Raw genomic sequence first — 115343 nt, 5'->3', positions numbered from 1 at the left:
GATTATATAGCGGATGCTATTATTGAAGTCTTTAAACGTCGGCATGAGGTCATAGGCTTAGATTTTGAATATGAGCCGCGTATTTTGCGGCATTTCACTGCAAGATTAAAAAAAACAAAATAGAAATAAAACCAGTGAGAAGTAAACCAAGTTGTAATTTTTTCTGACTCGATTTTAAGCTTGTTTTGGTTTGCTTTAAACTGGTTACTAATTGCTCGTTCTTGTAAATTCGACAAACCAGTCCTTCGGTAATAGGATCGACAAACATCTGAAACCGACAATTTTTGCCATTTGAAAGTTTAAATTGGTGACTAGATGTGTTGTTGATGTTGATTTTTTGAGTTACTTGTTCGCCGTTAACAATTAACCTTTCCATTCCAAACCAATTGCTGGCCTGTAATTCAACACTATCCTGATCGACTTGGTATTGGAATCGCACCATAGCTGTATTCTTCTTTACTAATTTGATTAAAAATTAAGAGAACCAATACAGGCAGTTCAGAGCAGAACAATTTGGATCTTGATTAGGTTTAATTCAAGCAAAAAATTAGGAAATTTCCAGTTATAAACATAAAAAAGGGAGCATCTAGCTCCCTTCATTTATAGATTGATATTTTTTACTTAGCTGCACCTTCGATGATGGCACGAGCCATTTCATCTGCAACAACATTTGTCGTACGATTCTCTGCATCTGCACGGTTGAAAATCTCAAGTAGAGTGTCGTAAATTTTTTCTACTTTCGCAGTAGATGCCGCAGCATCATAATTATTTTCAAATGATACATTGATGATGCCGCCAGCGTTGATGACGTAATCAGGAGCATAAAGAATGTTTAGTTCTTTTAGCTTGTCGCCGTGGCGCAATTCCGCTAACTGGTTGTTGGCGCAACCTGCAACAATCGTGGCTTTAATACGAGGGATTGTATCGTCGTTAATGGTTGCACCTAATGCACATGGCGCATAAACATCAACATCTAAGTCGTAGATTTCTTCAGGAGCGACGATAGTTGCACCAAAGTCGTTGGCAACTTTGTTTAAGTTGTCTTGATTGATATCGGTAACAAAAAGCTCAGCACCTTCTTCATGTAGATGTTTACATAGGTAGTAACCTACATGGCCAACACCTTGCACGGAGATTTTAATGCCTTTAAGTGACTCTAAGCCGCGTTGGTGTTTAATCGCCGCTTTAATTCCCAAATAAGTACCTAGAGCGGTAAATGGGGATGGATCACCACTTTTACCTTCTAAGCCTGCAACAAAAGGGGTTTCCTGATGTGCCATCATGATATCAGCGGTACCAACGCCAACATCTTCAGCTGAATAATAGTTGCCGCCCAATTTGTGAACAGCACGACCAAAAGCACGGAATAGGGCTTCACGGTCTTTGATATTTTTAGGGTCGGCAATAATTACTGATTTACCACCGCCCATGCTTAATCCTGCAAGTGCATTCTTGTAAGTCATGCCGCGTGACAGACGAAGCACATCGTTTAGCGCTTCTTTGTCTGAATCATAGTTCCACATACGGCAACCGCCGAATGCTGGGCCTAGGTTGGTGTTATGCACAGCGATAATCGCTTTTAGACCTGTCTCTTTATCATGACAATGTACAATTTGCTCGTGATTGTCGAAAGACACGCTATCAAAAACTGCCACTATTTCTATTCTCCAAAGAATCTTAGGATCTGTTGATCCTTGTCTCTTAATAAAATCTTATTTATGAGACCTTGTTATATTTGTTGCGAAACATTAGCATTTAGCGATACTCTGAACAAAATCCCTTATGTAAATATTTTGAGGAATGTGGCAATTTTGCTTTCCACTTTGTAGATAAATGCTACGTAGATATCAAATAACAAACAATAAGTGGTTAAAAAAGCTCTAGTAGCAAGGACAATAATTATAAAAGGTAGTAATAATGACGGAACAAGTAATTGATAAAAAAGAAGATATGAATGTTGGTATGAAGGCGAGTATGACTCAACCAGCACAACCTACTCAAGAACAGATTGAACAAGCACAAAGTGCGTGGGTTAGGGAGCAATTTCAAAAAGCCAATCGCTTCATGGCCGAAAAAGGCATTATTCCTCATAAAGTTCACGATAAAGAAAGTCGTTACCTAGTTCCATTTATCGCGCTTTGGAAAATGGAAACCAAGCAACCTACTAAAAAAACATACTGGGTATTATCTGGTGATCTGCCATCAGATATCGTTGAAGTGAGCGTTGCTAAAACCGCACGAGAGGCCGTTCGTCATTTCTCGATGACTTGGCAAATGAAGGCTGAAAACTTGATTCGAACTGGGGTCACAAGAGAGCCAACTCAAGCCAAATATGCAAATCTATTGATCTCTAGAGCTGAAGACCTTTATAAAATGCAAGCCGATGACAAACTTTGGCAAGAAGCGTAAGTTTGATGCGGGGCAATGATTTTATTGCCCCGTAGTTTACTGTTTTATTCAGACAGATATACGTAACCCATCTTTAAAATATCTACCAAAAACTCCTGTAACTCAGTGTTGTCAAGATTCATTAATAGCCATTCGTTTTCATACAAGAAATTTTCACTTAAATAGCCTAACACTGACTCATCAGTTGTACTTAGTGAGTAGGGTTCACCATCAATAAACAATCGTTTTTCAGCATCGTTTTCTAAACGAAGTACCTTTAAACCGCCAATACGTTGAATCACCGCACCTGCTTGAATTGCATCGACTAAGGCTTCAGGGTCAATGTTTTCATCAGGGCTTACATCTAAATCAAAACGGTTGCGGCTCAGTAACTGTCCTAAGATAGGCTGATAGGCTTTTGGCTGCGAGCAAAGAGCGCTTAGCAATCCCATTAACTTTTGTTGGTGGGCTTCATCTACACTTCCGGCAACACAAGTTTCATTGTCTGAAGTGAAGCGTTGTAAGCCAGAATTATTATCAATGAGGAAATCAGCAACTTCAGAGATTAACTCTTGCTGGCTCGGTGCACGAAACCCAAGTGAGTAACTCATCGCATTGGTGAGTGTTTGTCCACAGTGAGGGTAGCCGGGCGGAATATATAAGATATCCCCTTTATTAAGTGTTACTTCAATAATAGGCTCAAAATCTTCCACAAGTGCTGTAGTTTTATCGCCATTACGTTGTTGATGATTGCCTCTATCGCCCACTTTCCATGCACGTTGACCTTCACCTTGTAAAATAAAAACGTCGTAATTATCAATGTGGGGGCCCACGCCACCATTTGGGGTCGCGAATGACACCATAACGTCATCGAAGCGCCAGTCTGGAATAAATCTAAATGCATCAACCAGAGGTTCTATTTCAGGATGCCAATGGTTAACAGCTTGAACTAAAAGCTGCCATTTTTGGTCGCCAAATTGCTCGTAATCTTCAAAAGGTCCTTGAATAATTTGCCAATCGTTATCGGCGGTAACAACAACCCGTGAACTCACTTCTTCTTCACACGCTAAGCCTGCAAGTTCATCAGCGGTAATGGGATCTTCAAAATCCTTAATGGCATTTCGAATAACAATGGGTTTTTGCTGCCAATGTTGTTTTAAAAAAGATTGAATATCGAAGTTTAAGCTGATCATGAATGCTCTTAGCTGCAAAGTTGAAAGATTGGGATTTTAGAAATCAAATGGGAACTTGTCCATGATTCTATTAATGCTTGTTGTAAAAATAAAACCTAATAGATATTTAGCTTAGGTTAAGCTGATGATTAATATACTGATATTTAATATGAAACATGGTAAAGGTAAGTTAAATGTCACTTGGTGAAGCAAACCTAGCTTGGGATGGTTCAAATTACTCTGTAATAAATGAAGGCGCTCAGGACTGGCTCAACCCCAAAATTGAGCATCTTGTAGATACAGGAAAGGTTGAATTCGAAGCACTAGTTGTGATCGGTGAGCATAAGATACCTCACGAATTTCATCTAACCAAAGACGACAATAATAAAATCCATTGCTTCTTTAAGGATAAACAAAGTGAGCAGCCTAAATGGATTAACAATAACTATTCAGCTTCTATGCAGCGCTTAATTTCAGTGCATCCTTCTTGGCCTTATAAGTATCACTCAGTAACAAAGGCTGTATGGCGACCAGGCCATAATCTGCTTACTGATGAAAAAGCTGATTCCCGTTCCAGTTCATTAGTAGGTCAAGGTGAAGGAAGTTGTGAGTCATTAAGTTCTCTATTAGCAGAAGAGGTTGAACAGAACACAATGGAAAATGATTAGCTTACGCAAGCTCATTAAGGAAAAAACATCAAGCTAAGCTGTTAAAACAACTTAGCTTGAAATACACAATTACAGGTCGTCTACAAAGGCTTCAGCGCGACCTATATAGTTAGCAGGAGTCATTTTCTTAAGTTCAATTTTTACATCTTCTGGTAATTCTAAACCGTCGATGAATGTCGCTAATTGATCTGCATCGATACGCTTACCACGAGTCAGTTCTTTCAACTTTTCATAAGGCTTTTCGATACCATAGCGGCGCATCACCGTTTGTACTGGCTCTGCTAGTACTTCCCAGTTTTGGTCCAGTTCGTTACGAGTATTGTCTTCGTTCACTTGCAGCTTGCTAATGCCTTTCAATGTTGCTTGATAAGCAATCACTGAGTGAGCCATACCCACACCAAGGTTACGCAATACTGTAGAGTCCGTTAGGTCACGTTGCCAGCGAGATACAGGTAATTTGCTGGCTAGGTGCTGCATTAACGCATTAGCGATACCTAAGTTACCCTCAGAGTTTTCAAAATCGATAGGGTTAACTTTGTGTGGCATAGTTGAAGAGCCAATTTCACCTGCAATGGTTTTTTGCTTGAAGTGACCAAGGGCGATGTAACCCCAGATATCACGGTCAAAGTCGATCAATACAGTGTTGAAACGAGCAACAGCGTCGAAGATTTCGGCAATGTAATCGTGTGGTTCAATTTGAGTTGTATAAGCATTCCAAGTTAAACCAAGGCTGGTTACAAAGGTTTCAGAAAGCTCATGCCAATTTACAAGTGGGTAAGCCGATAGGTGAGCGTTGTAGTTACCCACTGCACCATTGATTTTACCCATAAGCTCAACGGCTTCAATTTGCTTGAGTTGACGTTCAAGACGCACAGCAACGTTAGCCATTTCTTTACCAAGAGTGGAAGGTGAGGCGGGTTGACCGTGAGTACGAGACATTAAAGGAACGCTACGGAACTCTTTCGCTAGGGCTTTAACAGCATTAATGACTTTGTTGCAATAAGGAACAAGTACGAGCTCACGCGCTTCTTTTAGCATCAAACCATGAGACAAGTTATTGATGTCTTCTGAAGTACAAGCAAAGTGAACAAATTCATTAATGGCTTCTAACTCAGCATTGCCCGCCATTTTTTCCTTGATGAAGTATTCAACCGCTTTAACATCGTGATTTGTTGTACGTTCGATTTCTTTAACGCGCATGGCATCTTGCTCGCTAAAGCTATCTTTAATGCTATCAAGTAATGCCAATGCTTCATTACTAAAAGCAGGTACTTCAGAAATACCGTCACAGCTTGCCAGTAGCTTAAGCCAGTTGATTTCAACTTGAACACGGTATTTGGTAAGACCGAACTCGCTGAAAATCTCTCTTAATTCTGCAGCTTTGCTGCCATAACGACCGTCTACCGGAGAGATCGCAGTTAGTGCGGAAAGTTCCATCGTAAGCTCCTTAATGAACTTTAAGTAAGTATTTAGCCAAAGCTTTCTCAATGCGAAATGCAAAGGTGCTGTTGTGCTCATACTTTGTAGGGTTGTTGTTTATATATTTTTTAAATTATGCTTTGCGGCATTGATCATGCGTTTTCTAAAGAAAACCAACTCTCTGCGTTTGCCGCCTAGTTGGCGCCATAATACGGCGCTTCTTATCGCTGAAAGCAGTAATGCTCGAACACGTTCTTGGGTGATATCTTTATGTAGTATCTTGGGGTTACCTATAATCATGATTTTGGGGCCAAGGTTACTGATCAAATCACTGTAGATGCTAGCGATGTTGTTGATGATTTGGTTGTCATTAATATTAAAATGAGCGGTTTGACGTTTAATTTGAGAAATGCGCTCTGCAAGAATTCCCATTTGACCAGAGCGAGCTAATTTGCGCTCTAAAGATAGAACACCAACAAGATAGCGAGTCAGCTCCATATCTTTTTTGTCACTTTCTAATTGATCAACGATGGCTTTAGAGCCATCAATAACAATTGAGCGATCTTGATAGATATCTAGGATATTATCTGGATCGGTAACTAACAGGGTGTTTAAGCTAGCCTCAACAGATTCCGTATCATATTCATCGGTTCTGGCTACTTGTTGCACTTGTTTAAGCGCATAAAGTATTCCTGCAAATGCGATGGCTTGCTCCGAGCTTTGCTTATCCATGAGCTAGTCCTTTATTAAAACATCAATAATACCGCCACCAAGACACACCTCACCGTCATAAAATACCGCAGATTGTCCGGGAGTCACTGCTGCTACAGGTTCGTCAAACATGACGCGAATGGTTTGATCGTCAATATATGATATATGGCAAGGTACATCCTGTTGGCGATAGCGGGTTTTAACGGTAATTTTACTGCCGTTTTCTGGGCCTTTTCGATCAACCCAATGAAGCTGATTTACTTTCATACCTACAGACATTAGGCGAGGGTGCTTACCGCCTTGGCCGACAATAAGTACATTGCGTTCAAGATCTTTATCAACCACATACCATGGCGCTTCAGAGCTGTCTTTTAGGCCGCCAATACCTAGACCTTTACGTTGCCCTAGGGTGTGATACATCAAACCTTGATGTTCGCCGATCACTTTACCTTCTGTTGTTTCGATTTTTCCAGGTTTTGCTGGCAAGTAATTAGATAGAAATTCAGTGAATTTACGCTCACCAATAAAGCAAATACCAGTACTGTCTTTTTTGCTGGCGGTAACTAAGCCCTGTTCTTCAGCAATTTTTCTCACTTCAGGCTTTTCAAGTTCACCTACTGGGAAAAGGCTTCGGGCGACTTGATCGTGGCTTAACGTGTATAAGAAATAACTTTGATCTTTGTTACCATCTACACCACGAAGCATTTCAGTGTTGCCGTCGATATCACGGCGGCGAACATAGTGCCCCATGGCAATGTAGTCGGCATCTAATATTTCATCTGCAAAATCAAGAAATGCTTTAAATTTGATCTCTTTGTTGCACATGATGTCTGGGTTAGGCGTTCTTCCAGCTTTATATTCAGCTAAAAAGTATTCGAAAACATTATCCCAATATTCAGCTGCAAAATTTACTGTGTGTAAGGTAATGCCAAGCTTGTCACAAACTGCTTGAGCATCTTTTAAATCTTCCGCAGCGGCACAGTATTCGTCATTATCATCTTCTTCCCAGTTCTTCATGAACAGGCCTTCTACCTGATAACCTTGCTGTTTTAATAGATAAGCTGAAACTGAAGAATCCACACCGCCAGACATACCAACGATGACTTTTTTACCATTTGAAGAGGGAATTGTAGATGTCATAAATCCTGAAACCGAGTTTGAATCATAACTGAGGCTGTTGCCTATATTCCGAAAAATTCGGAGCGCTATTTTATCACGGTATCAGGTGTAGAGCTATGTAAAACCTTTATAAATATTCATCAGATAGAATACGTAATGTAGCGCTTTTACTGGCGAAATAATCCTCTATCGACTTTAGAATAAGCGGGCTTCTAAGTTGAGGCTCTATGGCTTTAATTTGGTCATGTGTTAGCCAATGTGCAGCAACAATTTGAGGGTCTTGCGGGCGAGTTTGAGGTGGTTCTAGTGTGGTTCCGTATTGATTAACAATACAATGAAAGGTGAATCTAAGGAACTGTAAATCGGGATTGGCTTGGTATTGATAAATGCCAGTGATGGACTGGCATTTTACGGCGATGCCGGTTTCTTCGGTCACCTCTCGTTCACAAGCCTTAATTAAGCTTTCTTGTGGCTCTAGGTGACCGGCTGGTTGGTTGTAAACGGTTTGACCGTCAATGATTTCTTCTACAATAAGAAACTTGTCTTGCCATACGACAATAGCAGCAACGGTGACATTTGGTTTATAACGTTCAGCCATAGAAACCCTCTTTTTATTAAGTGTTCAGTGGAATTATTCTGTATTCACCCGGCTGTAATCTTGAGCCAGATTGGTTATCTAAGGAATAACTTCCAATACTATAGCGCAATAATCTTAACGTGGGATGACCGATATGTGCAGTCATACGGCGAACTTGTCGATTTCGACCTTCGTGAATTTGAATCTCAAGCCATTGAGTGGGTATGTTTTTTCGCTCACGAATAGGCGGTATGCGATGCCAAAGAAAATCGGGCTCATCTATTTTTCGAACTTTAGCGGGAAGCGTTGGGCCATCTTTTAAGGTGACGCCAATTCTCAATTTGTCTAAATCGGACTCGCTAGGATCACCTTCAACTTGAACCCAATAGGTTTTAAAGGTCTTCTTTTTAGGCTGAGTGAGCTTTGCTTGTAACTTACCATCGTTAGTGAGTAACAATAAGCCTTCGCTGTCTCTATCTAAGCGGCCAGCGGCGTAAATATCAGGAATGGGAATAAAATCTTTTAATGTTTTACGTCCCTCGTCATCAGTAAACTGGCAAAGTACGTCAAATGGCTTATTAAAAAGCACTAATTTTCTTTCTTCAGGTGGTACTACCTGTTTATGTTTGCGCGGGTTAGAGCGTGCATTTTTTTTGGCGTAATGGGGGCGTTTCGCTGCTGTGGTGCGTTTAAAGGTCACTGTTACAATCGAGCATGTGAGTTTAACTTGACAGTTTACAAGGGTTTTCTCCTGTTTGGAATTTGATTTATGCGATCGATTCGCTATGATGATTCATCCAAAATTTTAACCTCGTGCCCATTATAGGGAACTCTAGTGTTCTACCCGTAAAAAGTAGGAAGCAAAATGAAAGATAATTCTCCAACTATCATTTATACCGAAACTGATGAAGCTCCGGCATTGGCTACATATTCTTTATTGCCAATCATTAAGCGTTTCACTCAAGCTGCTGGTGTAAATGTTGAAACTCGTGATATTTCTTTATCTGGTCGTGTGATCGCTAACTTCCCTGAGTACCTCAAACCAGAGCAGCGTATAGGTGATGCTTTGGCTGAGTTAGGTCAAATGGCAAAAACACCAGAAGCAAACATTATTAAGCTTCCAAACATCAGTGCGTCTATCCCTCAGTTAAAAGCGTGTATTGCTGAACTACAAGCTCAGGGTTATGAGTTACCAAATTACCCTGATGAACCGAAAACGGATGAAGAAAAGTCAGTAAAAGCGGTTTATGACAAGATCAAAGGTAGTGCTGTTAACCCAGTGCTTCGTGAAGGTAACTCAGACCGTCGTGCGCCTAAATCAGTAAAAAACTATGCGCAAAAGAACCCACATTCAATGGGTGCTTGGGCAAAAGATTCTAAGTCACACGTAGCACACATGGCAGACGGTGATTATGTCAGCTCTGAGCAATCAGTGACTATTGCTGATGAAACCTCAGTTGATATCGTGCTTACCCAAGCCGATGGCAGCAAAACTACCCTTAAATCAGGTATTGCTTTACAAACAGGTGAAGTGATTGATTCGGCAGTGATGAGCCAAAAAGCTTTGGTTGAGTTTTTTGAAGCAGAAATTGAAAAAGCAAAACAAGAAGATGTATTGCTATCGCTTCATTTGAAAGCCACCATGATGAAAGTGTCAGATCCGATTATGTTCGGTCACTGCGTAAAAGCTTTCTACAAGCCTGTTTTTGATAAATATACTGCTGAATTTGAAGAGTTGGGTGTAGATGCAAGCAACGGCTTTGGTGATGTTGTAGCAAAAATTCAAAACTTACCAGAAACAAAACGTGCTGAAATCGAAGCTGATATTGAAGCTGTCTATGCTGCTCGTCCTCCATTAGCTATGGTTGACTCTGATCGTGGTATTACCAACCTACACGTGCCAAGTGACATCATTATCGATGCTTCTATGCCTGCGGCAATTCGTAGCTCGGGTCAAATGTGGGGACCAGATGGTAAGCAAAAAGATACCAAGTACATGATCCCAGATCGTAGCTACGCAAGTGTGTATGCTGAAACTGTGAACTTCTGTAAAGAACATGGTGCATTTGATCCAAGCACTATGGGTAGCGTACCAAACGTTGGTTTGATGGCTCAAAAAGCAGAAGAGTACGGCAGCCATGATAAAACGTTTGAAATGTCAGCTGATGGTGTTGTGACTGTAGTTGATGCTGCCGGTAACGAGCTAATGAAGCAAACTGTTGCTCAAGGTGACATTTTCCGTATGTGTCAGGTTAAAGACGCGCCAATTCGTGATTGGGTGAAACTTGCCGTAAATCGTGCGCGTCTAACTAGTACCCCAGCGGTATTCTGGTTGAATGAAGAACGTGCTCACGATGCTCAGTTAATTGCTAAAGTAAATGAATATCTAAAAGAACACGATACTTCTGGTCTTGAGATTTACATCATGGCTCCTCAAGAGGCGACGCGTTTCTCTTTAACTCGTATTAAAGAAGGTAAAGATACAATTTCTGTTACCGGTAACGTGTTACGTGATTACCTAACAGACTTGTTCCCAATCTTAGAGCTTGGTACCAGTGCGAAGATGCTTTCTATCGTTCCTCTAATGAATGGCGGTGGTTTATTCGAGACTGGTGCTGGTGGTAGTGCACCTAAGCACGTTCAGCAGGTTCAAAAAGAAAACCATCTACGTTGGGATTCTTTAGGTGAGTTTCTAGCATTAGGCGCTTCATTAGAGCACTTAAGCCAAAACACAGGCAATGCAAAAGCTATGGTGCTTTCAAAAGCACTTGATGAAGCGATTGGCCAATTCTTAGATACCAATAAGTCGCCTTCACGCCGTGTTGGTGAGTTGGATAACCGTGGTAGCCATTTCTACTTGGCTATGTATTGGGCTAATGCAATGAAAGCACAAACTGAAGATGCAGCTCTTGCTGAGCAGTTTACTGCAATTTCAGAGCAGCTTTCTGCCAATGAAGATAAGATTGTTGCTGAGCTAAATAAAGCACAAGGCCCGGCAGTAGATTTAGGTGGTTATTATCGTCCAGATGTTGCTATGACTGAATCGGCAATGCGTCCAAGTGAAACTCTAAACGCTATTTTGGCTTAATGAGTATGTGTGGCTGAGAATTAGTTTTCAGCCACGCTGTGAAGCGAGTAAATAAAAAGGCAGGTTTAAACCTGCCTTTTTTACTGGTTAAATGCCCAAATTTTTTATTATTTTACTGGCGTAATTGCTGATGCATGCATGCCTTTGGGGCCTTGTTCAACTTGATACTCTACTGGTTGCCCAGCTTTTAGGGTACGATACCCATCCATATCAATAATTGAATAGTGTGCAAAAATGTCTTCGCCGCCTTCATCAGGACAAATAAACCCAAATCCCTTGGCGTTGTTGAACCACTTCACAGTTCCGCTTGCCATACTTCCACTTCCTTCTGTTGTCAACTTCCCGTTAAGATAGTAAAACTAAATAGCGGGGAAACGATCACCGCTCGGCAACCAGAATGTAATTATGAAAAGAAGATGTCAAGATAAAATTAACAAAAATATAACAAGAGTGTGTTTTTTTGACAAAGCCTGTAGTATTTACGGCTATTTTAGAAGAGGTATGACCAGATAATGAGTAACGTGGGTAGCATTGAAGAATTAGAGGAAAGTCTTGAAACCGAACTTCGTCCACCATCTATGTATCAAGTGGTATTAAATAATGACGACTATACCCCTATGGACTTCGTTGTTGACGTTTTACAGATATTTTTTAACAAAAATGTTGAAGAAGCAACGGAGATCATGCTTGCAATTCATCACAAAGGAAAAGGAATTTGTGGTGTATTTACACTTGATGTTGCCGAAACAAAAGTAGTGCAAGTAAACCAGTTTTCACGGGAAAATGAACATCCTTTACTATGCACGCTAGAGAAAATATGAAAATAGATTACGCTAAGAGTATGGGAATTTTTTTTGGGGGCGCCTATGCTGAATAAAGATCTTGAAGTCACATTAAATGTGGCCTTTCAACAAGCCAAAGAATCACGGCATGAATACATGACTGTGGAGCATTTATTGTTGGCGTTGCTGGATAATCCTTCTGCTCGTGAAGCTTTAGTTTCATGTGGTGCTGATATAGAAAGACTCAGAAATGAAGTTGAACGCTTTATCAACCAGACAACTCCGCTCCTCACCGAACCAGATTTAGAAAAAGAAACGCAGCCTACTCTTGGTTTTCAGCGTGTATTGCAGCGTGCAGTATTCCACGTACAATCTTCAGGTCGTAACGAAGTTACTGGTGCTAACGTATTGGTGGCCATATTTAGTGAGCAAGAATCACAGGCTGTATATTTGCTTCGTCGTTGCGATATTACACGTTTGGATGTGGTTAATTTTATTTCGCATGGAGTGAGTAAATCAGATCCGGAAGATGGCTCGGTGAGTTTCGAACCGACAGAAAATGAGACCGAGTCAGAAGAAGACACCAGTAAACTTGCTCAATTTACTTCCAATCTAAACAAACAAGCTGAACAAGGGTTAATTGACCCTTTAATCGGGCGAAACCTAGAAATAGAGCGTACCATTCAAACCCTTTGCCGTCGCCGTAAAAACAATCCTTTATTAGTTGGGGAAGCTGGCGTAGGCAAAACCGCAATTGCAGAAGGTTTGGCTTACCTCATCCATACCGATTCAGTCCCTGAAGTGATCAAAAATGCCACAGTTTATTCGCTTGATTTGGGAGCTTTGCTTGCAGGAACTAAATATCGTGGTGATTTCGAAAAACGCTTTAAAGGGCTGCTGAAAGAATTAGCAGAAGATGAGCATGCCATTTTATTCATTGATGAGATTCATACCATAATTGGGGCTGGTGCTGCTTCTGGTGGCGTAATGGACGCCTCTAACTTATTAAAGCCGTTACTTTCTAGCGGAAATTTGCGTTGTATGGGGTCGACCACATTCCAAGAGTTCCAAAATATCTTTGATAAAGATAAGGCTTTGGCACGCCGTTTTCAAAAGATAGATATTACAGAACCTAGCGTTGCAGAAACGACTTTGATCTTAAAAGGGTTAAAACCAAAGTATGAAGAACACCATGCTGTTCGGTACACACAGTCAGCATTAAGTGCTGCCGCTCGATTATCGGATAAGCATATTAATGACCGTCACTTACCCGATAAAGCCATTGATGTGATTGATGAAGCGGGTGCGCGAATGGCGATGCAACCGCAAAGCAAGCGCAAGAAGACAATCGGTCAAACTGAGATTGAAGAAATCATTGCCAAGATTGCTCGCATTCCTGAGAAGACCGTTACCGCTTCGGATAAAGATTTACTTAAAAATCTTGAGCGCAATTTGAAAATGGTGGTGTTTGGTCAGGATAAAGCTGTAGAGTCTTTATCGTCGGCAATCCGTTTATCTCGAAGTGGTTTATCGAATGAAACTAAACCTGTAGGTAGCTTTTTATTAGCAGGTCCAACAGGTGTGGGTAAAACTGAGGTAACAAATCAACTTGCATCTTGCTTAGGCATGAAGCTCGTTCGATTTGATATGTCAGAGTATATGGAAGCTCATGCGGTTGCTCGTTTAATCGGAGCGCCTCCAGGGTATGTTGGCTATGAGCAAGGTGGATTACTTACCGATGCGGTTATTAAACAACCTCATTGTGTCGTCTTGTTGGATGAAATCGAAAAAGCGCACCCCGATGTTTATAACTTACTTTTACAAGTTATGGATCACGGTACACTGACTGATAACAATGGTCGTAAAGCCGATTTTAGAAACGTGACACTGGTTATGACGACTAATGCGGGTGTTCAAGAAACACAAAAGCAATCTATTGGTTTCCAGCAGCAAGATCACAGTGCCGATGCCATGGCTGAAATCAATCGTGTCTTTTCTCCTGAGTTTAGAAACCGTTTAGATTCAATTATATGGTTTAACCATTTAGACATGACCATCATTGCCAAAGTGGTTGATAAGTTCTTAGTAGAGCTTCAAGCTCAGTTAGATGAAAAGTCTGTCACTATGGTAGTCAGTGATGAAGCAAGAACGCTTCTAGCAGAAAAAGGCTATGATAAAGCCATGGGAGCAAGACCTATGGGTCGTGTCGTTACCGAATTGATCAAGCGTCCTTTGTCAGATGAAATTCTATTTGGTGAACTTGAAGCTGGAGGAACGGCTTATATTGATGCAAAAGATGGTGAAATAGTCGTTACAGCAAAGAGCAAAGAAAAACTAGTAAATTAGCGTTAGTACTAGCTACAAAAAAACCCGGTTTATCCGGGTTTTTTATTATCTAGATATTCTTATCTAGGAGTGAAGTCTAATTAGCGTGCGCGGAATACGATACGGCCTTTAGTTAAGTCGTAAGGAGTCAATTGCACGGTGACTTTGTCTCCAGTAAGAATGCGGATGTAGTTCTTGCGCATTTTTCCAGAAATGTGTGCAATCACAACGTGACCGTTTTCAAGTTCTACACGAAACATTGTGTTTGGCAAGGTCTCAAGGATTGTGCCTTGCATTTCAATGTTGTCTTCTTTCGCCATTAATTAAGTATCCCATTAGCCTTCAAATATAAAATCGGGCGTATCATGCCCCAATTTCTGATGTAAGTAAAGGGGCGGTGCATAAAACATGACCTTCAGCAGCTGGTTGACAAGATTATGACTATGGAGAAAGCTCTTCTTGAATAAGCCAACCCGCATCGGTCAGTAATTGGTACGGCTGATACTTGGTTTTGTAATTCATCTTTCGGCAAGCATCAATTTGATAACCAAGATAAACATAGTCTTTATTAAGTTGCTTAGCCAGTTCGATGGTTAGCAAAATCATATGACTACCCAAAGAATGTTTATGGTATTCAGGATCAAAAAAACTGTAAATCGCACTGATGTTTTTACTTAAAACATCAATAACAGCAACACCAATTAAGCGTTTCTCATCATAGACTTCAATATAGTTATCGTTTAACCAGTCACATAACAAGAATTGGTCAAATTGTTCTTGAGATGCAGGATACATAGAACCATCTTGGTGACGTTTATTAATATACTTTTCGTACAGAGGGTAATAGTCTGAATTTATTTGGGTTGTATGGCGCCATGTAAACTGATGATTTTGCTTTAAAGTCCGTTTTTGTCGGCGCGATGGTTTAAAGTCTATGGCAGGAATTCTGATGGACTGACAGGCTGAACAACTTGGGCAATGTGGCTTGTATATGGCGTTACCGCTGCGTCGAAATCCCAGACCGAGCATGCGCTCATATAAACCTGCTTCAACAACAGTGTCTGTCAGAGTGAGTAACTGTTCTTGTTTATCATCTAGATAACTGCAGGGAAATGCTTGAGTTAACCCCAAATATATCGCGTTTTCTTTGGGTGACGTTGTTTCTGTCATGACTTACTCCCTCAATACAACGGGTTTCCAACAGTCTGAAACTGTATTTTTTTCTCTTAATACTGATAATAGCTGGATAAAGTCTTTTCGGGATATTTCTTTTGCTCCCATACTCTGCAAGTGTGGGTTCATAAGTTGGGTGTCCAATAATTCATACTCTGAAGCTTGTAGATGCATATCTAAGGCTATCATGGCAATTTTTGAGGCATTGGTCTTAGTGTGAAACATTGATTCTCCACAAAACACTTTACCTACTGAAATGCCGTATAAACCACCAATAAGTCCATCATTTTCCCAAACTTCAATTGAGTGTGCTTGACCCAAATGATGAAGTTTGATGTATGCTTGCTCAATGGCTTTTGTAATCCATGTACCTTGTTCATCGGCTCTAAGATTTGCACATTGATGTATGACTTGGTCAAAAGCATGATTAATGGTAATTTTCCAGTTATGTCTTCGATTAAACTTAGCTAAACTTTTACTGATATGGAGTTGGCCGGGAAGAATAATTGCTCTTGGATCGGGTGACCACCATAAGACAGGGTCGTCTTCATTAAACCATGGGAAAATACCACTATAATAAGCTTGTAACAAACGCTTCGAGCTTAAATCACCGCCTACAGCTAATAAGCCGTTAGGCTCATCAAGAGCGTGATTGACAGGTGGAAAGGAAACAGTGTCATCGGATAAAAAAGTTAATGATTGCAAATTCGTACTTTATTGAAGTCATCAATGTTTATAACTTAACGGAAATCGACCTATGTTAAAACCCATAAACTATTTTCTATTAATATTACTGATATTAAGCAGTTATACGTTTGCTGGCCCATACGATCGAAATACAGCGCAGCCCGTAGAAAAAGTAGTATACGGTGGTGTCATTTCTGTACGTAATATTACCAAGCAAGAACTAATAAAAGACAGAAATCAAGGGTGGAGAACTTTTGGAGGTGCCTTGTTAGGTGGCGTTATCGGGAATCAATTTGGTAAAGGTTCTGGGCGAGATGTAGCAACAGCTTTAGGGGCGATCATTGGTGGAGGAATCGCTCGAAATAACCACCGGCCCGAGTATAGAACTTATAAGTTAGTTGAGTTAATGATAAAACAAGACGATGGACAAACAGTTCGGGTAATTCAGGACTTTGATCCAGGGATGGTATTTCATCCAAAAGATAAAGTCAGAGTTGTTTATTTAACAGGGTTTGTGAGAGTCGACAAAGCGATGTAGCAATAAAAAAACCTCCAGCAACGGAGGTTTTTTATTGAAGTAAAGCTATCAATTCAGCTTAGAAGCCGCGTGGAAGGGTAACTGTGCCACCTAAAGAGAATAGGTAGTCTAACCAATATTCTTTCGGTAGTTTTCCTTCTGTATTATCAGCTGATTTCTTTGTAGAAGGCTTTGCTTTTTTCTCAGCCTTTGGTTTAGCCGTTTCTTTTTTTACTTCTACAACAGGACTGCTTTCAGAGCCAAATGATGCAAGCATAGTTTCTAGCTCGCTGAAACGCATTGACTTACCACCATCAATTTTATACCAGCTTCCCTTTTGTTCTATGGTTACATCACGACCTTCATGCTTTTTTATTGCTGCCGTGAGTGCTGAGATAGTCTCTTCTTTGCTTAATGTCGCCATGGGTTATAACCTAATTATTATTAAACTGTTACAAAACAATTGAGTGATTTTAGCGTTTATTTGTGGAAAATGTCCAATTTCCAGCGTCATTCGCCGAATTTAGAGTCAAATAGCAGGTTTTAGCGTGATAAAATTCAAAAAAAACTAATAGCTTTCGTGTGAGATATAAAATGATAACTCGTGATGAATTGGTAAAATACCTTGATGATTATTTACAAACATTCAAATTTAAGGATTACGCGCCTAACGGTTTGCAGGTAGAAGGTAAGAATAATATATCAAACATAGTAACTGGTGTGACAGCCAGCCAAGCTTTAATCGATGCCGCAATTGAGGTAAATGCGGATGCGATTTTGGTACATCATGGGTATTTTTGGAAAGGTGAACCACAAGTCATTACCGGAATGAAACAGAAGCGAATTAAGGCGCTGTTAATTAACGACATTAATTTGATGGGCTATCACTTGCCTGTTGATGCTCATCATCAAGTTGGAAATAACGTCCAATTAGGGAAAAAGCTAGGAATACACAATATTCAAGTTGTTGAAAGTGTCTCGCAAGATCTACTATGGCAAGGCGAATTGAGCAAAGCTATTTCGGCTAGTGAATTCAAAAATCAGTTAACGCAAACCCTTGGCAGAGAAGCGCTCCATATCGGGGATGTAAAGCAAGTAATCAAATCTATTGCTTGGTGTACTGGTGGTGCACAAGATTATATCGATACAGCTGCTCAACTAGGCGTTGATGCCTATATCAGCGGTGAAGTTTCTGAAAGAACTTTCCATAGTGCTGTTGAGCAAGGGATTCATTATTTTGCTGCAGGACATCATGCTACAGAAAGGTTCGGCATTCAGGCTCTTGGAGAACACCTTGCTAACCAATTTGATTTGAAGCATCAATTTATAGATATTCCTAATCCAGTCTAATACGTTAAATTCTGTTCATAATTCACTATCAACACGCCATTCTTGCTAAATTAGCCGCATTGTAAGTTGATGTGGAAAAGTTATGAGTGGTGTTGCTGTTAGTTTATCGAGTACTAATTGTTGCCTGCCGTCATCCAGAAGTATAACTGAAGCTGAGATTAGGCATGTAATGAGCTTAAGGAAAGAAAAAGACCTTGTGGATTCGACTACATCCGGTGATAAGGCAAAAGACTGGGTTTGCGGAACATCAAAGGTAAGAGCAACACACGCGATATATCAAATTTATCACGCTCAATACTGCAGGGAAGCAATGTACGCTATGGCAGAGTTCATGAGTTATGTTGGAAATGAGAGTGAGTTAAGGCCTAAGGTTACACTAGAAAGTGAAGGGCGCTATCGTTTCGCCATTGTAGATGATAATCAAGATGAAATAGTTACATTAAATAAAGATCTTACTTGGATAAATTTACCAACAACCCCCACTGTTATAGTCTCGCCACCTGTATCGTTTCCTGATGAGAGAACCAGCTTGCTAGAAGAGCATACTGCTTCAGGACATAACCTTCCTCGAGTAAAAGTGAGTTCGACAGCCGAACGCTCGCCTAGAGTTGAAAACTCAATGACAAAGCATTGGTTGAAATCTCTTCAGGACGATGCTTACCAAGCCCCCGGTGCAAAATACACATTTGAACAAATTAGGAACATGGAGCCTGATGTACTAGACAGAAACAAAAGCTATTTCCAGTTACTTTTCCCTACAAGTCAAAAGCATGAAAGCAAAGGTAAAGGCGCTTTACTAACCAAGCCTATGGCGGTTGAGATACAAGAGAGCGAGCATTTACAACAGTGTGTTGCAGCACGTTTAGATTTTATGCTGGATTTCTGGGGGTTGAAACGTGAAGGTAATCGAGTTTCTATTACTGATGAAGTTAAAGCTCAAAGTAGGTGGGAAAAGGCAACATACGACCATAATATGGACCGCATTTGTCAAACAGTGCAATTTTTAAAACAAGTGGGTTTTGAAGATTGTGCTATGAGTTTACATGATGTTCTCACTGAGTATTTACCAGTTAACGCAGCAAGAGGTAGAGATAAAAGTAAACTAGAAAAAGTTACGTTAACTTTAAGACAGAAATTAGATGCTCAAAATTTGGGGTATCGGGTCGTAAGCTTATAATCAAAAGATTAGGGCGTGAATATGGTCTAGTTTGGAGAGCAGAGGGCTTTGTTTACTAAGCCCTCTGATGCTAGTGTGAGTTAATTATTTTACACGCATACCTGGTTGTGCGCCTTCATGGGGCTCTAAAATCCAAAGATCTTTGCCACCAGGACCTGCGGCTAACACCATACCTTCAGAAATACCAAACTTCATTTTACGTGGAGCAAGGTTTGCAACCATAACCGTAAGCTTACCTTCTAAATCTTCAGGGTTATAGGCAGACTTAATGCCCGCAAATACTTGTTTGGTTTCGCCACCTAAATCGAGTTGGAATTTAAGCAGTTTATCAGCGCCTTCAACGTGTTCGGCTTTAGCAATTTTTGCAATGCGAAGATCTAACTTAGCAAAGTCATTAAATTCGATGGTATCTGAGATTGGATCATCAGCAAGTGGACCTGTAGCTTCTGGCTGTGCAGGAGCAGTCGCAGCTTCTAAGTGTTCTTTAGACGCTTCAACCATAGTATTCACTTTATCCATTTCAATACGTTGCATCATAGGTTTGAATGCATTGATTTCATGGTTAGCAAAATCAGCATCTAGGCTATCCCAAGTCAGTTCAACATTCATGAAGGCTTCAACATCTTGTGATAGACGTGGAAGAACAGGCTTCAAGTAAGTCACTAGAACACGGAATAGATTTAATGCCGTGCTGCATACTTGGTGAGCTAAAGGTTGCTTGTCTTCTTCCTTGATAAGCTTCCAAGGTTCCATTTCAGCAACGTAAGCGTTGGCGATATCAGCCAGTGCCATAATGTCACGCATGGCTTTACCAAATTCACGGGCTTCATAGCTTTCAGCGATCGCATCTTTCTTAGCAATAAATTGCTCGATAAGTGCTTTATCTTCGATAGCCGCTAACTTTCCATCAAAACGTTTTTTGATAAAACCAGCAGTGCGAGAAGCAAGGTTTACTAATTTACCAACTAAGTCAGAATTCACACGTTGAGCAAAATCTTCAAGGTTCAGATCTAAATCATCAATACGGCTGTTTAGCTTGGCTGCATAATAATAACGTAGGTACTCAGGATCTAAATGCTCAAGATAAGTACGAGCCTTGATGAAAGTGCCTTTCGACTTAGACATTTTGGCACCGTTAACCGTGACAAAGCCATGAACATACACGTTGTTAGGTTGGCGATAGCCAGAACCTTTAAGCATTGCAGGCCAGAATAAGCTGTGGAAGTACATGATGTCTTTACCGATGAAGTGATACACTTCAGCATCAGAATCTTGCTTCCAGAATTCGTTGAAATCTAAGTCACCACGTTTGTCACACAGATTTTTGAATGACCCCATATAACCGATAGGTGCATCTAGCCAAACGTAGAAGTATTTGCCTTCAGCACCTGGAATTTCAAAACCGAAATATGGTGCGTCACGAGTGATATCCCATTGTTGTAGACCTTGCTCAAACCATTCATTCAGCTTATTCGCCATTTCTTGTTGTAGTGAACCTGAGTGAGTCCATTCTTTCAGCATGTCTTCAAACGCAGGTAAGTCGAAGAAGAAGTGCTCAGTATCTTTCATTACTGGTGTAGCACCAGAAACCGCTGATTTAGGGTTAATTAAATCTGTCGGGCTATAGGTCGCGCTACACACATCGCAGTTATCACCGTATTGTTCTTCAGCCTTACATTTTGGGCAAGTGCCTTTTACAAAGCGATCTGGTAAGAACATGGATTTTTCAGGATCGAATAGCTGAGAAATGGTACGCGTCTTGATGTAACCGTTTTCTTTTAGCTTAAGATAAATTTCACTCGCCAACGATTTGTTTTCTTCACTGTGAGTAGTGTGATAGTTATCGAAAGCGATTCTAAAATCGGCAAAATCTTGCTCATGTTCTTTTTGAACTGCAGCAATCATTTCTTCTGGCTTAATACCCATTTGTTGAGCTTTAAGCATGATTGGGGTGCCATGAGCGTCGTCAGCACAAACGAAATGACATTCATGACCACGAAGCTTTTGATAACGTGTCCAAATATCAGTTTTGATAAAACCAAGCATGTGGCCTAGATGAATAGAGCCGTTGGCGTATGGAAGTGCATAAGTCGCTAAGATTTTGCGTTGAGTGTCAGCCATTTTCTTATTTCGTATAAATATTTCGTACAATTGCTGGCATCTTAACTGATGTGCTTGAATTTTTCATTAATGAAAGTGGATTAGCGGGCTTATTTGTAATCAAAAAAAATACTTTGGATAAATATTTAAGTTTATTGATGTGTTCGCTCTAAAAATAATCGCTCAACAAGACGAATATCACGTTTATCTGGTAAACTTGGGCAAATTTTTCTGCGGGTTGCGTAAACGCATTATGAATCCACCAAATCAGAACTCTTCACCTTTATTAAAATCGGTTAAGCATGTAATTGCCGTTGCATCGGGTAAAGGTGGTGTTGGTAAGTCAACAACCACGGTAAACCTTGCACTTGCAATGGCGAAAACTGGAGCGAAAGTTGGAGTATTAGATGCGGATATTTATGGTCCGTCTATCCCACTTATGCTTGGAGTAGAGAGCTTCAAGCCTGATGCGGTTGGTGATAAGAAAATGACGGCAGCATCGGTTCACGGTATTACTGCTCAATCCATTGGTTTTTTAATCAACAGTGAAGATGCCGCTATCTGGCGTGGTCCAATGGCGGCAGGTGCATTAACGCAATTAATGAACGAAACGGCTTGGCCTGAGCTAGATTATCTATTTGTTGATATGCCTCCAGGTACTGGGGATATCCAGTTAACGCTATCTCAAAAAGTGCCTTTAACAGGTGCCGTAATCGTAACCACACCTCAAGATGTTGCTTTATCTGATGCTCGGAAAGGGATTCAGATGTTCCAAAAGGTTAACGTGCCAATTTTGGGCGTAGTGGAAAATATGAGCATTCATATTTGTAGCCAATGTAACCATCAAGAACCTATTTTTGGTGAACAAGGTGGCAAACGCACCGCAGAACAATATCAAGTTCCATTTTTGGGAGCATTACCGTTACAACTCAGTATTCGGGAAGCTATGGATATGGGTAAGCCAACTTTGGTTTCAGACCCAGACTCTGCCATTAGTGATTTATATATTCAGATTGCTAACCAAATTGTGAAGCAAGTTGCAGCTCAGCAACAATCAAGTGTCTCTATTAGTATTTCAGATGATGAGTAAGGTATAAGTATGAATTCTCAGCAGTGTGTGATCATCGCTATCGCAGGAGCTTCAGCCTCAGGAAAGAGTTTAATTGCAAGGACGATTTTTGATGAACTTAGACGTGATCTAGGAACGGACCAAATTGCCGTAATTAACGAAGATGCCTACTATCATGATCAAAGCCACATGACGATGGAAGAAAGAGTTAAAACTAACTATGACCATCCACAGTCTATGGATCACGCTTTACTTAGAGAGCACCTTTTGGATCTGAAAGCGGGAAATGATATTGAGATCCCGCAATATTGCTATGTAACTCATACTCGCAAGCCTGATGAGACAAACCATATCACGCCTAAAAAAGTCATTATTCTTGAGGGAATTTTACTGCTGACCGACCCTAAGCTAAGAGAGCTTTTTGATGCGAGCGTGTTCATGGATACTCCGCTAGATATCTGCTTCTTACGTCGTTTACAGCGTGATGTTGAAGAGCGTGGTCGTACAATGGAGTCGGTTATCTCACAGTATAAAAAGACTGTTCGCCCTATGTTTATGCAGTTTATAGAACCTTCTAAGCAATATGCTGATATTATTGTTCCAAGAGGCGGTAAAAACCGTATTGCAACCGACATTTTAAAAGCCAGAATTCAGCATTTATTGGCGAAGTAACCCACTAGCTAAGGTTATTGATGTTAGTGGAAGGACATTGTATTTGGCACAAGGAATCTAATTAGAAATGCGATTAACTGATATTGAAATCGAAAAAGCGTTAGACAACCAAGAAATTATTATTACTCCACGACCAGAGCCCGAAGCTATTTCGGGAGTCAGCATGGATGTTCGATTAGGTAATCAGTTTCGTGTATTTAAAGATCACACCGCACCATTCATTGATTTAAGTGGTCCTAGCGCTGATGTGCAAGCGGCACTAGACAGAGTTATGAGCGAGCAAATTGATATTCCTGATGGGGAAGCATTCTTCCTTCATCCTGGGGAATTAGCGCTCGCTGTGACTTATGAAAGTGTTACTTTACCCCCAGATATTGTGGGTTGGTTAGACGGTCGCTCGTCATTGGCTCGATTGGGGTTGATGGTACACGTTACAGCTCATCGTATTGATCCAGGCTGGCAAGGAAAAATTGTTTTAGAGTTTTACAACAGTGGCAAATTGCCGCTGGCATTGCGACCAAACATGACCATTGGCGCGTTGAACTTTGAGCGACTTTCTACTCCAGTAGCTAGACCTTATAACAAACGTAAAAGTGCCAAGTATAAAGATCAACAAGAAGCTGTAGCCAGTCGTATTAGTCAGGATTGATAATGCAGAAGTTATGGATTAATGGTCAGAGTGAATCTGATTTGCAGGGAAAGCATTGCAACGCCTTTGATCGAGGAATGGCCTATGGTGATGGACTATTTGCAACAATGCGAATAGATTCACATGGGCAAATTCAGTTTCTTGATACTCATATCCAGCGGCTTACTCAAGCCGCCTTTAGACTAAATATAAAAGTAGATCAGCAATACTGGAGTCCTAATTCAGCTTTACTCGAACATCTAAAGGAAGTCTCGCTTCAACATCCTTTGCAAGGGCTAAAACTCCTCATTACTCGTGGTGTCGGTGGTCGAGGCTATCAAGCACCTGATTCATCTAGTGTTACTGAGTTGGTTTCAGTATTTCCACTGCCAGAACAATATTCAAATTGGCAAAAGCAAGGTATAAAGCTTCAAAGTTCAGCTATCAAATTAGCTAAGCAACCGATATTAGCTGGAATGAAACACTTGAACCGTTTAGAACAAGTGATGATCAAATCTCAATCATTGAGTGAAGGTTTTCAAGATTGGCTGGTCATGGATACTGACGATATGGTGATTGAATCATCAATGGCTAATATCTTTTTTCATGATGGTGAAAAGTGGTTAACGCCGTGCCTTTCCAAAAGTGGGGTATCGGGCGTGATGCGTGAACAAGTCATTCAGAGGTTACTTGAATCTGGTGAGCACGTTGAAGTTCAGTCCATCCCCAAAGAAAAATTTCAGCATATGCAACATTCTTTTATCACCAATAGCTTGATGGGCGTGGTTGATATTGTGCAAATAGATGACAAGGTGTTCGATAAAAGTTCGATAACTGAGACTCTGAGATCTCAGTTAGGAGTCAGCTTATGAAATGGCTGAAAATAGTGCTTTCTGTTTTGTTTATTACTGTGATTGCATCAGTGTTTGTTGTTAAGCACCAAGTCGAAGCATACATGAAGACGCCAATGAAAATCTCAGAATCGAGAGAATTGTGGGTCGAGAATGGCGCTTCGATGACAGGAACTCTAAATAAACTGGTACGTCAGGGAGATCTTACTGAGGTTTGGAAATTCAAACTCTACCTTAAGCTCTACCCCGAACATCAAAATCTACAAAAAGGCGTGTATCAGTTAACACCTCAAGATACACCGCTTTCACTCATTACTAAGTTAAACACGGGTGATGTTAAAAAATATCGCGTGACTTTGATTGAAGGGCATACGATTCAACAATGGTTAGCACTGCTTCAACGTCAACCAAGACTGGTAGTGGATAACAACATTTTTGAACAAGTCTTGGAGCTCAATGGAGACACATCAGGTAAACCTGAAGGAAAGTTCTTTCCAGATACTTATCAATATACGTCTTCGACAAAGCTGGTGGATATTCTTAACCAAAGCTATAAAAAGATGCAGGCTGAATTACAGCAAATTTGGGATAATCGAGCTAAAAATGTTCAGGTTAGTAATTCATACGAGTTGCTAATTTTGGCATCCATCATCGAAAAAGAAACGGCAAAACCGAGTGAGCGAGATATCATCTCAGCGGTATTCAATAATCGTTTACGCAAGAGAATGCGTCTGCAAACGGATCCTACGGTTATCTATGGAATGGGTGAAAGGTTTAAGGGAAATATTACTCGTAAAGATCTTAGGGAAAAAACACCATTTAATACCTATCGAATAAATGGGTTGCCACCGACTCCAATTGCGGCACCAAGTCTTGCATCCATTCAAGCCGCAGCGCATCCTGCTGATGTAAATTACTTATATTTTGTTTCTAGAAATGATGGCAGTCATATTTTTTCTAAAACATTAAGACAACACAATCGTGCTGTGAATCAGTACCAGAGAAATAGAAAATGACCGTAGAACAAGGCAAATTTATTGTTATTGAGGGCCTTGAAGGTGCTGGAAAATCTAGCGCCATCAATTTAGTTCGTGATTATATTGAAAAACACACTGGGCAAACCATTGTTTGCACTCGTGAGCCGGGTGGCACACCATTGGCTGAAAAAATGCGTGATCTAGTAAAAGTAGCTGATGACAATGATCCTCTTTGTGATGAATCAGAATGTTTACTTATTTATGCCGCAAGAGCACAGCTGATTGCCAACGTGATCAAACCAGCACTTGATAAAGGTGAATGGGTGATTGGAGATAGGCATAACTTATCTTCATTAGCCTATCAGGGAGGAGGGCGCGGTTTATCCAACCTCGTAGATTCATTAAGTGAAATTACCTTGCAAGGATTTAAACCTGACTTAACCTTGTATTTGGATATCGATCCTCAATTGGGTTTGTCACGTGCTGCAAACCGAGGAGCGCTCGATCGAATTGAACAACAAAAATTGGATTTTTTCCAACGTGCTAGAGCTCGATATTTACAAGAAGCATCAAAAGATGATTCTATTTATGTGATTGATGCAAGTCAGAATATTACCGAAGTTCATAAAGACATTATTAGCGCACTACAGGCGATGCCATGGTTAAATTAACTCAACTCTCTTGGTTAGATGATGCAAGGCAGGTTTTTTATAATCAGCTGAATAGTGATAGCTTGCCACATGCACAGCTGTTGGGCATCGAATCTGGCTATGGAGCTGAGTTATTGCTGGCACACCTTGCGCAAACGGCATTATGCGAAAAGCTCACGTCAAAAGGCGCTTGTGGTTTTTGTCGGGGCTGTCATCTAGTTGAAGCTGGAAATCACCCTGATTTACACACCATTAAACCAGATGGAAGCCAAATCAAGGTGGATCAAGTTCGTCAGCTTTGCCAAAGTCTTGCAACTACAGCACAACAAAGTGGTCGTAGAGTGGCGGTGATTCATCATTGCGAAAAGTTGAACCAAGCGGCGGCAAATGCATTGTTAAAAACCTTGGAAGAGCCCGGTGACGATACCTTGCTCTTACTGCAAACGGACTCACCTAATTTATTGATGGCAACGATTTCGAGTCGTTGTCAAAAGCTAGCAATTAAAAAGCCGGATAAAAAGCAGATATTAGATTGGTTAAGTCAACATTCTGATGTCAAAGGTGATGCTACTTGGTGCATTCCTCTCGTTGGGGGGCCTCTCGAACTGATGTTGGCTATTGATTCTGGTCACTATCAAGCTTTGCTCAATTATCGAAAAGCTTGGTCAGAAAGCTTGAGCCTTGGGCATTTAAGCCAGAGTTTTCTTGCAACTAATGACCAAGATATTGTTGATGCTTTAGATGTCCTATATTTGGTGCTTCGTCAGTTTGTGCTTCAAGGAAAATACAATGATGCCTTATTACAATCAGGTGTCATTGCATTAGCATCTGAAGTAATGCAAGTTCGACAAAAACTCACCATGATGAGTAACATCAACGCGCCAGCATTGTGCCAGCAGTTTCTTATTAAATATCGTCATTTAGTTAACTCTTGATTTAGTTAATTTCTAAATTAGATTTCTCAATTATTGGATCACTGAGTCGATGCAGTCTTTTATAACATTCATTCAGCAACTTGAAATTCCTCAAGATACCCAGCGCTTGTTTCACGGCCGAGGCGGAAGGTATCCTCAATCAGAGCATTTGTGCTTGGATTGGTTTGAACCTGTTTTGTTAATAACGAGTTTTAAACTGTTAGAGGATAGTGAACTTGAGCAAATAGTGAATGCCATCAAACAAAGATGGCAACAACTAACCACCCAAAAACCTTTAAATTTGGTTTATCAGTTTCGCTCAGGTTTAGGCACAGAAACACAACTGATTTGTGGTGAAGTGCCTGAATCTCATATCGTCACTGAAAATGGTAATCAATTTAACGTTCATTTATTAAAAGGGCAAAACCACGGTCTTTTTCTTGATATGAGAAATGGTCGCCAGTGGGTGCAACAAAACGCACAAGGCAAAAAAGTGCTTAACTTGTTTGCCTATACTTGTGGCTTTTCTATTGCAGCATTAGCTGGTGGGGCAGAATCAGTAGTAAATATTGATATGAGCAAAGGGGCGCTATCAATAGGAAAACGCAATCATAACCTTAATGACTTTGTTGGAAATGCGAGTTTCTATGGTCATGATATTTTTAAGTCTTGGGGTAAGCTCAAAAAACAAGGACCATACGATTTAATTATTGCCGATCCGCCAAGTAATCAAAAAGGTTCATTTGTAGCTACAAAGGACTATGTAAGATTACTTCGTAGATTACCTGAGCTGATGTCAGAACAGTGCGAATTACTTTTATGCTTAAATGCACCTGAATTAACACAAACGTTTTTGAAGCAACAGGTAGAAGAAGCAATGTGTGATGTAACTTTCGTCGAGCGTATTTCAAATCCGCTTGTTTACACCGACATAGATGAAGAAAAGTCGTTAAAGGTGTTTCATTACAAGAGAAAAGGCTGAAAGTCTTTCAGGTTTTTGTGATGAAACACTGTTGTTTGATACGTAGAACACACAATACGCTTACAAAACTGAAGGTTTTCTGTAATGTTTGCTTTTGTATTGCTATAATCCGCAGCAACAAAGAACAACAATAACCTTTGTACCCTACACAAGCTGCGGAGCAACAAATGGCAAACTACGAAAATCATGAAGCTTATTACCAAATCAAAGATGAAGTAATCAGCACTCTACCTCTAGATGAGTCACTTGTTCAGCAAGAAGAGCAAGATTAATAATAAGAAAGTATTTATTAAAGCCCGCAACAGCGGGCTTTTTTGTGTCTGGCTTAAGCTACACTTCAATAAAGTTTACGATAACGAAATAAAACATTCTCTCATCACTTATGACTAACTTGGTTCATCTGCATTAAAATTCATTCAAGGTTTATAGGAGTTTAGATTTAGCCCTCGTTTTAATACATTTATTACCTGAACGTTAAAAGTGCTCGGTTATCTTTCGTTCATAAATATTGTAAAAATAACAACAAGCAAGTTAATTTATAGTGATAATTTAACTGAGTAAAAATACTAACGATTAGAGTAAAAAGACTAATTCAATCAATTGTTAATCAGTAATTTCTCCCAGTGGCTAAGCAGTCATGATTTGCGTCACACAACTCGTATTCAAGCCTAAAAGTTGATTGTTCCATGCAATAAAGCTTTGTAGCTTTATTTGGAATGCGTCACAACTTTTAGGCTTATGATCAAATGAACGTTCAATCCGACAATAGTGACGTTTTATTCACTCAGGCTATTCAGCTTCATCAACAAGGTAAAATTGAACAAGCTCATTCTTGTTATCAACAATTGCTGTTTCAAAAGCCGAATCACCTATCAGCTTGGATAAACTTGGGTGTTTTAAATCGCAGACTTAAGCGGTATGAACTTGCTTTACTATGCTATCAGCGAGCGCTTGCAATAAATCCCGATGATGCAGGGATTTTAAGTAACATGGCAAACGTTTTAAAAGACAACAATCGAGTTGAACACGCAATCTATCATGCTCGAAAAGCTGTAGATATTGACCCTGAAAATGTGACCTTTAGACATAATTTGGCGATTGCATTAAGGGAAGGCAAGCAATTTGAAGCATCGTTACAGGAATTGGATACGTGTCTTTCTAAACAAGCTGATAATCCTAATTTGCAATGGGATAGATCGCTAGTTTTACTGATGATGCAGAAGTTTAGTGAGGGGTTTCCTGCATTCGAAGCTAGGTGGAAAACTGGAGACTTACCACCACCCAATGTCCCTAGTCATTGTAAGCGTTGGCAAGGACAGCCCTTCAAGGGAGAAAAACTGTTACTTCTTACAGAGCAAGGCTTTGGCGATACAATATTCTGTGCTCGGTATATTCTCTTAGCCAGTCAATTAGGAGGCGAGGTCATACTTGAGTGTAAGTCCCCATTAATGCGACTCTTTTCAACATTATCGGTAACTTTACTTTCAGTGGACGCAGAAAGGGATGGTATCGATTGGTATTGCCCTGTAATGAGTTTGCCTGGGCTGTTTTTAGGCCAAGAGCCGTTACCACCAAAGTTATATGCTCCAGAATCAATTACAAATCACTTGAGTGAACGTTTGCTTGCAGAAAGACAACATTTACAGGTTGGTATTATTTGGTCTGGAAGCGTTACTTATGGCGATAACGATAAACGTTCAATATCACTTTCAAGCTTATTACCTATATTCGAATCTTTACCAGAAGTTAGGTTTTACAGCCTTCAAAAGGGGCCCAAAGAATCAGATCTGAAAGAATTGGGTATACAAGTACTTGTACCTGATTTTGGTAGTGAGTTAGATGATTTTGCAGATACGGCAGCGGTACTTAAACAACTCGACTTATTAGTGATGACAGACAGTGCTTGTGCTCACCTTGCAGGTAGTATTGATACGCCAATCATCAACTTACTTCAATATAAACCGGGGTGGATGTATTTTCCCGAAACCTATACATGCCGTTGGTACCCGTCAATGAGAATTTTACGTCAGCAAACGCCAGGTGATTGGGAACCAGTATTGGATCAATTACAACTTCTTTTATCTGAGCTGGCGACGAACAAGCATCAAAACTTTCAACACACGGACGTGCTTACTATTCTTGATAAATTTAAAACTAGGAGTACCTGTATATGAATCAAGAGTCCACTCCTGAAATTGAAGAACAAGCAGCAGAGCCAAATGTTCCGACAGGCTTATTGTGTTTGACCATGATGTTGCAATATCTAGAAAAACCAGCCGATCCGCAAACACTACTCCATGAATTTTGTCCCGATGGCGATGATGTCGATATTATTCGTTTAGTGAGAGCGGCAAAGCAACTTAAAATCAAAGCAAGGCAGGTTAAAGTTAAGCCAAAACGATTAGAAAAAGCGCCATTTCCTTTTATTGCTCAAGATAACCAAGGACAGTTTTTCTTAGTCGCCGCCATTCGCGATGGCAAGGCGTTGATTCAAAGTCCATTAAACCAGCAGCCTGAACAATTAGAGATGGAAGAGCTCTGGCAGCGCTGGGATGGCACAGCCGTTTTTATGACCCGCCGAGCCATGCTAGCTGGGAAATCACGAAAGTTTGATATTTCTTGGTTTATCCCTGTTGTTGTCAAATATCGAAAGATGTTTAAAGAGGTGCTAGTTGCATCACTGTTTATCCAGCTTTTCGCTTTGATCACACCGTTATTTTTTCAAGTAGTAATGGATAAGGTTCTGGTACACCGAGGTTTGACAACCCTTGATGTTCTGGCTTTTGGTTTGTTGGTCATTACTTTCTTCGAGATCATACTCGGTGGGCTAAGAACCTATGTTTTCTCTCATACAACAAGTCGTGTAGATGTCGAACTAGGTGCAAGGCTATTCGATCACATGTTGCGATTACCAATCGCTTATTTTAATACTCGGCCAGTCGGTCAAGTGGTGGCAAGAGTCAGAGAACTAGAAAATATTCGTTCTTTTTTAACTGGCAACGCTCTCACCGTCGTGTTGGATTTATTATTCACCTTCGTGTTCTTTGCGGTAATGTTTTATTACTCCCCTATGCTTTCGTGGATAGTGCTTGGTTCTATCCCAATCTATATCATCATTTCTGTACTACTTACTCCCGAAATTCGGAAGCGAACGGAGGAACAATTTCAACGTGGCGCGATAAATCAATCCTTTTTAACTGAGTCCGTCACGGGTATGGAAACCCTTAAATCCATGGCAGTTGAACCTCAAATGCGACAGCGTTGGGAGGAACAGTTATCAGGTTATGTTAAGGCCAGCTTTCGAAGTGTTGTACTGGGTACCTTTGGTGGTCAGGCGGTACAATTGGTATCAAAAATTGTCACAGTAGTGTTACTTTGGCAAGGCGCACAATTGGTCATTAAAGGCGAGCTTAGTGTTGGGCAGTTGATTGCGTTTAATATGTTGTCAGGGCAAGTAGCTGCACCGATCCTTCGTCTTGCTCAGTTATGGCAAAACTTTCAGCAATTCCGAATTTCACTGGATAGGCTAGGTGATGTGCTTAATGTCCCTCAAGAACCCCAGCAGAATTTAGACAGGCCAAACCTGCCACCTGTTCAAGGTGAAATTAAGTTTTCAGATATCGTATTCCGTTATACACCTTTAGGCCCTGAGATTTTACGAGGAGTGAATTTAACCATTCCAGCTGGGCAAATTATCGGTATTGTCGGGCGTTCAGGTTCTGGAAAGTCTACGTTAACCAAGCTTATCCAGCGTCTTTATATTCCAGAGGCGGGCAAAGTGTTGGTTGATGGTAATGACTTAGCCTTACTCGATCCTGCTTGGCTTAGAAGGCAAGTCGGAGTCGTTCTTCAAGAAAATGTTCTTTTTAACCGTAGCGTTAAAGATAACATTGCTCTTTCAGATCCATCACTTTCAATGGATCAAATCATCAATGCTGCGAAGCTGGCTGGTGCTCATGAGTTTATTTTGGGATTGTCCCATGGCTATGACACGGAAATCGGTGAGCGTGGTGCAGGATTATCGGGTGGGCAGCGACAACGAATTGCCATCGCTAGAGCACTTATTACTAATCCGCGTATTTTGATCTTTGATGAAGCAACCTCTGCACTAGATTATGAGTCAGAAAGTGCAATTCAGAAAAACATGCAATCCATTTGCAAGGGACGGACAGTGATAATCATCGCTCATCGTCTATCTACCGTTCGCAGTTGCGACAGAATCATAACGATTGAAGACGGCAAAGTCATTGAAGACGGTTCTCATGAGCAGTTATTGGCTCAAAACGGCCGTTATTCAATATTGTGGGCGGCACAAAGTGGGGAGGCTTCCTAATGTTTGAAGGACTAAAAAAAATCCGTGAAATTTGGAGCGCTTCAAAAGCACAAGAAAAGGAAAACGAAAAGCATCGTATTGAACGAAAAGATGATGAACTTGAGTTTTTACCTGCGGCTGTAGAAATCCTAGAAACACCAGCCTCTCCAGCTGGGCGTACAACGGCATGGTTGATTATGGCGCTATTTGCAATCGCCATATTGTGGGCGTGGTTTGGAAAAATTGATACTGAAGCCGTGGCAATGGGTAAGCTCATTCCCGTAGGACAAGTTAAAGCGATTCAGCCTTTAGATATTGGTAAAGTTGAAGATATTTATGTGCAAGATGGACAGCATGTCGAAGCAGGGCAAAAGCTCATAAAATTAGACCCCACTGAATCTGAGGTTGATGTTAGACAAATTGAATATGAACTTAGGCAAGCACAATTAGACGAATCAAGATTACAATTGGTCTTGAAAATCATTAGCTCAGGAAAAGCCACTGCACCAGATTTGAGGGCCGAGTTGTTATCGCAGCACAAGCCTTGGGTGAAAGACGTTGATACTCCTCAGTGGGTACTACAACAGCGTTTACTTGACAGAGATTTAGATTACTTCTTTAGCACAGATACCACTTATCAAGAAACCTTAAATCAGAGAAAAGCCAGTATTGGTGCCGTTAAAGCGGAAATTCAGCGACTAAAAACGCTTGAACCATTATTCGGCGAGCAAGAAAAAGCGATTCGACAGTTACTTAAAAAGGGTCATGTATCTAAACTTGAATGGCTAAATTTTAAAGAAAAGCAAATTGAGACTACGCAAAGTCTGGTGGTGCAGATAAGTCGCCTACAAGAAGCAAAAGCGTCATTACAAGCGTTAAAAACCGAGCGTCAAACTAAGAGCTTTGAATTTCGACGAGAGCGAGTACAACAGCTACAACAAGCACAGCAAAGAGTTCAAACAGGTACTTTGACCTTATTGAAAGCCAAAGAGCGTGAGCAAAATCGCTATCTCACCTCTCCTGTAAATGGCACTGTTCAGCAACTTCAAGTCCATACCATCGGAGGTGTTGTTCAACCTGCGCAACCATTAATGGTGATCGTTCCTGATGGAGCAAAACTTGAAGCTGAAGCCATGGTATTAAACAAAGATATTGGATTCATTCATAACGGTCAGACTGTCGAGCTTAAAATAGATAGTTTTCCTTATACTCGTTATGGCTTGATTGATGGCACTGTGCGTTCAATAACTCAGGATGCTGTTAATGATGAAAAGCAAGGACCTGTATACCCAATGCGTGTAATCCTTAAACAGAAAAAAATCTTAGTTGATGATAAATGGGTGCCTTTGCAACCGGGGATGACTTTAAGTGCAGAAGTGAAAACCGGTAAAAGGAGATTGATTGAGTTTTTCTTAGCGCCGTTCTTACGTTATCAAGATGAAGCGTTGAAGGAGCGATAAATGGGGTATTCATTACCAACAGATGCCCTTGCTTTAAAGCGGGTTGCAGAGCATTTACAGCTTGATATTGCTTCTTTGGAGCAACGTTCAGGGATTAACTTTGAGTTAATCGAACAGCGAGCTTGGATACCTGCAACTCGAACGAGAAAGCTCTATTTATCAATTGCCTCGCAATTACACTGTTCTGACTTTCCAATCAAAATAGGGCTGAGTTTTTCTCCTGATACACTTGGGCCTTTAGGGATTCTTTTTTTATTATCTCCAACACTTGAACAAGGATTTAAAGCTCTAGAGAACTTCTACCCATTGCAAGATAAGAACATGCGCTTAGAAGTTAAAGTTGAAGATGAGATTACGATTATCCAAATCAACGTTGTCCAACCAATAGTAAAATACTTAAGAGATGTTATTGCTGTAAGTGCTATTTTACGTTTAGTGTCATTACTAAGGTTGAGCATGGGGGAAAGCTATCAACCCATAAAGACGTGCTTTCGTCGTGGGCTTGAATTTAAAGGGATCGAACAAGCTTTGAATTTAGAATGCTATTTTGATTGTTGTGTTGATGCCATCATAATCCCAACAAAAGATATGCATATTTCACTGCAAATGGCAGGGGAAACAATTAACAAGCAGATAAGAGAAGCCATTAGAAATTATCTCGTTTTTGATAAGGAACTTGTGCTTCCTCTTAAAAGTTTAATAAGAGAAAAAATTTCCGAAATGGATTACAACTTAGATCTTGCTGCGAGCGAGTTAAATATTTCAGTGAGAACATTACAGCGCCGATTGAAGGACATGGATTTAACTTTTAGTAAGATTGTTCAATTAGTTCGCTTAGAGTTGGCGTTAGAATTGTTTGAAGATAAAAAGTTAACGTTAGCCGATATTGCTGAACGTCTCGGTTACTCTGACGAATCTGTGTTGTCGCGCTCATTAATCCATAAATATGGGATCAAGCGTTCTAAATGCCGAAATACAATTTGAGGTGTGGCGTATTTGTAAAGTATTTTTGATACGGCAGTAATTTTGATAAGTCATATATCGAATAGTTGTGATCTAGATCAACATTCCCTTAATACGACAAAATCTTGTCGTGTAGCGCCATTCATTCAATAAATAGGCTTCTTATACTTGCGGCAATTTTTATAGGCTCAGCAGTGAGAGGTTTGCCATGACAACCAATAATACCCTTGATCAGAGAATCAATGCTCTTGATCAGAAAAGTGAAGCCGAGCTTAGCTCAATAGAAAAAAAGTTTAATTCGGGCTTGGCAAAAATCATAAAAGACGTAGTTGCAGAAGGAGCAAACTTATCTACGCAAGACTTGATTACAAAAGTAACCGATGCTTTGAAGAATGCAGGTGCTGAAGATTTAGCGCAAGAGCTAAAAACAGCATTGAATGACGACGAAGTAAAAAAATTCGCGAAAGATGCGGATGATGGTTTACTTAACCCAACTAAAGTAAAGCCTGGTCAAACTCCAGATCAAGCTGATTATTTTAAAGATCAAACAGAAGAGTTTAAAAAATTATTGGCGATGAAAAAGAAAACGCCAGATAATATAGCACGTGATTTGGCTCGTCCTGTTGCAAGCGAAAATCCAATTCGTGATCATGTTGCAGCAGAATTAAGCCGACGTAACTTAGTGCCTGATCTTGGTTCAACACCTGGGGAAAGAGCACATGGGCTCAGCGACTATTTTAGTGGCACAGGTTCTAACCTAACAGTAATTAAAGACGAGGTATTACAGTTACCAAGCACCTTATCGAGTATTGACTCTTTAAGAGGCATTAGTAATATAGCTTTACTTAACAAATATCGCAGTTTAGTCGGTAATCTCCCCCTAAAAGATGGTCTACGCCACAGTAAAATTTTAAAGGACTTTTCAGATCAAGAACTGAAAGATCTTTCTAAAATAACCAAAAACTTAACTAAGACGTCCAAACTATCAGCAATAGCAGGAAAAATAAAACTAGGTACCACCTTTGCGGGTCTTGGCTTTGGTGCGGTCTCGTCTGGACTCGGCTTTTATGCCGCTACTCAAAAGCTAAAAGACGGCAATACTTCAGGAGCTGCTGTTAGATTTGCAGGTGCCGCGTTGGGAACGGCAAAACTGACCTACGGTATTTACCGTTTTATTGGTAAAAAGCTTGCCAGCAGTACGAGCAATGATGTTGTTAAAGCACTATTGAATCCTAGTACAGCGATAGAATTGGGATCAAATGCAACTCAAGGTGCGACTTATGCAGCTCGTTTTGTTACAGGCGTAGGTGCAGCATTAGCGATTGCTACAGGGATCCACAGTTTAACCAAAAATGCGATTGCAGCAGATAACGCAAGAAAAGAGGGACAACACGGGCAAGCAGCGGTATTGGCTGTACAAGCCGCGTTAGATGGTGTTTCAATCATCCTTGATGGTGCTAGCTTTGTTCTAGACTTCATTCCAATTGTAGGCACCATTATTTCTGCGGTATTGGATGTAATTAATGTTGGTGTCGGCTTGCTAAATACCGTAATAGGTTTCTTACTACCATTGTTTAGAAACTCAGAAGCAGATTTTCAAAATTTCCTTAAAAGTGATGCCTTTAAAGAACAATATGCTGAGTTGGTCGATGATTTACGTGAGCAAGGTTATGACTCATTGGAATATCAAATTGATGCCAAAAAAGCTGGAATTGATGGCGACATATACAATACAAATTTAAAGAATTTGCGCCAGAGATTTATCACCAATTTAAGTCATGCTGCACCAGATGTTATTAAAAACATTGCTGTAATTGATAATACTTCAGTCGGTAATACCTTAATCGGAGGAAGAGGGAATGATTTACTGCAAGGACGAGCAGGTAATGATGTCCTCCGAGGAGGTGAAGGGAATGATATTTTAGATGGTGGTCCAGGTGCTGATATTTTAGAAGGCGGGCCGGGTAATGACAGACTTATTACAGAAGTGGGTATTGATATTCGTGCTGATGGTGGTGCGGGTAATGACACCCTCGTTGCAGATGAACTACCTGAGCATATTGTCTTTAATGAATGGGGGCACCGCATTCAGACTAATTTACCTAAACTTGGTTTTAAGCTGAATGGAAATCACGCAGAGGCGATACTTCGACCTAATGGCAGTGATACACCTCTCAGCAGCGATGACTTTCGAGTAGAAGGTGGTATCGGTCCATTTGCGACGTTAAGAGCCGTTGGTCGGAATGATGATCGTGGTTTATTTACTTTTCTAATTGAAGATTTCAATGAGCATGCGATTGATGCTAATACGACCAATCACATTAATTGGCGATTTGGTGATCGTTTATTAGATAAGCTAACACGTATCTCGCAAGGAAGAACCGATAATGATTTACCGGGGATTAGAGAAGATCAAAGCTTATCTGCAAGTGAGCGTAGCCAGTTATTTTCATCTCATTTAGATCAAGGTAAAAGCCAGCAGGCCTTGATGCAAGATGTTTCAACATGGATACACATTAGAAGTACCGTGTTGAGAAGACGAGTTTATAAACTGAGTTCAGATATTTATACCGATGGCGATCAAATATTAGTTCGGATTCGTAATGGTGCTACCAGTTATCGTGGGCACATTGTGGTTAATGGTTCTCTTTTATCTAAGTTAGATTTTGGAACCTATAATGATGTCAGCGCGCCAGAGCTACTGTTACTGTTCCATCGTATCATTCAAGGAACTGATATTCTCAATATTGAGAATTTTGAAGGGACTAACGAAGCCGATACCATTAATGCCAATGCCAAGGATAATATTGTTAAAGGGAAAGGTGGTGTTGATAACTTAGATGGTAAGGGCGGACATGATACCTATGATGTTAGTGATGCAGACTCTGCGGTGAAAGTGGATTTACGAGGCAGTCAGTCTTCTGTAAAGCGACATCAAACCGGAACTACGGTCGATCATATTGCCAACTTCGAAAGTGCGATAACAGGTAAACATGACGATATTATTATCGGTAACAATGACAATAATGTACTTGAAGGTCGCGCTGGTAGCGATACCATCACTGGTGGTGATGGAGATGATATTTTATCTGGTGGTGAAGGTAGTGACACGATAATAGGTGGAGAAGGTTTTGATACCGTTGATTTTAGCCGCGATAGCCGTGATAGGAATATCGCTTGGGAAGTCAATCTACAGGACGGAAATAATGGAACCCATGCTCACCGAAGAGAACTAGAAAGAAGAGTTCGTTATTACAATCCAACTCCTAACACTCTAAGATCTGAATCCTATTATGTCCGAGTACCAGTTCAAGAAGATAAGCTAACGAGTATCGAAGGACTAATTGGCGGTAATCAAGACGATGTATTCCGTGGTAACAGCGCTAATAACCGTTTATCAGGTCGTGGTGGCAATGACTTAATATACGGAAATGGTGGGCACGATGTTATTTATGGCGGTAGCGGACAAGACACTCTTTACGGTGGCAGTGGTAATGATACCTTTGGTGTCAGTGTAGAAAGCGATTTAGCAAGATACAAGAACATCATCCCGAGAACCAATGTATCTCGACGTAGTGTATTACAGGTTAATAACAATGGCAGCTTTAATAACGCTAATTCGCCTGTTCGTGTGCGAGTAGGAGGCAGGCAAGCCTTTGCGATTAAAAAGATTATCCGAAATGGTAACGAGGTTAGCCAAATCGTAGTAGAGGTCGTTGGCAAAACACTTACCATCAACCGCACTGGATTCCGTAACTCTTATCGTGAACATTGGATTTATCACAGTGCATTTCCTAAGACAATTTCGTCCGATGACCGCACAATCAGCTTGCCGTTTTCTAAAGAGAAAAATCGAAGCCTTCAGATCATTTTTGATTCCAATGGCGGTATTAGATTTGATCTTCTTGGTGGATTTGAGTTTACTAAGCTTAAATCTCATAAAGCAGAAGTGGATTTAGCTACCAATACCAATAAAGTGACTGTTGTTAGAGAAACCAATGTTAGTATTGACGGCAATATTCCGCATTCACAAGCACTTAATGCTGCAGATGAAACCTTGGTAAGAACTGAATCAATATATGAATTTGAAAACATCACAGGTACTAAATATCAAGATACTCTGAGAGGAACTGAGACAAGTAATCGTTTACGTGGGGGTGAAGGTAACGATGTCCTTGAAGGTCGTGGTGGTGATGACATCCTACTCGGTGGCTTAGGACGTGATGTACTGAAAGGTGGCGAGGGTTCGGATACCGCATCATGGGCTGATATTAAAGGGCCATTACATGGTCATTATGGTGGAATCAAGGCGAGCTTATTTACAAATAAGTCAACGATTGCAGGCCGAGATGAAGACTCTCTAGAAAGTATCGAAAATCTTGAAGGCTCAAAGTTTGACGATCATTTGATTGGGAACAACAGTGCCAATGTCATTGATGGTGGAAGTGGTAAAGATACCATAGAAGGCCATGGAGGCAATGACACCTTTATTGTGCGCAATTACTCGACAAGCAAAACATCAGCCAGTGCCCCTGTATCTGTTGTTGGTAATTCCATTGACGGTGGCGCCGATACAGATACGCTTGATTTCCGCTTCTTCGAGCCAGACCATGGTGTCAGAATTGACTTAGCTCACAACATTATTAGAGGTTTGAAATCTGGTAATAACCAATTGATTTCAAGCTTTAAGAATATTGAAATTTTCAGTGGTTCTAAAGGTAATGACCAATTCTTTGGCAGTGACAACTCTGATACTTTTATTGGTAATGAGGGGGAAGATGTCATTCTTGCTGAAGGAGGAGATGATCAACTCATCGGTGGTTTAGGAAGAGATAGAATTAATGGCGGTAAAGGTATTGATACTGTTCATTATTCTGAAGCCGAACGTACTCAAGGGGTTATCGTCCGCTTGAAAAGGGTAATCCTGCCTTATGATCAACTTGTTGAATCAGCAAGGACTGCACTAAAAGCGAACCCTGAACAATACACAACTAATTTCTTTAATCACTTTAATAGTCTTAATTGGCAGGATGATGCAGAAGACATCATCGTCAATGTTGAAAATGTACAAGGCAGCCGCTTTGCAGACCGTATTTATGGTGACAAAGAAGCCAATACCTTGATTGGTCTTGCTGGTGCTGATTCTATTTATGGTGGTGACGGTAACGATGTTCTGGTCGGTGATGGTCAAACGGGGCTAACTGATAACGATTACCTAGAAGGTGGAAAAGGCGATGACACTCTGATCGCAGCAGGTGGAACAGACACTCTTAAAGGTGGCAAAGGCCGAGATACTTATTTGATTACGGCAAACTCAAATGCCAGCCAAATCATTGAAGAAGACAGTGGTAACCGCCTAGTATTTGGTGGATTAAAGCAATCGCAAGTTGGTTTACGCATTAATGGCGATAATGTGGAGTTTGTATCGGCAGGAAAAATACTCGCGAAGATTGCCTTAACAACACTTGGTGGTAGTGTGAATGCAAATGGTAACTGGGATGAAACAGAACTTAATCTGTTAGCCAGTAATTTGTCTATTCGTTTCCCAGCGATAAGCTTTACAGATGCGCAGCTAACCACTTCTGATCTGTTGTCATACATACTTAACCAGTTAAGAAACACTCGAGGGAATGATTTAGACAATACAATCAGTGGCTCAGTGTTAGATGACAGACTTGATGGTGGTCATGGTAACGATACCATCACTGGTGGCAAAGGTAATGACACCTTGATTGGTAATCACGGTAATGATGTTTTGGTTTCCTATGAAGGTAATGACCGCTTAGAAGGCTGGCATGGAGATGATTTACTTTCTGTTGGCAACATTGACAATACGGGGCACGATACTTTCTTTGGTGGTTCGGGTAACGATACGGCAAGTTGGACTTTATTACGCGATAAGCATGTAGAAACAACATTTGTAAATGGGGCTGTAGAGGCTGTTGTCAAAAATGACAAAAATGAAGTTGTAGGCCGACAAACCATTCGAGAAGTTGAAAATTACATTGGTACAAATAAAGCTGATACTTTCCGTCTGGGTCATGGTAATGATCAGCTCGCTGGATTAGGGGGTAATGATACTTTAGATGGTGGTGCAGGGTCAGATCGTTACTTAGTCGGCGATGATCATGATGTTGTTCAGGATAGTGGCACTGATAATGGCATTGATACCATCGCACTTAAAGTTGATCGAGCAGAAAAACTATTCGTCGTGCAAAAGGGCGATGATTTAAAAATCTACATTGATGATGGTAAGTCTACAACTATTGGCCAACTTAAAAACTCTGTGACATTAAAAGGTTGGGCTCAAAATAAAGCGGGTATTGAAAGATTGAGGTTAAGTGATGGTAGCTTACTAACGGCTAGCGAAATAGGCGCATTAGCTTCACTGACTGAACTGAGATTTGGCGGTATGATTAATGATTCAACTGTGATTAGTAGTAAGCAAGCCATTTCAACGTTAAAAGTCACCCGTGGCTCTCAGCTCACATTAGAAGCTGATCCTTTGCAAATTGTAGGAGCAGAATCTTTAACTAAAGATTTGAATATCAATTTAGGTGAGTTAGATATAAAAAATGTCAGCTTTGTTCGAAGTGGTGACAGTTTATTAATTCAGAATAATGGAAGCAATATTGCGTTACTCAGTGAGTGGTTTAAAACCCCTTCACCTTTAGGGCGTTTTAACTTAACAAATGGTGCAAATATTGACGGTACAGCGGTTAAGTCAGTTGTAGAAAAATTGACTGGAACACAGTCTATCACTTTAGATAGCATTCCAAATGTCGCAACGGGTGGTAACGATCAGCTACAAGCCAATGGTGGTAATATCAATGGTGGTGAGGGTAACGATACATATCTATTGAATGGCTTTACAGGTAATACTGTAATTGAAGACACTCATGGCGAAAACGTACTAAAATTAAACGCTAACCTGTCTAACCTTACAACATCAAAAGAAGGTGATGATTTAATTATTCTCGTCAATGGTTCTGATGATACTGTTAGGATCAAAGGTTTCTTTGCCGCGGGCAGTACTTTTACATTAGATTTGGGTGAACATAATCGAACAGATAGTGGCCGCTATAGACGCAGAAATGTTCGTCATATCAGAATCAATTCAGAAAATGCCGCTCGCCTAGGCTCTTTATCTGGAATTTCTTTACAGGACATTGCTGATATATTTGAAACAGATGCGGCTGAGTTAGAGTATTCAATTCTCTCACACCAAGGTGACGGTGGAATTAAAAATCCATTTAGGGTGAAAAGATTAACGGGTATCAGTGATTTCTCAAAACAACACACAGGAAGTAACTCTTTTGTTCTAAAAGGGGCGACAGTATATACCTTAGACAAAACCCAACTAAGAGAAGGATTTATAAACACTGTTGTTTATAAGCATACACAGTATGGAAATGAATTTGTTGGAACAAGAAAACCTTATCAAAACGTAGTGTCTAATAACTGGTTTGTACAACCTACCTCTTTCCGTTCTGGTACTCTAGCTGGTAGCAGTGGCAATGATGAATTACACGCAAGTAATGCTCATATGGGGCTGAACATTTTGGCAGGTGACGGTGATGATAGTATCAAAGGTTCTCTAAAGCACAGTAATTTGTTAGATGGTGGTGCAGGTGACGATACTTTAGCAGGTGGTAAAGCCAAAGACATTATCTTAGGTGGAGAAGGTATTGATACGGTTACCTACGAAGCCTCAGAACATAGTGTGAATATTGATCTTAAGGCTGAAACGGCTACTTCGAATGGAATTAAAGATCATGTGAGAGATGTTGAAAATGCAACAGGCTCTAAATTCAATGATGTAATCAATGGTAGCTTTGAAGATAATGTACTGAAAGGCCTCGCTGGTGATGACGATATTCGAGGCTTACGAGGTGATGACACCTTAATTGGTGGTGCAGGTAATGATACATTACGTGGTGGCACGAGCAATGATACTTATATCTACAAGCAAACAGATGGACAAGATACAATTATCGATAGCAAAGGCGAAGACACGCTTGAACTAGAGGGACTTAGTTTGAATCAATTAGTGTTCCGCCGAAACGGTAATGACTTACGAGTACTCGTGCTTGGCAGTGATGATCACGATAAACTTGGTAATGTTGCTAATCAAGTTACAATTAAAGATCATTTCACTACGAGCAAAGCGATTGAGCATGTAAAGGTTGGGAATAAAGATTTACAATCCGCTGATATCAGCAAATTGGTACAAGCTACAGCAACTTTCCTTGCTGAAAATGGCGGTAACGTGGATGCAGTGGATATCGATGATAAGCGCAATGTGTTATCAAACTTGAGTGTTAACGCTTTAGGTTAATTAAGCCATCGCATCTTGTAATACAGAAAAAGGGTAAGCATGTTAGCTTACCCTTTTTTTGATATAAATAATGAGATTTCCAGATCACACATCGCCACTGGCAATAGCTCCTAAAAAAACACCTAGCCCAGCGATTAAACCAGTAGCAATTGCTGCAGCAGTAAACAGGCCGATGCAACCTAATGTATAGCACGCTGCTGTTTTTGCACATTCTTTTGTAAAACAATCATCGTCATAGTCATTATTATGAAATAAGTTAACTTGCTCAGCTTGTGAAGTTGCTATTCCATAACCGTTGAGACTTGAACCATACGTTGCCAGCTTATTGTTCGGATTCAGCAGTGAGTCACTATAGGCTTGAAAACCATTGACATCTTTTATGCCTTCTGTAGACATGATAACCCTCTACCATACAAAAATTTTCGTTTTTAACCTGAACAAAAATTATGAATGATTTTATCAACAATTGAAGAAGGCTAATAATTATTCAGTAAAAAGACAAGTTAATTATATTTTATTTTTAACGCTGACTTCATTGTCATTGCGCTTAATTAGAGAAACTAAATAACGCTTGTTTCACTTTGGGTTTGTTAAAAATAACTGACAGCGAAAAATATCAATATTCCTAATTTTCTTTGTTAACTTATTAAAAGAAAAACCATGCGCCTTATCAATTTCTTCAGGCCGGGGTTGTTTTTAAGTTATTGAAACCAAAGGGAAATAATTAAGTTTTTATACTTCAGAATAATCAACATAATTTAGTGTTTTATCTATTCTATAGAATTATTCTTTGTAAGACATTAGTAGCCTAAAATAGATTTTTACTCTATCTGTTTGTTGTTAGAATTTCACCGTTCCACAACAAGAGATAACAAATGATAACTTTTACTTTAGACTCGATTGAGTCTGCGTGTACCGTATTACAACAAGGAAGTCATTTAGAAAGGAATCTCATTTATATTAACAATGGACAAGAATTACTTCGCGTTATTGGCATCAAGGAAAAACAATTAAGCTTTGAATGCGGAGGGCAGTCTGTTTCCAGTACCTCAGGTTTTTCAATTCAACTTGAAAATAATATAACAATAGAAATTTCGATTGAGTCTGAAAAATATGTTATAGCCAATCTTCCTCAAATTGACAAATTTTCTGAAGATTTTGGCATTACTAATAACGCTGCTGGTTTTATGTTCTAGATAAATGGAAAAGCTTCGTTGAATCCGTTCAGCGAAGCTTTTCATACTTGATATTGATATCGTTTGTTTCGATCAACCAAATCAATCCAATTTAAATTTTCTCACTACGCCAGTAAGTTCTTTATTTATCTGAAATAAGTTTGAAGTTTGAGCTACAGTTGTCTGCCCATTCATAGAAAGTTCATTGACCATTTCATTGATTGCAGCCATATTGCGGGTAATTTCATCGGACACTGAGCTTTGTTCTTCGGCAGCCGTCGCAATTTGGGTGTTTAGATCATTAATTTGATCTACAGATAATGCAATTTCATCCAAATCAGTTGCTACTTTCTCTGTTGCATCAGCGGTTTGTTCACAGGTAGATTTAGTAACCTGCATCGCTTCAATCGCTGAGTTTGTACCTTGGCGTAATTTACTAATGGTTTGTTCTATTTCTGCGGTACTGGACTGTGTTCTAGCCGCCAAGGCTCGAACTTCATCAGCAACAACAGCAAATCCTCGCCCTTGCTCTCCTGCACGTGCAGCTTCAATGGCGGCATTTAATGCTAATAGATTGGTTTGCTCTGCAATATCACCAATGACTTTAAGTACGTGCTCAATTTCTTGCGTGTCTCTGTCTATTTCTGAAATGTTGTCAGCTGTTGCGTCGACATCCTGTACCAATTGAGCCACGGTATCAGTAGCATGATGAACCACGACCTTAGAACTATTCGCTTTATCGTTGGTTGTTTTTGTAAATGCAGCCGTTTCACTGCCATTTCTGGCTACGTTGTTTGCTGTCGCACTCATTTCTTCGATTGCAGTAACAATCAACTCAGTTTCTTGGGTGTGGGCATTTAAAATTTGTGAATTCGCATCTGCATCAGCTTGAAGCCTTTTGATGCTCTTATCAATGACTCCAGAAGCATGTTGAACATCTTTCATTAGCGTTTGTAATTCACTGATAAACTTATTGATATCAGATGCGATAATTCCTAAATCATCGTTAGACTCAACGGGCAAACGTTTGGTTAAATCTCCATTTCCTTGCGCCAAATTCCCAATCATGCTTTTTAGCTGGTCAATTGGGCGATAGAGCTTTTTAAGTACTAATAAAATGAGTAGAGTCGCTATAACAATCATTATCAGTGAAGATAGAATTGCATTTTTCAGTACCGTACCCAGATGAGCATAGGCAACGGATTTGTTTACACCAATAAAAAGATACCAGCGTTTGCCATTGACCAAATTGATGGCTTTGGTAAATGCAATTTTATCCACTCCTTTTAAGGTGTAGTCCTGCATGCTGGCTGTTTTGCTTAACATATTGCGTTCTACATCGCTCATGCCAGCATCTCTTAAGAAGGTGCCTTTAACTGCCACCTTTGAATTAGATGCCATGATCTTACCGTCATTATCTGCGATGAGAGTTACAGCACCGGGGTAGTCAATTTCTCGTACAGTCTCGTTTAGAATTGGAAGCTCAATATCGATAAGTGCGGCGCCATTTCCCAGTGACTCGATGATAGACACGACATCATTTCCAGTGGTTGCATCAGCATATACACCTGTTACGTCAGTTCCTGATGCAGTTTTAGCTTGTTTATACCAAGGGCGAGATAAGAGCTTGTATTGGTCTTTGTTAGCTATGCCATTATTCCACATGGCTCCTTCAGCAGTTGAATAGGTATTCCCATCGTCAAAGCCCAAGAAAACGGCGGTAACTTTTCCCGTTTCTTTTGCTGTTTTAGCTACAGAAACATAATTAGAAGTCATGTTTCCGTTTTTGTATGACGATACTAAACCTTTTACAACATCAGCTTTAGATTCAAACCAGCGTTCAATTTTAGCTGCTTCAGTTTCAACAATGAGTCGAGACGTTTGATTTACTTCATTGATGGTTGCATTTCTAATTTGTAGATAGGATAGGAAATTTGCTGTGAGTAATACAGTAGTACACAACACGATCATCGATAATATCAATGCTCGTTTAAAACCCAAATTAGCCATAGTTAACCCCGAGTATTTTTAATAATTTACCTATGCGCTTCTGAGTTTTTTGTGACTGGTTAACGATCAGCATATACAAACCCAAAAAATGCATGGTCAGAAAGTTTAACAGGAATGTATATAGGTTGATTAAATAAAGATCAGGTGAGGTGATTGTTTGCAGAATATGTGAACAGTTTTAGTTGATTTTTAAATTTATATCGTATTTGTATTATTTGTTATGACCGTTTTATTCGGTTGAATTTGCGACCGAGTATTATTATCGATCGCAGTAAATTGTTTTGTAAATATAGATCGGGTTATTTAGGCTCTGATAAAAATCGAGTTAGTAGTGTTACGTTAGATTGAACCTGTAATTTTATGTGGCTTTCCAGTCGAGGAATTAACTGGGTAGCTTGATCAAATTGTGTATGCCAAATCTTTCCCCAGTGTTTTTCTTTTTTTCTATCACAGCTTGCCATATTACTATTGTCGAAACATGTCCAGTAATCAGGGTGAGAGGTTTGCGAATAACCGTCTTTACCTGATTCACCATCAATAGAAAAATTAGTCGCTTCTACATACGCGATTGGAATTCCTAAGCAGGAAAAAGGTGAATGATCTGACCAAGCGCCTGTTTCACCTTCTGGATATTCTGGTGTTTTAGGGTGTAAGTCGTAACCTCTAGCGAGTTTAATATTCTTCGACTTATTCAGAAGTGCGTCACGTAACCAAGTATCATGGCTGTATTTAGAATTTTCACCACCACAATGATAAGGCTTTGAATGAGCGCTATGAATGTAAAGATGATCCCCACCCGCAACCGTATCGAGATTTATCATACCGTGGATATCAGCAGGGTTAATTGTTTTTACATACGCTTTTGAGCCATTTAACCCCACTTCTTCAGCACCAAATGCGATAAATTTAACGCTGTAGTGAGGGGTTATGTTTTGAAATGCCTTGGCAACCGCAAGAAGGGTTGCAATGCCCGATGCATTATCGGTAAAACCAGTAGAGCCAGCATTATGTCCAATGGAGTCATAATGTGCTCCAATGATTATGGTTTTGTTTATTTTCCCTTGTTTGAAAGCTTCAAGATTTAAAGAAGTCAGTGGCTTTTTCCGCAGGTTGAACTCAAACTCGTGTGTATTTACTTTATAACCCAATTGTTCAAACTCACCCTTTAACCAAGAAGCCGCTTTTCGTTCTTCGTCACTGCCCGCAAAGCGGTTTCCGTAATCGGATGTGAGATTAAGCATGGTGTTCCAAGCGAAATCATCAGCCATTAGCTGAGGAGAAACGGCGAGTAACCCAACAGCTAATGAGTTAAGAATACTTGTCTTCATTTTGGTCTTTTTTTTCGAGTGCATAGGTTTTTCCCAAACTTGTTAGAATTTTTTCTTATTGTTGTGGGACTTTTAGCCTATCAACAAATTTTAAGCGCGCCACAATACTACAGCGCACTTCATAAAGAAAATTTTTGAGGTGATTTAAAAAGTAAGAAGATATCGATTATGGGGTATACCATCATGATCAAATTGACTTTGATACTTAAACCCAAGTTTTTCTAGCACATGACATGAACCTTTATTTTCCACAGCTGCATCACCTAATACTTTATCAAAGGGTAAATGTTGTTTTGCATACTCGATACAAGCTACTCCTGCTTCTGTAGCAAGCCCCATTCCCCAATATTCCGGTAGAAGGCGGTAGGCTATATCGTTGTTCTGAACTAATGGGTGAGTTTCAAACTTAAATCCACAAAAACCTATTACTTTTCCCGTTGCTTTATATTCCACTGCCCATCGTGCGTAACCTCTTCTCTGATAGTCAGCTAACCAAACATTTTTGATGACTTGTTCAGCATCTTCTATTGAATTCATCACGTCTTCTGGCATAAATCGAATGACTTCAGGATTACTGTTAAATTCAAAAACATCCTCAGCATCACTCAAACAAAATTCGCGTATAATCAATCTTGGTGTTTCGGTAATTATCCTTGTCATGGTGTTCCTTTGTTATTATTTTTTATCGTTGATCCAAAATGATTTTAGTGACTACCCATTTGTTATTTTCTTTGTTGATTGCAACTTGGCGAGTGTCAAACCAAGGCTTGTCATTTCTGGTGCCAACCAGTTTCATTCTTATTTTTACTTCACTATTCATCTTTCGAAAAAAGTCTATATCCACATCTTGAACTTCAATCTGAACATTACTTAGTGGAAGGTTGAGAACATGGCGTTGAACAGATGAAGCTAGATGATAGTGCTTTAATAGCTCATCGAGCTTTTCTCCAGTGAAGTTTTGAGCCGTTTGTACATCTTTATCAATATATAACGCTTTTAAAAAATGATATGCAGCATATTCGGGATTTTGAGGGTTAAAAATCGCACTTTCTTTATCTGGGTTACAACCACAGATCAAAAGCGTTAAAAAGATCGAGATCCATCGCATCGTAAACTAAGACGTCTAGAGTAAAAACACAGTTATATTACATACAGTAGGTTAAGGCAATGGTGGTTTATGTGATATTTTTGAAAAACAGAAGTTATCCACAAAACCTGTGAACAACTTTGTTGGTTACTTTAAATAACTTTTCTAAGTTGTTAATGCCGTTATGATTATAAGGGTGGTTAAAATTTGTCACATCGACTGTGGTAGCATAGAATCTGTGTCACATAACTAAGCCTTAATCAGAGGTATTCATGTCATTCAAGTTGTTTTCTGATTTAAGTAAGCCTGACGAGATAAAGCGATCATTTGATGAGCATGGTTTTGCTGTTTTCGAAAATTTTTACGCTGCAGAAGAGTGTGAAGGTTTGATCGAACGTATGCGATATTTGGTCGAAACAGAGGATACCACTAACTTAGGAACCTTCTTTACCATATATGACGATGAGCACCATGATAATACATTGCTTTTAGATTCTGGCGATAAGATAAGTTTCTTTTTAGAGAAAACGGCGACGGCTGAAGATATATCGACAAAGCAAGGTATTTTCGAGAACCTTAATAAGGTAGGTCATGCTTTACATGATATCGATCCAGTATTTGATAAATTTTCCCGAAAGCCTGAACTTGAACGGTTAGTAGGCATTTTAGGAAATCCTAACCCTCTTTTGCTGCAATCAATGTTTATTTTTAAATCGGCTAAAGTTGGGGGAGAGGTGGTTCCTCATCAAGATGGTGCATTTCAATATACAGAGCCAGAGTCAGTGATAGGCTTTTGGGTTGCATTACAGGATGCCAATCTGAGTAATGGCTGTTTATTGGTTAAAGATGGAGGACACAAAGGCCCACTTAGACATCGATATTTTGAGAAAGACTCTAAATTAGAATCTGAGCTACTTGATGAAACTCCTTTTCCAGAGTTATCGTTACCCTTAGAAGTTAAACAAGGGAGCTTAATTGCGTTTCATGGCCGACTTCCACATGGGAGCTGTGCAAATATCAGCGATAAATCTCGTTACGCTTATGCACTGCATATTATAAATGGAGATTGTCATTATCCTGAAGACAGTTGGTTAAAACGCAGTGATAAATTACCACTGCGAGGATTTTAAAGCCAATGGTGAAAGTTTATTTGTGCATCAACACACTCAATTGATCAACAATCGGTTCCCAATCCGCATCGTTTGAGAGCATTTCGCTCAGCATGCTTGCCTGCGACTGATTCCAGCATTTTGCTTTTGCCAGTTCAACATTCTGTGGGATTGGGCTATTTCGGTGGATAAAGCCATCGATTGCGAATTGAGAACCCTCTAGACCAAGTTGTTCGAATAGTGAAGAGAGGGTATGAATTGGTGCTTCCATATCAGTACCTCTAATAAAGAATAGGATTCAGTGTATTTATATCAATTACTGTAATTGGTGTTACTATTGAATCATCAATTTCTGCCTATTTTTAGTTAATGTCAACTCTAAACATCTCTGATGTAAAAGCTAGCTGACATTTTACCCACTAAAAACTTCTCATCTGACCAAAAAAGACTTGCTTTACGTTAGCGTAAACGTCACATTAGTACCTAAAATTTATTAACCCTATAAGAATTTATCCTTAGTTTTAAATAAAAGTCTAAGGAAAGGAGTTGAAATGAGTACTGAACAACTGGATCAGGATATTGTAATTGTCGCTGCAAAACGTACACCTATGGGGGGCTTTCAAGGTTCTCTTTCAAGTGTTCCTTCACCGACTTTAGGTGCCGTTGCAATCAAATCTGTGATGACTGAAACTGGCATTTCAGGCGACAAAGTTGATGAAGTACTTATGGGTTGTGTATTACCTGCTGGTCTTGGTCAAGCTCCAGCTCGTCAAGCTACATTAGGTGCAGACTTACCGTTATCAGTTGGTGCAACAACACTGAATAAGGTTTGTGGTAGTGGCATGAAAACCGTAATGATGGCCCATGACTTAGTCAAGGCTGGCAGTGCTAAAGTCGTTGTTGCTGGTGGAATGGAAAGCATGAGTGGCGCGCCTTATCTTCTTGATAAAGCACGCGGCGGCATGCGAATGGGGCATGGCAAAGTATTAGATCACATGTTCTTAGACGGTTTAGAAGATGCGTACACTGGCGGTGCAATGGGCACTTTTGCTCAAAAGACTGCAGATGAATACGGTATTACTCGTGAGCAAATGGATGAATTTGCATTAAGTTCATTAGAGAAAGCCAACGCTGCAATTACTTCAGGTGCTTTTAAAAACGAAGTAGAACCAGTGACCGTATCAAGCCGTCGCGGTGATACAGTCGTTGATACTGATGAACAACCAGGGAATGCTCGTCCAGATAAGATCCCATCGCTACGCCCAGCCTTTGCTAAAGACGGCACGATTACTGCTGCAAACTCAAGCTCAATTTCCGATGGTGCAGCAGCCGTTATGGTTATGACTCGTGCACAGGCTAAAGAGCTTGGTGTTCCAGTACTCGCAAAAATTTGTGCTCATTCAACTCACTCACAAGAGCCAGCAATGTTCACCACGGCTCCAGTTGGCGCAATGATGAACCTGCTTAACAAGCTTGAATGGACAAAAGATTCTGTTGATCTATATGAAATCAACGAGGCATTTGCAATGGTAACTATGTTAGCCGTTTCTGAACTTGGTTTGGATACTGCAAAAGTAAACGTTAATGGTGGAGCATGTGCATTAGGTCACCCAATTGGTTGCTCTGGTACTCGCATTCTAGTTTCTCTTATTCATGCCCTTAAAAACCGCGGACTGAAACGCGGTATGGCGTCATTGTGTATCGGTGGTGGCGAAGCCACGGCTATGGCTATCGAGGTTGAATAACCCATTTAAAAGCTGAGCTCTTTCGAGCTCAGCTTTTTTATTTAAACCATAAAAATAATAACAATAATCTCAAGTGTGAAAAAGTTAGAAAATAACTAGAGAGTAATAGCATTAACACCAACAGAAGCGCACCTGATAGGCAGGACGCCTGAATGCCATGGAGCACATGGATGTGCGAGAATGGCTATGTGCTCACGACCGTGACGTCCTGTCACGGACGGTTGTCTTATAAGGCTATTACTCTTATCTGTATTTCAATAACTTGCACATTGAGTTAGTAATAAAGACATCAACAAAAGGATTGTTACATGACAACTCAAGTAAGACATTATATTGATGGTGAGTTTGTATTAGGCGAAGGTAGTAAACAAATCTCTGTTACAAACCCTGCAAATAATGAAACCATCGCAGTTGTGAATGCAGCGACTGAAGCTGAAGTATTAACCGCAATTGAAAGCGCAAAGAAAGCATTTGTTACTTGGAAGGAAATTCCTGTATCTGAACGTGCTCGCGTAATGCTTCGTTATCAGCATCTACTAAAAGAGCATCATGATGAAATCGCGACGATTCTGGCTAAAGAAACGGGTAAAACCTTTGATGATGCTAAAGGCGATGTGTGGCGTGGAATCGAAGTCGCTGAGCATGCTTGTAATATCGCTTCATTGTTAATGGGTGAAACGGTTGAAAACGTTGCACGTTCTATTGATACCTACAGCTACACTCAGCCATTAGGTGTGTGCGCGGGTATTACGCCATTTAACTTCCCAGCAATGATCCCTTTATGGATGTTCCCTCTAGCGATTGCTTGCGGTAACACATTCATTCTTAAACCATCAGAACAAGACCCAATGACACCGCAGCGCCTTGTTGAACTATTTGAAGAAGCTGGCGCACCTAAAGGCGTACTGCAAATGGTTCATGGTGATAAAGTTGCCGTTGACGTTTTACTTGATCATAAAGATGTAAAAGCGATTTCGTTCGTAGGTTCAGTTGGTGTAGGTCAATACATTTATAAAACAGGTACTGACAACCTTAAGCGTGTTCAAGCCTTTGCTGGCGCGAAGAACCACTGTGTGATCATGCCTGATGCCAACAAGCAGCAAGTGATCAACAACCTAGTAGGGGCTTCTGTTGGTGCAGCTGGTCAACGTTGTATGGCAATTTCAGTTGCTATTTTCGTAGGTGAAGCGAAAGCGTGGATCCCAGAAGTTAAAGAAGCCCTAGCGAAAGTTAAGCCGGGGTTATGGGATGATAAAGATGCTGCTTATGGTCCGGTGATCAGCCCGCAAGCTAAAGAGCGTGTGCTTAGCTTAATTGCTCAAGGTAAAGCAGAAGGCGCTAATTGTGTACTTGATGGCAGTGAATTTACTGTCGAAGGTTATGAGTCAGGTAACTGGGTTGGTCCAACCGTATTTACTGACGTAACGACTGATATGACTATCTACAAAGAAGAAATCTTTGGTCCAGTTTTATGTTGTATGACAGCAGACTCTTTGGATGATGCAATCGAAGTTGTGAACAACAGCCCTTACGGAAACGGTACTTCAATCTTTACTGCAAGCGGTGCGGCTGCTCGTAAATATCAGCATCATATCGATGTAGGTCAAGTAGGTATCAACGTACCAATTCCAGTGCCACTACCTTTCTTCTCGTTTACAGGTTGGAAGGGTAGCTTCTATGGCGATCAGCATGCTTATGGTAAGCAAGCGGTTCGTTTCTATACCGAAACTAAGACTATTACAGCTCGTTGGTTCGACTCTGATATTGCATCTGGTCCAAATATGACGATTGCACTTAAGTAATTTTAATATGAACTAAGAGGAGCAATAATGCGCACGACAACAGAAGCGTACGTCCATGTACTCACGACCATGACGTCCTGTCACGGACGGTTGTCTTACCGCATTATTGCTCCTTCTGTTGTTTCTAGTTCTCAGAAGTTCACATAAGTAATTTAATTTATGCGTTATGCCTGCGAAGGCAGGCATCTAGTGACTTATAGCCACTAGATTTCATCAATACAAGAAATGACAAAAGATAGAAATTATTCAGATTTTTGAATCTTAGGAGTTTTCGAATGGATTTTAACTTAAACGAAGACCAACGTCAGTTTGCTGACTTAGCACGTCAATTTTCACAAGAACAACTGGCACCATTTGCTGCAAAATGGGATGAAGAACATCATTTTCCAAAAGACGTCATTCAACAAGCCGGTGAGCTAGGTTTTTGCTCACTTTATTCACCAGAGTCTGAAGGTGGAATGGGGCTTTCTCGTCTTGATGCTTCAATTATCTTTGAAGCCTTATCTGAAGGTTGTACCGCTACTACTGCTATGTTGACCATTCACAACATGGCGACTTGGATGGTAACCACTTGGGGAACCGAAGCGTTTCGCAGTAAGTGGTCGGAAGATCTAACAACTGGTCAAAAGCTGGCTTCATACTGTTTAACTGAGCCAGGTTCAGGCAGTGATGCTGCATCGTTACAAACCAAAGCGGTTCGTGACGGTGATGAATATGTCATCTCAGGCTCGAAAATGTTCATCTCTGGTGCGGGCGACACTGAATTACTGGTGGTGATGTGTCGTACAGGTGAAGCTGGTCCTAAAGGCATTTCTGCTATTGCTATTCCTGCTGATGCGGAAGGTGTTATTTACGGTAAAGCAGAAGATAAAATGGGCTGGAATGCACAGCCAACACGTTTAATTACTTTCGAAGAAGTGCGTGTTCCAGTTGAAAACCTATTAGGCGAAGAAGGGCAAGGCTTTACCTTTGCCATGAAAGGGCTTGATGGTGGTCGTATCAATATCGCAACTTGTTCAATTGGTACTGCTCAAGCGGCACTTGATCGTGCAACTGAATACATGAAAGAGCGTAAGCAATTTGGCAAACCATTAGCGACTTTCCAAGCGCTGCAATTTAAGCTTGCTGATATGGCGACTGAATTAGTTGCTGCTCGCCAGATGGTACGTCTTGCAGCGTTCAAATTGGATACTAAAGACCCAGAAGCAACCGCTTATTGCGCAATGGCGAAACGTTTTGCGACTGACATTGGTTTCCAAGTGTGCGATGCCGCACTGCAATTACACGGTGGTTATGGTTATATTCGTGAATATCCATTAGAAAGACATTTCCGTGACGTTCGTGTACACCAAATCCTTGAAGGTACAAACGAAATCATGCGTCTTATCATCAGCCGTCGTCTACTGGACGATGCCGCAACAGAAATCCGTTAATTGAGGTTAGCTAATGTCAAATATCATTCAAAAAATCGAAGGTAATACTGCAATTCTTACAATGAGCAATCCGCCAGCAAATACTTGGACGGCTGAGAGCTTGCAAGAATTAAAAGCAGTAGTAGAGTCATTAAATGCTAACCGTGAAATTTATGCTTTGGTTATTACTGGTGAGGGTGAAAAATTCTTCTCTGCTGGTGCAGATTTGAAACTGTTTGCTGATGGCGACAAAGGCAACGCATCTTCAATGGCAAAGCACTTTGGTGAAGCTTTTGAAACACTATCTGCATTCCGCGGTGTTTCTATCGCTGCTATTAATGGCTATTCAATGGGCGGTGGCTTAGAAGTTGCACTAGCCTGTGATATTCGCGTAGCCGAGGAGCAGGCGGTAATGGCATTGCCAGAAGCAACTGTTGGCTTATTACCTTGTGCAGGTGGAACTCAAAACCTTACTGCGTTAGTGGGTGAAGGCTGGACTAAGCGTATGATCCTGTGTGGCGAACGTCTTGATGCGGCTAAAGCTGAAAAAATTGGCTTAGTTGAAGAAGTGGTTGCCAAAGGCGAAGCACTGAATAAAGCCATAGAATTAGCGAAAAATGTAGCCAAGCAAAGCCCAAGTAGCGTGGCTGTTTGTAAGCAGCTAATTCAAGCGGGTCGTATAATGCCTCGTACTCAAGCTCTACCACTAGAGCGAGAACTGTTTGTGGGCTTATTTGATACCGAAGATCAAAAAGAAGGCGTAAATGCTTTCTTGGAAAAACGCAAAGCAGAGTGGAGAAACAAGTAATGACAAGCGAACAAGCTGTTGTTTTTCAAACGCTAGGCACAGCTTCTGGCAAGCTTATCGGTATTGCTACGCTAAACATGGAAAAAGCGTTAAATGCTCTAAACCTTGATATGGTTAGAGCATTAACCAACCAACTGATGGCGTGGCAACAAGACAGTGAAGTAGTTTGTGTCGTGCTTGATGGGGCTGGTGATAAAGCGTTTTGTGCCGGGGGTGATGTTCGTGCTATCTACAAGCAGTCCATTGCTAATCCCGGGGAAATCGCTTCAGAAGCTGAAACCTTTTTCTCTGAAGAGTATCAATTAGATTATCTGATCCATGAGTTTGGTAAACCATTCTTAGTATGGGGACACGGTTTTGTCATGGGTGGCGGTGTTGGCCTTATGGCTGGTGCAAGTCACCGTGTCGTTACTGAAACCTCTCGTATTGCGATGCCTGAAATCACCATTGGTTTATATCCAGATGTTGGTGGCAGTTACTTCCTTAATAGAATGCCGGGTAAGTCTGGTTTATTTTTAGGGCTAACGGCATATCAGATGAATGCAGCTGATGCTTGTTATGTTGGCTTAGGTAATCACTACCTCAATAATGACGATAAACAAGTCATGTTTGATGCGATGGCTACTTTAGATTGGTCAGATAATGTTGCTCGTAATCACCTCTGGCTGGATGAAATGCTTAATGAATTAAGCATCAGAAGCACGATTGCCAAAGGTGAAAGTACCTTAGCCAATAACCAAGGTCTGATTGATAGCTTAATGGCTGGCAGCTTAGATGACATTATAGTGCGAGCTAACAAACTAGAGACTGATGAAAAGTGGTTATCACGTGCAATCGGTGCACTAATAGCGGGTAGCCCAATCAGTGCTCAATTGGTTTATCAACAAACTCAATTAGATAGCAAACTCAGTCTTGCGGATATTTATCGTTGGGAACTCATTGCTAGCGTAAACAGTTGTGCTCATGGTGATTTTTGTGAAGGTGTACGCGCCTTATTGATTGATAAAGACAGAAATCCCAAATGGAAGTATTCGTCCCATGATGAAATTCCAGCATCGTTAATGGAAAAAATTACAACGATGCCGTGGGAAATTCATCCATTGCAACAACTTGGACAGTAAGGAAGGAATCATGATTAAAACCATTGCGTTTATCGGTCTTGGTAATATGGGTGGCCCAATGGCGGCAAACCTTTTAAAGGCTGGATTTAGTGTTAACGTATTCGATCTTGTACCAGAAGCCATTGCTCAGTTGGTTGAACAAGGTGCAATCGCGTTTGATTCTGCGACAGATGCAGCCAAAAGTGTTGATGCGGTAGTGACCATGCTACCTGCAGGCAAACACGTAAAAAGTCTGTATTTAGGCAGTGTTGATCAATATGGTCTATTGGATGTTGTTAATTCAGACACCATTTTAATTGACAGCTCAACCATTGATGCTGAAAGTGCCAAGTTAGTGGCTAATCAAGCGGCGGCCAAAGGCATTGAATTTATTGATGCTCCAGTATCAGGTGGTACTGCTGGTGCCGCGGCTGGCACATTGACGTTTATCTGTGGTGCATCAGATGCCGCGTTTGAAAAAGCCAAACCAGTATTAGACGCAATGGGTGCCAATATCTTCCTCGCAGGCAGTGCTGGAGCAGGGCAAGTCGCTAAGATTTGTAATAACATGCTGTTGTCGGTACTTATGGTTGGCACATCAGAAGCTTTACAGTTAGGTAAAGATCACGGCTTAGACGCTAAAGTGCTTTCTGAAATTATGAAAGTAAGTAGTGGTGGTAACTGGACGCTAGAAAAGTATAATCCTTGCCCTGATGTGATGGAGAGCGTTCCATCATCTAATGACTACCAAGGTGGCTTTATGGTGGACTTGATGGTTAAAGACCTTGGGTTGTCTCAAGAAGCGGCTTTGCTTACAAATTCAAGCACACCTATGGGAGCATTGGCACGAAGCTTATACGTCAATCATGCTCGCCAAGGTAATGGTCGTCGTGACTTTTCGAGCATATTTGAACAGTTTTCTAAAAAATAATTTGATATGTGAATTGTAGTTAGCACAAGTATGAAAATGGCCAAGGAGCAATAGTGTAAACGCCAACAGAAGCGCACGTCCATGTGCTGACGACCGTGACATCCTGTCACGGACGGTTGTCTTATCACACTATTGCTCCTTTCTGTATTGAGTGTGTTTCTATGATTCATGTATTCAGCAACAGATAAAAAGTAAGGATCATCTAATGGATGTAAAAGGTAAGGTTGTCGTCATTACTGGCGGTGCAGGTGGTTTAGGTTTCGCAATGGCGCAATCGTTTGCTAAAGCTGGGGCGAAACTCGCTCTTATCGATGTTGACCAAGAAAAATTAGAAAAAGCTTGTGCACTGTTAGGTGATACTGAAGTGCAAGGCTATGCCCTTGATATTACCGATGAAGAAGATGTCGTAGCAGGTTTTCAATATATTCTAGAAGACTTAGGTCAAGTAAATGTGTTGATCAATAATGCCGGTATTTTACGTGACGGCATGCTACTGAAAGCTAAAGATGGTGAAGTGACTTCACGTATGGCTTTAGATCAGTTCCAGTCAGTGATTAATGTAAACCTAACGGGTTCATTCTTGTGTGGTCGTGAAGCAGCTGCTGCCATGATCACTTCTAAACAGCAAGGTGTGATCATTAATATTTCTAGCTTGGCGAAGGCGGGGAATATCGGTCAAACTAACTATGCAGCGTCTAAGGCTGGTGTTGTGGCTATGTCAGTAGGTTGGGCAAAAGAACTTGCGCGTCATGGGATTCGAAGTGCTGCGATTGCTCCGGGTGTTATCGAAACTGAAATGACAGCTGTAATGAAGCCAGAAGCCCTTGAGCGCCTAGAAAAGATGGTTCCAGTAGGGCGTCTTGGTCAGGCTGAAGAAATCGCATCAACGGCAAAATTTATTTGCGAAAACGACTATGTAAACGGTCGAGTATTTGAAATTGACGGCGGTATTCGTTTGTAATATCAAACAATTCATGTAAAGTTAGCCGAGATAAATTTCTCGGCTTTTTTATTTAATAACTATCAAGATGCAACGACTTGAATGGATAGTGCAAAAAGCACTACTTATCATAGGAATAATTGGCACCATTGTTATGTATGGTGGTTGCAGTTATTTGTTGTGGAAGGGAGCACCAATTAACTTCGAAGTGTTTTTCTTACTGCCTTGTCCGCTTGTTTGTATCTATTTTGGTCTAGGTAAACCATTCAGGCCGAAACCAACGAAGTCTTCTCAGTCCTCAATGAAAGCCTAATTAATCTTCATTTAGATTTATTGAATACCGTATTGTTTTATTTATGATCTTTCTTATGTCGATTGGTTATAGGTTGTAGATAGTGGCTGCAGGTCAAGTTGGCTCCAATTTAAAATTAGCTCTATCAAAATGGGCTGATGATTTTTTAAGAAACCCCACGACAATGACTCATATAGAGGTCAATAGACATAAATTCAGAATGAAATTTACCCATGAGTGTAAATTGATGGATATTTCGCTGGAAGGTTTTCATATTGGAGAAGCCGAAATTAAGCAGATTGATGCTGAAAAAAAATACATCAAAGAAAATGTTGAAAACTATATAGTTAAAGCTCGAAAGAAGCAGCATCAATTTACTGTTGAATCTCAACAATTGCAATTGAATTGGCTATCTCAAAAGTCGGATGTCCAAGTAAAGCGAAGTATTTCAGCCCCAGAACCCATTGCTTCTCCCAGAACCGCTAACACTGAAACTCTGACAGAAATTGCAACAACGTTATTTAGATCAGATTTTAAAGAGTGGGGAGAAATGGTAAAAGCAAAAGTTCGAACTCAATCAGAGCCTATATTACCGGATTGGCTAAGTGATACTTCCTCTCCAATGAATATTCCCAAACAATCAGATACTGAAGTTCAAAGCGACGTAGTAGAGTGCCCGCCTAATGACTCAATAAGATTGGAAGCCAGAAAAAAGCTGCATGATGTTCAAGAACAGTTTTCAGGTGTTGATACTCTAGAGTTAAGCCCACTCATGATCGAAGAAGCTGACGATAAAACGCTTACAGAAGAAGATGAGGAGTCTTTTATTACGGGTAGTGTTGAACATGCTAGGCAAACTCCACCCAGTTATCTGGTTCAGTATCAAAATGCGACAGACGATAAGTCAGGCCAATTAGCGGGAGTAATACCTGCTAAGACAAAAGCTAAAGAAGGGGAAGACGCTTTAAAAGAAGAAGGCGATGAACAGAAACCAGATTCTGTCCAAGCTAAACCAGAAGACGTTACTGGTACAGATATTGATATTGATGAGGAAGAGCTGCTAGATGGTGTCTTTTGATTAAAGTGTTTCCTTTGCTTTTAGCCATTTTTCACGTGAAAGAATTTGAGTATTTTCTTGTCCGATAAATTCTTGTTTCCTGCGAGCGACATTCGTTAAAATGTCGCTCTTTTTTATATCATCAAACTGTCCCCAGTTAACGATTTCCGTTATGTGGCGATAACAACCCATACATACGTCATCGTCATTTAAACCGCAGCGGGCAACACAAGGTGATTGCATGTTCTAGTTCCTTTTTGAAAGGAATACTAATTGATTAGCAGTAGGAAGTTAAGTTGTTCGAACAATATTTTCAAAAGCTCTGTAGATTATTGATTCAGTCAAAACCACTTTGGCAAGTGGCGAGCTTTGAGCATGAATCATTACCATGGGAACATGATTTTCCAACCTTAGCAGAAGCTGTTTGGAGTTTGACTGAGGATGAAATTGAACATCTTGATGCAGACCATGATCTTTTGATTGAATCCGTATTACCTTCACTGAATAAGGATATCGAAAATCAGCAACAAAGTTGGGATTATGAATTGCTTTGTTTTCCTTCCACCAAAGTCGTTAACGAAAATCATCACCATGATTACCCAAGTCGCTTATCTTCTGGAGTAAAAGGGAGAAAGTGGCAGCAAATAACTCGCTTTAGTGATGCTGCCATTAGTGAAAGTGATCAATCTCAACATTCGTTTTTAGAATGGTGTTCAGGCAAAGGTCATTTAGGTCGATTGCTGGCTTTTAGAACTCAATCAAAAGTAACGAGTTTGGAATGGCAAGCAGAGTTGAGTCGGCAAGGGCAAGTTCTGAGTGATAAGTTCAAGCTTAAACATCAGCACATTTGCGGTGATGCTTTTACAGACGGTGCAGAACTATTAAAAACAAATCAACATGCGATAGCGCTTCACGCTTGTGGAGATTTACATGTAGAACTTATAAAACAAGCCTCAAAAGTGGGAACCGAAGCTATAAGCATTGCGCCATGTTGTTACCATTTGATACGAACGGATAAGTATCAGCCCTTATCTGAGCAGGGAAAAGCTAGCGGCTTAGAGCTATCAAAAGCGGATTTACGTTTGCCACTTCAACAAAGTGTTATCGCTAATGAAGTCAAGAATAAGCAAAGGCTCAAAGAAATGGCGTGGCGTTTAGGGTTTGATAGTTTGCAACGTGCAGTTCGACAACAAAATAGTTATTTGCCAGTGCCAAGCATAAAGCAAAGTCAGCTTGCAGGTTCATTTAAAGCGTTTTGTATATGGGCAGCTGAACAAAAGCAGGTTACTCTGCCAGATAGTATTGACTTCAACAGCTTTGAAAAACAAGGCGTACAAAGACAAAAGCTCACTCGAAGAATTGATTTAGTCGCTCATATTTTCAGACAAGCCATTGAGTCATGGTTACTACTTGATCGTTGTTTGCTCCTAGAGCAACAGGGTTATAGAGTAGAACTTGTAGACTTTTGTCCATCGCATATCACTCCAAGAAACAAATTAATCCGAGCAAATCGCTAGGATATCGCTAGGATTTTGTTCAATAAAGGCAAAAAGCATGAGTTTATATTGCAACTGAGCGTAAATCTTGATGAAATGTTGCGCTAGTTTTAATTGAACAAAATAATTGCATGAAATACTCCCGGGTTTTTATTAATAGCCTGGCTTACGAATTGGCTCCAGTTGTTGTTTCGAGTAACGAATTGGAATCTCGGTTAGCCCCTTTATATCAAAAATTTCGTATCCCAATCGGTCAGTTAACTGCATTAACGGGTATTGCTGAGCGTCGCTGGTGGCCGAAAAATCATCGTTTGTCGGATGGTGCAATTTCGGCTGCTCACAAGGCTATTGATGAAACTGGAATCAATGTGAATGATCTCGGTGCCGTTGTTTACACTGGTGTATGTCGTGATCAACACGAACCTGCAACGGCTTGCCGTATTGCTGCCAATATTGGTGTATCTCAAGATACGGCCGTTTACGATATCAGTAACGCATGTTTAGGTGTGTTATCTGGCATTTTAGATATCGCTAACCGTATAGAGCTTGGACAAATTAAAGCTGGAATGGTGGTGTCGTGCGAGTCAGCACGGGATATTGTTGATTCAACCATCGACCAAATGCTGAATGAGCCAACCATGCAAAATTTTGCTCAATCTTTAGCGACCTTAACGGGTGGTTCAGGAGCAATTGCAGTTATTTTAACTGATGGTAGCTTACCTTTAAAAAATGAACGTCAGCACCAGTTATTGGGGGCTTCTCATTTATCTGCACCAGAGCATCACCAACTGTGTCAGTGGGGATTACAGGAGAAAGGACAGCATTTGTATCGTGAGTTTATGAAAACCGATGCAGTGGCATTACTTAAAGAGGGCGTTGAGCTTGCAAAACACACTTGGGAACATTTCTTAACACAGCGTGATTGGTTGGTTGAGCAAGTGGATAAAGTAATTTGCCACCAAGTAGGGGCATCTAACCGTAAGCAAGTATTAAGTGCGCTTAATATACCCTCTGAAAAAGAGTTTCCGACGTATCAAAAACTTGGCAACATGGGCACTGTTTCATTGCCTGTTTCTGCGGCATTAGCTCATGAGCAAGGCTTTTTGAAAAAAGGCGACCAAGTTAGCTTCTTAGGCATTGGTAGCGGCTTAAACTGTATGATGCTTGGATTAAAGTGGTAGGGTATTTGTGCGCCCATGAGCAATAGTGTGAACGCCAACAGAAGCGTACGTCCATGTACTGACGACCGTGACTTCCTGTCACGGACGGTCGGCTTATCACACTATTACTCAAGTTGAATTCATATATACAAATTCGTATGTCAAATAGGACATTCAATGTTAGAACAATTACTGCCATTTAAAGGGCAATATTTTGAACGTAATGGCTTAAAACAGCATTATTTGAACCAAGGTGAAGGTGAGCCTGTGGTTATGGTGCATGGTAATCCAAGCTGGTGTTATTACTATCGCAACCTTGTTTCTGAGCTACAGAAAACACATCAATGTATCGTACCCGATCATATTGGCTGTGGTTTATCTGATAAGCCAAACGATACCGATTACGACTACACCTTAAGTCAGCGTATTGATGATCTTGAGGCGCTACTAGATCACTTGGACGTTAAAAAAGATATAACCTTAGTGGTACACGATTGGGGCGGAATGATAGGTATGGGCTATGCGGCTCGTTACCCTGATCGTATTAAACGCATTGTGTTATTGAATACAGCGGCGTTTCACTTACCGAAAAGCAAAATGTTTCCAATCCCATTATGGATTTGTCGAAATACTCTATTAGGTACATTACTGGTTCGTGGCTTTAATGCATTTTCGAGCATTGCATCTTATGTTGGCGTGAAGCGTAAGCCGATGCCAAAAGCTGTACGAGAAGCTTATGTGGCTCCGTTTAATAACTGGAATAATCGTATTTCGACGTTGAGATTCGTTCAAGACATTCCACTTTCACCTTCGGATCGCAATTACGATTTGGTTTCAGAGATTTCATCTAGCTTAAGTCATTTCTCTCATTTACCAATAATGGTGTGCTGGGGACATAAAGATTTTGTTTTCGATAAACACTTTTTAAAACAATGGAAGCAACATTTTCCAAGTGCTGTTTATCATGAATTCCACGATTGTGGACACTATATTCTTGAAGATGCCAGCGAAGAAGTCATAGGCCATATTGCACAATTCATGAAAACCACTGAGCCATCGGCTGCCAGTGAATCGGAAGCGGCTTAAGCATGAACTTATGCCGACACCTTAAACTGGCTGCTGTTGAGCAGCCTGAGGCTTTAGCAGTCGCGGTGCAGCAACACCGTAAAGGCGAATATCACTACCAAGAACTTAATTTTTCACAGCTTCATCAAAAAAGCGATCACATTGCTAATGCCTTAACCGAGTTTGGTATTACTCGAGGTATGAAAGCGGTGTTGATGGTAACACCAAGCTTAGAATTTTTTCAGCTTACCTTTGCTTTGTTTAAAGCCGGAGTTATTCCGGTAATCGTTGACCCAGGAATGGGACTAAAAAACCTTAAGCAATGCTTTGCAGAAGCTGAGCCAGATGCATTTATTGGCATCGAAAAAGCGCATGTCGCTCGTAAACTCTTAGGTTGGGCGAAGCGAACAGTTAAGCACTCTATTAATGTTGATATCCCAATCGCCAACCCGAAGCTATCAGGGGTGAAATCACTACTGACTTCAAGCACAAACTTATCCAGTTTGTTGGCTAAAAGCCGAGCTGATCGTACTTTTGAAATGGCAGAGTTAGATGCCGATGAAATGTGCGCGATTTTGTTTACCAGTGGTAGTACAGGCATTCCAAAAGGCGTTGTCTACAGTCATAAAATGTTTGAAGCGCAAATTCAGGCATTAAAAAACGATTATGGCATTGAATATGGTGAAAGAGATTTAGCGACTTTCCCACTATTTTCACTATTCGGACCAGCATTAGGAATGGCATCTATTGTCCCAGATATGGATGCCAGCAAGCCAATCACCGCAGAGCCCAAACATTTATTCAAAGCGGTTGAAGATTATCAATGCAGCAATATGTTTGTTAATCCTGCGCTGGTGAACAAGTTAGGTGCAGCGGGTGAGAGCCTTAATCAAAAATTGCCATCGGTTAGGCGAGTGATTTCAGCGGGAGCGCCAGTCACAATCGAAGCAATTCAGCGTTTTAGCAAAATGCTAAATGATGGTATTCCTGTACTTAATTCCTATGGTGCAACTGAGTCATTACCCATCTCAATGTTAGCCAGCGATGAATTATTTGAAACGCAAGAGCTAACCAATAATGGAGCAGGTATTTGTGTTGGTCGTCCAATTTCAGGTATGCAGATCAAAATTATTGATATTACTGAGCAAGACATTAATGGATTAGCTCAAGCTGATGAGCTTGGTGTTGATCAAGTCGGTGAAATCATAGTTACTGCGGATGTTGTGAGCCAAAGCTATTATCAAAGGCAAGCGGCTACTCAAGCTTCAAAAATTCAGGATGGCGAAAAGATTTGGCATCGAATGGGAGATTTAGGCTATCTAGATGTTGATGGAAAGCTTTGGATGTGTGGTCGTAAAGCTCATCGAGTTGATGCTGAAAATAAACGTTATTATTCCATTCCGTGTGAGCGAATTTTTAATACTCACCCGAGTGTGAAACTCTCAGCATTGGTAGGTGTGAGGCTCGCAGGAAAAGTCACTCCTTTGGTTTGTTTAGAGCTCAATGAAGAACAGGGCTGTCATAACAGTAAAGTCATTTATGCAGAATTGACTCAATTAGCAGAGCAACATTCACAGACTCAAGGGATTATGGACTTTTTGTCACATCCTGAGTTTCCTGTAGATGTAAGACATAATGCTAAGATTTTCCGAGAGAAGCTAGCTATATGGGCGCAGAAGAAAGTTGGTTGATCATAAACAAGCAACCAATTTAAATATGTGTCATTTATGGAGCAATATTGAGCACGACAACTGAAGCGCACATCCGTTTACTGACGGCCGTGACGTCCTGTCACGGACGGTTGTCTTAGCGCAATATTGCTCTTTTCCAAATTCCCTGATATTTCTGATGTTCCAGCTTAACCTTTGGAAAAAATGAAAAGGCAAAGAATGATAAAACTTCATGAATTAGAGCTGCAAGCGCTTGAAAAATTAGCATCAAAGGTGAGTCATGTTTTTGTTACTGGTGCAGGTGGTTTTTTAGGCTTTGCAATATGCCAACGGTTGGTTACTGCTGGTATAAAGGTCACAGGATTTGCCCGAGGAAACTATCCAAAACTAGAACAGCTTGGTGTCACAATGATTCAAGGTGATTTAGCTGAGCCAAAAGCGGTTACTAAAGCAATGCAAGGTTGTGACATGGTTTTTCATGTTGCATCTAAAGCTGGTGTTTGGGGCAGTAAAGAAAGTTACTTTAACCCTAATGTGAAAGGCGCTGAAAACGTCATTGAAGCATGCAAAGCTAACGGCATTAAATACCTTGTTTATACCAGCACGCCAAGTGTTACCTTTGATGGTCAAGATGAAAATGGCATAGATGAATCAGCGCCTTACGCTGAGCATTATATGAATTTTTACGGCCTATCTAAGTCGGTCGCCGAGAAAGCAGTTTTAGAAGCCAACAATAGCGATTTAAAAACTGTTGCTATCCGTCCACATCTTATTTGGGGACCTGAAGACCCGCATTTAGTGCCTAGAGTGCTTGAACGTGGTAAAGCAGGGCGCTTAAAGCTAGTTGGTAAACAAGATAAGCTAGTTGACACCATTTACATTGATAATGCCGCTTATAGTCATATTCTAGCTGCTCTAAAATTAACTGATGCAGATTCTAAATGTGCAGGTAAAGCTTATTTTGTGAGTAATGATGAGCCTGTAACCATGGCTAATATGCTGAATCAAATTTTGGGGTGTGCACAATTGCCGCCAGTTACTAAAAGAGTTCCAGTTGGTGTTGCTTATGCTGTAGGGGCAATTTTAGAGTCAGTTTATAAGCTGCTGAATAAGCAAGAAGAACCCTTCATGACTCGCTTTGTCGCAAAACAGCTCTCTTGTTCACATTATTACGACATCGGTGCTGCAAAGCGTGATTTAGGTTATCAGCCGATAGTTACTATTGCTGAAGGTATGGAGCTGCTTAAACGAAGCTTGTAGAAATTCTTTATTGAAATAGCCATTGGGATTCATGGATGTTCTTTATTCGAAATATTATTTTATTTTTACTGACGTTTGTCCCATTAACACTATTGGCAAAAGAAAGTTTTATAGTTTCAGATTCATTTGTTATACCAGTTGAGAAGGCTTTCCCTCAATACATTTTTGTTAAAGTAGATCCCAGCCTTTCAAACAGAGATTATGACGCTTTAATGTCCGCAAGATTCTTTATTCGGAGGAGATTAAATACATCATGGCCTGCGGATAAATTTACAGAAGAAGAAAATAAAGTTTCCTTAGCCAATGACTTAATTGCTTTCAATAACAGAACCAGTTTTACGTATCATATTCTTGATAAAGCAAAGTCCAAAGTAGTAGGCTGTTTTTACATTAGTCCTGCATTCAGCGACAAACATGATGCCTCCGTTTTTGTTTGGGTCAGAAAAGCCCATTTAGAAACTGAATACTTCCAACAAATTAAAAGAGATGTTCGTCGTTGGCTCAAAGATGATTGGCCATTTGAAAAGATTGATTATTCATGGAATAAGACATGATTTCATTACTCAAAATAGAAAACTATGATAGATAAACACTTCTTAAAACGCGTTTTTACGGGCAAAGTAAAAGATAGCTATGGAATTCAAACCGCTATGGAAAAATCTTTCGTCGAGGGAGATATATATCTTTCAGCCGAGGGGCTAGAAGGAGATGAGTGTGCTGACAAACGGCATCATGGAGGTGTTGATCGAGCTTTACACCAATATCCTGCTGAGCATTATGCGTATTGGCGACAGAAGTATGATTTAGGTATGGGTTGGCAGTCAGCCGGTATGGGTGAAAATCTGAGCTCGGAAGGAATGACAGAAGATAGCGTGTGTATTGGTGATCGCTATTGCTGGGGAGAAGCCATTATTGAAGTCAGCCAACCTCGTTCACCTTGTTTCAAGCTCAATCGCCGCTGGGGTATTGAAGATTTCTCTGTTCATATGCAAGAAATCAGTCGTTGTGGTTGGTTATATCGAGTGATCAAACCTGGAATGGTTAGTGTGGATCAGCCATTGGAGTTAGTTCAGCGTGTACCGAATGCAATGACGGTTAAACAAGCTTGTGATTATTACTTTGGAACGCCACTTGAGCGCAGTGGTTTGGAGTTATTGAAACAACAAGAAAGGTTGGCTCAAAGTTGGAAGTCAAAAGTACTACTGCGCTTGGAGACTGGTGAAATTGAGAACTGGAATTTCCGCCTTTTAGGTCATGCTTAAAAAGTGTAATACAAAATGGTTTTATAGGATTCCTTCATGGAACCAAAGCTGTTAACCTCAACTTACAGTTAAAAAAGGTTTAATCTAAAATGAAAGTTATACGTGGTCTCTTTGTACTTGCTATCTCGGTATTTATCTTTGCATGCAATGATGGGAATCATGGTGTAACCAGTGGTTCAGTTAAACACGGTAGTTCAGAAAGCTCTCAAAGTATTACTGGTGTTGTTGTGGGCGAACTTTTACAAGGAAAAGACGGAACGATATGGAAGTTTAAAGCTGATGACGGAAAGATTTATGCATTAGTGGTAAGTATTCCTAACTTAGGTGAAGAAGAAAGCAAAAATATTTCTCTAATTGAGTTAAATAAGCATTTGGTTATTAGTGGAGAGACCTATAAGCTTGGAAATGAAAATAGGCTAATTGCTAGAAAAATAAAGCCTTTCAATTGATAAGCCTGCGTTAGTAACTTTTTATTCCAGTTATAAGATATTTAAAAAGCGTATAAATTTTATCCACCTTTCTTTTAGTTACTTAATGCAATTACATAAGCTTTCTGTAAAGTGTTATTTGTATGATTAGTTGTTGCATTTTAAGTTCATAAGAAAGGGAAATATAATGAAGCTTGAGTCTATTGCGTTACACGAAGGTTACGAGTCGGAGCAAACCACCAAGGCGGCAGCGGTTCCTATCTATCAAACCACCTCTTTTACTTTTGATGATACTCAACACGGTGCAGATCTATTTAACCTAGCCGTACCTGGAAATATCTATTCGCGTATCATGAATCCAACCAATGATGTATTAGAGAAACGTGTTGCTGCAATGGAGGGTGGTTTAGCTGCTTTAGCTGTATCTTCTGGAATGGCGGCAATTACTTATGCAATACAGGCAATTACAGGTGTTGGAGATAATATTGTCAGCACCAGCCAACTCTATGGTGGAACCTATAACTTATTTGCACACACCTTTCCAAGCCAAGGGGTCGAGGTAAAGTTAGTTTCACATGATGATTTTGAAGGTTTTGACGCCGCAATTGATGAAAATACCAAAGCTGTTTTTTGTGAGTCTATAGGCAACCCCGCAGGTAATATTGTTGATATTACGCGCTTAGCCGAAGTCGCTCATAAGCATGGCGTACCTCTTATTGTGGATAACACTGTTGCAACGCCATATTTATGTCGACCATTTGAACATGGCGCTGATATTGTGGTGCATTCATTGACTAAGTATATCGGTGGTCATGGTACTTCAATAGGCGGTATTATTGTTGATTCCGGAAAGTTTGACTGGGTAGGTAATAAAGACAGGTTCCCACAATTAAATGAGCCAGATCCATCTTATCATGGTGTTGTTTACACAGAAGCATTAGCAGAAGCGGCTTATATCGGTCGTTGTCGTGTTGTTCCTCTAAGAAATACAGGCGCATCGCTGTCGCCACAAAATGCGTTTCAGATCTTGCAAGGGCTTGAAACGCTAGGTTTAAGAATGGACAGACACTGTGAAAACGCCGAAAAGCTGGCTGGTTATTTAAAACAACATCTAAAAGTAGAGTGGGTAAATTACGCTGGGCTCTCTGATAGCCCGTATCATGCTAATTGTAATAAAATCACCGGTGGAAAGGCGTCAGGAATAATCAGTTTTGGGATTAAAGGTGGGGCCAAAGCTGGTGCCAAATTTATCGACGCTTTGCAGATGATTTTGCGCTTGGTCAACATTGGTGATGCCAAGTCTTTAGCTTGTCATCCTGCATCAACGACTCACAGACAGTTAAATTCCGAAGAACTGGAAAAAGCAGGTGTTAGTGAAGATTTGGTTCGCATTTCCGTGGGAATTGAGCATATTGAAGATATTATTGCTGATGTTTCACAAGCGTTAGAGCACGCTTAAGTCCGGTACTTAATCGCCAGCAATAAACCAGAGAATGACATATTGCTCATCTCTGGTTTTTTAATTTGAGGTATTCTTCTATTTTGTTGTATAGGAAAGTAAATTCAGGACTGTACAACATGAAAGCTTTACTCATTATTATTGGAATTATCTTAGTTGTGTTTTTAGCTGGATGGTTATGGGGAAGTACTTTACCAGCAACGCATAAAGTGACAGTAAATCAAAAAATAAATGCTCCAATCAACCAAGTATGGGAAGCGATGACTGATTGGAAAAAGCAACCCAGATGGAGAGCTGAACTTAAATCTGTTGATGTAATTTCAGAGACTAAATTTATTGAACTCCCAAGTTATGGTCCAGAAATAATTTTCGATGTTTTAGATTTAAAAAAGCCAAATCGTTTTGAACTTCAAATGTCTGGTTCCATTGAGGGACGGTATATTACCAAACTAAGCTTTGAAAATGGCGTCACCAATGTTACAGCAACTGAAATAGTGATTCAGAAATCTCCCATAAAAAGGGTTATTACATATTTGTTTTTCGATCTGAACGCTTTTGCTCAGGAGTATATGCAGCAGTTAAAAATATATGTCGAAGCTAAATAATAGGTTTTTCATAGTGTGAGCGTATAGCGAACTTTATCTTGATCATTGGTAAAAAATAGCCCTACAGGTTTATCCTTAGCTCCACACCTTGCAAAGGTAATGCTGCTTGGTTTATCAATGATATATGTTAGAACACCTTCTTATTGGAGCTTAATCAATAACAGTATAACTATAGAGTAACGCTCTTTTTATGAGGCTCTAATTATGCGTCTAAGTATATATGTTCTAGTCTTATCTTCTCTTGTGAGTACTATTTCGTTTGCAGCTGAGTCGGCGCAATCACATAAAGCTAGCATTCACATTTTTCAAATGAATAATTTCACAGAAACACGGGTAATCAACTCAGATGATCCAACTTCGTGTGATATTAGAACGAGCGTTTCACTGGAAGATCAAAATGATGTTAATGCATTTCCAGCTACCTTACCTAAAGGGTGTCAAAATGTTGCAATTGATTATGATCTATACCTTGGAGGAGATCTAACAAGTGAGAGTGATATCAGCGATTTATCCCCATTAGGCGCCATTCAATCAGTAAAGGGCAAGTTAATTATTGCGCACACTTCAAACTTAAAAGATTTGACAGGTTTAAAAAAACTAACGAACGTTGGTGACGACTTTGTTATAGCTAAAAACTCAAATCTAACTAGCTTAAGTGGTTTAAACGAATTACACCAAGTTGAGGGTACTCTATCTATTGCAAACAACCCTCAAATAACCAGTCTTATAGGCATGCCAAAACTTACCACAGTCCATAACTTGAGTATTGAAGGAAATGGCCAGCTAAATGATTTAACTTGGTTACCATCGTTTCAATCAATAACAGGTTATCTTGAGGTGAGTAGCAACCTTAGCCTAACAAGTTTGAATGGCTTTTATGTTGCAAGCAAAACAATGGGTTCTTTAGCTATAGTGGATAATCCTAAGTTGACAAATATTGATGCGTTAAGCCGTTTAAGCAATGTAGAAAAAAGCATCAATATTAGTGATAACGATGCGTTAACCTCACTCTCTAGTCTAGAAAATCTTAAGCCTTTGACTGATAGTGACATTCCGAGTAAAGTGCTTACGATTGACTATAACAAGGCAGGTCTTTCGAAGCTTACTGATTGCAAAGGAGTTTGTAATTATCTAACTTGGGTGAATACCCTAAATACTAATAATCTTACTCAGCAATGTGAAAGCACTATTCATACATGCTGGCAATAATTGTTGTTGAGCTCATAACCGGACTGTTCATCAAGGATCTTTATTTTGCAATCAAAGACATAAGCTCAGGATAATATTGCTTATCTAACTGGGCTATTTCAGTTTGTTCTTGCAAAATATCATTTAAGATTGATTCTGTCGTCAAAGGGTTTGCTAATACGGTTCTGAATACGACAGTATGTCTTCGTTGATATTTTTGGGGGCGTATACGAGTTCGGGAAACAAATGATTTACCTTGTTCACGTTGATGTTTCTGGATAAATTGAGTCAGCCCATCTAATAAAGCGTTTATTGTTTCAACTTTCTTTACATCGTTTGAGCTTAATGCATCAGCTAACAATGCTTGTATAGATTCAGGAACATAGCGATACGTTAACAAACATAACTCAGGATGTGTGATTAACTCAAAATCAGGGTGATTTTGGATCTGCTGTGCAAAGTACTTGGCTTTTTCAATACTGTTATTTATTAATATTTCATATCCATTCAAGCCAATAATCTTCAAACAAGCATGAACTAGCATAGCCATACCTGTTCGAGAGCCTTCGAGGGTCTGTCTGCCTAAATCTTTTGAGCCTTTACGTAAAATATATTCGGCATGATGAGTGATGGCTTGGCTGTGTGTTGCTGATTTAAAAATTACCATTCCTGCACCCATAGGCACATACATTTGTTTATGAGCATCTATGGTTACGGAGTCTGCTAATTCAATACCTTGTAATAAATGCCGATATTTATTTGATAAAAGGGTAGCGCCCCCCCAAGCGGCATCCACATGGAAATGGCAATCGATTTCTTTTGCCAGTGTGGCTAATTCGGTAAGTGGATCTATGTTACCTGTTTCAGTTGTACCTGCGATCCCCACAATTGCCATAACTTTGATGTTTTGCTTAGCCAACTCATTGGCTTTTTGTCTCATCAAACTGACATCAACCTTATTATTGCCATCAGTTTCGATGGCAATAATGTTTTCTCTACCAATACCAAGTAAATCGGCAGCTTTTCCCAGAGAGTAATGGCCACGCTCAGAGGTCAAAATAGCTAAGTCTTGATAGCCGTAATGACGTAATCCTGCATTAAGTCCCTGCTGAGCAACACCTTTAAAGTCACCATCGGCTTTTAACAGGATGTTTCTCGCCGTCCATAGGGCTGTGATATTGGCAATGGTACCGCCAGAACAAAATGCGCCAAGCGAATGCTCAGCACTGTGCATTTTATCTTGATAAAAGGTTTCATCTTGTTGGTAAACCAAGTGGTGCATCATACCTAGCACTTGTTTTTCAAGTGGGGTAAAGGCTTTTGAGGTCTCTATTTTTACTAAGTTTTGATTCAAACCTGCCATTAACTTTGTCAGGGGGAGGACAAAGTAAGGTAGAGATGATGTCATGTGACCAATAAACGTAGGTGCGGCTGTGTGAACAGAATGCGCCACTAAGTTTTGCATGATCTCGTCGGTGTATTGAGATACAAAACTGGGAGATTGCGGGATCTGGTGATCTTGAAACCATGTTTCGATTTCATTTAGAGGCAGCTCTTTTGCAACAATGTTATCACCCAAAAAACCTGCCAAATCATCAGTGAGTTTTTGCTCAATGATGCTCAAGGTTGAATTTGGATCTTCAGGAATAGTAAAAATCCGTTTTAAGCTTTCTTCCGAAGCAGTGGCTTGGCGATAATTAGATACTGTCATTCAGTCGCAATTCCAACTTTTTAACTTAGAATAATGGCTTATCAGAAACCTGAAAACAGAATAGTGGTTGAAGCCTAAATTTCAATGGGATTTATCTCAATCTAAGTTAATTTTGATTTATCAAAAGCTCGCCACTTTACTTTATGGAAATTATCCCTTCAAGGAATTTTTATAATGATGAGAAGAAAATGTTAGTGTGTCGGAGTCTTGTTGTAACTAAACGATGCTTGTAAAATTTCGAGATATTTTTTAGTGGAGTATTAATTTTGAATAAAAGCTTAATTACCAATTTAGTGGCGGCCGCTGTTTTTGTTATTGGTTATATGATGCAACAGCCTTATCTTTGGTCTATTGGTGCTTTTGCGCTGTCAGGTGCAATAACCAACTGGCTTGCCATTCATATGCTTTTTGAAAAAGTGCCAGGGCTATATGGTTCGGGTGTGATACCAGCAAGATTTGATGAATTTAAAACAGGTATTAAAACGCTAGTAATGGAGCAGTTTTTTACTCCAGAAAATATCGAGCGTTTTGTTGGCAATCAAACGAATGCGGCGACTCACTCATTATCACCCGTTATTGAAAAAGTAGACTTATCATCTGCATTTGATGCCTTATTAGAAACGGTTGAGAAATCTTCATTTGGTGGCATGTTGTCCATGTTTGGCGGAACTGAAGCATTAGAGCCTTTAAAAGAACCATTTATTGGCAAATTGAAAGATTCTTTAGTTACGGTGACTGAATCCGATGATTTTGCCGAATTAGTGAATAATGAAATGCAAGGGGTAGTACCCACAAACGATATTTCGACTCAGGTTGAATCTATTGTTGATCAACGCTTAGATGAGTTAACGCCACAAATGGTAAAAGATATTATTCAGACTATGATCCGTAAGCATTTAGGTTGGCTAGTCGTTTGGGGCGGTGTCTTTGGTGGACTTATTGGACTTGTTGCGCAGCTGCTCAGTTAGTCATTATCTGAATTGCCTACATTGACTAGTCTTGGTGAAGTAGTAGCTGTTGCTCTGCTTCTTTGCTTAGGTCTTTGTCGTAGATGTTGTCTATGTTGCGGTAAATTCGAACCATCTCCGCGTCGTTGTTTTTGATTCGGTTGACGATTGCTATGTGCACTAAGTCGACGAACACGAGTACGTTTTGGAGTATTTTGTTGAGCTTGAGCTTGAGCTTGAGCTTGAGCTTGTACTTGAGGTTGAACAGTAGGTTTCTGTACTCGAGGTTGAGGCTGAACAGTAGGTTGTTGCACTTGTTGTGCAGGGGGAGTCGCGACAACGGGTGGAGTTGTTATAATTGGTAATGGTCCATTAGGTTGTTTTTGTCTTCCAGTATTTGGCTGTTGCTGACGTCTTAATCGTTCTTGCCTTTGAGTTCTAGCCTGTTGTCGTGGTGGCACTTGTTCTGTCTCAGTATCACTTCCACTTCCACTTCCACTTCCATTAAAGCTGGTTTCGTGTTCAGGAATATTTTCTGCTTCAAACACTAGAGGTTCATGTGGCTCACCTGCAAGCTGTATTTCTTCTGGTGGTCGGTTATCTACAGGTAAATTGGACTCATGTGCAGGTCTTGGGGCAGCTCCTGAAGAGGCTGGATGTGGCTTAATTGTCCATCCATTCTGGGTGGCGAAATCAATGGCATCTTGTTTTTCTAACTTCTTAATCAATCGACGAATATGCTCACGGTAACGATTCATCTTTTCATATTTGGGATCTTTGAATAACCAGCTATATTCCTCAGCTTTGAAGTTTTCTCGCGTTACGGTATTTGGTGTTTTCTCCATCAGGCTAATCAAATCGTGCATTCTTCCTCTAATACGTCTTAGAGAGAGCCCTTCAAGAAGATCTTCTTTAATGGATTGTTCATCATTGTAACGTCGCGTAACAGGTTTAGAATGAGTGAGGGACTCTACGACCGTTGGATCATTTTTTATAAATGCAGTGAGAGGCTTGAGAACTTGATGATGTTTATCCGTTTGATGTATTGCTGCGTAATGTGACAAATCTCTTAAAGCTGTTGTTTCACCCGTTTCTAGATCTTTCGTGTAGGCTCTTTTGAATAATGCTTTAGTAAAGAATTTTGATAAACGGTTTTTTTCGGCGGTGATGCTTATCTCACCGTTTTTTGTATTCACTCTAAATTCGATGCCGTCATGCTGAAAAACATAAGTATCTGCAGCAACTTTATATTGATTTACATAATCTTTACTAAAGTCGACTTTTAAAGATCCGTATTTGAACGTTGCAAGTCTACAGTTGAGTTGAAGTACAAGCATACCCCGAGAGGCCTCAGGAACCTCTATTGGTTTACTATTTGGGATATGTGTACTCGCCATAAATTATCAGCATCCTTTTGCTGTACAAACCTTCTATCTATTAGGTTAATAATGGCGGTATTTATTGAGTTCTTCAAATTAAGCTTCATTAATATTTTATAATAAATTTTAGTAAGTTAAGGTGATTAAAAATAAGGCTTTAGCTCTACAAAATTTGGTTGGTTTCAAGGGGGAGAGGGAGTGAGCTCTCTAAATAAGTCAGTTCTTGGTTTAAAAGCGACTTTTACTTAACTTTTACTGCTCCATTCATCTTAAATTTAGCTATAGTCATTATTATTGATTTTTTATCGAGCAAGCAATGAAATGTCAGATGCATTTTTCCTTGGTTCAATCAATCTAGATATCAGTCTATTTGTCGATACGTTTCCAACTTTAGGTCAAAGCAAGTCTGCTCAAGATACGTTCTTCAGTTGTGGCGGGAAAGGAGCCAATCAGGCTTACGCATGCAGTAAAAATAGTGCAAGTACAACTTTAGTTTCTAAAGTTGGTAATGATGCATTTGCTGATCACCTGAGAGTACTTCTAAAGCAAAGAACTCGGCAGCAAACGTTTTTACTTGAATCTGAGCTGCACACAGCACTTGCTCATATATTTATTCAGCAATCGGATGCTCAAAATCTAATTGTGAGTTCGGCTGGAGCTAATAAGGATATAAGTGTTGAAGAGGTTCAACAATTTGAAGAGAAAATTGCCTCTGCCAATCTTCTAGCGATTCAATTTGAAAATAATCTTGCAGCTGTGGCTAAGGCAATCGAAATAGCTAAGCAAGCTAATGTTTGGGTTTTACTTGATCCCGCGCCTTTTGAGCCTGAAATGGCATCAGTGTTTCAACAAGTGGACGTTTTAACCCCCAATGAATTTGAAGCAAGCCAGATATCAGGTGCAAATGTTCATGATGGAATGTCTGCACACCAAGCAGCCCAAATCATTCAAAAAAAGTACGGAATTTCCAAAGTCATTATAACCTTGGGAAGCACTGGTGTATTCGCTATGGATGAGAATCGGACTTATTTTTCTCCTGCGTATCAATGTGCTGTACGAGATACCACTGGCGCAGGGGATGCCTTTAACGGCGCATTCATTGCTCATTACATAAAGGGTTACAACTTTTTTGAAGCCGTTGAGTTTGCTAATGCTTATGCATCAACGGCTGTTGAGGGTGTTGGTGCCTCATATATGCCTGAACCTCATTTAGCCAAGCGTCGATATCTAGATAGAAAGAACGAATCAAAAAAATAATTTGTAGTTAGTGCAAAATTAAATCCAATAAGGAGCTTTAATATGTCTTCAGGTAAATGTCCTTTCACACATGGAGCAACGACAAAATCTGGTAATTCAAATACGAGTTGGTGGCCAAATAACTTAAATTTAGACATTCTTCACCAGCATGATTCCAAGACCAATCCTCTTGGTGAGAGCTTTGACTATCAAGCTGAAGTGAAAAAGCTGGATTTCAAAAGCTTAAAGCAAGACCTCACTGCTTTAATGACAGATAGCCAAGACTGGTGGCCAGCCGATTGGGGACATTATGGTGGTTTGATGATCCGTATGTCATGGCATGCGGCTGGAACATATCGAATCGCAGATGGGCGTGGTGGAGCAGGTACTGGTAATTTGAGGTTTGCTCCGCTTAATTCTTGGCCTGATAACACGAATTTAGATAAAGCTCGGCGTATACTTTGGCCAATTAAAAAGAAATATGGCAACAAATTAAGTTGGGCTGATTTAATTGCGTATGCAGGAACCATCGCTTATGAATCTATGGGACTTAAAACCTTTGGCTTTGGGTTTGGTCGAGAAGATATTTGGCACCCAGAGAAAGATACTTATTGGGGTTCTGAAAAAGAATGGTTAGCGCCAACAGGGTCTGAAAATAATCGCTATTCAGGGGAACGTGATTTAGAAAATCCATTAGCGGCTGTAATGATGGGGCTGATTTATGTAAATCCGGAAGGTGTGGATGGCAAGCCCGACCCACTTAGAACAGCAAAAGACATGCGTGTCACCTTTGAGCGTATGGCAATGAACGATGAAGAAACCGTAGCGTTAACAGCTGGCGGTCATACAGTTGGTAAATGCCATGGAAATGGAGATGCGTCGTTACTCGGTGAAGAACCTGAAGCCGCAGAACTTGAGAACCAAGGTTTTGGTTGGCTAAAAGATGGTGGTGTAGGTAGTAAAGCGGTGACGAGTGGATTAGAAGGCGCGTGGACAACTCACCCAACACAATGGGATAACGGTTATTTTGAATTATTACTCAACTTAGATTGGGAACTGAAAAAAAGCCCTGCGGGAGCTTGGCAATGGGAGCCAACAAATATCAAGGAAGAAGATAAACCTGTCGATGTCGAAAACTCAAATGTTCGTCATAATCCAGTAATGACTGATGCCGACATGGCATTAAAAATCGACCCTGAATACAAGAAGATTTCTGAACGCTTTTATAATGACCCTGAATATTTCTCAGAAGTCTTTGCACGTGCTTGGTTTAAGCTCACCCACAGAGATATGGGACCTAAAGTTCGTTATATAGGCCCTGATGTCCCGCAACAAGATCTCATTTGGCAAGATCCAATTCCTGCTGGAAATACAAATTACGATGTTGAAGCGGTTAAATCTAAAATCAAAGAAACTGATTTAACGATTAATGAAATGGTCTCTACTGCATGGGATAGTGCGAGAACGTTTCGTCATTCAGATAACCGTGGTGGGGCTAATGGCGCTCGCATTCGTTTATCTCCGCAAAAGGATTGGCAAGGAAACGAGCCAGAGCGCCTTGCGAGGGTATTAAAAGTACTTGAACCTATAGCTGCTGAAAGTGGCGTGAGTGTCGCTGATGTCATTGTTATTGCTGGTAACCTTGGAGTTGAGCAAGCAGCAAAAGCAGCAGGAATTGATATCAAAGTTCCGTTTATGGTTGGTCGTGGCGATGCATCTGATGAAATGACGGATGCAGAATCGTTTGAAGTATTAGAACCACTCCATGATGGTTATCGCAATTGGTTGAAAGCTGATTACCTTGTAAAGCCTGAAGAAATGTTGTTAGACCGTACACAATTAATGGGATTAACCGCTTGTGAAATGACGGTGTTAATAGGTGGTATGCGAGTGATTGGAACTAATCATAATGGTTCTAAGCATGGTGTATTTACCAATAGAGAAGGGGCATTAACTAACGACTTTTTCGTGAATTTGACTGATATGAGTTATCGTTGGATTCCTACAGGAAAGAATTCATATGAAATCAAAGACCGCAAAACGGGTGACGTTAAGTGGACAGCAACTCGTGTTGATCTAGTCTTTGGCTCTAATTCAATACTTCGTGCTTATGCTGAAGTCTATGCTCAAGATGATAACCAACAAAAATTTGTTGAAGATTTTGTTGCAGCTTGGACTAAGGTCATGAATGCCGATAGGTTTGATGTGTGAGGTGGATTAGCTAAGAGTAATAGTGTGATAAAACAACCGTCCGTGACAGGATGTCACGGTCGTGAGCACAGGGATGTGTGCTTCTGTTGGTGTTCACACTATTGCTCTTATTAATAGCATGAAATCAATTTAAGATTAAAAACTAATATGACAACTCGGTAAGTCATTCTTAATAATGTAGTTTTGGTGATAATCTTCAGCGGCAATAAATTCTTGTTTTTCTACAATTTCAGTTACGACGCTACGCTCGCCCCATTTACCACTAGCAATCAACTCTTGCTTCGATTTTTCTGCCAATTCACGTTGCCGCTCATTATGATAAAAAATCACACTACGGTATTGGTGACCTACATCTTCACCTTGTTGATTAAGGGTTGTGGGATTGTGATTACTCCAAAATACAGCTAATAATTCTTCGTAACTCACAACTGACGCATCATATTCAACTTGTACTACTTCGGCATGACCTGTGTCACCAGCCTTTACTTCTTCATAGCGTGTCTTACTAACATCACCGCCCATATAACCACTTGTGGCATTGATAACGCCATCAATTTGTCTAAAGAAATACTCTACGCCCCAAAAGCAGCCAGCGCCAAAAGTTGCTAATGCCATTTTTTCTCACACTCTAACGACTAAAATAAATGTCTAACTATCTAGACGTCTATATTGCTTTTTGTGATTCAGTAAATCAAGCAGTTTTTTTAAAAAGATCTTTCAATCGTTCAATGTTTGATTTGTGGTAGGATCGGTCGCCAAGAAATATAAGAAACCTGAAATCTAATTTTTATTTCAGTTAAAAATAACAACTAGGAGTTGAACGTGCTTCAAACACTTCTGCAGTCTAAAGACTTCCTTTCATTGACCCTTGCAAATCCAGAAACCATTTCAGAATCATTTTCTTTTGAACTTGCTGATCACACAGATGTTCATGTTTGGGACACAGGTGTGATTGTTTTTGAACCAAAGCAAGCAGGTAACAAAGATGTTGTGCTTTCTTGTGCCGTCCATGGTAACGAAACTGCACCAATCGAGATTTGCAACCAGTTAATTAAAGAGCTGCTAGAACAAAGCACTCAAGTAAAGCACCGTACCTTATTTTTAATTGGTAATCCGCCTGCAATTCACAACGAAACTCGCTTTGTGGAAGAAAACATGAACCGCTTATTCAGTGGTAATCATTCAAGCGGTGAAGGCTTAGTAAACCAAGAACGTATTCGAGCTAAGAAGTTAGAAGAATATGTTGATCGTTTTTATACTTCTGTAACTGGTGAACGCCATCGTATACATTACGATCTGCATACAGCGATTCGAGCTTCTAAGCACGAGAAATTTGCCATTTATCCTTTCCGTCATGGTAAGCCTCATAAGGCTGAGCAGATCATGTTTTTAGAAGCCTGTGGCGTAGATACCATTTTATTCCACCATGAGCCGACGACCACTTTTAGCTATTTCTCGTCTAATGGTTATGGCGCTGATGCATTCACTGTTGAACTGGGTAAAGTGCGTCCATTCGGTGAAAACGATATGACCCGTTTTGTTGCCACTCATACCATGCTTACTCGTTTAATTACGGGGGCCGACCTTGAGCTTTCAGAGTTCGATAATGACAAAGTTAATCTTTATCAAGTGTGTCGAGTGATTAATAAAAACCATGATGACTTTGCATTTAACTTTGCCAATGATGTTGAAAACTTTAGATCTTTTCCAAAGGGATATGTGTTAGCCACTGAAGGCGGAGAGGAAGTTAAAATTGAGCATGATGAAGAAGCGATTGTATTCCCCAATGCCAATATTCCAGTAGGGCAGCGTGCAGTAATTATGTTGCTTCCTGTGACTGAACCTGCATTGATATAGTTAACATCGTGGTCTAAATCGAACTTTTTTTACAACGATTATCAAATCTAAAGCGCCCCTCTACTTTCGGGGGCGTTTTCTATAAGTCTTTTAAATGAAAAATGTATGTTTAGGTATGTGTCACAGCTATTTATTTACCTTAAAAGGCACTACTGCTTCTAACGCATCATTCGCGATGAATGTTACTACCTTAGACACTTTCCAAAGGTGTGAATGTTCATTTTCCTTAGGCTTGATAGCATTTAAAAATGTGGCCAATGATGAAAAACCCATTGCAACAGGTACATAAGCAAATACAACAGAAGGTAATTTAACCATATACCACATTGTTTTTATCGTCTGTGTCGTTGCTATGTCATTTTGCATTTCCCTACGCTGATTATACGTAAGTTGGTTATTAGCAGAAATTTGTAAGGTACTCATGGTGGCTTTACCTCAATTAAGCTTTATCAACAGCAAGCAGTTCCGTTTCAAGCATTTAATAGCTATTTTTACCCAACCTTAGATAGAAACAAATTAAAGCTACTGATTCTTTTCTAACTGCTTACCTCTAGTTTAAAGTTCGCTTTTACTAAGATCATGTTAATTTTTTTTTATCTAAATTATTGAATACTCAATATGCTTGTTAAAGCTGCGAAGAATTATTCTTCTATATGGTTTGGCAGTAAATCTGTTTGTAAACTTAAATATACAAGCGAATTAAGCGTAAATTCTAGTGTGACTCAGCTCAAATCTTGCGAGCGGTATATACCTTAACGTAAGGTGCATACCGCCGATAAGAATAGTTGATATTGAATGACGTTTATTCAATTTCAAGGAGAACAGAGCACATTATGAGCAACGCAACTCAAAGTAATGAAATAGTTCATAGCGTCAGCTTTCTCGATAGGGATTCACTAAACATCCCAACATTGAGAATCTTACAAGCTGATGGCAGCGTATATAAAGATGCCGTTTTGCCAAGCATCAATGAAGAAACAGCAAAGCGCATGTATGACACTTGCGTTTTCATCCGTGTATTGGATGAACGTATGTTAGGCGCACAGCGTCAAGGTCGTATTAGCTTCTACATGACGTGTACAGGTGAAGAAGCAGCAGTAGTGGGAAGTGCAGCTGCACTACAAGAAAAAGACGTTATCTTAGCTCAATATCGTGAACAAGCTGCGTTGCGCTATCGCGGTTTCACCACTGAGCAGTTTATGGATCAAATGTTCAGTAACGCCAAAGACCTAGGTAAAGGTCGTCAAATGCCTATCCACTATGGTAGCCAAGCATTAAACTACCACACGGTTTCATCTCCACTTGGTACGCAAATCCCACAAGCAACAGGTGTCGCTTACAGCTTAAAAATGAACAATGATAAGGCTGTTTCTATCTGTTACTTTGGTGAAGGTGCTGCATCAGAAGGTGATTTCCACGCTGGTCTGAACATGGCGGCAACACTAAGCGCACCAGCGCTTTTCTTCTGCCGTAACAATGGTTACGCCATTTCTACTCCAGCCGAAGAGCAATTTAAAGGTAACGGTATTGCCAGTCGCGGTGTGGGTTATGGTATGCATACCATCCGCGTTGACGGTAACGATATGTTAGCCGTATTAGCTGCTACTCAAGCTGCGCGTGATTTTGCAGTAGAAAACAACAAGCCAGTATTGATTGAAGCGATGTCATATCGTGTTGGTGCTCACTCGTCTTCAGATGATCCATCAGGTTATCGTTCGAAAGAAGAAGAAGATGTATGGCGCGCACAAGATCCTGTTGCTCGTTTCAAAAATTGGATGCTTTCTCAAGGTTGGTTAACCGAGGAAGAAGATGAAGCACTTTACGCTAAGTATCGTGAAGAAGTGTTAGCTCAAGTTAAAGTTTCTGAAAAAGTGGAAGCGCCGCACATTGATGAATTGATCAACGATGTATACGACGAGCCAACGCCACTGCTTCAAAAGCAGCTAAAAGAGCTTAAAGAGCACGTTAACAAATATCCACATGCTTATCCTAAGACAGCAGGGAGATTCTAAGTCATGGCACAGATGAACATGCTACAAGCCATCAATGATGCTCTTGCTATCGAGATGGAAAAGAACGACAAAATGTTGGTGTTTGGTGAAGACGTAGGGCACTTTGGTGGTGTATTCAGAGCGACTTCAGGACTAAAAGAAAAATTTGGTCCAGACCGCTGTTTCAACACACCATTAACTGAGCAAGGTATTGCTGGTTTTGCTAATGGCTTGGCCGCAAACGGGCATACACCTGTTGCTGAAATCCAGTTTGCAGATTATATCTTCCCTGCATTTGACCAAATCGTAAACGAGTCAGCAAAATTCAGATACCGTAGTGGTAGTGAATTTAACGTAGGTGGGCTAACGTATCGTACACCTTATGGCGGTGGTATTGCTGGTGGTCATTATCACTCGCAATCTCCAGAAGCTTACTTCACTCAAACACCAGGTTTGAAAGTAGTTGTACCAAGAAACCCTGAGCAAGCAAAGGGTCTATTGTTAGCGTCGATTCGCGACAAAAACCCAGTGGTTTTCTTCGAACCTAAGCGTTTATACCGTGCATCTGTGGGCGAAGTACCAGAAGGTGATTACGAGCACGAATTGGGCAAGGCTGACGTCGTTCAACAAGGTACTGATATCACAGTTCTTGCTTGGGGCGCACAGATGGAAATCGTCGAAAAAGCCGCTGAAATGGCAGCCAAAGACGGCATTTCATGTGAAGTGATCGACTTACGTTCACTGTCTCCTTGGGATGTTGAAACTGTTGCAGAGTCGGTTAAGAAAACAGGTCGTCTATTGATCAACCACGAAGCTCCGCTAACAGGTGGTTTTGCAGGTGAAATCGCGGCTACCATCCAGCAAGAATGCTTCTTATATCTTGAATCGCCAATTGCTCGTGTTTGTGGTTTGGATACACCTTACCCACTGATCCACGAAAAAGAATACATGCCTGATGCGTTAAAAACGTATGAAGCGATAAAATCAACAATGAACTTCTAGGGAGTCCGACATGATCAAAGATTTTATTTTGCCGGATATTGGAGAAGGCGTTGTTGAGTGTGAACTGGTCGAATGGCTAGTTGAAGAAGGTGATATTGTTGCTGAAGATCAGCCGATTGCTGACGTAATGACAGATAAAGCCTTGGTTCAAATTCCAGCTCCAAACCCAGGTAAAATCGTAAAGCTTTATTATGCCAAAGGCGATATTGCGATTGTACATCAGCCACTTTATGCCGTTGAGGTAGAAAGTGAGGGTGAATCAGCTCCAGCTTCTGCTCCTGTTGAGCAAACAGTTGAAGCCGCACCTGTAGCCGCTTCAGGCACTCAAATTGAAGACTTCCTACTTCCAGATATTGGTGAAGGAATCGTTGAGTGTGAGCTGGTTGAATGGCTAGTTGAAGAAGGTGATGAAGTGGTTGAAGACCAACCCATTGCCGATGTAATGACAGATAAAGCTCTAGTTCAAATTCCAGCAATGAAGCCAGGTAAAATTGCCAAACTTTATTATGCGAAAGGTGAAATTGCCATCGTTCACCAACCTTTGTTTGCTATCGAGGTTGAAGGTGAGGGCGATTCCGTTGCTCCTGTAGCGAACACTGAAGTCGCCAGCGAAGCAAAAGCTGCAAGCACGCGTTCTGAGCCTGTACGTCAAGGAAAAGCCTTAGCAAGCCCTGCGGTTCGTCGTATGGCTCGTATGCACGACCTAGATATCAGTACTGTAAAAGGTACAGGTAAAAACGGTCGTGTATACAAGAAAGACATTGAAGCGCACCTCGCTGGTGGTTCGGTAGCTCCAGTTGCACCTCAAGTGGCAGAAGTTGACACTTCTCACGCTATGGTTCCAGTTGCTACAGCAGCAGATAGAGTTGAGCCAATCAAAGGCGTTAAAGCGGTAATGGCGAAGATGATGCAAGAATCAGTTTCGACCATTCCTCACTTTACCTATTGCGATGAAATCGATATGACCGATTTGATGGCATTACGTAAAGAGATGAAAGACAGATATTCATCAGATGAACTTAAGCTGACCATGATGCCATTTTTCATGAAAGCATTGTCACTTGCTATTAACGAATATCCAATCGTCAACAGTCGTGTGAATGAAGAATGTACTGAATTGACTTATCTTGCTAGTCACAACATTGGTATGGCAGTAGATTCTAAAGTTGGTCTACTTGTACCGAATGTTAAGGATGTTCAAGCAAAGAGTATCTTAGAAGTCGCAGCAGACATCACACGCTTAACCAATGACTCACGTAGTGGTCGAGTAGCTCCTTCTGATCTTAAGCAAGGTACGATTACCATTTCGAATATTGGTGCATTGGGCGGTACAGTGGCAACACCTATCATCAATAAGCCAGAAGTGGCGATTGTTGCTTTAGGTAAAGTACAAAAACTGCCTCGTTTCAATGATAAAGGTGAAGTAGAAGCTCGCAGCATCATGCAAGTAAGCTGGTCTGGCGATCACCGCATTATTGATGGCGGCACTATTGCTCGTTTCTGTAATCTATGGAAACAGTATCTTGAGCAGCCACAAGATATGCTAATGGCAATGCGTTAATTTTTAACCGTTAACTTTTTAAAAAGGTGCCTAGTTTGGCACCTTTTTTTATGAAATTTATTTAACTTCTATGAGCTTAGAAATTTGATATAACAAATAAAAATGATTGTAGAGTTTAGATAATGGCTTCACGTGTAGATGATTCATTAAGCTTACTCCAAACCATGAGTTTGGAAGAATGTAGTGAGCAAACCGCTAGTGCACAAGGGGATAACAGTTTTGGTGAGTTCAAGGTTGAAGAGGCTCTAGGGCAGAAAGAAGAACATTCATTAGATGACTATTTCAAGAAAAAACAGGATAAAAAAGCCAAGAAACATAAAAAGGGTGAACACAGAGTTCATAGTCCAGCTGAATCTTGTGAATCAGATACGAAAATAGAAACTGAAAATAAATCAAATCCTAGTACGAAACCTTGTAAAAAATCTAAAATAAACCAAGAGTTCCAAGAGTCAGCCAGAGCGATGAGAAAGGATGAACTTGATGAACAGAAAGCGGCTAAAGAAAAGGAGAAATACAGGCAGCAAAGACATCTGATCCATGTGGAAAGAACCAGAAATGCTCTCTATCATAGATATATGTAGTCGTCACAGCCCAACACTCTTCAAATTGCAACAAAAGGTACTGAGAGTATATAATGCTCGGATTACTTGTTGTACTCCATCGGAAGCGTTATGAGCCAAGCGGCACCACAAATTGAAACTATTGATTACCCATTTCCTGCTAAACCCGTTCCATTATCAGACAGTGAAAAGCAAGAATATAAAGCTCGTATTAAACAACTATTAATAGAGCGAGATGCGGTTCTTGTTGCCCACTATTACACTGATCCTGAAATTCAAGCTTTAGCAGAAGAAACTGGTGGTTGTGTTTCCGATTCATTAGAAATGGCACGATTTGGTCGTGACCATCCAGCAAAAACGCTTATTGTTGCTGGTGTTAAGTTTATGGGGGAAACCTCTAAAATCCTTAGTCCAGACAAAACCGTATTAATGCCGACTCTTGATGCGACTTGTTCATTAGATTTAGGCTGCCCAATTGAAACGTTTAGTGAGTTTTGTGACGCTCATCCTGAGCATACAGTAGTGGTATACGCCAACACCTCAACGGCAGTAAAAGCGCGTGCTGACTGGATTGTAACCTCAAGTATTGCGTTAGAGATTGTTGAACACCTTGATAGCGAAGGGAAGAAAATCATCTGGGGACCAGACCGTCATTTAGGCAGTTACATTGCCAAAGAAACGGGCGCCGATATGTTGATGTGGCAAGGTGAATGTATCGTTCACGATGAGTTCAAAGCGAAAGCTCTACGTCAATTAAAAGCAGAGTATCCAAATGCAGCTGTGTTGGTTCACCCTGAATCACCAGCAAGTGTGGTAGAAATGGCAGATGCTGTGGGCTCAACCAGCCAGTTAATCAAAGCAGCACAAACCATGGATAACGATACGTTCATCGTAGCGACAGATAAAGGCATCTTTTATAAGATGCAACAAGCCGCTCCGGGTAAAACACTAATTGAAGCGCCAACAGGCGGTAACGGTGCGACGTGTAAAAGCTGTGCTCATTGTCCTTGGATGGCTATGAATGGTCTTCAGGCAATTGAGAATGCATTGACGGCGACAGATACCGCAGAGCACGAGATTTTTGTTGATGAAACCATTCGTGACCGCGCATTGGTACCATTAGATCGCATGCTGAATTTTGCAAAAGAACTCAATATGAAAGTGAAGGGTAACGCTTAATTTTGAGTTTAGTGGCGGCTTTTTTCAAAGCCGCCATACCTCTAAATGGAATTATAAAAAGGTAAAAAACAATGGTTAGATTACGGATTTTCCTATCATTCATTCTTTTATCAAGCCTTGTTCTTGTTGGTTGCTCTACTTCACCTACAGGCCGTAAACAACTTAAGCTGTACTCATCTAATCAAATCGCTCAGCAAGGTGTTTTGGCTTTTGATCACATCAAAGGCAAACAAAAAGTCTCCCATAACCCTAGATACAAACGTTACGTTCAGTGTGTTGCTGACTCTATAACCAAATACGTTCCTAAAAATGTCTTTAATGGCAAGTGGGAAGTGGTGGTTTTTGACAGTAAACAAGTCAATGCTTTTGCACTTCCAGGTGGAAAAATTGGTGTTTATACAGGCTTGTTAAAGGTAGCAAAAAATCAAGATCAACTTGCGGCGGTTGTGGGGCATGAAGTCGGACACGTGATTGCTGAACATGGTAACGAGCGAGTTTCAAATAATGCGTTGGTAGGAATTGGTTTACAAGTGGCTGACGCAGCATTAAAAGCCAATGATGTAAAACAAAGTAAAACCATCATGTCAGCACTGGGTGTTGGATCTCAAGTAGCAGTGACGCTTCCTTTTAGTCGTATTCAAGAGACGGAAGCCGATGAGATTGGTTTGAACTTAATGGCGAAAGCAGGTTTTGAACCAAAGCAATCTGTCGAACTTTGGAAAAATATGCAAAAGGCGAGTGGTGGAAGTCGTAATTTAGAGATTTTATCAACTCACCCTGCGCCAGAGTCTCGCATCAAAGATTTACAAAAACATATGAACAATGCGTTGTTAATCAAAAAACAATCTACCAATACCCCCAATTGTCGTATCTAGAAAAATTAGTTTAAGTTCAACAAATGAACGTGTCTTTATGACACGTTTTTTGGTTTAGTACACAGCAAAAGCTTTAGTAAAAAATTAAACAAACTTACTGCAATTTGATCCTAGTCAAAACGACAAAGATTAATTGAAAGCTTTCAAGGAAAATCGAAAAATGTCTGTTTACAACCTGCCATAGAACAATTACTTTACGCTCCAAAATTATAACCATAAGGTGGGGGCATGCGCTGGCAATGGGTTGCCGATTTAGGCATTTCTAAAAAATTATTTCTTCTGGTTTTTCCTGCATTAATAGGCTGTTTGATATATGCAGGAGCCGTTATCAAGCAAGAGTACAGTGCAAAGCAGAATCTAAACTCTATCCTATTCTTAGCAAACCTAGCTGAGCGAAATAGCGACCTTGTACATCAGTTACAAAAAGAACGAGGGATGAGCGCTGGGTATATAAGCTCGTCTGGTCAATCATTTCAAAAAGCTTTACCTACCCAGAGACGGGAAGTTGATCAAGAAGTAAAGAAGCTTCAAAGCATATTGCAAACAAGCGAAATTCCAAACTCGTTAGTATCTCAGGCCAATTTAATTAAATCTGAATTGTCAAAGTTATCGACCATGAGACAATCAGTCGATTCTTTGTCCATAACTATGGCTGAACAAGTTAGATTTTATACTGAATTAAACAGGCAGCTCCTCTCAGTTATCGATATTATTTCTAAGCAAACTAAAGACGCAAAGATAGCAAATCAGGTCACAACATTTGGTGCTTTTTTGCAAATGAAAGAAAGAGCAGGAATCGAACGCGCTGTATCAAGCTCAATCTTTGGTAAATCTCAACTCGCAACAACTCAGTTAGCTAAGTTGCTCACTTTAATAGCAGAGCAAAACGCTTATCAAGAGCGCTTCATGGCGTTGTCTGGTGGTCACCAGTTGTCAGAATATGAAGGTTTACTGGCTTCTGATTCTATTAAACAAGTGGAAATGTACCGTCAATATATTCTTAATCAAGACATTTCAGTAATCGCACAACAATCGCCTGAAAGTTGGTTTAGTGTCGCGACGAGCCGAATTGAGAAATTGCGCAAAACGGAAAAGCAGCTATCAGCCAATATTGTTGTGCTGACTCAAAAAAAACTGAAACAAGCTTCGAACTTACTGATCACAAATACCATCATTTTAATATCAATGTTTACTGCGGTTTTATTACTGACATTAAGTATTGCTGGTTACTTGAAACGAACGGTGACAACTGTGAGCAGGCAAGTATCGGTTGCAGGTGAGCAGCTTGATTTAACTACTCGTATTTTTGTTGAAGGAAAAGATGAGTTCGGTTCACTGGCGCAAACCTTTAATAAAATGATGCAAGAATTTGAGCAAGTGATCATCAATGCTAGAGCAAGCACGGAGAGTATCACCCAAGCAATTGAGGTGCTCTCTCATAGCTGTGAGCAGATGAACAGTGATGTCCAAATTGGTCAATCTGAAGCCGAGCAAGTGGCATCTGCAATGTCTGAGATGAGTGCCACTGTTAGTCAAATTGCAGGTAACGCCGCCGATGCAGCGCAAGCATCAAATGAAGCTAATAAAGAAGCTCAAGAGGGCAATGGCGAAGTCGAGAAAACAGATTTGTGTATTCGTGAGTTAGCAAACGAAATGCAAACCGCTTCAAATACCATCAATGCCTTAGATGATGAAATTCATGGAATTGTAGGTGTGCTAGATGTCATTTCAGGTATTGCAGAGCAAACTAACTTACTTGCATTAAATGCAGCAATTGAAGCGGCTCGAGCGGGTGAGTCTGGTCGTGGTTTTGCTGTGGTTGCTGATGAAGTGCGTAGCCTTGCTCAACGAGCTAAAGCTTCAACATCTGATATTAAAAACATGACGGATAGATTGCAAAGCGGAGCTACGGAAGCGGTGCAAGCTATGGCAAGAGGCATGGAAAAAGCGGATGAAAGTGTTAATGAAGTTAAGTTGGCGGGCGAAGATCTAAAAGAGATTGTTCAATACGTAAGTACGATCGATGAAATGAATATTCAAATTGCAACCGCAACAGAACAGCAGAGCTGTGTTACAGAAGAGGTGAATGCAAATGCGATTCGCATTAATGACCTTTACCAAAACTCTAAAGCGGTAGCCTCAGAGATCATGCAGTTAAATGAACAGCTTTCGGTGGCCTCACTTCAACTGACGGAACGAGTGAGCCAGTTTAAAGTGTCTTAACAAACCCCCATTAATTGAAACCGAGGATAAGCAAACGCTGAAACGCTGCAAGCCCATCCATGGGCGCTTGGCCTCGGCATCCATGCCACGGACATTCAGCAATTGCTTAACCTCTCCCTTGTATGTTCAATCACTTGAAACTTAGGAGAACTCTCGGTGTCTTTGCGGGTATAATGCTAACCAACAAAAATATTAAGAAAAGAGCTTAATCTTCCCTAAATTCTGACTTGATAAAAATTGGTCGAATGACTCTGCTAGCTTTTCAGTTTCAGCTAAAACCGTTTTCCAGTATTTTATGCGTGTCTTAGCATCCATAGTCTCAAAGTCTTTTCTGTCTGGAATTTTTCCATAAGGCAATGAAGCGATAAATTCTGCTGATGGGACTAGCATGACAATATTGTCGTAGTGTTGGCTCATTACTTTACGGTTGAGGTTTTTATCGAACCAACCTGCTTTTGGATGAGGATTAAAGTGAGGGTAGAGTACTAATTTGTCATTATGATTTATCTCAAAATCAAAGTGATAATCAACAATGCCACCATCCCAGTACTTTCCTTTGGGCGTACCTGGAATATCGTTTATTCCTTCCATTACCAGGGGAATAGAGCCAGAAGCCAATAAGGCTTGCTTAAGATTTCCACGAGTTAACGGTACATGTTGGGTATTAAAGTCATAAGGGTCATTTATTTGAAGCTGGCTTTTAGGGTGGTGGAAGACATAACGATCAAATTGGCTTTTAAGCAGCTTTCTATCGAGTCGATTGAGTAGGTAGCTTTTTAACAATGATGCAAGCTGCAATCCTTTTGAATCAGACTGCATTAAACCATTGGCTTTATTTACTAAAAAATGCGCTTTGATTACTGGATTGCTGATGATTTCCTCAATTCCATTCTTTCCCAGCATGTAATCGAGTAACTCTATTGCCTTAGCAGACACTTCTGTAGCATCAACTTTACTTGAGTAAATCGTTTCTGAATAAGACTTAGCCATTCTTGAAATAGCAGCAACAGGATCATTTTGAGCAAAGCAAGCACTGCGAAATGCTCCAGCTGAGGAGCCAATCAAGTAGAGTTCTTCGGTTCTGTCTTTAAAAAATGAACCAAACACGTATTTGTCCAAGCCAAATAAACTAAACCATTTAGGACCACCACTGGCGCCTAAAAAAGCACTGAATAAATTTTGATTAAACCCCTGCTGTTCAATGGATTTTAACGCTGACTTTCCTGCAATGATATCTAACAAAGTTATACTCGATGGCGAAACAAACGATAATGATAATTGAGTCGCATGAAGGTTCCAAGCAGACCAGATAGTTTAATTTGCAATGGGGGTCTAGATGGCTATAATTGATGCGTAAAGTCAAACCGACGATTTAATGGCAACTTGCGGTCGGTATATAAATGCAGCTAAAGCGTTAATTTCATTAGTCGCTGTTGCCTTGGTATCGAACTAAGGAAACTACCATGTCTCAATTCAATACAAACGATAAAATCTGCTTAAATTGTCGTTTCTATTCTCATCTTATTGGCGTTGGTTTAGGGCTGCGTTGCACGCATCCTGCAACGTGGAGAAAACCCAAGATGCCGCCTTTGATCCCTGCTCGAACTCACAGCTGTATGCGTTTTATTTATCGCGAAAAGCAAATAGAAGTAACTCAGGTTGAATGTTGAAACTCTAGCATGAAGTTCAAAAGGCACGTATATTAGACCACTTTTATTATTCATAAATGCAAAAGGGAATTAAGCGTGATTATAGAAGTAGCCTCTAGCCCTTCTAAAGAAGATTTAAAAACCATTAGCGAAGGTATTCAGTCTTTCAATCAACAGCATATGCATGACGATGTCGTGTTTGAACCTGATACGAAATTTGCTGTGTTTGCGAGAGATGAAGAAGGTAATGTGCAAGGCGGCATTAGGGCTGTGGCATTCTGGGATTATTGCCTTATCGAGCTGCTATGGCTTTCTGAATCAACAAGAGGTCAGCGGGTTGGAAGTCGTCTTATGGATGCTGCTGAAAATTTTGCCCGTGAAAAAGGTTTTAGTCATATGCGTACTGAAACATTGAGTTTCCAAGCGCGACCTTTTTATGAAAAATGCGGCTATCGTGTGTATGGGGAGTTAGCTGATCACCCTAAAGGACATACGACTTACTGCTTGGTCAAAGACCTTTGATGTGAGTGTTGAAGAACAATAGTCTGAACGACGAGAGTTTGTATAATTCATAAACTTATAAATATATATACTCGTGATACTTGAAGATGCATCTTCAGGTATCACGAGTATAAGATCATGTAAACAATAAGGAACAATAACAATGAAAAAATACATGATAAGTGCTGCAATCCTAGTGGCGGCATTTTCAACTAACATTTATGCTGCTTCAACAATTAAACCAGGCGGTAAGCCTGTAATTAGGCCTGCTCCCTTAGTGAGTATTGCATCTCATGATGCGTTCTTTAATAACCTTAAAAAGCATTGCGGTAAAGCTTATCAAGGTAAGGTGACTGTAGATAACCAAGACAATGGATCTTTCAGTGGTAAGAAACTGATCATGCATGTGAGAAAATGCAGTGATACAGAACTGCAAATTCCTTTTCATGTTGGCGATGATGCATCTCGAACTTGGATCATTACCAAAACCGGTTCAGGTTTAAGTCTTAAACATGACCACCGTATGGCAAATGGTGAGTATGATGCTTCAACTATGTACGGCGGTCATACCATAGATGCGGGGTGGGGAAATGCACAATCATTTCCAGCGGATCAATATTCCAAAGAGTTATTTGTTAAACAGGGTATTCCTCAGTCAAATAACAATATTTGGCAGATTTTTATCTACCCTGAAAAATACACTTACCGTTTGATTCGCCAAGGCCGAGAGTTTAAAGTGGATTTCGATCTTACAAAACCAGTAACGCCGCCCGTTGCGCCTTGGGGCTATAAAGACTAATAGGAAATTAAACGATACTCATGCAAGATTACGATATTATTGGAGACATTCACGGTCATGCTTCTAAGTTAGTTAATTTGTTAATTAAAATGGGCTATGTGAAGCTTGATGGCGCCTATCAACATCCAACTCGAAAAGCTATTTTTGTTGGAGATTATATAGATAGAGGCCCAGAAAATGCTGCAACGATTGAATTAGTCAAAGCTATGGTAGAACAGGGGAGTGCGTTGGCAATTATGGGGAACCATGAGTTTAATGCAATTTGTTACGCGACTTCCCATCCAGAGAAGCAAGACGAGTTTCTTCGTAAACGTAATGCGAAGCATACCAAGCAACACCAAACATTCTTAGATGAGTTCCCATTAGGTAGTGAGCATCATCGAAAAGCATTAGATTGGTTCAAAACTCTACCTGTGTTTTTGGATTTAGGTGACATCCGCATTGCTCATGCGTGTTGGTATCCTCCAAGCGTCGAACATCTAAGAGGTCGATTAAATTCGGATGGAACACTGACAGACGATATGTATGTAACGGCTTCTAATACAGAACATCCGGATAATCATGCTATTGAAAATGTGATGAAAGCGGTGGAGCAAGATTTACCTGATGGCGTCTTTTTTAGAGACAAAGATGGAAACCCAAGACACCAAATTCGAATAAAGTGGTGGGGAGGGATAACACCGACTTATAAGAATTTAGCACTTACTGTGCCTGAACAATATCATCATGTTTTACCTGATTCGGAAATTCCAAACGCTTATACCTATCAAGATGATGTTCCTGTTTTTTTTGGTCATTACTGGCTGCAAGGGAAACCTACAGTTCAATCAGCCAAAGCCGTTTGTGTTGATTACAGTGTGGCTAAAGGCGGTGAGTTAGTGGCTTACCGCTGGAGTGGTGAGAAAGAATTAACAGATGATAATTTTGTGGTGAGTGAATAACGCTTTTAAAAGCAGAAGTTCCTACATCTTGGTTTTTGAATGTAGGAACAACATCGGCATATGATTAAGATTCACATTTTGGAATAATATTTGAGGACTTTTGTTTATCACTCTTAAAATCAGTAGGATCTAGGCCTTCCATAAATGTAAAAAATTCTTCGTTAGACTCTAATTTTACGAATAAATCGATTTCCATATCATCAGCTGAAAAGCCTTTATTCATACATACGGACTGTATTTTTATTGTAAAAGTACCAGAACCGTCTTCATGGTGTTCCCTATATTTCTTTATGGTTTGTTGGGCTTGATACATAGTTTCTGCATCTTTTCCATCAAGCTGTAAAAAAGTGATCTTTCTATTATCCTCAGTTTCGTCCTCAAGCTCAGAAGGAATAGGGTAATCTTTATTTACCTTTACCATAAATTTATTATCAAGGTTGAGATTATTAGCCGGTGCTTTGAAACTAAAGTCCAGAATAATCCCTCCATCTTTGACCGAAAGTCCTTGTGGTGAACCTACAGCAATAACCAATTGTCTTGGATCAATATCCAAGGGTTTCATGGTCATCATCTTATACATGGTTGTAAGCGGTATATTTGTGCAGGCAGTAGATAGGAGGGTGGTTAAAATTAATAAACCCAAAAAAATTTTTTTCATTGAATCTCCGTATTATAGTAAATCCTAAGACGCAGAATATATGAGCAATTTTTTTGGATTTAGTTCAGTTGGTTATAACTACACCTAATTTAATACGTGTCGTCACTACCTTTCATGTCAACCAATGTACCTTTAGCCAAAGAAACCATTAATGCGGATAAGCGCTCATGCATTATAACGGTATGCTTATTATTAGTTTCTGACATATATTGTCTTAATTGATTTCTAACTTCGCAAACGCCAGTCACATCAATCAGAATATCAATGGCTTCGCCAAGCTTGAGAATATCGTTCATATTGGTTGTAGTTGGAATGCCATGCTCTTCCGCAAGTTTGATCCCTGGAGTATCTGTTTTTAAGTCAGCAACAGCAACAATATGAACAAACTTAGCAGCAACGAGTTGTTGTAATAGTTCTGTCGCTGCTTGGCCAGCACCAATGATCCCGATAGAAAATCCTTTCATTTATTTATCCACTTTAGAGTACAAAATACGGGAAAGGAGTGTAATCAAATAAAAAAATTACATCTTGATCTGACTCAATTTATCGCTGTAAAAAACAATCTCATAAGATAAATAGCTTTTATGCAATTGCATTATCACGAACGATATGAACATCACAAATGAACTGCAAATTAATACAGTGTTGGCGTAGATCTCCTGGAGTGATAAATAGCTCTTCTCCTTTTGCCAATTTATGAATTGCATCTTCTGAATTGAGCGTTCTAGTCAAACTGCAACTGAATCGTTTTACCGCGTTCACTGTTTCAGGAAGAACTGGTTCTTCAACTGATTCAGTATCATTCAATGCATCTTTCAGCTGGCTCAGTATTTCATCAAGGCTGCTGCTTACTTCTATTCCATAGGCTAAGTTCGTTGGTATTTTAGTTCCCAACAATTTTTGGCATTTGTGTATCAGGCCATCTTTGTCAGAGCTCGATAATATGTCTGCATTTTTGAAATACAGCGCGTAATCACCACCCGTCATTGTGTACACACTTGATACAAACTGAGAGCAAGTCACAGGGTGTTTTCCTTTAGCAAAGGCGGCAGAAATTTCTTTCGCGGCATGTTGCAGAAGTAAACTCGCCCATTTTTGTGCCTTACGATGTAGAGGGAATTTTTTCTGCAGTAACAGTAAACCAGCGAGAATAAGCCCTGGTTTATCGTAGGGGAGTTTCTTGTTAACCAAAGTCGCGGCGTTAGTTATTAAAGGCTCAGAGTCGGTGATGCCATTTAAACGCATGACACAAGCAGGACGACCAGATTCTTTTTGCGAAAAATGATGAATGTTCAGGCCAGAAAGTGCGGCATCTGCCAGTATTCCATCTTCATATACTAAGGCTGAATGAGTGTATTTAGAATTGCTTAAATGCATGATCAGCCAGTTAAGAGTATCGCCTGCTTCACCTTCAAATAAAATAATATCTCCAGCCTGTAACTTTGCTTCAGAGAGCTGGTCGCTGGGTTTTGATATAAATAAACCATCCATTGTGTTTTCTCCATGTTTTTATTTTGATGTCATCTGGCGAAGCTTAGTCAGGTAAGACTTTGAGTTGTTTCAGTATCCGAGTAAATTCAGAGATTGATTCACCGGGTAACACTGACAATAAACGCTGATATTCTTTATTATTGAACTTGGGAAGTTGCTGTATTCTTTGCTGTAATTGCTCTTGTTGCTGTGTGAGCGCTAGGCTAACTATCCAGACTAAATCGGTTAGCAAACAGGCTTCGATAAAATCAGTACTTTTTTGGCATAATTGAATGCAAGACTCAAAATCTTTTAGTGCAAAATAAACCAAAGCCTTAGAAGACATCATCAGCCCTTGCCAATGCAAAGCTGGGTAAATTTTCAAAGCTTCATCAAGATGTTCAAGTGCTTTGTGGGGCTGGTTGCTCAAAGCATACATTTGAGCCAAGAAGCTTTGCGCAGTGTAATTGCCTTTATAGAGCACGATGGATTGCTTGGCGTGTTCAATAGAAGCGGGTATGTTCTTTTGAATAAAATGCATAACAGCCATAGCTAAATGGGACCAAGTGCAGTGCTTATTCAGCCCCAATGCCGTTTTGGCGTGAAAACTAATGCGAGAAAATGCTGCCATAGCATCGCTGCTTTCAGGGGCTTCAGCAAGACTTCGGTATTCAATCAAGCTTGCGATAGCATAAACGGTAGCATCATCATTAATTTCATCTATTGCCGTCATAATTTGTGTCAGATTCGTTGCTCTATGCTTTTGTGAATAGCTGAAGAACCCATGTATACAAGGGTAAAAGTTTAAATACCTATGAGCATCACTTTGCGGGAGAGCTTGTTTACAACAATCTCCAACCATCAACTGGATTAATTCGATTGAAACTGGAGTGATTGGAAAGGTTTGAAGCGTATGAGAGTGCTCTTGCCAAATAATGGTTCCATCTTGAGGACGATGAATACTAATATTTACTTGGTCTTTTGAACTCTCTAGTTTGATTAAGTACTCTGCTTGCCCTGATTTTGCCACAGAAACTTCAAATAATTGAGATTGAAGCAGATTTTGCCCAATTTCATTAGTTAAATGATAGAGTTCAGGCTGAGTAGAGTGGATATCCACTTTCAAAAGCTCAGTGCCAGTATAGTGCTGCTGCATTGACTGAAAAATGCTAATCGCTTCTGCGCGATTACTTGCCCCTAATGAATTGAAAACCGTTGATATGTGGGTCTTGATGGTATTGACAGAAAGTCCGAGTAGCTGAGCAATCTCATTATTTGTTAAGCCTTTGGAGACAAGGTTCAAAATTTCTTCTTGTCTTTCGGTTAATGCTTGTGCAAAGCCCGCTTTAGCCATGGTAGTTGCCTTTCATTTCACCGTATTTTGAGTGTATTTTTAGCTAAAACTTCCGTATTCAGAGATAGCTTGCTCTCAACGTCACGAAAAATGATGAATAGACAACAGTGATGTATGGTTAATCCTTTAACTGCACATCACACTAAACCTTGTGGTTGTTTTGTATACAATAACAAGAAAATCAGAGGTTATCATTAAAAATCTATTTATGAACGCCCTAGTCATTGTTTTATAGATGCAATATCGGATTTGTGAACATATTTTAATTGGTATTGTTTTCGTCATTTACGTAGTTTGTTGTCAATTATTAGCACACAGTTTTAACTATGATAACAAGGCTTGAACACTACTGTTTGGCGGAGCTTTTTCCGTGTGAAAATGAAGAGAATGACAAGATCAGCTGCTGTGAGGATGCTGCTGTTGAGATAGTGTTAGATAAAAATGATTTAACGGATGATGAAGTTGACTCGAAATTGTTACATGATGAAGTTGTTCAAGGTTGTCGCTGTAAACTGAGAATAACCGATTCACTTGGAACCCAAGACCACAGGCTTTACCAACTTCCTCAATCAAACTATTCGTTTGATAGAAGTGTCGATTTGTTGATGTATTCGCTCGGCATAGGTGGATGCTTTGTAGGAGGAATCGTTGGTGGAGGTGTTTACCTTGCAGGTGTATGCTTATCATCATCGCTGATAACTTCAACTGTATGTTCAAGTATATTTGGCTTGTGCGGTGCTTCATTTGGGGGATTAGCAGGAACTATTCTTGGGCACCAAACTGTAGATAGGAATATTGAATTTCAAAGGAACTACCTATGAGCTATTCCACAAAGCTAAAAGTTTTACTCTTCTTCGTTGCTTTAAGCGCTCCAGTTTATGCAGCATCACACAATGGAAAAAGCATAGATGGCAGAAGGTTCAAATGCAGTGCTGCAATTGAAGTAAAACAATTAAAGTCGCCTCATAACCATTTCCAAATTAATGAAAGTGGTCGATGCCAATTTGAAGGGGGAATCGTGCATTTGACTTTTCCAGCATACAAAGGTTTCGATCTAGAAAAATTTGCCCTGTTAAAAGAAAAAGAAGTACAAAATCCATTACAAGTCCACGTCACAGATATTCACCTAACAGTGTATAAATATTATGTCAGCATAGAGTGGCAAGACAACAATTTTAATATGATGTGAGCCAGAGCGAGATACAATGCCAAGTAAGCCAAAGTAACAGTTTACAATTACAGTCAATTTCACTATCTTGCACCGATTCGTTTTCAATAGGAACAAAGGTTTCCTCTCTGAAAAACTCAATTGTTATTGCTTTGAGACACCTATGAATCAACAACCAAATAATCCCCTTCACGGTATAAAACTAGAGAGCTTGCTAGTAAAACTTCACGAAAAATATGGCTGGAGTGGGCTTGCTCAGAGAGTAAACATTAATTGCTTTAAAAGCGATCCTTCCATCAAGTCTTCCCTTAAATTTTTGCGCAAACAACAGTGGGCGAGAGATAAAGTCGAGCAGCTTTATATTGATACCTTTTGTGGAGAGGTGAAAAAGCCTAAATCTGAAACGCCGTTACCAGGTTCACCTTGGGCGAATAGTAGGATTAAGTAGGAAGTAGTTGTCATGCCTACGATGGCAGGCATCTAATGCATTTATTGTATTAGCTATGGTTTAATACTCTCTTAAAATTGATGTGAAAGTGTTCTGGTCTAATGGAACTGGACATTGAAATCAGTCCTGCTGGGGTGCGTTATATATGGCTGCGAGAAAATATGAATACAGCGGCATTAAGGCTGGCTAAATTAGATTTACTCCCCAAGTCAGCATAAGTTGCTAACTTGGGTGGAGATTGCTAGTGTTAATACGTCAAAGTCGCTCGGTAATTATACCGTCAGTCTCCCTTGGTAATCACACTAGTACAAATAAAACTACTTGGGGGTGTTACCGCCTTTAGAAAGGCTAAGCGTTGCTTCAAGCAATCGCTTTTCTTCAGGTGATAAATCAGCTAAAACATTCTCAATATTTTTTCTGTAGTTACTCAAAGATTTTTTATCGCTTGCGATAGCTGTATCGAGCGTTTTTTCATATTTCAGCAATAACTGATTTATCTTCTGAGAGTTTTTCATATTTTCTTGGTGCCCACTATATCCAAGGTATAACAGGCAGAAAACAGCAAAAACAACAGGAATGTTAATTTCAAATGTAAACAGTGATTGTTTGTTTGGCTTTTCGTTATTTGGCATCAGTTTAGTCCTTAGTTAATGACCATTTAAGCTTTATTCTTTCCATGGTTTGTATTGCTTTCAATGTTTCAGCTTCTTGATTGATGTGCATCACTTGAAAAGCCGACCACACCAGTGCAAATAACACGAAATTTACAATATTTTCTGACAGTATTTTTTTTATTTTATTCACTAAGTACTCCCTTACAGTTTTTGATCGGCTTTAACTGGTAATTATTAGTATTAACTGCGCTTGCTAAAGAGGAGGCCATGATATTGGGTGCTGCAAAGCATTGGTAACTCTCTGAGCGATTCATTTGTATTAGCACCAAGTTCTTATTACCAGCTCTCTTTAACTCATTTACAGCATTGAGCAAACGCGTTTGTGAATTGATGACAGTTTTAATCGATTTTTCGAGTTTACTGATGGCTGATTCTCGCATGAAGCTACCATTCGACAAGCTCAATAGGTAATCACCATTTTCATAATTATCAACAAATGTTTTCGCTATACCAATAATATCAGGGTTATAAAAAAACCTTTGTTCAGCCAATAAGGCCAGATCTTTGTTTTCTAAAAAATTAGGCATAGTGACTTTATTCACTTTGCCATTTTTTAAGTTCAGGCCGAGAAATGCACCAATGGTATGATCTCGTTTTAGCACTGTGATGTTTACATCAAAATGTTGAATGTTTCCTGCACCATAATAATTTGGAAGCCATGAGAAGTGTTTATACATAGCATCATCGTATGAGGTGACGAGGTTAAGTAGAGGTTTTTGCTGTTGGTGAACTTCAGATTCAGCTGAATTTCTAGAGTTGCTCTCAAACATTAAGCCTTGCAGTGCTTTTATCAATTCCCAGTCATGATACTTTTGATACAAGCCATTCTCGAAATCTAAAGCAACCCCAAAAAATACAGTCTTATTATATTCGGTGCTATTTCCTTCGTTAAATTTTTCAGCGAAGGAAGCCATCGCGTCTTGATAAGATCCTTTTTGCCCAATGGAACTCATAACAGGTAAGATAAAAGCAAGAATACTTAGCGCGCCTAATGCAACAAGGTGATAAGGTGCTTCTCGACTCAATAAATATCTACCAAACTTTATGCAGAGAACAAAAATGGCCAGAAAGCTCAAGATCACACTAAAGGGGAGAACGACTGCAAGTTTAACGGCGTCATTACCAATATCATACAGTGAACCGCCAGGAGAAAACGCCGCTACAGATGCCGTTGAGTTAATCATTCTAATGAATGAAATATTATCTTGCTGCGCTATCCAACGTTTAACATAGTCCCTCTCTGAAATAGCAGGAGAAAAACCATTAATATAAAACGTCCCAAGTGAACGTCTGGCTACGCTGTTTATTTTTTTATGTTGGGCGAAGGCTATTTTGTCTAGAGACTTTTCATTAATTTTGAATTGAGACGATGCCAAATAATTTTTCCAAACTTTTGCAAGCTGATCACGATATTTGGCGGTCAATATTTCAGAAATAAGCGCAGTATTATTCAGTTGCCAATCGCTAGGTAAATCAACTCCTTTCGATTTGAACTTCTTAATTACAAGCTTTCTCGCTTCTTCTGATATTACAAACTCTTCAAATTTCTGATGTTCTCCTACACCATAATCAAGTTTTAACCAGCGTTTTCGCCCTTTTTGTAGCATTTGTAAAATGCGTTCTTCAGTTCCATACGTGCTAAATTCAATATCTTCTGGTTTTACTAATATCCCTAAAGATTCTCCACTTTCATATTTGAGGTTATTGAAGTAATCTGCATGGTACATTTCAACTTGAGCTTCACAATCTAGGTTACAACCTCTACTTCGGTGTTGATCTTTAAATTCATGGTGTCGCTTTCTAAGCATGTCATTTTTTGATAACTGCTTGTAATCTTTTCTAGCACTGGCGTATCTCTCAGCATAAGAATCCCAGTGCATCTGAATTTCATCATTGATCGCGTTAACTAACGCTTGTTGCTCTTGTAAAATGGAAGCTCTGTCATTGAGCTTATCTAGTGCGACTCTATGTTTTTTTTGAGCAGCCCGATACTTATTAAATTCATCTTGGTAAACCCTATCGAATGCTCTCAACTTGGGTAAACCTGCTTGAGCAAACTGCTGTTTTTGATGGTTTCTTAAAAAAGTATCTGCAATGTTCTCCATGTTTTGTTCAATTAACTTATTAAAGCTATTGGAGAAGTATGCCAGTGACGGGATTAGGGCTAAAACCAGTTTTCTTTTTTCTGAGTTTGAAACGAGCTGGTTAAACTTATCAGCACCATCAATTTGTATCGCGCCAGATAAATATCCTTCTTTGTATATTATGGCTCTTACAGCATTTAATCTGCCGTTGTTGTCTGTATTGTGCACAATACCATCAACAACTAACCTGAGCGCAGGTATTAAAGCCATCCATATAAGGAAAAAAACTAAAGGTCTTGCTAACCATTTTGCTTTGAGTGCTTGTTTTTCGGTAAGCGGAACTGCCTTTTTTTCAGAGTGCAGAGCCTTAGCTTTTTCTTTATTGACATTAGGCGCGAAGCGCCAAAGTGGAAATGAACTTACAATAGCTAACGCAAGACCGAAACTGGAAAGCGTTCGTCCAAATAAATCAAGATTGTGAATGGCTTCAGTTTTCTCTGAGAATACCGTTTCTACAGGTTGTGAATACAATTCAATTAGTAGAAGGTTTAAGGCTAGTTCTAGTCCTACATAGACCAAGAAACATAAAAAAAGGAAAACAAGTTTTCCCTGAAATTTGAAACCACTGTTTACTTGTTTTTCCATTTTAGCCTCACAGTTTCTTCTTTTTCTATCTCAGCTTTAGTCGTAGTAGCTCGCTTCACACAATATTTATATAGTTCATGCTCTTTAGTGATTTTCTTACACCTATCAACGGTCATAGCAGTTTTGTTGTTTTTGATGGAAGCCCCTTGGCCAGAAGTGGCGTTAGGTTCGGTAGGCATGATATTGATTTTTGTCGTTGATTTTTCAGGGCTTGACGAGCAAGCCTGTAACATCAAAAGTACGCAAATCGGAATTACCATTTTCACAATGGTAAATAATGAAGGTTGCATATGGACATTCCCTGTTTAATGACTGTAAAGCTGTTTAAATTACGGCGCTGTAATTTAAGAGTTGCACTATTACTAATAGTCAAAAATTATTCTAGTTTGAGCAATAATTTATCGAATAATTCTCACATGTCAATTTTTTAATTTAATCAATGGGTAAGGGGAGTTTTAGCTCTTGGGGTTAGTCATAAGGAAGTAGCAAACACCACTTCCTTTAATCTTGATTGAGGTAATCAAAATACTAGTGAAGACGTTTTCTACGAACTAGTGCTAATGCCAGTAAAGGCAGTGTGAATATCCAGCCCATTGAGCCACCGCCTGACGATTTTCCACTGTCATTGTTGCCACCATCGTTACCAGTAGTTGGAGCGACATTCTTAACTGTAACGCTAACCGTTGTTTCAACTGAATCTTTACCATCACTTGCCGTTACTTTGAAAGTCAATGTAGTGTCAGCAGTAACATCAGGAGCAGTAAATTTAACGGTTTTTGTATCAGCACCAGTTAAAGTAACAGTAGAACCACTTGTTTGAGTCCACTGGTAAGTAATAGCATCACCATCAGCATCAGTTGCATTTGCAGTTAAAGAAACACTTGTTTTCTCATTTACACTAACATTTGCAATGTTATCTAAAACAGGTTTTGCATTTGTTTTAGGCTGAATCGTAACAGTTACTGTTTTAGCAGGTGAAAATACACCATCACTTACACCAACTCTAAATGTTAATACTTCTTCTTTTTTAACATTTGGAGCTACGAAAGTTGCCTTTGCTTTGTTTCCATCTTGCATGTCAACTTCTAATCCACCGATTTGAAGCCAAACAACAACCAAATTATCATTATCTGCATCTGTACCTTTAGAATCAAGAGTTACAGTATCACCTGAATTGACAACTTGATTTTCAGCACCGATTACAGGGTTGTGAACGGTTTTATCTGAAAATTGCAATTTTTCAATATTATGTAAAGTATCTAAACCCTCACTTCCAGTTTTAGCACTAACTTCAAAAGTAGTCTCACCATCTGAAACAATAGTGTAGTTTGCAAGCTCACCATCATAAACAGCGGTATCAATACCCTCGCCACCATCTAAAGTGTCATCACCACCAAGACCTCTTAACTTATCATCACCTTTGACACCTGAAATCTCATTATCTAGCTTGTTGCCGATCAATTCATCACTATTTGAACCACCAATAACATTTTCAATTTGTGCGTCAGGGTGCATAGTAAGGTTATTAAAATGCACACCTAGATAATTAGTATTTTCATCAAAAGCTGGACTAGGATTATGATTTGTTGCAATAGAGCTAAATGCATTAGGTCTTAAATCAACAATATTAGTTCGGGTAACATTTTCAAGTGAAATCGTATCATCCCCATTGGAATCAACAATCAACTGATGATAATCGTAATTGTTATCGAAAGCGTGAATAGTATTTCCAGAATTAACTTCTTGCTGTGATTTACCATATAAATGTTGTAAAGCAAGAATGTCCATTTTTCTTAAAGATGTTGGAGAAAAGGCATTAGGCTTGCTTTTTCTACCATTCAAATATTCAAGAGTTGTATAATAATAATTACTATATACCCCTAATTTTCTCTCGTCATTTTGACTATCAAAAGGGTGATCCAACCCTAAAATATGACCAAGCTCATGAAAAATAACTACGATGGCATTAGATCTATCATGTTTTAAATCAGTGAAAAACTGACCTCTCTGAGGGTCTAAAAGCTTTAAAACACTGCTTTCACTAAACTCAACATTCACAAGAAATGAAGCATCTAAATCATTTCTTGGTGGTTGCTCTGCTCCAGAGCCAGATGTTGGAGAAATACCAATTGCAAAATCAGCATCACTTAATACAAAAGTTTCTACAAAATTGACACCAACAGACTTTGAAATTGAAGTCATCACTTCTTTTACAGCTTTTTTTTCAAAATCGGCATATTCCCTTTCAACATAACCTGTAACATATCCAGTATCATCATTTCTAAAAATATATTTCACAGTTACAGGTGTACCCAATGGAGATTTGTAATTCCATCGTCTATCACCATTTTCAATTAATAATTCATCAAGGACAACCTGCTCTGAATAGGTTTCATCTTCTGGATATACATGTTGGGCAACAGTATCATTAGGCTTTGGAACTGCCGCCAATGTGCTTGCAGAAACGAACAAGCTTGAAGCTAGTAAAGCAATAGTGGTGACGTTGATTTTATTTTTTGATTGTGACATCAATAAATCCCTTTTGTGTCTAGAGGTTTCGGAGGTGGATGTACCCTCATAAACTATCCAGCTCCGTTGAATATGTATTACAAATTAACCCGTTACAGGCGGTGTGGCGTTTTATTGTACTTGATAATTTCTGGTGTAGATAGAATAAATTAGATAGTGATATCCATAGCTCTTGAATACCGACTCTTTATTGAGTGTTCAAAAGGAGTCGGTACAAGATATGAAAGTGTTACGTACGGAATTTACTTAAAATAACTGACTTTGTTAGAAAGTTCGTCAGAGAGTTTTTGCAATTCAGAGGCACTTTGAGTAGTGTCATGAGCAGCAGCGTAGTTATTCTCATTTAGCCCTGACACTTCATTTGTACTAGAGGCAATTTCTCCACTCACCTGTGCTTGTTCTTCAGAGGTCGCGGCAATAGCTTCTGCCATTTGCTCGATCTGATTCACTTGAGTTGCAATGCTTGTTAATGCCGTGCCTGTTTCTTCAGCTTGCTGATTAACTTCAACACTATATTCCTTACTCTCACTCATCAATTGCACAGCAATCTGAGTACTGCTTTGCAGCTGATTGATGATGTTTACAACTTCTTGAACAGATTGTTGAGTTCTAGCGGCAAGATTTCTAACCTCATCTGCTACTACGGCAAAACCTCTACCTTGCTCACCAGCTCTAGCTGCTTCGATTGCCGCATTTAGAGCTAGAAGGTTAGTTTGCTCTGCAATTTCATCAATAATTTTGGTCACGCTTTGAATGTTGTTACTTTCAGCTTCAACTTTCTGAATTGCGTCTGAAGAGGATTGAATTTGTCCACCCAAAGCAATGACTTTTTCACGCATTTCTTCAACAACTTTTGTGCCAGAGCGAGTGTCATTATTGGCCTCTCGAACACTTACTGCAATCGCCTCTACTTGTTCAGCAACACTTTGTGCAGACGAAGCCATTTCTTCTGTTGCTGTGGCAATATGCTCAATACGGGATTGAAGGGATTTTGATAAAGAAAGACTGCTTTCTGAATTTCCACGTGTTTGATCGGCTTGAGTCGCTAATGATGTACATGTGGATTTAATATGAGTGATTAGCTCATATAAACGTTCAGCCATGCTGCCGACAACCGCAGTCAATTGCATCATTTCGTTAGCTGATTGTTTGTCTCCGCCAGTGACTTTTAGGCTGACTTCACCAGCACCTAAGCGTTCCATATATTTGTGATTGGTTTGGATAGGAGAGAGAAGACGCCTTAATACAAAGCTCAAGACTACGATAACCGTTAGTGAGGCAACGATAGCAATTAAGAAAATAATAGCTAAAAGCTGCTTACTGCCTTCAGTAATTTCATCAACAAAAGTACCACCAGTGATGATCCAATTCCAACCAGGAACAAAAGCACTCACCATATACTTTTCACCAGATTGGCTTGCGTTAGTCTCGTTATAAAAAATGACTTTGCCAATTTTTGAAGGAAAGTCAGCAAAAGGTTTCTGTCCGTCAGATGTAGTCATTGATTGAATTTTTTGACCTAACAACTTGCTGTCTATGCTCATCAGATAGGTGCCTTCATTACCAGAAGCACCACTCAAAACCATACTTTGACCATTTTTACCCCATTCAACATCACGGATATTTTTAAAAATGGATTCGGTGGCTTTTTGAAGAGGAACAGCAGCAAAAGCAATGCCGTATATATCAGTGCCATTCGTTAGAGGGCGATAGTAAGAAAGGTAGCTTTTGCCAAACAGATTAACAATTGATGAGTATGATAACCCTGACATTAACTTTTGGTAGCCCGGATGATTTTTTCCAAGATATGTTCCAACAACCCGCTCGCCATTGTATTTTTTTAACGTGGTGATCACGCGAATAAAGTCGTTACCATCACGGACAAAAACTGTGGCGTCAGCTTCAGTGTTAGCTTTGAAACGGTCAACAATTGGAGTAAGAGAGGAGAGTGGTCTTCCTTCAATTTCTAAACGTTGTATTGATTTATCTTGTATTAAGTCCTGACCTTCAACTGGGTGTAATCCATAGAGGTATCCATCAATTAAAGCTCCTTCAAGATGTTCCACAGAAGAGAGATACGCATCATATTCTTCTTCGAGGGCATGAGCCAAAGTGTCTATTGTACTTTGATGATCATTTAAGGTTTGCTCCAAATAAAGTGAGCGAGCTTGGGTATAAATTAACGATGCAGTTATAAAAAATGCACCTGCGATAAGAACCGCTATGACTAGCTGGATCTGAAAAGCAATACTTCTATTTTTAAACATAATTATTTCAAGGTAGGTAGAGGTTAAATTGATTTATTTGTCTTATCAATATGATTTTATTGGGTTATTTGTGTGAGGATCATTTCATTTTTGGTGAGAAATGTCGATTTAAAACAAAAAAGCAGTCGATTTGACAGTGTCTATATCTTTTTACAAATGATAAATTTATGCCTCTTTAACTTAGAGGTTGAATTGGTTTTTCACTCGCTTTAATCCAGTGGTTTAAGATTCAAAGCGAGCCTATTATTTGTTGAGTCACTGCCTTTGAGCTGAGGCGGCAGACAAATTCTTACAATCAAAAACCTGATACGGTCCAACGGCATGTTTGCTGATGTGATCGCTCCACCATTGCATGATTTTTTTTCTTTTCTTGAAATAGGTTGTGCGCTTATAAGCGGCACGGATTTTATTGGGTTCTACGTGGGCTAAGGCGGCGTCCACTGCTTCAGGATGGAAACCCTTTTCATTCAGTGTTGTGCTGGCCAGAGATCTAAAGCCGTGTGCAGTTGTTTTGTTTCTGAGTCCCATTCTGCCTAGTGCTTTGTTGATAGTTTCGGAATCGGTAGCTTGTCGATATTTGTATCTGGATGGAAAGACATGTTCAAGGTGACCGCTTAATGGTTTAACTGCTTTTAAGATAGCTATAGCTTGTTTGGTCAATGGAACCTTGTGCTCTCGGTTCATTTTCATTCGTTCTGGTGGAATCACCCATACCGCTTTTTCTATATCTAATTCACACCATTTTGTGCCTGCGGCTTCTGCTGGGCGAACCATGGTATGCAGTTGCCATTCAATTAGGCATCGAGTACCGAAGTAAATATTGGCGCTGGCGATAGCTTGCATCAGCTCTTTGATATCATCGGGTTCCATTGCTCGAAGATGAGTCACTTTAGGTTTGCGAAAGACTTTATTGATCCCCACCAATGGATTGAAATGGATCAAGCCGCTGTTTACTGCATAGTTCATTACTTCATTCATGAGTTGACCACAACGCTTGACCATTTCTAGTTTGCCTTGTGCTTCAACAGGCCTAAGAACTTGGATTGCTATTGGGGCGGTGATTTCTTTTATTGGTATTGAGCCAAGGGTAGGGAACACGTAGTTTTCTAGTTTGCGCCAATTATCTGAAATGGTTTTAGGCTTTAGATGGCCATCTTTTGTTGATTTCCATTGCTGGGCTAGGGCTTTAAAGGTATCAAATTGTTTTTGAAGTTGTTTCAGTTTTTCTTTTTCACGGTGTACTTGTGGGTCAATACCATCGATTAACAGTCTCCGCATTTCTTGTGCCTTTGATCTTGCATCAGCAAGAGAAACATCGGTAACAGAACCAAGGCCAATGCAAGCTTTATTCTTGTTTGTGGGGCGAGTATATCTGAACTCCCAAAACTTGGTCTGGTTTGGTTTCACATATATATATAAGCCACCACCATCTGATTTCCTTATCGCTTTGCCCGTAGACTTTAGATGTTCAACCGATTTTGCAGAAAGCTTATTGATAATAGGCATAACTCCTCCGGTATGTAACTGTTCAAGAGTATTTTAGAGCACTTAATTTGTTACATACTTTGATGGAATTATTATTTTAAAACAGATGGGTATTCTACTTTCACTCATTAAAAATCAAGTGAAAAATTCGATTCAGAACTCAAGAAAGTATGTAACTACGAATCGGTTTTTGATTTAATCACATACTCAGTTACACACGCAAATCGTGGAACAGTCTGGAAGAGTTTGGACTGGTTTGGACACTAACTGCTTGTTTAAGCTGAATTTTAGGCATAAAAAAAGACGTGCTTGGACGTCTCTAGTATGGAATTTGGCGGTGAGGGAGGGATTCACAAGCTGTTAACATAACCCTTCTAACACATTGATTTTACGTACTCATTATACAACATTTTTTCACAATGTGACAGAGTTTTGTGGCAGAGCAGTAACTGAATGCATCGATAATAATTGAGGAGTTGAACTCTAAGGAGTGCACCTTCGTGGGTGTCATTTTTATGCGATCAGTTTCCTCAATCTAATGATCCAGAAACAAAATTAAGGTTATTCTTTTGCTACATTTCGAGCTACTCAGAGTGGTAAATGTTGTAGAGTAATAAAGAATCATACTGAATTGCCTTCGATTTTTCTCTAGCTGACTATCTTCTGGCCCAAAACGTTTTAGATCATCTCCTGTTTTTAGCTCAACTGCCTTTTAATTTGACCTAAGTGTCCTTATACAGCAAAGTGTTAAATGGTTGTTGAGATAGGGACGTAGAATGTCATTAGAAGGAACAAAAACTCGGTTACTAGTTGCAAGTGAAGTGGCAGAAGAGCTGCTTACTCAGGTTGATGAGTTGTATGTCGAGGAAATACGGTCTGAGGAGAAGACCTTGGAAGATGCGCTGTCTCAGCTGCACAACGCAGGAGATATTGATCTTATTGAAATAATAAGAGGAGTTGATAAAAGCTCCTACGGGTACGATTTTTTTACCATTCTGCATGCCTTTGAAAGCGTGCTACCTTCACTAGATGCAAGCGTCGAAGATGTCCTGCACTGTCTGCTTCATCTTACGCAGCAGGCTGGCAGAGATTTGGCTGTTGGCGGAATCTATAGTGTCTTTGAACGTTTCTGTAGCATGGAAGAGCATCGCTCCAGCGATAGCATTAGATTTATCCTTGCACAAAGAGAGCTAAGTGCATATGCCCCTTTTCTTTCAAGCTCAATCCTTGCATACGGCTCTGATCGTGTGAGCGATGCTATCCAAAAGACAGAAAACCTAATTGCTAGTAGAAATGAGATTGTCAGAAGCCAAGCTTATTATGCTTTGGGAAGACTTAAGGTAGGTGAAATGCAGGCCAATGTCATTTGGGAGCTACTTAGCGGTAGTGCCAGTGGCGAACGTGAAAGTTGCTGCTGTGCTTCGATACTGCGATCAACAATTAGCTTTGGTGATGCATTCCCATCTTACTGGTCACAGATTGAAGATTTCCTACTTACATTTGTTGAGGGAGCTCCTCCAGAGGTTCTCTATGAAATATCACATATTCTTGCCTTTCAGCGAATCGACCTACCTAAGGGTGTTCTAAAGCTCCTGGTAAAGCAGTTAGCCAATGTATCCCCTGAGCACAAAGGCATTATAGGTAATGTCGACCACTTATTGGTCAATCTAGTTGAGAAGGGAGCCTCATCCCTTGCCCTAAAGCTATTAGAATCGATTTTGACTGTGGGCGTGAAGTTCCCTCAATTGGATTATTTTTCCAGAGAACTATTAAGCAAGCACCACAAGCTACTTAATCACATCGTGACAAAGTGGTTTTTGTCTGGTGATTCCACACTTTGTCACGGTGTTTTAGATCTACTTCATGACGTTACGGGCAAGGATGTCGAGTTAGAAGCTGAAATGGCATTGCTAGGTGATGAAGTGAAGAAAAAATTTGTGAGCCATAAGGCTGTCGGTTGGCTGTTCACTCGCCCTGTAGCGGCGGCAAGCTTCATTTTATCTATTTACGAAATTGCTTTGAGAACTACACGTAAAGAGCTTAAGCAGGTTTTATATGACCCCTTGCTTTTAAGTTATCCAGGGGAGCTCAAGCGATTCTTCCAGTCGTGCATTGATAAAGGCTTTCAAGCACACCCATGTGATCAGTTGCTTGAAAGGCTTCAGGCTTATCATTCTGATATTGAGAAAGTCTCTGAGCTAAAAGAGTTGACGGCACCAAGAGAAAACATAAGCGTTTATTGGAAAGAGTCCAGCAAGAGTATGCAGGCAGCCTACGAAGATGCATCAAGAGGATCGATTATCGATCTGATAGCAACGAAGCAGACGCTATTATACGGTAATAGCTCAATTTACTACATACATAGGGCAGATGGAGAGCAAGTGCGACAAGAGATGCAAATGCAGTCTTTTTCCCATTCGACTGAAATGCCAAGGTTAAATGTCTTAGACCCTGAGTCACTAGATTACATTTTACGAGTTTACCGTTGTGAGAGAATGAAGAATGAAGCTGATTCTTAAGCAGTATTTAGCCTCGTTGAGGGAGCGTCAGGAATTGGATGCGGTATTACCTGATCTATTGAGCAGTATGGGGATGAATGTTTTCATTTCACCTACTCGTGGAGTCAAAGAATACGGTGTTGATATAGCGGCTGTGGGGCAAGTAAATGATCAGGAAGAAAAAGTTTATTTGTTCTCTGTTAAGTCTGGAAACCTTACTCGTGAGACTTGGAATGGGAATGCAGACCAAGCTCTGAGACCCTCATTAGATGAGATTCAAGACTCATTCATCCATAGTCGCCTACCGCCTGAACATAGGGATAAAAAAATAGTCATCTGCTTATGCTTTGGTGGGGATGTTAACTCAGGAATTAGGCAAGAGGTCTCTGGCTATGAAGATCGGAATACGCGAGACAATATTTCTTTTGAAGAGTGGAATGGCGATAAGCTGTCAGAGCTTATTCAACAGTATTTGCTGAAGGAGGATCTGCTGCCTAGCTCCAGTCAGGCTTTATTAAGAAAGTCTTTGGCTTTACTTGAAGAGCCCGAGAGTTCAAGCAAACACTTCTTATTATTGATTGATGAAGTTTTGTCAAATGCAACTGATGCCAATTCTATTGCATCGTCCATAACTCGGATTAACGTTTGTTTATGGGTTTTATTTTCATGGTGTCGTGACGGTGGGAATTTAGAAGCTGCATATCTTTCATCGGAGCGAGCATTACTACTGGCTTGGGATAAAGCTAAAGAACACTACACAGGAAGGAACAAGTCCTCAAAATCATTCGATAGTATTTTGGATACTTATCAACAAATTACTGACTGTTATGTGGACCGATGTTTAATTCCATATGTTGGACTTAAATATGCGCTCTCTCATGCAGTTCATTCGCCATGTTCTATTGATGTAAACATTAAGCTTTTTGATGTACTAGGGCGCTTGGCCGTCAAAGGTCATTGGATTTTGGATTCACTCTCTAAGAGTTATACTGAAAAACCACCAACTGATGGGGAGAGTGAAGAGCAGGAAAGGTTACGGCTTCGACTCAGAGACGTAACTAGTGCAATTAGGCTCTTAGCTGTTAATAATCCAATATTGTTGTCTCCGTACAAAGACTCACAGGCAATTGATTTGGGCTTAACTTTAACTTTGCTTTCAAATGATTCAGAGCATGATGGTTTTGTGCAAAGTTGGCTCTCAGAGATGGTTGATAAGTGTATTTTCACTTTCGAGTGTGATGGCATGTATCCAATAGTGCACAACTCTTATGAAAAGTTGCTAGAGCATAGAAATAAAGATAAGAACAACAGTAACTATAAGAATAAAGTTACGGAGGCTAGTGTCTTATACCCGCTATTAGCTGTTTTCTGTTCACTGTATAAACTAGACTCAGTAAGCCAAGATTTGGAGAACTTTGCCAAAGATAAACTTACACATAGCACGTTACAGTATTGGTATCCAAACCAAAGTAGTGAACAAGATATGTATTCTAATTCAAGTGTACATGGTTCTGCTTCAACAAACTTTCCAATGAATGGAAACGCGGCGCTAGAACACATAAAACAAGAGTGTGTCAATGCTGATTCGTTCAAGAGTATGTCAGCCGTTACTAAAGGTAAGGCTCCTTTAGTACTAACTGCTTGTCGCTGCTACCGATATCCAGTTCCTTTTCATTATCTCGAGGATTTGCTTAATGAATATGAGTAAATAGTAAAGTCAAGGCTTTATGCTCACTTTACGTAACTGAAATGCAATGATTTAGTACGGTATGATACTTTATTACTTCACTTCTTTTGTGAAAATGACTTTAAGAGCGAATCAATATGAAACTTCATTACCCTACTACAGTAGTGCATTTCAGTTGATTTCAATTGTGGGCATTAAAGTTTGCTTCGAGCCTTTGTAGGACTACTCTTTAACAAACTCAATCAAATCCTCAATTTTACAATCGAAATAGACACAGAGAGCGTTGAGTGTTTTGGTGGTACTACCGTAGCCCTTATTTTGAGCCATTTTTGACATTGCAGCACGTTGAACGCCAATTTCTCGGGCGACTTGGCTCAGTGTTATTTTTCTATTTTCATCTTTTGACTTTTTGCTTATCAATTCATTCAATTTGTATCGAATCATGATAGTCCTATTATCATAGTGTCACACCCTAAGACATTGGTTTAAAAATACTTCTTAATTGAATCATATATCAATTTACCCAAATTTAAACTTTTTAAATGTGTTTCTTGAAAAGATACAGATATGTGCTTTACTTAGTATTGAAAGTATCTAGTTAAGATACAGTATGTATGGAGTAATAATATGTATCCAATCTCGATCCATCTTACGAGCATATACCTCGATGCGTTAGCAAAGCACAACCCTAGTCTAGATTCCGATTATCTTCAATTGCCGGATTTGTGCAGTAATGCTGTTGAGCAAGCTAAACAGCGTATTGACGAATGGCAGGACTCTGAGCTGAATAAGGCCGACATGGAGTTGAGTTTAGCGCATGGTCTTAGCACAATGATTCATATGACCATTAAAGGTGAAGAGAGTTACACTATCGGACAGGCGGTGGATAAATTTGAACGTAGTATATTAAGAATGCAAAAAAATGCTGAGAATTGATTGTTATCGATAAAGTTAAGCTGAGTGGTATATAAATTCTATTGAAAGCCACAACCCTACTACTACAACTAAAAAGCTTCAAGGTGACAGCTTTCTACCTTGTAGTATGCTATCAGTTTGGGGCTAACTGTTAACGTCTTCATTGTGAATTTTATCGAATTCATCAACAAAACTGGGAAATACTTCTTCATCACGGTACATAGAACCGTGTCCAATGTAGGCTCTAAATCCTCCTACTGTTGAACATCACAAATAGGAAGTTCATGCATTTTCTGCTCTGCTACTTTGTGAGCATAATAAGCCTGAACGTCACCCTTTTTTTCTTTTAACCCTTTGAACACGAGGTATGGATTTATCATTATTTCAGTGGCGTCTAGCTCTATAATTGCATTTTTTTGTTTCAACGATCTTAACCGGTTTGAAAAAGTAGACTTCTTCATACTTAAGTGTTTAGTAATATCTTTCCTAACCTTGGTGGATAAATCTAATTTGTTAGAGTTAAACTGCATTTTTGTTGCAATGTGTTCTAATACGTAAATATCCGTCGTAGAGAGATTATGCAGCTTATAGTTGTCGACATAAACGGCTAAAAATGTTTCCGTGTTCTTCTGGATTTGCTGAGTTGGGTATTCCTGCGATCCGTAATGTTGTTGGCTGTTATCTTTCATGTTTGTGCTCCATCACATAGTTACATATTGGCAAGGTCACTGATGTTAGCCGATTTTTTACGAATGGTTCGAAGGTGTTAAAATTTTTTAACAAAGTTCATGCTTGGTGAACACTGCGCTTGATTTTTTGAACTGAATGAGCTGAAAGCCTTGCCTAGCTTGGCATAGAAAAGTATATAATAAGGGGTAGATCTTTTATATATGATCTATAACGTATATAGATATAACTAATCTTTTGTCGATTATGGTTTTAACTTGGTTTTAATCAACTCATTTTTCAGCAAAACTCCATTGACGCTCATTTGATGTTTATAGTTTGGTTTTAATCAACTGATTTTTTGATAAAACCTTAAGTCAAAGTTAATCACTAATAAAATCAACATTTTTTCAATACTTTCCGATTCACTCCAAGATCATTGTGATAATATCTGTCGCATCACACTAGAACTATTGCCACTGTGGCAAAGTCACATTAATACAATTGCTACGTCTCAGGGAACCAGAGTTGTATGAGCATTAACAAATCATCACTATCAGAAACTGATATCATAACCAAGTTCATCCTACCTGCTGCCAAAAAGGCTGGTTGGGACGATATGACTCAAGTTCGCCATGAGATCAAACTTCGAGATGGTAAAGTGGTGGTACGAGGCAAAGTCGCAGAGCGTAAAAAAGTGAAGTCGGCTGATATT

103 protein-coding genes and 2 pseudogenes (2 of these 105 cut by a window edge) are annotated in these 115343 nt (G+C 40.0%); 66 read left to right on the top strand and 39 right to left on the bottom strand.

What is annotated here, in order from left to right:
- Nucleotides 1–123: the final stretch of a tryptophanase gene (locus E2H97_RS10690; RefSeq protein WP_133407128.1), read on the top strand. The gene continues 1266 nt to the left of window position 1, outside the view; the window shows 123 of its 1389 coding nt (coding positions 1267–1389); its start codon lies off the left edge, out of view; its stop codon occupies nucleotides 121–123.
- On the opposite strand, the gene E2H97_RS10685 is transcribed toward E2H97_RS10690, so the two are convergent.
- Together E2H97_RS10685 and E2H97_RS10680 are read right to left on the bottom strand one after the other, a co-directional pair.
- Nucleotides 95–442, bottom strand: coding sequence for a hypothetical protein (locus tag E2H97_RS10685; protein WP_133407127.1), 348 nt, complete (start codon nucleotides 440–442; stop codon nucleotides 95–97). The genes E2H97_RS10690 and E2H97_RS10685 overlap by 29 nt on opposite strands.
- 175 nt (nucleotides 443–617) lie before the next feature.
- Nucleotides 618–1655 carry a Glu/Leu/Phe/Val dehydrogenase dimerization domain-containing protein gene (locus E2H97_RS10680; protein WP_133407126.1) on the bottom strand — a complete coding sequence of 346 codons (1038 nt, stop codon included), beginning with the start codon at nucleotides 1653–1655 and terminating at the stop codon, nucleotides 618–620.
- Nucleotides 1656–1917: 262 nt separating this feature from the next.
- On the opposite strand from E2H97_RS10680, the gene E2H97_RS10675 reads away from it, so the two are divergent.
- Nucleotides 1918–2409: a DUF4826 family protein gene (locus E2H97_RS10675; RefSeq protein WP_133407125.1), complete on the top strand. Its 492-nt coding sequence runs from the start codon at nucleotides 1918–1920 to the stop codon at nucleotides 2407–2409.
- Nucleotides 2410–2453: 44 nt separating this feature from the next.
- Here the strand turns inward: E2H97_RS10675 and E2H97_RS10670 are convergent, their stop codons facing one another.
- Nucleotides 2454–3581, bottom strand: a complete 1128-nt coding sequence (locus E2H97_RS10670) for a cupin domain-containing protein (RefSeq protein WP_133407124.1) — start codon at nucleotides 3579–3581, stop codon at nucleotides 2454–2456.
- A 173-nt stretch (nucleotides 3582–3754) separates the two neighbouring features.
- Here E2H97_RS10670 and E2H97_RS10665 point away from each other — a divergent pair, with 173 nt between their 5' ends.
- The gene (locus tag E2H97_RS10665) at nucleotides 3755–4228 is read left to right on the top strand and encodes a hypothetical protein (protein ID WP_133407123.1); all 474 of its coding nucleotides are present in this window, start codon (nucleotides 3755–3757) and stop codon (nucleotides 4226–4228) included.
- 69 nt (nucleotides 4229–4297) lie between these two features.
- On the opposite strand, the gene purB is transcribed toward E2H97_RS10665, so the two are convergent.
- From purB to E2H97_RS10640, 5 genes are all read right to left on the bottom strand, one after another.
- Entirely contained in the window at nucleotides 4298–5665 is a 1368-nt protein-coding gene (gene purB / locus E2H97_RS10660) for an adenylosuccinate lyase (protein WP_133407122.1), read from the bottom strand.
- Nucleotides 5666–5764: 99 nt separating this feature from the next.
- Nucleotides 5765–6379 carry a high frequency lysogenization protein HflD gene (gene hflD, locus E2H97_RS10655; protein WP_133407121.1) on the bottom strand — a complete coding sequence of 205 codons (615 nt, stop codon included), beginning with the start codon at nucleotides 6377–6379 and terminating at the stop codon, nucleotides 5765–5767.
- A 3-nt stretch (nucleotides 6380–6382) separates the two neighbouring features.
- A complete protein-coding gene (gene mnmA / locus E2H97_RS10650) occupies nucleotides 6383–7498 on the bottom strand; it encodes a tRNA 2-thiouridine(34) synthase MnmA (protein ID WP_133407120.1) in 1116 nt (371 codons plus the stop codon).
- A 106-nt stretch (nucleotides 7499–7604) separates the two neighbouring features.
- A complete protein-coding gene (locus tag E2H97_RS10645) occupies nucleotides 7605–8075 on the bottom strand; it encodes an NUDIX hydrolase (RefSeq protein WP_133407119.1) in 471 nt (156 codons plus the stop codon).
- 16 nt (nucleotides 8076–8091) lie between these two features.
- Nucleotides 8092–8754 carry an rRNA large subunit pseudouridine synthase E gene (locus E2H97_RS10640; protein WP_246028992.1) on the bottom strand — a complete coding sequence of 221 codons (663 nt, stop codon included), beginning with the start codon at nucleotides 8752–8754 and terminating at the stop codon, nucleotides 8092–8094.
- 165 nt (nucleotides 8755–8919) lie between these two features.
- Between E2H97_RS10640 and E2H97_RS10635 the strand changes: the two genes are divergently transcribed.
- Entirely contained in the window at nucleotides 8920–11142 is a 2223-nt protein-coding gene (locus E2H97_RS10635; RefSeq protein WP_133407118.1) for an NADP-dependent isocitrate dehydrogenase, read from the top strand.
- A gap of 107 nt (nucleotides 11143–11249) precedes the next feature.
- Here E2H97_RS10635 and cspD read toward each other — a convergent pair whose 3' ends face one another.
- Nucleotides 11250–11456, bottom strand: coding sequence for a cold shock domain-containing protein CspD (gene cspD, locus E2H97_RS10630; RefSeq protein ID WP_133407117.1), 207 nt, complete (start codon nucleotides 11454–11456; stop codon nucleotides 11250–11252).
- 198 nt (nucleotides 11457–11654) lie between these two features.
- On the opposite strand from cspD, the gene clpS reads away from it, so the two are divergent.
- Both clpS and clpA read left to right on the top strand, forming a co-directional pair.
- Nucleotides 11655–11963, top strand: coding sequence for an ATP-dependent Clp protease adapter ClpS (clpS, locus tag E2H97_RS10625; RefSeq protein ID WP_133407116.1), 309 nt, complete (start codon nucleotides 11655–11657; stop codon nucleotides 11961–11963).
- Nucleotides 11964–12008: 45 nt separating this feature from the next.
- The gene (gene clpA, locus E2H97_RS10620; protein ID WP_133407115.1) at nucleotides 12009–14270 is read left to right on the top strand and encodes an ATP-dependent Clp protease ATP-binding subunit ClpA; all 2262 of its coding nucleotides are present in this window, start codon (nucleotides 12009–12011) and stop codon (nucleotides 14268–14270) included.
- 80 nt (nucleotides 14271–14350) lie between these two features.
- Here the strand turns inward: clpA and infA are convergent, their stop codons facing one another.
- The 3 genes from infA to aat all read right to left on the bottom strand — a co-directional run bounded on the left by infA (nucleotide 14351) and on the right by aat (nucleotide 16127).
- Nucleotides 14351–14569, bottom strand: coding sequence for a translation initiation factor IF-1 (gene infA / locus E2H97_RS10615; protein ID WP_006081934.1), 219 nt, complete (start codon nucleotides 14567–14569; stop codon nucleotides 14351–14353).
- 121 nt (nucleotides 14570–14690) lie between these two features.
- Nucleotides 14691–15419: an arginyltransferase gene (locus tag E2H97_RS10610; protein ID WP_133407114.1), complete on the bottom strand. Its 729-nt coding sequence runs from the start codon at nucleotides 15417–15419 to the stop codon at nucleotides 14691–14693.
- A 3-nt stretch (nucleotides 15420–15422) separates the two neighbouring features.
- Nucleotides 15423–16127 (bottom strand): leucyl/phenylalanyl-tRNA--protein transferase, encoded by a 705-nt coding sequence (aat, locus tag E2H97_RS10605; RefSeq protein WP_133407113.1) that lies wholly within the window; start codon nucleotides 16125–16127, stop codon nucleotides 15423–15425.
- Between the two features lie 52 nt (nucleotides 16128–16179).
- Here aat and E2H97_RS10600 point away from each other — a divergent pair, with 52 nt between their 5' ends.
- Nucleotides 16180–16647 carry an outer membrane lipoprotein gene (locus E2H97_RS10600; protein ID WP_133407112.1) on the top strand — a complete coding sequence of 156 codons (468 nt, stop codon included), beginning with the start codon at nucleotides 16180–16182 and terminating at the stop codon, nucleotides 16645–16647.
- Between the two features lie 58 nt (nucleotides 16648–16705).
- On the opposite strand, the gene E2H97_RS10595 is transcribed toward E2H97_RS10600, so the two are convergent.
- A complete protein-coding gene (locus E2H97_RS10595; RefSeq protein WP_133407111.1) occupies nucleotides 16706–17050 on the bottom strand; it encodes a hypothetical protein in 345 nt (114 codons plus the stop codon).
- A gap of 173 nt (nucleotides 17051–17223) precedes the next feature.
- Here E2H97_RS10595 and E2H97_RS10590 point away from each other — a divergent pair, with 173 nt between their 5' ends.
- On the top strand, nucleotides 17224–17976 hold the full coding sequence (locus E2H97_RS10590; protein WP_133408621.1) for a Nif3-like dinuclear metal center hexameric protein: 753 nt from the start codon (nucleotides 17224–17226) through the stop codon (nucleotides 17974–17976).
- Nucleotides 17977–18145: 169 nt separating this feature from the next.
- A complete protein-coding gene (locus tag E2H97_RS10585) occupies nucleotides 18146–19153 on the top strand; it encodes an opioid growth factor receptor-related protein (protein ID WP_170308289.1) in 1008 nt (335 codons plus the stop codon).
- A gap of 84 nt (nucleotides 19154–19237) precedes the next feature.
- On the opposite strand, the gene metG is transcribed toward E2H97_RS10585, so the two are convergent.
- Complete coding sequence (metG, locus tag E2H97_RS10580; RefSeq protein ID WP_281279962.1) at nucleotides 19238–21289, bottom strand: methionine--tRNA ligase; 2052 nt, start codon at nucleotides 21287–21289, stop codon at nucleotides 19238–19240.
- 250 nt (nucleotides 21290–21539) lie between these two features.
- On the opposite strand from metG, the pseudogene apbC reads away from it, so the two are divergent.
- The 13 genes and pseudogenes from apbC to E2H97_RS18900 all read left to right on the top strand — a co-directional run.
- Nucleotides 21540–22343: pseudogene (gene apbC / locus E2H97_RS10575) on the top strand (iron-sulfur cluster carrier protein ApbC); the annotation flags it as partial.
- Nucleotides 22344–22352: 9 nt separating this feature from the next.
- A complete protein-coding gene (udk, locus tag E2H97_RS10570) occupies nucleotides 22353–22994 on the top strand; it encodes a uridine kinase (protein ID WP_133407107.1) in 642 nt (213 codons plus the stop codon).
- Between the two features lie 67 nt (nucleotides 22995–23061).
- Entirely contained in the window at nucleotides 23062–23643 is a 582-nt protein-coding gene (gene dcd / locus E2H97_RS10565) for a dCTP deaminase (protein ID WP_133407106.1), read from the top strand.
- 2 nt (nucleotides 23644–23645) lie between these two features.
- Entirely contained in the window at nucleotides 23646–24494 is an 849-nt protein-coding gene (pabC, locus tag E2H97_RS10560) for an aminodeoxychorismate lyase (protein WP_133407105.1), read from the top strand.
- Nucleotides 24491–25489, top strand: a complete 999-nt coding sequence (gene mltG, locus E2H97_RS10555; protein WP_133407104.1) for an endolytic transglycosylase MltG — start codon at nucleotides 24491–24493, stop codon at nucleotides 25487–25489. The genes pabC and mltG overlap by 4 nt, the downstream gene beginning before the upstream one ends.
- Complete coding sequence (gene tmk, locus E2H97_RS10550; RefSeq protein WP_133407103.1) at nucleotides 25486–26121, top strand: dTMP kinase; 636 nt, start codon at nucleotides 25486–25488, stop codon at nucleotides 26119–26121. The genes mltG and tmk overlap by 4 nt, the downstream gene beginning before the upstream one ends.
- Nucleotides 26109–27035, top strand: a complete 927-nt coding sequence (holB, locus tag E2H97_RS10545) for a DNA polymerase III subunit delta' (RefSeq protein ID WP_133407102.1) — start codon at nucleotides 26109–26111, stop codon at nucleotides 27033–27035. The genes tmk and holB overlap by 13 nt, the downstream gene beginning before the upstream one ends.
- A 49-nt stretch (nucleotides 27036–27084) precedes the next feature.
- Nucleotides 27085–27996: a class I SAM-dependent methyltransferase gene (locus E2H97_RS10540; protein WP_133407101.1), complete on the top strand. Its 912-nt coding sequence runs from the start codon at nucleotides 27085–27087 to the stop codon at nucleotides 27994–27996.
- 746 nt (nucleotides 27997–28742) lie between these two features.
- Nucleotides 28743–30170: a tetratricopeptide repeat protein gene (locus E2H97_RS10535; protein WP_133407100.1), complete on the top strand. Its 1428-nt coding sequence runs from the start codon at nucleotides 28743–28745 to the stop codon at nucleotides 30168–30170.
- The gene (locus E2H97_RS10530; RefSeq protein WP_133407099.1) at nucleotides 30167–32329 is read left to right on the top strand and encodes a type I secretion system permease/ATPase; all 2163 of its coding nucleotides are present in this window, start codon (nucleotides 30167–30169) and stop codon (nucleotides 32327–32329) included. Before E2H97_RS10535 ends, E2H97_RS10530 begins: the two co-directional genes overlap by 4 nt.
- Complete coding sequence (locus tag E2H97_RS10525; RefSeq protein ID WP_133407098.1) at nucleotides 32329–33768, top strand: HlyD family type I secretion periplasmic adaptor subunit; 1440 nt, start codon at nucleotides 32329–32331, stop codon at nucleotides 33766–33768. The genes E2H97_RS10530 and E2H97_RS10525 overlap by 1 nt, the downstream gene beginning before the upstream one ends.
- Entirely contained in the window at nucleotides 33769–34752 is a 984-nt protein-coding gene (locus E2H97_RS10520) for an AraC family transcriptional regulator (protein ID WP_133407097.1), read from the top strand.
- 187 nt (nucleotides 34753–34939) lie between these two features.
- Nucleotides 34940–43069, top strand: a complete 8130-nt coding sequence (locus tag E2H97_RS18900) for a calcium-binding protein (protein WP_133407096.1) — start codon at nucleotides 34940–34942, stop codon at nucleotides 43067–43069.
- A gap of 84 nt (nucleotides 43070–43153) precedes the next feature.
- On the opposite strand, the gene E2H97_RS10510 is transcribed toward E2H97_RS18900, so the two are convergent.
- Nucleotides 43154–43465 (bottom strand): hypothetical protein, encoded by a 312-nt coding sequence (locus E2H97_RS10510; RefSeq protein WP_133407095.1) that lies wholly within the window; start codon nucleotides 43463–43465, stop codon nucleotides 43154–43156.
- 479 nt (nucleotides 43466–43944) lie between these two features.
- Here E2H97_RS10510 and E2H97_RS10505 point away from each other — a divergent pair, with 479 nt between their 5' ends.
- Nucleotides 43945–44265, top strand: coding sequence for a hypothetical protein (locus E2H97_RS10505; RefSeq protein ID WP_133407094.1), 321 nt, complete (start codon nucleotides 43945–43947; stop codon nucleotides 44263–44265).
- An 81-nt stretch (nucleotides 44266–44346) separates the two neighbouring features.
- Here E2H97_RS10505 and E2H97_RS10500 read toward each other — a convergent pair whose 3' ends face one another.
- The 4 genes from E2H97_RS10500 to E2H97_RS10485 all read right to left on the bottom strand — a co-directional run bounded on the left by E2H97_RS10500 (nucleotide 44347) and on the right by E2H97_RS10485 (nucleotide 48690).
- The gene (locus E2H97_RS10500; protein WP_133407093.1) at nucleotides 44347–46254 is read right to left on the bottom strand and encodes a methyl-accepting chemotaxis protein; all 1908 of its coding nucleotides are present in this window, start codon (nucleotides 46252–46254) and stop codon (nucleotides 44347–44349) included.
- A gap of 299 nt (nucleotides 46255–46553) precedes the next feature.
- Nucleotides 46554–47606: a M28 family metallopeptidase gene (locus E2H97_RS10495; protein WP_133407092.1), complete on the bottom strand. Its 1053-nt coding sequence runs from the start codon at nucleotides 47604–47606 to the stop codon at nucleotides 46554–46556.
- Nucleotides 47607–47726: 120 nt separating this feature from the next.
- A complete protein-coding gene (locus E2H97_RS10490) occupies nucleotides 47727–48242 on the bottom strand; it encodes a GNAT family N-acetyltransferase (RefSeq protein ID WP_133407091.1) in 516 nt (171 codons plus the stop codon).
- Nucleotides 48243–48264: 22 nt separating this feature from the next.
- Nucleotides 48265–48690: a hypothetical protein gene (locus tag E2H97_RS10485; RefSeq protein ID WP_133407090.1), complete on the bottom strand. Its 426-nt coding sequence runs from the start codon at nucleotides 48688–48690 to the stop codon at nucleotides 48265–48267.
- 251 nt (nucleotides 48691–48941) lie between these two features.
- On the opposite strand from E2H97_RS10485, the gene E2H97_RS10480 reads away from it, so the two are divergent.
- Nucleotides 48942–49799, top strand: a complete 858-nt coding sequence (locus tag E2H97_RS10480) for a phytanoyl-CoA dioxygenase family protein (protein ID WP_133407089.1) — start codon at nucleotides 48942–48944, stop codon at nucleotides 49797–49799.
- 16 nt (nucleotides 49800–49815) lie between these two features.
- Here the strand turns inward: E2H97_RS10480 and E2H97_RS10475 are convergent, their stop codons facing one another.
- Nucleotides 49816–50049, bottom strand: coding sequence for a DUF2789 family protein (locus E2H97_RS10475; protein ID WP_133407088.1), 234 nt, complete (start codon nucleotides 50047–50049; stop codon nucleotides 49816–49818).
- 280 nt (nucleotides 50050–50329) lie between these two features.
- Between E2H97_RS10475 and E2H97_RS10470 the strand changes: the two genes are divergently transcribed.
- The 9 genes from E2H97_RS10470 (at nucleotide 50330) to E2H97_RS10435 (ending at nucleotide 59886) form a co-directional block, all read left to right on the top strand.
- A complete protein-coding gene (locus tag E2H97_RS10470) occupies nucleotides 50330–51523 on the top strand; it encodes an acetyl-CoA C-acyltransferase (protein ID WP_133407087.1) in 1194 nt (397 codons plus the stop codon).
- Nucleotides 51524–51831: 308 nt separating this feature from the next.
- Complete coding sequence (locus E2H97_RS10465; protein WP_133407086.1) at nucleotides 51832–53325, top strand: CoA-acylating methylmalonate-semialdehyde dehydrogenase; 1494 nt, start codon at nucleotides 51832–51834, stop codon at nucleotides 53323–53325.
- Nucleotides 53326–53600: 275 nt separating this feature from the next.
- On the top strand, nucleotides 53601–54758 hold the full coding sequence (locus E2H97_RS10460) for an acyl-CoA dehydrogenase family protein (protein ID WP_133407085.1): 1158 nt from the start codon (nucleotides 53601–53603) through the stop codon (nucleotides 54756–54758).
- 13 nt (nucleotides 54759–54771) lie between these two features.
- A complete protein-coding gene (locus E2H97_RS10455) occupies nucleotides 54772–55545 on the top strand; it encodes an enoyl-CoA hydratase (RefSeq protein WP_133407084.1) in 774 nt (257 codons plus the stop codon).
- The gene (locus E2H97_RS10450) at nucleotides 55545–56666 is read left to right on the top strand and encodes an enoyl-CoA hydratase/isomerase family protein (protein ID WP_133407083.1); all 1122 of its coding nucleotides are present in this window, start codon (nucleotides 55545–55547) and stop codon (nucleotides 56664–56666) included. The genes E2H97_RS10455 and E2H97_RS10450 overlap by 1 nt, the downstream gene beginning before the upstream one ends.
- A gap of 13 nt (nucleotides 56667–56679) precedes the next feature.
- Complete coding sequence (mmsB, locus tag E2H97_RS10445) at nucleotides 56680–57576, top strand: 3-hydroxyisobutyrate dehydrogenase (protein ID WP_133408620.1); 897 nt, start codon at nucleotides 56680–56682, stop codon at nucleotides 57574–57576.
- Between the two features lie 205 nt (nucleotides 57577–57781).
- Nucleotides 57782–58537 (top strand): SDR family oxidoreductase, encoded by a 756-nt coding sequence (locus tag E2H97_RS10440; protein WP_133407082.1) that lies wholly within the window; start codon nucleotides 57782–57784, stop codon nucleotides 58535–58537.
- A 67-nt stretch (nucleotides 58538–58604) separates the two neighbouring features.
- A complete protein-coding gene (locus tag E2H97_RS18810; RefSeq protein ID WP_170308288.1) occupies nucleotides 58605–58829 on the top strand; it encodes a hypothetical protein in 225 nt (74 codons plus the stop codon).
- A gap of 82 nt (nucleotides 58830–58911) precedes the next feature.
- A complete protein-coding gene (locus tag E2H97_RS10435; protein WP_133407081.1) occupies nucleotides 58912–59886 on the top strand; it encodes a hypothetical protein in 975 nt (324 codons plus the stop codon).
- On the opposite strand, the gene E2H97_RS10430 is transcribed toward E2H97_RS10435, so the two are convergent.
- Entirely contained in the window at nucleotides 59887–60108 is a 222-nt protein-coding gene (locus tag E2H97_RS10430) for a DUF1289 domain-containing protein (protein ID WP_133407080.1), read from the bottom strand.
- Nucleotides 60109–60161: 53 nt separating this feature from the next.
- Between E2H97_RS10430 and E2H97_RS10425 the strand changes: the two genes are divergently transcribed.
- The 11 genes from E2H97_RS10425 (at nucleotide 60162) to E2H97_RS10375 (ending at nucleotide 71479) form a co-directional block, all read left to right on the top strand.
- Nucleotides 60162–61382 (top strand): methyltransferase, encoded by a 1221-nt coding sequence (locus tag E2H97_RS10425; RefSeq protein WP_133407079.1) that lies wholly within the window; start codon nucleotides 60162–60164, stop codon nucleotides 61380–61382.
- Nucleotides 61383–61492: 110 nt separating this feature from the next.
- A complete protein-coding gene (locus E2H97_RS10420; protein ID WP_133407078.1) occupies nucleotides 61493–62542 on the top strand; it encodes a 3-oxoacyl-ACP synthase III in 1050 nt (349 codons plus the stop codon).
- Between the two features lie 156 nt (nucleotides 62543–62698).
- Nucleotides 62699–63607, top strand: coding sequence for an alpha/beta fold hydrolase (locus E2H97_RS10415; protein WP_133407077.1), 909 nt, complete (start codon nucleotides 62699–62701; stop codon nucleotides 63605–63607).
- Between the two features lie 2 nt (nucleotides 63608–63609).
- Nucleotides 63610–65277 (top strand): olefin beta-lactone synthetase, encoded by a 1668-nt coding sequence (gene oleC / locus E2H97_RS10410; RefSeq protein ID WP_133407076.1) that lies wholly within the window; start codon nucleotides 63610–63612, stop codon nucleotides 65275–65277.
- 198 nt (nucleotides 65278–65475) lie between these two features.
- Nucleotides 65476–66516, top strand: a complete 1041-nt coding sequence (gene oleD / locus E2H97_RS10405) for a 2-alkyl-3-oxoalkanoate reductase (protein ID WP_246028991.1) — start codon at nucleotides 65476–65478, stop codon at nucleotides 66514–66516.
- A 35-nt stretch (nucleotides 66517–66551) separates the two neighbouring features.
- Nucleotides 66552–67070 carry a GNAT family N-acetyltransferase gene (locus tag E2H97_RS10400; protein ID WP_133407074.1) on the top strand — a complete coding sequence of 173 codons (519 nt, stop codon included), beginning with the start codon at nucleotides 66552–66554 and terminating at the stop codon, nucleotides 67068–67070.
- A gap of 24 nt (nucleotides 67071–67094) precedes the next feature.
- Nucleotides 67095–67778, top strand: coding sequence for an MOSC domain-containing protein (locus tag E2H97_RS10395; protein WP_133407073.1), 684 nt, complete (start codon nucleotides 67095–67097; stop codon nucleotides 67776–67778).
- An 89-nt stretch (nucleotides 67779–67867) separates the two neighbouring features.
- The gene (locus tag E2H97_RS10390; protein WP_133407072.1) at nucleotides 67868–68227 is read left to right on the top strand and encodes a hypothetical protein; all 360 of its coding nucleotides are present in this window, start codon (nucleotides 67868–67870) and stop codon (nucleotides 68225–68227) included.
- 166 nt (nucleotides 68228–68393) lie between these two features.
- Nucleotides 68394–69665 carry an O-acetylhomoserine aminocarboxypropyltransferase/cysteine synthase family protein gene (locus tag E2H97_RS10385; protein ID WP_133407071.1) on the top strand — a complete coding sequence of 424 codons (1272 nt, stop codon included), beginning with the start codon at nucleotides 68394–68396 and terminating at the stop codon, nucleotides 69663–69665.
- Between the two features lie 119 nt (nucleotides 69666–69784).
- A complete protein-coding gene (locus tag E2H97_RS10380) occupies nucleotides 69785–70270 on the top strand; it encodes an SRPBCC family protein (protein WP_133407070.1) in 486 nt (161 codons plus the stop codon).
- Nucleotides 70271–70579: 309 nt separating this feature from the next.
- Nucleotides 70580–71479: a hypothetical protein gene (locus E2H97_RS10375; RefSeq protein WP_170308287.1), complete on the top strand. Its 900-nt coding sequence runs from the start codon at nucleotides 70580–70582 to the stop codon at nucleotides 71477–71479.
- A 40-nt stretch (nucleotides 71480–71519) separates the two neighbouring features.
- Here E2H97_RS10375 and panP read toward each other — a convergent pair whose 3' ends face one another.
- On the bottom strand, nucleotides 71520–73169 hold the full coding sequence (gene panP / locus E2H97_RS10370; protein WP_133407068.1) for a pyridoxal-dependent aspartate 1-decarboxylase PanP: 1650 nt from the start codon (nucleotides 73167–73169) through the stop codon (nucleotides 71520–71522).
- A 266-nt stretch (nucleotides 73170–73435) separates the two neighbouring features.
- On the opposite strand from panP, the gene E2H97_RS10365 reads away from it, so the two are divergent.
- Nucleotides 73436–74137, top strand: coding sequence for a DUF445 domain-containing protein (locus E2H97_RS10365; protein WP_133407067.1), 702 nt, complete (start codon nucleotides 73436–73438; stop codon nucleotides 74135–74137).
- On the opposite strand, the gene E2H97_RS10360 is transcribed toward E2H97_RS10365, so the two are convergent.
- Complete coding sequence (locus E2H97_RS10360; protein ID WP_133407066.1) at nucleotides 74134–75513, bottom strand: hypothetical protein; 1380 nt, start codon at nucleotides 75511–75513, stop codon at nucleotides 74134–74136. The two genes, E2H97_RS10365 and E2H97_RS10360, sit on opposite strands and share 4 nt — an antisense overlap.
- A 303-nt stretch (nucleotides 75514–75816) precedes the next feature.
- Here E2H97_RS10360 and E2H97_RS10355 point away from each other — a divergent pair, with 303 nt between their 5' ends.
- Together E2H97_RS10355 and katG are read left to right on the top strand one after the other, a co-directional pair.
- Nucleotides 75817–76752 carry a ribokinase gene (locus E2H97_RS10355; RefSeq protein WP_133407065.1) on the top strand — a complete coding sequence of 312 codons (936 nt, stop codon included), beginning with the start codon at nucleotides 75817–75819 and terminating at the stop codon, nucleotides 76750–76752.
- A gap of 42 nt (nucleotides 76753–76794) precedes the next feature.
- On the top strand, nucleotides 76795–78942 hold the full coding sequence (katG, locus tag E2H97_RS10350) for a catalase/peroxidase HPI (RefSeq protein WP_133407064.1): 2148 nt from the start codon (nucleotides 76795–76797) through the stop codon (nucleotides 78940–78942).
- A 135-nt stretch (nucleotides 78943–79077) separates the two neighbouring features.
- Here the strand turns inward: katG and msrA are convergent, their stop codons facing one another.
- Nucleotides 79078–79557: a peptide-methionine (S)-S-oxide reductase MsrA gene (gene msrA / locus E2H97_RS10345; RefSeq protein WP_133407063.1), complete on the bottom strand. Its 480-nt coding sequence runs from the start codon at nucleotides 79555–79557 to the stop codon at nucleotides 79078–79080.
- A gap of 207 nt (nucleotides 79558–79764) precedes the next feature.
- Between msrA and astE the strand changes: the two genes are divergently transcribed.
- Nucleotides 79765–80799: a succinylglutamate desuccinylase gene (gene astE, locus E2H97_RS10340; RefSeq protein ID WP_133407062.1), complete on the top strand. Its 1035-nt coding sequence runs from the start codon at nucleotides 79765–79767 to the stop codon at nucleotides 80797–80799.
- Nucleotides 80800–80925: 126 nt separating this feature from the next.
- On the opposite strand, the gene E2H97_RS10335 is transcribed toward astE, so the two are convergent.
- Nucleotides 80926–81222: a hypothetical protein gene (locus tag E2H97_RS10335; RefSeq protein WP_133407061.1), complete on the bottom strand. Its 297-nt coding sequence runs from the start codon at nucleotides 81220–81222 to the stop codon at nucleotides 80926–80928.
- A gap of 410 nt (nucleotides 81223–81632) precedes the next feature.
- Between E2H97_RS10335 and E2H97_RS10330 the strand changes: the two genes are divergently transcribed.
- The 7 genes from E2H97_RS10330 (at nucleotide 81633) to E2H97_RS10300 (ending at nucleotide 90190) form a co-directional block, all read left to right on the top strand.
- Nucleotides 81633–82811, top strand: a complete 1179-nt coding sequence (locus tag E2H97_RS10330; RefSeq protein ID WP_133407060.1) for a thiamine pyrophosphate-dependent dehydrogenase E1 component subunit alpha — start codon at nucleotides 81633–81635, stop codon at nucleotides 82809–82811.
- 3 nt (nucleotides 82812–82814) lie between these two features.
- Nucleotides 82815–83792: an alpha-ketoacid dehydrogenase subunit beta gene (locus E2H97_RS10325; protein ID WP_121837554.1), complete on the top strand. Its 978-nt coding sequence runs from the start codon at nucleotides 82815–82817 to the stop codon at nucleotides 83790–83792.
- A 10-nt stretch (nucleotides 83793–83802) separates the two neighbouring features.
- On the top strand, nucleotides 83803–85353 hold the full coding sequence (locus tag E2H97_RS10320; RefSeq protein ID WP_133407059.1) for a dihydrolipoyllysine-residue acetyltransferase: 1551 nt from the start codon (nucleotides 83803–83805) through the stop codon (nucleotides 85351–85353).
- Nucleotides 85354–85475: 122 nt separating this feature from the next.
- Nucleotides 85476–85934 carry a hypothetical protein gene (locus E2H97_RS10315; protein WP_133407058.1) on the top strand — a complete coding sequence of 153 codons (459 nt, stop codon included), beginning with the start codon at nucleotides 85476–85478 and terminating at the stop codon, nucleotides 85932–85934.
- A 90-nt stretch (nucleotides 85935–86024) separates the two neighbouring features.
- Nucleotides 86025–87092 (top strand): quinolinate synthase NadA, encoded by a 1068-nt coding sequence (nadA, locus tag E2H97_RS10310; protein WP_133407057.1) that lies wholly within the window; start codon nucleotides 86025–86027, stop codon nucleotides 87090–87092.
- A gap of 71 nt (nucleotides 87093–87163) precedes the next feature.
- The gene (locus E2H97_RS10305) at nucleotides 87164–87967 is read left to right on the top strand and encodes a M48 family metallopeptidase (RefSeq protein WP_133407056.1); all 804 of its coding nucleotides are present in this window, start codon (nucleotides 87164–87166) and stop codon (nucleotides 87965–87967) included.
- Nucleotides 87968–88195: 228 nt separating this feature from the next.
- Nucleotides 88196–90190, top strand: a complete 1995-nt coding sequence (locus tag E2H97_RS10300) for a methyl-accepting chemotaxis protein (protein WP_133407055.1) — start codon at nucleotides 88196–88198, stop codon at nucleotides 90188–90190.
- Between the two features lie 192 nt (nucleotides 90191–90382).
- Here the strand turns inward: E2H97_RS10300 and E2H97_RS10295 are convergent, their stop codons facing one another.
- Nucleotides 90383–91432, bottom strand: coding sequence for a patatin-like phospholipase family protein (locus E2H97_RS10295; protein ID WP_133407054.1), 1050 nt, complete (start codon nucleotides 91430–91432; stop codon nucleotides 90383–90385).
- A gap of 221 nt (nucleotides 91433–91653) precedes the next feature.
- Here E2H97_RS10295 and E2H97_RS10290 point away from each other — a divergent pair, with 221 nt between their 5' ends.
- The 4 genes from E2H97_RS10290 to E2H97_RS10275 all read left to right on the top strand — a co-directional run bounded on the left by E2H97_RS10290 (nucleotide 91654) and on the right by E2H97_RS10275 (nucleotide 94080).
- Complete coding sequence (locus tag E2H97_RS10290; RefSeq protein ID WP_133407053.1) at nucleotides 91654–91860, top strand: hypothetical protein; 207 nt, start codon at nucleotides 91654–91656, stop codon at nucleotides 91858–91860.
- 75 nt (nucleotides 91861–91935) lie between these two features.
- A complete protein-coding gene (locus E2H97_RS10285; RefSeq protein ID WP_133407052.1) occupies nucleotides 91936–92361 on the top strand; it encodes a GNAT family N-acetyltransferase in 426 nt (141 codons plus the stop codon).
- 142 nt (nucleotides 92362–92503) lie between these two features.
- Nucleotides 92504–93139, top strand: a complete 636-nt coding sequence (locus E2H97_RS10280; RefSeq protein ID WP_170308286.1) for a hypothetical protein — start codon at nucleotides 92504–92506, stop codon at nucleotides 93137–93139.
- 20 nt (nucleotides 93140–93159) lie between these two features.
- Nucleotides 93160–94080, top strand: a complete 921-nt coding sequence (locus E2H97_RS10275; protein ID WP_133407051.1) for a metallophosphoesterase — start codon at nucleotides 93160–93162, stop codon at nucleotides 94078–94080.
- A 64-nt stretch (nucleotides 94081–94144) separates the two neighbouring features.
- Here the strand turns inward: E2H97_RS10275 and E2H97_RS10270 are convergent, their stop codons facing one another.
- The 4 genes from E2H97_RS10270 to E2H97_RS10255 form a co-directional block, all read right to left on the bottom strand.
- On the bottom strand, nucleotides 94145–94738 hold the full coding sequence (locus E2H97_RS10270; protein WP_133407050.1) for a hypothetical protein: 594 nt from the start codon (nucleotides 94736–94738) through the stop codon (nucleotides 94145–94147).
- Between the two features lie 89 nt (nucleotides 94739–94827).
- Nucleotides 94828–95202: an oxidoreductase gene (locus tag E2H97_RS10265; RefSeq protein ID WP_133407049.1), complete on the bottom strand. Its 375-nt coding sequence runs from the start codon at nucleotides 95200–95202 to the stop codon at nucleotides 94828–94830.
- Between the two features lie 118 nt (nucleotides 95203–95320).
- On the bottom strand, nucleotides 95321–96229 hold the full coding sequence (locus E2H97_RS10260; protein ID WP_133407048.1) for a hypothetical protein: 909 nt from the start codon (nucleotides 96227–96229) through the stop codon (nucleotides 95321–95323).
- Between the two features lie 43 nt (nucleotides 96230–96272).
- Complete coding sequence (locus E2H97_RS10255) at nucleotides 96273–97562, bottom strand: response regulator transcription factor (RefSeq protein WP_133407047.1); 1290 nt, start codon at nucleotides 97560–97562, stop codon at nucleotides 96273–96275.
- A 326-nt stretch (nucleotides 97563–97888) separates the two neighbouring features.
- On the opposite strand from E2H97_RS10255, the gene E2H97_RS10250 reads away from it, so the two are divergent.
- From E2H97_RS10250 to E2H97_RS10240, 3 genes are all read left to right on the top strand, one after another.
- Nucleotides 97889–98383, top strand: coding sequence for a hypothetical protein (locus E2H97_RS10250; RefSeq protein ID WP_133407046.1), 495 nt, complete (start codon nucleotides 97889–97891; stop codon nucleotides 98381–98383).
- Nucleotides 98380–98751: a hypothetical protein gene (locus E2H97_RS10245; protein WP_133407045.1), complete on the top strand. Its 372-nt coding sequence runs from the start codon at nucleotides 98380–98382 to the stop codon at nucleotides 98749–98751. Before E2H97_RS10250 ends, E2H97_RS10245 begins: the two co-directional genes overlap by 4 nt.
- A 142-nt stretch (nucleotides 98752–98893) precedes the next feature.
- On the top strand, nucleotides 98894–99178 hold the full coding sequence (locus E2H97_RS10240; RefSeq protein ID WP_133407044.1) for a VF530 family protein: 285 nt from the start codon (nucleotides 98894–98896) through the stop codon (nucleotides 99176–99178).
- A gap of 317 nt (nucleotides 99179–99495) precedes the next feature.
- On the opposite strand, the gene E2H97_RS10230 is transcribed toward E2H97_RS10240, so the two are convergent.
- The 7 genes from E2H97_RS10230 to E2H97_RS10205 all read right to left on the bottom strand — a co-directional run bounded on the left by E2H97_RS10230 (nucleotide 99496) and on the right by E2H97_RS10205 (nucleotide 108883).
- A complete protein-coding gene (locus tag E2H97_RS10230) occupies nucleotides 99496–99810 on the bottom strand; it encodes a hypothetical protein (RefSeq protein ID WP_133407043.1) in 315 nt (104 codons plus the stop codon).
- Nucleotides 99811–99814: 4 nt separating this feature from the next.
- Nucleotides 99815–99982: a hypothetical protein gene (locus E2H97_RS18805; protein ID WP_170308285.1), complete on the bottom strand. Its 168-nt coding sequence runs from the start codon at nucleotides 99980–99982 to the stop codon at nucleotides 99815–99817.
- Nucleotides 99975–102581: a hypothetical protein gene (locus tag E2H97_RS10225; protein WP_133407042.1), complete on the bottom strand. Its 2607-nt coding sequence runs from the start codon at nucleotides 102579–102581 to the stop codon at nucleotides 99975–99977. Before E2H97_RS10225 ends, E2H97_RS18805 begins: the two co-directional genes overlap by 8 nt.
- Nucleotides 102566–102871, bottom strand: coding sequence for a hypothetical protein (locus E2H97_RS10220; RefSeq protein ID WP_133407041.1), 306 nt, complete (start codon nucleotides 102869–102871; stop codon nucleotides 102566–102568). Before E2H97_RS10220 ends, E2H97_RS10225 begins: the two co-directional genes overlap by 16 nt.
- Nucleotides 102872–103109: 238 nt before the next feature.
- Nucleotides 103110–105110 (bottom strand): PKD domain-containing protein, encoded by a 2001-nt coding sequence (locus E2H97_RS10215; RefSeq protein WP_133407040.1) that lies wholly within the window; start codon nucleotides 105108–105110, stop codon nucleotides 103110–103112.
- A 242-nt stretch (nucleotides 105111–105352) separates the two neighbouring features.
- Nucleotides 105353–107377, bottom strand: a complete 2025-nt coding sequence (locus tag E2H97_RS10210; protein WP_133407039.1) for a methyl-accepting chemotaxis protein — start codon at nucleotides 107375–107377, stop codon at nucleotides 105353–105355.
- A gap of 255 nt (nucleotides 107378–107632) precedes the next feature.
- Entirely contained in the window at nucleotides 107633–108883 is a 1251-nt protein-coding gene (locus tag E2H97_RS10205; RefSeq protein WP_218938210.1) for a tyrosine-type recombinase/integrase, read from the bottom strand.
- A gap of 755 nt (nucleotides 108884–109638) precedes the next feature.
- On the opposite strand from E2H97_RS10205, the gene E2H97_RS10200 reads away from it, so the two are divergent.
- Complete coding sequence (locus E2H97_RS10200) at nucleotides 109639–111381, top strand: hypothetical protein (RefSeq protein WP_133407038.1); 1743 nt, start codon at nucleotides 109639–109641, stop codon at nucleotides 111379–111381.
- Nucleotides 111365–113068, top strand: coding sequence for a hypothetical protein (locus E2H97_RS10195; RefSeq protein ID WP_133407037.1), 1704 nt, complete (start codon nucleotides 111365–111367; stop codon nucleotides 113066–113068). Before E2H97_RS10200 ends, E2H97_RS10195 begins: the two co-directional genes overlap by 17 nt.
- A gap of 201 nt (nucleotides 113069–113269) precedes the next feature.
- Here E2H97_RS10195 and E2H97_RS10190 read toward each other — a convergent pair whose 3' ends face one another.
- Nucleotides 113270–113491 carry a helix-turn-helix domain-containing protein gene (locus E2H97_RS10190; protein ID WP_170308284.1) on the bottom strand — a complete coding sequence of 74 codons (222 nt, stop codon included), beginning with the start codon at nucleotides 113489–113491 and terminating at the stop codon, nucleotides 113270–113272.
- Nucleotides 113492–113674: 183 nt separating this feature from the next.
- Here E2H97_RS10190 and E2H97_RS10185 point away from each other — a divergent pair, with 183 nt between their 5' ends.
- Nucleotides 113675–113983 (top strand): hypothetical protein, encoded by a 309-nt coding sequence (locus E2H97_RS10185; RefSeq protein ID WP_133407035.1) that lies wholly within the window; start codon nucleotides 113675–113677, stop codon nucleotides 113981–113983.
- Between the two features lie 233 nt (nucleotides 113984–114216).
- Here the strand turns inward: E2H97_RS10185 and E2H97_RS10180 are convergent, their stop codons facing one another.
- The gene (locus E2H97_RS10180) at nucleotides 114217–114651 is read right to left on the bottom strand and encodes a replication/maintenance protein RepL (RefSeq protein ID WP_133407034.1); all 435 of its coding nucleotides are present in this window, start codon (nucleotides 114649–114651) and stop codon (nucleotides 114217–114219) included.
- A gap of 509 nt (nucleotides 114652–115160) precedes the next feature.
- On the opposite strand from E2H97_RS10180, the pseudogene E2H97_RS10175 reads away from it, so the two are divergent.
- Nucleotides 115161–115343 (top strand): annotated as a pseudogene (locus E2H97_RS10175) (hypothetical protein); its annotated part runs 33 nt beyond the window's last position; the annotation flags it as partial.

Source organism: Parashewanella tropica (assembly GCF_004358445.1).
In the GTDB taxonomy this organism is placed as follows: Bacteria; Pseudomonadota; Gammaproteobacteria; order Enterobacterales; family Shewanellaceae; genus Parashewanella; species Parashewanella tropica.
Note: the sequence above shows the minus strand (reverse complement) of the source record. Positions and strands in the feature narration are given on the sequence as shown.

Bases quoted from the DNA above. Each gene is read 5' to 3' on its own strand.
- E2H97_RS10685 (WP_133407127.1), bottom strand. From the start codon at position 442: ATGGTGCGATTCCAATACCAAGTCGATCAGGATAGTGTTGAATTACAG.
- E2H97_RS10675 (WP_133407125.1), top strand. From the start codon at position 1,918: ATGACGGAACAAGTAATTGATAAAAAAGAAGATATGAATGTTGGTATG.
- E2H97_RS10670 (WP_133407124.1), bottom strand. From the start codon at position 3,581: ATGATCAGCTTAAACTTCGATATTCAATCTTTTTTAAAACAACATTGG.
- E2H97_RS10665 (WP_133407123.1), top strand. From the start codon at position 3,755: ATGTCACTTGGTGAAGCAAACCTAGCTTGGGATGGTTCAAATTACTCT.
- purB (WP_133407122.1), bottom strand. From the start codon at position 5,665: ATGGAACTTTCCGCACTAACTGCGATCTCTCCGGTAGACGGTCGTTAT.
- hflD (WP_133407121.1), bottom strand. From the start codon at position 6,379: ATGGATAAGCAAAGCTCGGAGCAAGCCATCGCATTTGCAGGAATACTT.
- mnmA (WP_133407120.1), bottom strand. From the start codon at position 7,498: ATGACATCTACAATTCCCTCTTCAAATGGTAAAAAAGTCATCGTTGGT.
- E2H97_RS10645 (WP_133407119.1), bottom strand. From the start codon at position 8,075: ATGGCTGAACGTTATAAACCAAATGTCACCGTTGCTGCTATTGTCGTA.
- E2H97_RS10635 (WP_133407118.1), top strand. From the start codon at position 8,920: ATGAAAGATAATTCTCCAACTATCATTTATACCGAAACTGATGAAGCT.
- cspD (WP_133407117.1), bottom strand. From the start codon at position 11,456: ATGGCAAGCGGAACTGTGAAGTGGTTCAACAACGCCAAGGGATTTGGG.
- clpS (WP_133407116.1), top strand. From the start codon at position 11,655: ATGAGTAACGTGGGTAGCATTGAAGAATTAGAGGAAAGTCTTGAAACC.
- clpA (WP_133407115.1), top strand. From the start codon at position 12,009: ATGCTGAATAAAGATCTTGAAGTCACATTAAATGTGGCCTTTCAACAA.
- infA (WP_006081934.1), bottom strand. From the start codon at position 14,569: ATGGCGAAAGAAGACAACATTGAAATGCAAGGCACAATCCTTGAGACC.
- E2H97_RS10610 (WP_133407114.1), bottom strand. From the start codon at position 15,419: ATGACAGAAACAACGTCACCCAAAGAAAACGCGATATATTTGGGGTTA.
- E2H97_RS10600 (WP_133407112.1), top strand. From the start codon at position 16,180: ATGTTAAAACCCATAAACTATTTTCTATTAATATTACTGATATTAAGC.
- E2H97_RS10595 (WP_133407111.1), bottom strand. From the start codon at position 17,050: ATGGCGACATTAAGCAAAGAAGAGACTATCTCAGCACTCACGGCAGCA.
- E2H97_RS10585 (WP_170308289.1), top strand. From the start codon at position 18,146: ATGAGCTTAAGGAAAGAAAAAGACCTTGTGGATTCGACTACATCCGGT.
- udk (WP_133407107.1), top strand. From the start codon at position 22,353: ATGAATTCTCAGCAGTGTGTGATCATCGCTATCGCAGGAGCTTCAGCC.
- dcd (WP_133407106.1), top strand. From the start codon at position 23,062: ATGCGATTAACTGATATTGAAATCGAAAAAGCGTTAGACAACCAAGAA.
- pabC (WP_133407105.1), top strand. From the start codon at position 23,646: ATGCAGAAGTTATGGATTAATGGTCAGAGTGAATCTGATTTGCAGGGA.
- mltG (WP_133407104.1), top strand. From the start codon at position 24,491: ATGAAATGGCTGAAAATAGTGCTTTCTGTTTTGTTTATTACTGTGATT.
- tmk (WP_133407103.1), top strand. From the start codon at position 25,486: ATGACCGTAGAACAAGGCAAATTTATTGTTATTGAGGGCCTTGAAGGT.
- holB (WP_133407102.1), top strand. From the start codon at position 26,109: ATGGTTAAATTAACTCAACTCTCTTGGTTAGATGATGCAAGGCAGGTT.
- E2H97_RS10540 (WP_133407101.1), top strand. From the start codon at position 27,085: ATGCAGTCTTTTATAACATTCATTCAGCAACTTGAAATTCCTCAAGAT.
- E2H97_RS10535 (WP_133407100.1), top strand. From the start codon at position 28,743: ATGAACGTTCAATCCGACAATAGTGACGTTTTATTCACTCAGGCTATT.
- E2H97_RS10530 (WP_133407099.1), top strand. From the start codon at position 30,167: ATGAATCAAGAGTCCACTCCTGAAATTGAAGAACAAGCAGCAGAGCCA.
- E2H97_RS10525 (WP_133407098.1), top strand. From the start codon at position 32,329: ATGTTTGAAGGACTAAAAAAAATCCGTGAAATTTGGAGCGCTTCAAAA.
- E2H97_RS10520 (WP_133407097.1), top strand. From the start codon at position 33,769: ATGGGGTATTCATTACCAACAGATGCCCTTGCTTTAAAGCGGGTTGCA.
- E2H97_RS18900 (WP_133407096.1), top strand. From the start codon at position 34,940: ATGACAACCAATAATACCCTTGATCAGAGAATCAATGCTCTTGATCAG.
- E2H97_RS10510 (WP_133407095.1), bottom strand. From the start codon at position 43,465: ATGTCTACAGAAGGCATAAAAGATGTCAATGGTTTTCAAGCCTATAGT.
- E2H97_RS10505 (WP_133407094.1), top strand. From the start codon at position 43,945: ATGATAACTTTTACTTTAGACTCGATTGAGTCTGCGTGTACCGTATTA.
- E2H97_RS10500 (WP_133407093.1), bottom strand. From the start codon at position 46,254: ATGGCTAATTTGGGTTTTAAACGAGCATTGATATTATCGATGATCGTG.
- E2H97_RS10495 (WP_133407092.1), bottom strand. From the start codon at position 47,606: ATGCACTCGAAAAAAAAGACCAAAATGAAGACAAGTATTCTTAACTCA.
- E2H97_RS10490 (WP_133407091.1), bottom strand. From the start codon at position 48,242: ATGACAAGGATAATTACCGAAACACCAAGATTGATTATACGCGAATTT.
- E2H97_RS10485 (WP_133407090.1), bottom strand. From the start codon at position 48,690: ATGCGATGGATCTCGATCTTTTTAACGCTTTTGATCTGTGGTTGTAAC.
- E2H97_RS10480 (WP_133407089.1), top strand. From the start codon at position 48,942: ATGTCATTCAAGTTGTTTTCTGATTTAAGTAAGCCTGACGAGATAAAG.
- E2H97_RS10475 (WP_133407088.1), bottom strand. From the start codon at position 50,049: ATGGAAGCACCAATTCATACCCTCTCTTCACTATTCGAACAACTTGGT.
- E2H97_RS10470 (WP_133407087.1), top strand. From the start codon at position 50,330: ATGAGTACTGAACAACTGGATCAGGATATTGTAATTGTCGCTGCAAAA.
- E2H97_RS10465 (WP_133407086.1), top strand. From the start codon at position 51,832: ATGACAACTCAAGTAAGACATTATATTGATGGTGAGTTTGTATTAGGC.
- E2H97_RS10460 (WP_133407085.1), top strand. From the start codon at position 53,601: ATGGATTTTAACTTAAACGAAGACCAACGTCAGTTTGCTGACTTAGCA.
- E2H97_RS10455 (WP_133407084.1), top strand. From the start codon at position 54,772: ATGTCAAATATCATTCAAAAAATCGAAGGTAATACTGCAATTCTTACA.
- E2H97_RS10450 (WP_133407083.1), top strand. From the start codon at position 55,545: ATGACAAGCGAACAAGCTGTTGTTTTTCAAACGCTAGGCACAGCTTCT.
- E2H97_RS10440 (WP_133407082.1), top strand. From the start codon at position 57,782: ATGGATGTAAAAGGTAAGGTTGTCGTCATTACTGGCGGTGCAGGTGGT.
- E2H97_RS18810 (WP_170308288.1), top strand. From the start codon at position 58,605: ATGCAACGACTTGAATGGATAGTGCAAAAAGCACTACTTATCATAGGA.
- E2H97_RS10430 (WP_133407080.1), bottom strand. From the start codon at position 60,108: ATGCAATCACCTTGTGTTGCCCGCTGCGGTTTAAATGACGATGACGTA.
- E2H97_RS10420 (WP_133407078.1), top strand. From the start codon at position 61,493: ATGAAATACTCCCGGGTTTTTATTAATAGCCTGGCTTACGAATTGGCT.
- E2H97_RS10415 (WP_133407077.1), top strand. From the start codon at position 62,699: ATGTTAGAACAATTACTGCCATTTAAAGGGCAATATTTTGAACGTAAT.
- oleC (WP_133407076.1), top strand. From the start codon at position 63,610: ATGAACTTATGCCGACACCTTAAACTGGCTGCTGTTGAGCAGCCTGAG.
- oleD (WP_246028991.1), top strand. From the start codon at position 65,476: ATGATAAAACTTCATGAATTAGAGCTGCAAGCGCTTGAAAAATTAGCA.
- E2H97_RS10400 (WP_133407074.1), top strand. From the start codon at position 66,552: ATGTTCTTTATTCGAAATATTATTTTATTTTTACTGACGTTTGTCCCA.
- E2H97_RS10395 (WP_133407073.1), top strand. From the start codon at position 67,095: ATGATAGATAAACACTTCTTAAAACGCGTTTTTACGGGCAAAGTAAAA.
- E2H97_RS10390 (WP_133407072.1), top strand. From the start codon at position 67,868: ATGAAAGTTATACGTGGTCTCTTTGTACTTGCTATCTCGGTATTTATC.
- E2H97_RS10385 (WP_133407071.1), top strand. From the start codon at position 68,394: ATGAAGCTTGAGTCTATTGCGTTACACGAAGGTTACGAGTCGGAGCAA.
- E2H97_RS10380 (WP_133407070.1), top strand. From the start codon at position 69,785: ATGAAAGCTTTACTCATTATTATTGGAATTATCTTAGTTGTGTTTTTA.
- E2H97_RS10375 (WP_170308287.1), top strand. From the start codon at position 70,580: ATGAATAATTTCACAGAAACACGGGTAATCAACTCAGATGATCCAACT.
- panP (WP_133407068.1), bottom strand. From the start codon at position 73,169: ATGACAGTATCTAATTATCGCCAAGCCACTGCTTCGGAAGAAAGCTTA.
- E2H97_RS10360 (WP_133407066.1), bottom strand. From the start codon at position 75,513: ATGGCGAGTACACATATCCCAAATAGTAAACCAATAGAGGTTCCTGAG.
- E2H97_RS10355 (WP_133407065.1), top strand. From the start codon at position 75,817: ATGTCAGATGCATTTTTCCTTGGTTCAATCAATCTAGATATCAGTCTA.
- katG (WP_133407064.1), top strand. From the start codon at position 76,795: ATGTCTTCAGGTAAATGTCCTTTCACACATGGAGCAACGACAAAATCT.
- msrA (WP_133407063.1), bottom strand. From the start codon at position 79,557: ATGGCATTAGCAACTTTTGGCGCTGGCTGCTTTTGGGGCGTAGAGTAT.
- E2H97_RS10335 (WP_133407061.1), bottom strand. From the start codon at position 81,222: ATGAGTACCTTACAAATTTCTGCTAATAACCAACTTACGTATAATCAG.
- E2H97_RS10330 (WP_133407060.1), top strand. From the start codon at position 81,633: ATGAGCAACGCAACTCAAAGTAATGAAATAGTTCATAGCGTCAGCTTT.
- E2H97_RS10325 (WP_121837554.1), top strand. From the start codon at position 82,815: ATGGCACAGATGAACATGCTACAAGCCATCAATGATGCTCTTGCTATC.
- E2H97_RS10320 (WP_133407059.1), top strand. From the start codon at position 83,803: ATGATCAAAGATTTTATTTTGCCGGATATTGGAGAAGGCGTTGTTGAG.
- E2H97_RS10315 (WP_133407058.1), top strand. From the start codon at position 85,476: ATGGCTTCACGTGTAGATGATTCATTAAGCTTACTCCAAACCATGAGT.
- nadA (WP_133407057.1), top strand. From the start codon at position 86,025: ATGAGCCAAGCGGCACCACAAATTGAAACTATTGATTACCCATTTCCT.
- E2H97_RS10305 (WP_133407056.1), top strand. From the start codon at position 87,164: ATGGTTAGATTACGGATTTTCCTATCATTCATTCTTTTATCAAGCCTT.
- E2H97_RS10300 (WP_133407055.1), top strand. From the start codon at position 88,196: ATGCGCTGGCAATGGGTTGCCGATTTAGGCATTTCTAAAAAATTATTT.
- E2H97_RS10290 (WP_133407053.1), top strand. From the start codon at position 91,654: ATGTCTCAATTCAATACAAACGATAAAATCTGCTTAAATTGTCGTTTC.
- E2H97_RS10280 (WP_170308286.1), top strand. From the start codon at position 92,504: ATGAAAAAATACATGATAAGTGCTGCAATCCTAGTGGCGGCATTTTCA.
- E2H97_RS10275 (WP_133407051.1), top strand. From the start codon at position 93,160: ATGCAAGATTACGATATTATTGGAGACATTCACGGTCATGCTTCTAAG.
- E2H97_RS10270 (WP_133407050.1), bottom strand. From the start codon at position 94,738: ATGAAAAAAATTTTTTTGGGTTTATTAATTTTAACCACCCTCCTATCT.
- E2H97_RS10265 (WP_133407049.1), bottom strand. From the start codon at position 95,202: ATGAAAGGATTTTCTATCGGGATCATTGGTGCTGGCCAAGCAGCGACA.
- E2H97_RS10260 (WP_133407048.1), bottom strand. From the start codon at position 96,229: ATGGATGGTTTATTTATATCAAAACCCAGCGACCAGCTCTCTGAAGCA.
- E2H97_RS10255 (WP_133407047.1), bottom strand. From the start codon at position 97,562: ATGGCTAAAGCGGGCTTTGCACAAGCATTAACCGAAAGACAAGAAGAA.
- E2H97_RS10250 (WP_133407046.1), top strand. From the start codon at position 97,889: ATGATAACAAGGCTTGAACACTACTGTTTGGCGGAGCTTTTTCCGTGT.
- E2H97_RS10245 (WP_133407045.1), top strand. From the start codon at position 98,380: ATGAGCTATTCCACAAAGCTAAAAGTTTTACTCTTCTTCGTTGCTTTA.
- E2H97_RS10240 (WP_133407044.1), top strand. From the start codon at position 98,894: ATGAATCAACAACCAAATAATCCCCTTCACGGTATAAAACTAGAGAGC.
- E2H97_RS10230 (WP_133407043.1), bottom strand. From the start codon at position 99,810: ATGCCAAATAACGAAAAGCCAAACAAACAATCACTGTTTACATTTGAA.
- E2H97_RS10225 (WP_133407042.1), bottom strand. From the start codon at position 102,581: ATGGAAAAACAAGTAAACAGTGGTTTCAAATTTCAGGGAAAACTTGTT.
- E2H97_RS10220 (WP_133407041.1), bottom strand. From the start codon at position 102,871: ATGCAACCTTCATTATTTACCATTGTGAAAATGGTAATTCCGATTTGC.
- E2H97_RS10215 (WP_133407040.1), bottom strand. From the start codon at position 105,110: ATGTCACAATCAAAAAATAAAATCAACGTCACCACTATTGCTTTACTA.
- E2H97_RS10210 (WP_133407039.1), bottom strand. From the start codon at position 107,377: ATGTTTAAAAATAGAAGTATTGCTTTTCAGATCCAGCTAGTCATAGCG.
- E2H97_RS10205 (WP_218938210.1), bottom strand. From the start codon at position 108,883: ATGCCTATTATCAATAAGCTTTCTGCAAAATCGGTTGAACATCTAAAG.
- E2H97_RS10200 (WP_133407038.1), top strand. From the start codon at position 109,639: ATGTCATTAGAAGGAACAAAAACTCGGTTACTAGTTGCAAGTGAAGTG.
- E2H97_RS10195 (WP_133407037.1), top strand. From the start codon at position 111,365: ATGAAGCTGATTCTTAAGCAGTATTTAGCCTCGTTGAGGGAGCGTCAG.
- E2H97_RS10190 (WP_170308284.1), bottom strand. From the start codon at position 113,491: ATGATTCGATACAAATTGAATGAATTGATAAGCAAAAAGTCAAAAGAT.
- E2H97_RS10185 (WP_133407035.1), top strand. From the start codon at position 113,675: ATGTATCCAATCTCGATCCATCTTACGAGCATATACCTCGATGCGTTA.
- E2H97_RS10180 (WP_133407034.1), bottom strand. From the start codon at position 114,651: ATGAAAGATAACAGCCAACAACATTACGGATCGCAGGAATACCCAACT.